General features: G+C 72.4%; 106 protein-coding genes (1 of these 106 only partly in view). 46 read left to right on the forward strand and 60 right to left on the reverse strand.

Going from position 1 to position 112,824, the window contains the following annotated elements:
• Positions 1-160: 160 nt before the first annotated feature.
• The 4 genes from PLJ28_RS00005 to PLJ28_RS00020 all read right to left on the reverse strand — a co-directional run bounded on the left by PLJ28_RS00005 (position 161) and on the right by PLJ28_RS00020 (position 4,533).
• Positions 161-1,672: a GAF domain-containing protein gene (locus PLJ28_RS00005; RefSeq protein ID WP_183529635.1), complete on the reverse strand. Its 1,512-nt coding sequence runs from the start codon at positions 1,670-1,672 to the stop codon at positions 161-163.
• The gene (locus PLJ28_RS00010; protein ID WP_183529637.1) at positions 1,669-2,100 is read right to left on the reverse strand and encodes a DUF779 domain-containing protein; all 432 of its coding nucleotides are present in this window, start codon (positions 2,098-2,100) and stop codon (positions 1,669-1,671) included. The genes PLJ28_RS00005 and PLJ28_RS00010 overlap by 4 nt, the downstream gene beginning before the upstream one ends.
• 179 nt (positions 2,101-2,279) lie before the next feature.
• A complete protein-coding gene (locus tag PLJ28_RS00015; RefSeq protein WP_298043564.1) occupies positions 2,280-2,774 on the reverse strand; it encodes an SRPBCC family protein in 495 nt (164 codons plus the stop codon).
• A 103-nt stretch (positions 2,775-2,877) separates the two neighbouring features.
• Positions 2,878-4,533 carry a thiamine pyrophosphate-dependent enzyme gene (locus PLJ28_RS00020; protein ID WP_183529641.1) on the reverse strand — a complete coding sequence of 552 codons (1,656 nt, stop codon included), beginning with the start codon at positions 4,531-4,533 and terminating at the stop codon, positions 2,878-2,880.
• Positions 4,534-4,817: 284 nt separating this feature from the next.
• Here PLJ28_RS00020 and PLJ28_RS00025 point away from each other — a divergent pair, with 284 nt between their 5' ends.
• Positions 4,818-5,630 carry a CGNR zinc finger domain-containing protein gene (locus PLJ28_RS00025; RefSeq protein WP_298043561.1) on the forward strand — a complete coding sequence of 271 codons (813 nt, stop codon included), beginning with the start codon at positions 4,818-4,820 and terminating at the stop codon, positions 5,628-5,630.
• Between the two features lie 87 nt (positions 5,631-5,717).
• Here the strand turns inward: PLJ28_RS00025 and PLJ28_RS00030 are convergent, their stop codons facing one another.
• From PLJ28_RS00030 to PLJ28_RS00070, 9 genes are all read right to left on the reverse strand, one after another.
• On the reverse strand, positions 5,718-6,140 hold the full coding sequence (locus tag PLJ28_RS00030; RefSeq protein WP_183529645.1) for a hypothetical protein: 423 nt from the start codon (positions 6,138-6,140) through the stop codon (positions 5,718-5,720).
• 115 nt (positions 6,141-6,255) lie between these two features.
• Complete coding sequence (locus PLJ28_RS00035) at positions 6,256-6,846, reverse strand: hypothetical protein (protein ID WP_298043557.1); 591 nt, start codon at positions 6,844-6,846, stop codon at positions 6,256-6,258.
• 52 nt (positions 6,847-6,898) lie between these two features.
• Positions 6,899-8,293, reverse strand: a complete 1,395-nt coding sequence (locus tag PLJ28_RS00040) for an MATE family efflux transporter (protein ID WP_298043555.1) — start codon at positions 8,291-8,293, stop codon at positions 6,899-6,901.
• Between the two features lie 26 nt (positions 8,294-8,319).
• Positions 8,320-9,321: a CPBP family intramembrane glutamic endopeptidase gene (locus PLJ28_RS00045; protein ID WP_298043553.1), complete on the reverse strand. Its 1,002-nt coding sequence runs from the start codon at positions 9,319-9,321 to the stop codon at positions 8,320-8,322.
• Between the two features lie 30 nt (positions 9,322-9,351).
• Positions 9,352-10,479 (reverse strand): hypothetical protein, encoded by a 1,128-nt coding sequence (locus PLJ28_RS00050; RefSeq protein WP_298043551.1) that lies wholly within the window; start codon positions 10,477-10,479, stop codon positions 9,352-9,354.
• Positions 10,476-12,752: an ABC transporter ATP-binding protein gene (locus PLJ28_RS00055; protein WP_298043549.1), complete on the reverse strand. Its 2,277-nt coding sequence runs from the start codon at positions 12,750-12,752 to the stop codon at positions 10,476-10,478. The genes PLJ28_RS00050 and PLJ28_RS00055 overlap by 4 nt, the downstream gene beginning before the upstream one ends.
• On the reverse strand, positions 12,749-14,506 hold the full coding sequence (locus tag PLJ28_RS00060; RefSeq protein ID WP_298043547.1) for an ABC transporter ATP-binding protein: 1,758 nt from the start codon (positions 14,504-14,506) through the stop codon (positions 12,749-12,751). The genes PLJ28_RS00055 and PLJ28_RS00060 overlap by 4 nt, the downstream gene beginning before the upstream one ends.
• 267 nt (positions 14,507-14,773) lie before the next feature.
• Positions 14,774-15,625 (reverse strand): MBL fold metallo-hydrolase, encoded by an 852-nt coding sequence (locus PLJ28_RS00065; protein WP_324589793.1) that lies wholly within the window; start codon positions 15,623-15,625, stop codon positions 14,774-14,776.
• Between the two features lie 51 nt (positions 15,626-15,676).
• Positions 15,677-16,624: an acyl-CoA thioesterase gene (locus tag PLJ28_RS00070; protein ID WP_183529659.1), complete on the reverse strand. Its 948-nt coding sequence runs from the start codon at positions 16,622-16,624 to the stop codon at positions 15,677-15,679.
• A 136-nt stretch (positions 16,625-16,760) separates the two neighbouring features.
• On the opposite strand from PLJ28_RS00070, the gene PLJ28_RS00075 reads away from it, so the two are divergent.
• The 9 genes from PLJ28_RS00075 to PLJ28_RS00115 all read left to right on the forward strand — a co-directional run bounded on the left by PLJ28_RS00075 (position 16,761) and on the right by PLJ28_RS00115 (position 28,230).
• A complete protein-coding gene (locus PLJ28_RS00075; RefSeq protein WP_183529660.1) occupies positions 16,761-17,756 on the forward strand; it encodes an acyl-CoA thioesterase in 996 nt (331 codons plus the stop codon).
• Positions 17,756-18,136 (forward strand): HEAT repeat domain-containing protein, encoded by a 381-nt coding sequence (locus PLJ28_RS00080; protein WP_183529661.1) that lies wholly within the window; start codon positions 17,756-17,758, stop codon positions 18,134-18,136. Before PLJ28_RS00075 ends, PLJ28_RS00080 begins: the two co-directional genes overlap by 1 nt.
• A 31-nt stretch (positions 18,137-18,167) precedes the next feature.
• Positions 18,168-19,373 (forward strand): methyltransferase domain-containing protein, encoded by a 1,206-nt coding sequence (locus tag PLJ28_RS00085; protein ID WP_298043541.1) that lies wholly within the window; start codon positions 18,168-18,170, stop codon positions 19,371-19,373.
• A gap of 195 nt (positions 19,374-19,568) precedes the next feature.
• Positions 19,569-22,991: an HAD-IA family hydrolase gene (locus tag PLJ28_RS00090; RefSeq protein ID WP_183529665.1), complete on the forward strand. Its 3,423-nt coding sequence runs from the start codon at positions 19,569-19,571 to the stop codon at positions 22,989-22,991.
• Positions 22,991-24,127 (forward strand): NAD(P)H-dependent flavin oxidoreductase, encoded by a 1,137-nt coding sequence (locus PLJ28_RS00095; protein WP_298043538.1) that lies wholly within the window; start codon positions 22,991-22,993, stop codon positions 24,125-24,127. The genes PLJ28_RS00090 and PLJ28_RS00095 overlap by 1 nt, the downstream gene beginning before the upstream one ends.
• A 110-nt stretch (positions 24,128-24,237) precedes the next feature.
• Positions 24,238-25,518, forward strand: a complete 1,281-nt coding sequence (locus tag PLJ28_RS00100) for a sensor histidine kinase (protein ID WP_298043536.1) — start codon at positions 24,238-24,240, stop codon at positions 25,516-25,518.
• 92 nt (positions 25,519-25,610) lie between these two features.
• The gene (locus tag PLJ28_RS00105; protein WP_183529669.1) at positions 25,611-26,357 is read left to right on the forward strand and encodes a LuxR C-terminal-related transcriptional regulator; all 747 of its coding nucleotides are present in this window, start codon (positions 25,611-25,613) and stop codon (positions 26,355-26,357) included.
• 120 nt (positions 26,358-26,477) lie between these two features.
• A complete protein-coding gene (locus tag PLJ28_RS00110) occupies positions 26,478-27,197 on the forward strand; it encodes a GAF and ANTAR domain-containing protein (RefSeq protein WP_183529672.1) in 720 nt (239 codons plus the stop codon).
• A 409-nt stretch (positions 27,198-27,606) separates the two neighbouring features.
• Positions 27,607-28,230 (forward strand): class II glutamine amidotransferase domain-containing protein, encoded by a 624-nt coding sequence (locus tag PLJ28_RS00115; protein ID WP_298043533.1) that lies wholly within the window; start codon positions 27,607-27,609, stop codon positions 28,228-28,230.
• Positions 28,231-28,257: 27 nt separating this feature from the next.
• On the opposite strand, the gene PLJ28_RS00120 is transcribed toward PLJ28_RS00115, so the two are convergent.
• Positions 28,258-29,763 carry an L-lactate permease gene (locus tag PLJ28_RS00120; RefSeq protein WP_298043531.1) on the reverse strand — a complete coding sequence of 502 codons (1,506 nt, stop codon included), beginning with the start codon at positions 29,761-29,763 and terminating at the stop codon, positions 28,258-28,260.
• A gap of 236 nt (positions 29,764-29,999) precedes the next feature.
• On the opposite strand from PLJ28_RS00120, the gene PLJ28_RS00125 reads away from it, so the two are divergent.
• From PLJ28_RS00125 to PLJ28_RS00140, 4 genes are all read left to right on the forward strand, one after another.
• Positions 30,000-30,848 (forward strand): ABC transporter ATP-binding protein, encoded by an 849-nt coding sequence (locus PLJ28_RS00125; protein ID WP_298043529.1) that lies wholly within the window; start codon positions 30,000-30,002, stop codon positions 30,846-30,848.
• Between the two features lie 3 nt (positions 30,849-30,851).
• Positions 30,852-33,554 carry an FtsX-like permease family protein gene (locus PLJ28_RS00130; protein ID WP_324589794.1) on the forward strand — a complete coding sequence of 901 codons (2,703 nt, stop codon included), beginning with the start codon at positions 30,852-30,854 and terminating at the stop codon, positions 33,552-33,554.
• Positions 33,555-33,715: 161 nt separating this feature from the next.
• On the forward strand, positions 33,716-34,543 hold the full coding sequence (locus PLJ28_RS00135; protein WP_298043525.1) for a helix-turn-helix transcriptional regulator: 828 nt from the start codon (positions 33,716-33,718) through the stop codon (positions 34,541-34,543).
• Complete coding sequence (locus tag PLJ28_RS00140; RefSeq protein ID WP_298043523.1) at positions 34,540-35,379, forward strand: VOC family protein; 840 nt, start codon at positions 34,540-34,542, stop codon at positions 35,377-35,379. Before PLJ28_RS00135 ends, PLJ28_RS00140 begins: the two co-directional genes overlap by 4 nt.
• Positions 35,380-35,419: 40 nt before the next feature.
• On the opposite strand, the gene PLJ28_RS00145 is transcribed toward PLJ28_RS00140, so the two are convergent.
• Entirely contained in the window at positions 35,420-35,872 is a 453-nt protein-coding gene (locus tag PLJ28_RS00145) for an NUDIX hydrolase (protein WP_183529686.1), read from the reverse strand.
• Between the two features lie 131 nt (positions 35,873-36,003).
• Here PLJ28_RS00145 and PLJ28_RS00150 point away from each other — a divergent pair, with 131 nt between their 5' ends.
• On the forward strand, positions 36,004-36,645 hold the full coding sequence (locus PLJ28_RS00150; RefSeq protein ID WP_298043520.1) for a maleylpyruvate isomerase family mycothiol-dependent enzyme: 642 nt from the start codon (positions 36,004-36,006) through the stop codon (positions 36,643-36,645).
• Positions 36,646-36,657: 12 nt separating this feature from the next.
• Here PLJ28_RS00150 and PLJ28_RS00155 read toward each other — a convergent pair whose 3' ends face one another.
• Positions 36,658-37,404 carry a LysE/ArgO family amino acid transporter gene (locus PLJ28_RS00155; protein WP_298043518.1) on the reverse strand — a complete coding sequence of 249 codons (747 nt, stop codon included), beginning with the start codon at positions 37,402-37,404 and terminating at the stop codon, positions 36,658-36,660.
• A gap of 70 nt (positions 37,405-37,474) precedes the next feature.
• Between PLJ28_RS00155 and PLJ28_RS00160 the strand changes: the two genes are divergently transcribed.
• Both PLJ28_RS00160 and PLJ28_RS00165 read left to right on the forward strand, forming a co-directional pair.
• Positions 37,475-38,368 carry an ArgP/LysG family DNA-binding transcriptional regulator gene (locus PLJ28_RS00160; RefSeq protein WP_183529692.1) on the forward strand — a complete coding sequence of 298 codons (894 nt, stop codon included), beginning with the start codon at positions 37,475-37,477 and terminating at the stop codon, positions 38,366-38,368.
• A gap of 60 nt (positions 38,369-38,428) precedes the next feature.
• The gene (locus PLJ28_RS00165) at positions 38,429-39,370 is read left to right on the forward strand and encodes an aspartate dehydrogenase domain-containing protein (RefSeq protein ID WP_298043515.1); all 942 of its coding nucleotides are present in this window, start codon (positions 38,429-38,431) and stop codon (positions 39,368-39,370) included.
• Between the two features lie 31 nt (positions 39,371-39,401).
• Here the strand turns inward: PLJ28_RS00165 and PLJ28_RS00170 are convergent, their stop codons facing one another.
• The 11 genes from PLJ28_RS00170 to PLJ28_RS00220 all read right to left on the reverse strand — a co-directional run bounded on the left by PLJ28_RS00170 (position 39,402) and on the right by PLJ28_RS00220 (position 49,649).
• The gene (locus PLJ28_RS00170; protein ID WP_183529793.1) at positions 39,402-40,430 is read right to left on the reverse strand and encodes an LLM class flavin-dependent oxidoreductase; all 1,029 of its coding nucleotides are present in this window, start codon (positions 40,428-40,430) and stop codon (positions 39,402-39,404) included.
• 268 nt (positions 40,431-40,698) lie between these two features.
• On the reverse strand, positions 40,699-40,956 hold the full coding sequence (locus PLJ28_RS00175) for a DUF6480 family protein (RefSeq protein ID WP_010144004.1): 258 nt from the start codon (positions 40,954-40,956) through the stop codon (positions 40,699-40,701).
• Positions 40,957-41,039: 83 nt separating this feature from the next.
• On the reverse strand, positions 41,040-41,696 hold the full coding sequence (locus PLJ28_RS00180; protein WP_324589795.1) for a hypothetical protein: 657 nt from the start codon (positions 41,694-41,696) through the stop codon (positions 41,040-41,042).
• Between the two features lie 449 nt (positions 41,697-42,145).
• The gene (locus PLJ28_RS00185) at positions 42,146-43,642 is read right to left on the reverse strand and encodes a sensor histidine kinase (protein ID WP_324589796.1); all 1,497 of its coding nucleotides are present in this window, start codon (positions 43,640-43,642) and stop codon (positions 42,146-42,148) included.
• A 184-nt stretch (positions 43,643-43,826) separates the two neighbouring features.
• Entirely contained in the window at positions 43,827-44,636 is an 810-nt protein-coding gene (locus PLJ28_RS00190; RefSeq protein WP_298043509.1) for a response regulator transcription factor, read from the reverse strand.
• Positions 44,637-44,771: 135 nt separating this feature from the next.
• Positions 44,772-46,040 carry an MFS transporter gene (locus PLJ28_RS00195; RefSeq protein WP_298043507.1) on the reverse strand — a complete coding sequence of 423 codons (1,269 nt, stop codon included), beginning with the start codon at positions 46,038-46,040 and terminating at the stop codon, positions 44,772-44,774.
• Positions 46,041-46,169: 129 nt separating this feature from the next.
• The gene (locus PLJ28_RS00200; protein ID WP_183529711.1) at positions 46,170-46,538 is read right to left on the reverse strand and encodes a hypothetical protein; all 369 of its coding nucleotides are present in this window, start codon (positions 46,536-46,538) and stop codon (positions 46,170-46,172) included.
• A 153-nt stretch (positions 46,539-46,691) separates the two neighbouring features.
• Positions 46,692-47,483 (reverse strand): ZIP family metal transporter, encoded by a 792-nt coding sequence (locus PLJ28_RS00205; protein ID WP_298043504.1) that lies wholly within the window; start codon positions 47,481-47,483, stop codon positions 46,692-46,694.
• A 13-nt stretch (positions 47,484-47,496) separates the two neighbouring features.
• Positions 47,497-48,120 carry a hypothetical protein gene (locus PLJ28_RS00210; protein WP_183529715.1) on the reverse strand — a complete coding sequence of 208 codons (624 nt, stop codon included), beginning with the start codon at positions 48,118-48,120 and terminating at the stop codon, positions 47,497-47,499.
• A complete protein-coding gene (locus PLJ28_RS00215; protein WP_298043502.1) occupies positions 48,117-48,785 on the reverse strand; it encodes a dienelactone hydrolase family protein in 669 nt (222 codons plus the stop codon). Before PLJ28_RS00215 ends, PLJ28_RS00210 begins: the two co-directional genes overlap by 4 nt.
• Before the next feature lie 150 nt (positions 48,786-48,935).
• A complete protein-coding gene (locus PLJ28_RS00220) occupies positions 48,936-49,649 on the reverse strand; it encodes a ubiquinone/menaquinone biosynthesis methyltransferase (protein ID WP_298043500.1) in 714 nt (237 codons plus the stop codon).
• 335 nt (positions 49,650-49,984) lie between these two features.
• On the opposite strand from PLJ28_RS00220, the gene PLJ28_RS00225 reads away from it, so the two are divergent.
• The 4 genes from PLJ28_RS00225 (at position 49,985) to PLJ28_RS00240 (ending at position 54,261) form a co-directional block, all read left to right on the forward strand.
• Entirely contained in the window at positions 49,985-51,097 is a 1,113-nt protein-coding gene (locus tag PLJ28_RS00225) for an iron-siderophore ABC transporter substrate-binding protein (protein WP_324589797.1), read from the forward strand.
• A 117-nt stretch (positions 51,098-51,214) separates the two neighbouring features.
• Positions 51,215-52,219, forward strand: a complete 1,005-nt coding sequence (locus tag PLJ28_RS00230; RefSeq protein ID WP_298043496.1) for a FecCD family ABC transporter permease — start codon at positions 51,215-51,217, stop codon at positions 52,217-52,219.
• Positions 52,216-53,361 (forward strand): FecCD family ABC transporter permease, encoded by a 1,146-nt coding sequence (locus tag PLJ28_RS00235; protein WP_298043494.1) that lies wholly within the window; start codon positions 52,216-52,218, stop codon positions 53,359-53,361. Before PLJ28_RS00230 ends, PLJ28_RS00235 begins: the two co-directional genes overlap by 4 nt.
• Positions 53,362-54,261 (forward strand): ABC transporter ATP-binding protein, encoded by a 900-nt coding sequence (locus PLJ28_RS00240; protein ID WP_324589798.1) that lies wholly within the window; start codon positions 53,362-53,364, stop codon positions 54,259-54,261.
• Here PLJ28_RS00240 and PLJ28_RS00245 read toward each other — a convergent pair.
• Positions 54,171-55,454, reverse strand: coding sequence for an MFS transporter (locus PLJ28_RS00245; protein WP_324589799.1), 1,284 nt, complete (start codon positions 55,452-55,454; stop codon positions 54,171-54,173). The genes PLJ28_RS00240 and PLJ28_RS00245 overlap by 91 nt on opposite strands.
• Positions 55,455-55,575: 121 nt before the next feature.
• On the opposite strand from PLJ28_RS00245, the gene PLJ28_RS00250 reads away from it, so the two are divergent.
• On the forward strand, positions 55,576-56,157 hold the full coding sequence (locus PLJ28_RS00250; RefSeq protein ID WP_298043486.1) for a TetR/AcrR family transcriptional regulator: 582 nt from the start codon (positions 55,576-55,578) through the stop codon (positions 56,155-56,157).
• A gap of 107 nt (positions 56,158-56,264) precedes the next feature.
• Here the strand turns inward: PLJ28_RS00250 and PLJ28_RS00255 are convergent, their stop codons facing one another.
• A complete protein-coding gene (locus tag PLJ28_RS00255) occupies positions 56,265-57,608 on the reverse strand; it encodes a GntP family permease (RefSeq protein ID WP_183529725.1) in 1,344 nt (447 codons plus the stop codon).
• A 248-nt stretch (positions 57,609-57,856) separates the two neighbouring features.
• Between PLJ28_RS00255 and PLJ28_RS00260 the strand changes: the two genes are divergently transcribed.
• Positions 57,857-59,302, forward strand: a complete 1,446-nt coding sequence (locus PLJ28_RS00260; protein WP_324589800.1) for a hypothetical protein — start codon at positions 57,857-57,859, stop codon at positions 59,300-59,302.
• A gap of 298 nt (positions 59,303-59,600) precedes the next feature.
• Positions 59,601-60,092 carry a hypothetical protein gene (locus PLJ28_RS00265; RefSeq protein WP_298043484.1) on the forward strand — a complete coding sequence of 164 codons (492 nt, stop codon included), beginning with the start codon at positions 59,601-59,603 and terminating at the stop codon, positions 60,090-60,092.
• A 27-nt stretch (positions 60,093-60,119) separates the two neighbouring features.
• Here PLJ28_RS00265 and PLJ28_RS00270 read toward each other — a convergent pair whose 3' ends face one another.
• Positions 60,120-60,419, reverse strand: coding sequence for a DUF4193 domain-containing protein (locus tag PLJ28_RS00270; protein ID WP_298043483.1), 300 nt, complete (start codon positions 60,417-60,419; stop codon positions 60,120-60,122).
• 231 nt (positions 60,420-60,650) lie between these two features.
• Entirely contained in the window at positions 60,651-62,033 is a 1,383-nt protein-coding gene (locus PLJ28_RS00275) for an NAD-dependent succinate-semialdehyde dehydrogenase (protein WP_298043482.1), read from the reverse strand.
• 423 nt (positions 62,034-62,456) lie between these two features.
• Here PLJ28_RS00275 and PLJ28_RS00280 point away from each other — a divergent pair, with 423 nt between their 5' ends.
• Both PLJ28_RS00280 and PLJ28_RS00285 read left to right on the forward strand, forming a co-directional pair.
• Positions 62,457-63,290, forward strand: a complete 834-nt coding sequence (locus tag PLJ28_RS00280) for a FadR/GntR family transcriptional regulator (RefSeq protein WP_298043481.1) — start codon at positions 62,457-62,459, stop codon at positions 63,288-63,290.
• Complete coding sequence (locus PLJ28_RS00285) at positions 63,277-64,011, forward strand: PDC sensor domain-containing protein (protein ID WP_298043480.1); 735 nt, start codon at positions 63,277-63,279, stop codon at positions 64,009-64,011. Before PLJ28_RS00280 ends, PLJ28_RS00285 begins: the two co-directional genes overlap by 14 nt.
• A 13-nt stretch (positions 64,012-64,024) precedes the next feature.
• On the opposite strand, the gene PLJ28_RS00290 is transcribed toward PLJ28_RS00285, so the two are convergent.
• The 10 genes from PLJ28_RS00290 to PLJ28_RS00335 all read right to left on the reverse strand — a co-directional run bounded on the left by PLJ28_RS00290 (position 64,025) and on the right by PLJ28_RS00335 (position 76,087).
• Positions 64,025-64,831, reverse strand: a complete 807-nt coding sequence (locus PLJ28_RS00290; RefSeq protein WP_298043479.1) for a gamma-glutamyl-gamma-aminobutyrate hydrolase family protein — start codon at positions 64,829-64,831, stop codon at positions 64,025-64,027.
• Positions 64,828-65,655, reverse strand: coding sequence for a gamma-glutamyl-gamma-aminobutyrate hydrolase family protein (locus PLJ28_RS00295; protein ID WP_298043478.1), 828 nt, complete (start codon positions 65,653-65,655; stop codon positions 64,828-64,830). Before PLJ28_RS00295 ends, PLJ28_RS00290 begins: the two co-directional genes overlap by 4 nt.
• The gene (locus PLJ28_RS00300) at positions 65,652-66,425 is read right to left on the reverse strand and encodes a substrate-binding periplasmic protein (protein WP_298043477.1); all 774 of its coding nucleotides are present in this window, start codon (positions 66,423-66,425) and stop codon (positions 65,652-65,654) included. Before PLJ28_RS00300 ends, PLJ28_RS00295 begins: the two co-directional genes overlap by 4 nt.
• Positions 66,422-67,903 carry a glutamine synthetase family protein gene (locus PLJ28_RS00305; protein ID WP_324589801.1) on the reverse strand — a complete coding sequence of 494 codons (1,482 nt, stop codon included), beginning with the start codon at positions 67,901-67,903 and terminating at the stop codon, positions 66,422-66,424. The genes PLJ28_RS00300 and PLJ28_RS00305 overlap by 4 nt, the downstream gene beginning before the upstream one ends.
• A gap of 46 nt (positions 67,904-67,949) precedes the next feature.
• Entirely contained in the window at positions 67,950-69,230 is a 1,281-nt protein-coding gene (locus PLJ28_RS00310) for an NAD(P)/FAD-dependent oxidoreductase (RefSeq protein WP_221243824.1), read from the reverse strand.
• A gap of 3 nt (positions 69,231-69,233) precedes the next feature.
• Positions 69,234-69,494, reverse strand: coding sequence for a ferredoxin (locus PLJ28_RS00315; protein ID WP_255459755.1), 261 nt, complete (start codon positions 69,492-69,494; stop codon positions 69,234-69,236).
• A 36-nt stretch (positions 69,495-69,530) separates the two neighbouring features.
• Positions 69,531-70,769, reverse strand: a complete 1,239-nt coding sequence (locus tag PLJ28_RS00320) for a cytochrome P450 (protein ID WP_183529742.1) — start codon at positions 70,767-70,769, stop codon at positions 69,531-69,533.
• 25 nt (positions 70,770-70,794) lie between these two features.
• On the reverse strand, positions 70,795-72,426 hold the full coding sequence (locus PLJ28_RS00325; protein ID WP_324589802.1) for an APC family permease: 1,632 nt from the start codon (positions 72,424-72,426) through the stop codon (positions 70,795-70,797).
• A 559-nt stretch (positions 72,427-72,985) separates the two neighbouring features.
• Entirely contained in the window at positions 72,986-74,368 is a 1,383-nt protein-coding gene (gene gabT / locus PLJ28_RS00330) for a 4-aminobutyrate--2-oxoglutarate transaminase (RefSeq protein ID WP_324589803.1), read from the reverse strand.
• 138 nt (positions 74,369-74,506) lie between these two features.
• Positions 74,507-76,087: a PucR family transcriptional regulator gene (locus PLJ28_RS00335; protein ID WP_324589804.1), complete on the reverse strand. Its 1,581-nt coding sequence runs from the start codon at positions 76,085-76,087 to the stop codon at positions 74,507-74,509.
• 239 nt (positions 76,088-76,326) lie between these two features.
• Here PLJ28_RS00335 and ygiD point away from each other — a divergent pair, with 239 nt between their 5' ends.
• Positions 76,327-77,244 (forward strand): 4,5-DOPA-extradiol-dioxygenase, encoded by a 918-nt coding sequence (ygiD, locus tag PLJ28_RS00340; RefSeq protein ID WP_221243825.1) that lies wholly within the window; start codon positions 76,327-76,329, stop codon positions 77,242-77,244.
• The gene (locus PLJ28_RS00345; RefSeq protein WP_183529749.1) at positions 77,244-77,882 is read left to right on the forward strand and encodes a GNAT family N-acetyltransferase; all 639 of its coding nucleotides are present in this window, start codon (positions 77,244-77,246) and stop codon (positions 77,880-77,882) included. The genes ygiD and PLJ28_RS00345 overlap by 1 nt, the downstream gene beginning before the upstream one ends.
• Here PLJ28_RS00345 and PLJ28_RS00350 read toward each other — a convergent pair.
• Positions 77,875-78,519, reverse strand: a complete 645-nt coding sequence (locus PLJ28_RS00350; RefSeq protein WP_183529751.1) for a CueP family metal-binding protein — start codon at positions 78,517-78,519, stop codon at positions 77,875-77,877. The genes PLJ28_RS00345 and PLJ28_RS00350 overlap by 8 nt on opposite strands.
• Before the next feature lie 99 nt (positions 78,520-78,618).
• Here PLJ28_RS00350 and PLJ28_RS00355 point away from each other — a divergent pair, with 99 nt between their 5' ends.
• Together PLJ28_RS00355 and PLJ28_RS00360 are read left to right on the forward strand one after the other, a co-directional pair.
• Positions 78,619-79,278, forward strand: coding sequence for an SDR family oxidoreductase (locus PLJ28_RS00355; RefSeq protein ID WP_183529753.1), 660 nt, complete (start codon positions 78,619-78,621; stop codon positions 79,276-79,278).
• 107 nt (positions 79,279-79,385) lie between these two features.
• On the forward strand, positions 79,386-79,751 hold the full coding sequence (locus PLJ28_RS00360; RefSeq protein ID WP_183529755.1) for a YciI family protein: 366 nt from the start codon (positions 79,386-79,388) through the stop codon (positions 79,749-79,751).
• A 67-nt stretch (positions 79,752-79,818) separates the two neighbouring features.
• On the opposite strand, the gene PLJ28_RS00365 is transcribed toward PLJ28_RS00360, so the two are convergent.
• From PLJ28_RS00365 to PLJ28_RS00375, 3 genes are read right to left on the reverse strand one after another with little or no spacing between them, the layout of a single operon-like run.
• Complete coding sequence (locus PLJ28_RS00365; RefSeq protein WP_324589805.1) at positions 79,819-81,276, reverse strand: glycosyltransferase; 1,458 nt, start codon at positions 81,274-81,276, stop codon at positions 79,819-79,821.
• Positions 81,273-82,418, reverse strand: coding sequence for a glycosyltransferase family protein (locus tag PLJ28_RS00370; RefSeq protein WP_255459756.1), 1,146 nt, complete (start codon positions 82,416-82,418; stop codon positions 81,273-81,275). Before PLJ28_RS00370 ends, PLJ28_RS00365 begins: the two co-directional genes overlap by 4 nt.
• Positions 82,415-83,386 carry a WcbI family polysaccharide biosynthesis putative acetyltransferase gene (locus tag PLJ28_RS00375; protein WP_183529757.1) on the reverse strand — a complete coding sequence of 324 codons (972 nt, stop codon included), beginning with the start codon at positions 83,384-83,386 and terminating at the stop codon, positions 82,415-82,417. The genes PLJ28_RS00370 and PLJ28_RS00375 overlap by 4 nt, the downstream gene beginning before the upstream one ends.
• A gap of 151 nt (positions 83,387-83,537) precedes the next feature.
• Between PLJ28_RS00375 and PLJ28_RS00380 the strand changes: the two genes are divergently transcribed.
• From PLJ28_RS00380 to PLJ28_RS00395, 4 genes are all read left to right on the forward strand, one after another.
• Positions 83,538-84,668: a glycosyltransferase family protein gene (locus PLJ28_RS00380; protein ID WP_324589806.1), complete on the forward strand. Its 1,131-nt coding sequence runs from the start codon at positions 83,538-83,540 to the stop codon at positions 84,666-84,668.
• On the forward strand, positions 84,668-85,549 hold the full coding sequence (locus PLJ28_RS00385) for a glycosyltransferase family 2 protein (protein ID WP_255459758.1): 882 nt from the start codon (positions 84,668-84,670) through the stop codon (positions 85,547-85,549). Before PLJ28_RS00380 ends, PLJ28_RS00385 begins: the two co-directional genes overlap by 1 nt.
• A gap of 47 nt (positions 85,550-85,596) precedes the next feature.
• Positions 85,597-86,058 carry a MerR family transcriptional regulator gene (locus PLJ28_RS00390; protein WP_183529759.1) on the forward strand — a complete coding sequence of 154 codons (462 nt, stop codon included), beginning with the start codon at positions 85,597-85,599 and terminating at the stop codon, positions 86,056-86,058.
• A gap of 123 nt (positions 86,059-86,181) precedes the next feature.
• On the forward strand, positions 86,182-87,228 hold the full coding sequence (locus tag PLJ28_RS00395) for an NAD(P)-dependent alcohol dehydrogenase (RefSeq protein ID WP_324589807.1): 1,047 nt from the start codon (positions 86,182-86,184) through the stop codon (positions 87,226-87,228).
• Between the two features lie 54 nt (positions 87,229-87,282).
• Here PLJ28_RS00395 and PLJ28_RS00400 read toward each other — a convergent pair whose 3' ends face one another.
• Genes PLJ28_RS00400 through PLJ28_RS00410 form a run of 3 tightly spaced genes read right to left on the reverse strand, consistent with a single transcriptional unit; the run spans position 87,283 to position 90,332 of the window.
• A complete protein-coding gene (locus PLJ28_RS00400) occupies positions 87,283-88,365 on the reverse strand; it encodes a glycosyl transferase (RefSeq protein WP_324589808.1) in 1,083 nt (360 codons plus the stop codon).
• A 47-nt stretch (positions 88,366-88,412) separates the two neighbouring features.
• Positions 88,413-89,609 (reverse strand): glycosyltransferase, encoded by a 1,197-nt coding sequence (locus tag PLJ28_RS00405; RefSeq protein ID WP_183529765.1) that lies wholly within the window; start codon positions 89,607-89,609, stop codon positions 88,413-88,415.
• Positions 89,610-89,615: 6 nt separating this feature from the next.
• Positions 89,616-90,332: a Pr6Pr family membrane protein gene (locus PLJ28_RS00410; RefSeq protein WP_324589809.1), complete on the reverse strand. Its 717-nt coding sequence runs from the start codon at positions 90,330-90,332 to the stop codon at positions 89,616-89,618.
• Between the two features lie 210 nt (positions 90,333-90,542).
• On the opposite strand from PLJ28_RS00410, the gene PLJ28_RS00415 reads away from it, so the two are divergent.
• The 3 genes from PLJ28_RS00415 (at position 90,543) to PLJ28_RS00425 (ending at position 93,116) form a co-directional block, all read left to right on the forward strand.
• Complete coding sequence (locus tag PLJ28_RS00415) at positions 90,543-91,121, forward strand: NADPH-dependent FMN reductase (RefSeq protein ID WP_183529769.1); 579 nt, start codon at positions 90,543-90,545, stop codon at positions 91,119-91,121.
• A 64-nt stretch (positions 91,122-91,185) separates the two neighbouring features.
• Positions 91,186-91,818: a GNAT family N-acetyltransferase gene (locus PLJ28_RS00420; protein ID WP_298043459.1), complete on the forward strand. Its 633-nt coding sequence runs from the start codon at positions 91,186-91,188 to the stop codon at positions 91,816-91,818.
• A 92-nt stretch (positions 91,819-91,910) separates the two neighbouring features.
• Positions 91,911-93,116 carry a cytochrome P450 gene (locus PLJ28_RS00425; protein WP_183529771.1) on the forward strand — a complete coding sequence of 402 codons (1,206 nt, stop codon included), beginning with the start codon at positions 91,911-91,913 and terminating at the stop codon, positions 93,114-93,116.
• Positions 93,117-93,263: 147 nt separating this feature from the next.
• Here PLJ28_RS00425 and PLJ28_RS00430 read toward each other — a convergent pair whose 3' ends face one another.
• Both PLJ28_RS00430 and PLJ28_RS00435 read right to left on the reverse strand, forming a co-directional pair.
• Positions 93,264-94,178: a hypothetical protein gene (locus PLJ28_RS00430; protein ID WP_298043456.1), complete on the reverse strand. Its 915-nt coding sequence runs from the start codon at positions 94,176-94,178 to the stop codon at positions 93,264-93,266.
• A 169-nt stretch (positions 94,179-94,347) separates the two neighbouring features.
• Positions 94,348-95,406, reverse strand: a complete 1,059-nt coding sequence (locus PLJ28_RS00435; RefSeq protein WP_324589810.1) for a M20/M25/M40 family metallo-hydrolase — start codon at positions 95,404-95,406, stop codon at positions 94,348-94,350.
• A gap of 476 nt (positions 95,407-95,882) precedes the next feature.
• Between PLJ28_RS00435 and PLJ28_RS00440 the strand changes: the two genes are divergently transcribed.
• Both PLJ28_RS00440 and PLJ28_RS00445 read left to right on the forward strand, forming a co-directional pair.
• Entirely contained in the window at positions 95,883-96,707 is an 825-nt protein-coding gene (locus PLJ28_RS00440; RefSeq protein WP_324589811.1) for a sugar phosphate isomerase/epimerase family protein, read from the forward strand.
• A gap of 77 nt (positions 96,708-96,784) precedes the next feature.
• Positions 96,785-97,558 (forward strand): SDR family NAD(P)-dependent oxidoreductase, encoded by a 774-nt coding sequence (locus tag PLJ28_RS00445; protein ID WP_298043451.1) that lies wholly within the window; start codon positions 96,785-96,787, stop codon positions 97,556-97,558.
• Positions 97,559-97,769: 211 nt separating this feature from the next.
• On the opposite strand, the gene PLJ28_RS00450 is transcribed toward PLJ28_RS00445, so the two are convergent.
• Both PLJ28_RS00450 and PLJ28_RS00455 read right to left on the reverse strand, forming a co-directional pair.
• Entirely contained in the window at positions 97,770-98,801 is a 1,032-nt protein-coding gene (locus PLJ28_RS00450; RefSeq protein ID WP_298043449.1) for a transketolase family protein, read from the reverse strand.
• Positions 98,798-99,661 (reverse strand): transketolase, encoded by an 864-nt coding sequence (locus PLJ28_RS00455; protein ID WP_298043447.1) that lies wholly within the window; start codon positions 99,659-99,661, stop codon positions 98,798-98,800. The genes PLJ28_RS00450 and PLJ28_RS00455 overlap by 4 nt, the downstream gene beginning before the upstream one ends.
• A gap of 189 nt (positions 99,662-99,850) precedes the next feature.
• Here PLJ28_RS00455 and PLJ28_RS00460 point away from each other — a divergent pair, with 189 nt between their 5' ends.
• Together PLJ28_RS00460 and PLJ28_RS00465 are read left to right on the forward strand one after the other, a co-directional pair.
• Complete coding sequence (locus PLJ28_RS00460) at positions 99,851-101,188, forward strand: MFS transporter (RefSeq protein ID WP_298043445.1); 1,338 nt, start codon at positions 99,851-99,853, stop codon at positions 101,186-101,188.
• A 246-nt stretch (positions 101,189-101,434) separates the two neighbouring features.
• Positions 101,435-102,094 carry a GntR family transcriptional regulator gene (locus PLJ28_RS00465; RefSeq protein ID WP_298043443.1) on the forward strand — a complete coding sequence of 220 codons (660 nt, stop codon included), beginning with the start codon at positions 101,435-101,437 and terminating at the stop codon, positions 102,092-102,094.
• Between the two features lie 102 nt (positions 102,095-102,196).
• On the opposite strand, the gene PLJ28_RS00470 is transcribed toward PLJ28_RS00465, so the two are convergent.
• Together PLJ28_RS00470 and PLJ28_RS00475 are read right to left on the reverse strand one after the other, a co-directional pair.
• Positions 102,197-103,081: a sugar nucleotide-binding protein gene (locus PLJ28_RS00470; RefSeq protein WP_324589812.1), complete on the reverse strand. Its 885-nt coding sequence runs from the start codon at positions 103,079-103,081 to the stop codon at positions 102,197-102,199.
• 125 nt (positions 103,082-103,206) lie between these two features.
• Complete coding sequence (locus PLJ28_RS00475) at positions 103,207-104,343, reverse strand: VIT1/CCC1 transporter family protein (protein WP_298043438.1); 1,137 nt, start codon at positions 104,341-104,343, stop codon at positions 103,207-103,209.
• Between the two features lie 458 nt (positions 104,344-104,801).
• Here PLJ28_RS00475 and PLJ28_RS00480 point away from each other — a divergent pair, with 458 nt between their 5' ends.
• Entirely contained in the window at positions 104,802-105,254 is a 453-nt protein-coding gene (locus PLJ28_RS00480; RefSeq protein ID WP_324589813.1) for a DoxX family protein, read from the forward strand.
• A 153-nt stretch (positions 105,255-105,407) separates the two neighbouring features.
• Here PLJ28_RS00480 and PLJ28_RS00485 read toward each other — a convergent pair whose 3' ends face one another.
• On the reverse strand, positions 105,408-105,917 hold the full coding sequence (locus PLJ28_RS00485; protein WP_298043434.1) for a MarR family winged helix-turn-helix transcriptional regulator: 510 nt from the start codon (positions 105,915-105,917) through the stop codon (positions 105,408-105,410).
• 96 nt (positions 105,918-106,013) lie between these two features.
• On the opposite strand from PLJ28_RS00485, the gene PLJ28_RS00490 reads away from it, so the two are divergent.
• The 3 genes from PLJ28_RS00490 (at position 106,014) to PLJ28_RS00500 (ending at position 107,416) form a co-directional block, all read left to right on the forward strand.
• Positions 106,014-106,166: a hypothetical protein gene (locus PLJ28_RS00490; RefSeq protein ID WP_324589814.1), complete on the forward strand. Its 153-nt coding sequence runs from the start codon at positions 106,014-106,016 to the stop codon at positions 106,164-106,166.
• 99 nt (positions 106,167-106,265) lie between these two features.
• Positions 106,266-106,787, forward strand: coding sequence for a VOC family protein (locus tag PLJ28_RS00495; RefSeq protein WP_324589815.1), 522 nt, complete (start codon positions 106,266-106,268; stop codon positions 106,785-106,787).
• Positions 106,784-107,416: an alpha/beta hydrolase gene (locus tag PLJ28_RS00500; protein WP_324589816.1), complete on the forward strand. Its 633-nt coding sequence runs from the start codon at positions 106,784-106,786 to the stop codon at positions 107,414-107,416. The genes PLJ28_RS00495 and PLJ28_RS00500 overlap by 4 nt, the downstream gene beginning before the upstream one ends.
• A gap of 184 nt (positions 107,417-107,600) precedes the next feature.
• Here the strand turns inward: PLJ28_RS00500 and PLJ28_RS00505 are convergent, their stop codons facing one another.
• Entirely contained in the window at positions 107,601-108,551 is a 951-nt protein-coding gene (locus PLJ28_RS00505) for a hypothetical protein (RefSeq protein WP_324589817.1), read from the reverse strand.
• 337 nt (positions 108,552-108,888) lie between these two features.
• Here PLJ28_RS00505 and PLJ28_RS00510 point away from each other — a divergent pair, with 337 nt between their 5' ends.
• Positions 108,889-109,311 (forward strand): DUF1269 domain-containing protein, encoded by a 423-nt coding sequence (locus tag PLJ28_RS00510; RefSeq protein ID WP_255459816.1) that lies wholly within the window; start codon positions 108,889-108,891, stop codon positions 109,309-109,311.
• Between the two features lie 32 nt (positions 109,312-109,343).
• Here the strand turns inward: PLJ28_RS00510 and PLJ28_RS00515 are convergent, their stop codons facing one another.
• The 4 genes from PLJ28_RS00515 to PLJ28_RS00530 form a co-directional block, all read right to left on the reverse strand.
• A complete protein-coding gene (locus PLJ28_RS00515) occupies positions 109,344-109,931 on the reverse strand; it encodes a potassium channel family protein (protein WP_221243899.1) in 588 nt (195 codons plus the stop codon).
• A 40-nt stretch (positions 109,932-109,971) separates the two neighbouring features.
• Positions 109,972-110,376, reverse strand: coding sequence for a phage holin family protein (locus PLJ28_RS00520; RefSeq protein WP_183530382.1), 405 nt, complete (start codon positions 110,374-110,376; stop codon positions 109,972-109,974).
• A 165-nt stretch (positions 110,377-110,541) separates the two neighbouring features.
• The gene (locus PLJ28_RS00525) at positions 110,542-111,090 is read right to left on the reverse strand and encodes a maleylpyruvate isomerase N-terminal domain-containing protein (RefSeq protein ID WP_183530384.1); all 549 of its coding nucleotides are present in this window, start codon (positions 111,088-111,090) and stop codon (positions 110,542-110,544) included.
• 13 nt (positions 111,091-111,103) lie between these two features.
• On the reverse strand, positions 111,104-112,824 hold the 3' portion of the coding sequence (locus PLJ28_RS00530; RefSeq protein ID WP_324589818.1) for an ABC-F family ATP-binding cassette domain-containing protein. 91 nt of this gene lie beyond the right edge of the window; the window shows 1,721 of its 1,812 coding nt (coding positions 92-1,812); its start codon lies off the right edge, out of view — the gene reads right to left on this strand; the stop codon is at positions 111,104-111,106.

Raw genomic sequence — 112,824 nt, forward strand, 5'->3', positions numbered from 1 at the left:
CTCGGTGCCGGGGTTCGCGTAGACGGTGGTCTCGGGATCTGCGTAGACGGTCATGTCGACTCCTCGGGGATGGAACGGGCGCTACCCTGCGCTGACTGTGACGGTACTCACAGTGAGGTTGCATCCACGTTGCATCCGCGGGGGCGCGCCCCCCGGCCGGTCAGCCGCCTGCGGTGATCCGCTCGATCGTGCTCACGGCGAGCGCACGGCGCGGTGAGTCGGCCGGCAGCATGCGCAACGCCGTCGACCACAGGTCCAGGTCCCCGGCGGCCTCCGGACGCCCCAGGTACGCCCACAACTGCTCGAGGCCGGCGTCCTGCAGCACGGCCTCGCGCAGGTCCGCGTGCAGTTCCCGCCGGATCTCCACGATGCCGGGGGCCTCGGAGCGCGGCAGCACCATCCCGACGGCGCAGCGCAGGGCCGCGTCCAGGTCGCCGCGGCGCAGCGCGTCCCGGGCCAGGCCGGCGTCCGTGCGCAACGGCCCGCTGATGCGGTACGGGCGCGAGTCGAGCCCGATGCGACCGGCGTCCGGTGCATCCCCGGCCGGACCGGTCCCGGGGGCCGGGCCCGGGGTGGACGGGCCCGTGCCGCCCTCCGCGCATCCGGCCAGCATCCGGCGCAACCGGTGCAGCTCGGCCCGCAGGGTCACGTCCTGGCCGCGCCGGCCGTAGAGCATGTCCTCGAGCGCGGCCCCGTCCAGCCCGGGGGCGTGCCAGTCCAGCAGGGTGAGGATCTCCGCGTGCCGGCCGGACACCTCACGCAGGGCGGCGCCGTCCCGCCCCAACCGGGCCGGCAGCACCCCGGTGACCCGCAGCAGCAGGTCCCGGCCCGCGTCCCCGTGCGCGGGAGCACCCGGACCGGGGTCCACGCCGCCGGTGGAGGCAGTCCCGCCGGACGCGGCGGTTCGCGCCGTCGGGCCCGCTTCGCGCGCCGCACGGCCGGGCACGACGACGGTGGATCCGGCCGCCCGGCCGGCTCCCGTCCGCTGCCACGTCAGTTCGACCGCTGAGGCCGCGGCGGCCAGCAGCGGCAGGGCCAGCGGGGAGACGGCCTCGTCCCCGCCGGTCAGGTCCAGCACGCCGAGGATCGACCCGTCCGAGGGGTCCCGCAACGGCACCGCCGAGCAGCTCCAGGGGTGGACCACCGGGTGGAAGTGCTCGGCGCGGCTGACCTGCATGGGACGCCCGGTGGCCAGGGCGGCCCCGGGGGCGGAGGTGCCCACGGACGTCTCGGACCAGTCCGCTCCCGGCACGAAGCCCATCACCTCGGCGCGCCGGGCCGCGGCCGGGTCACCCTCCACCCAGAGCAGCTGGCCCGCGGCGTTGCCCAGGGCCACGATCAGTCCGGCGTCCGTCGCCGGCTGCACCAGCAGGCGGCGCACGACGGCCAGGACCCCCGCCAGGGGGTGCTCGCTGCGGGCGTGGCGCAGGTCGTCGTCGGCGAGCACCGCGGGCGCCGCCGAGGCGTCGATCCGGGCCCGGACGGCCAGGGACCGCCTCCAGGACTGGACCACGTCCTCCCGCAGCGGTCCGCCGTCCGGCAGCGGCAGGGCGGGGAGCCCGGGCGCGGACCCGGCGCCCACCGCCGTGGCACCGGCGGCCAGGGCCGCGAGCTCGTGGTGCGCCCGCTCCACGTGCCGCTGGTAGGAGGGCGCCGCGAGCCTGGGGATCACCGAGGATCCATCAGTCGCGAGCGGATGAGGAAGCGCTTGCCCTCGGGGGCCTCCACCGAGAACCCGGACCCCCGGCCGTCGACCACGTCCAGGGTCAGGTGGGTGTGCTTCCAGTACTCGAACTGCTCGCGGCTCATCCAGAAGGGCAGTTCGGTGCCGTCGGGCAGGTCGAAGGTGCCCAGCAGGATGTCGGCGTCACCGGTGCGGAAGTCACCGTCCGGGAAGCACATCGGCGAGGAGCCGTCGCAACACCCGCCGGACTGGTGGAACATCAACGGCCCGTGGACCCGCTGGAGGGCCTGCACCAGCTCCAGCGCGGCCCGGGTCATCCCGACGCGCGAGACCTGCTCACCGGGCACCTGGGGGCGGGCGTCGAGCACGGAGGGATGGCCGGCTCCACTCGGAGCCTCCGGGGACGCGGACGTCATCGCGGTCTCCTGGGGGTAGGGGATCCCCTCACCGTATCCTTAAACGTGACCCGCGTCACGATCAGTAGCCCGCGGGTGCGCACGGGGCCACCACCGGAGGACCGGCGGGACGGCCGCGACCCACCGCGTCCCCGCACCGGTATCCCGGGCCTGACCCGGGACGACCGGGACGGGGCCGCTCAGGCGGTCCGGGCCCGGGCGCGGCGCTCGGCCGCGGCGGCGATGTCCGCCAGGTCCTGGCCCATCGCCGTCCGGGAGACGGCCACCCCCAGGGGCGCCGTGAGGGCGCCCAGCAGCTTCCGCGCACGGCCGCCGTGCGCGTGCTCGCCCTGGAAGCGCATCACGAGCTGGGTCCTCGGAGAGGCATCGGCGCCTCCGGTGACCGGCCGCAGTTCGAACTCGGTGCGGTAGCGCATGCCGTGGGACTCGGCCCGCAGCTCGGTCCGGCGTCCGGGCTCGACGGCCGTGACGGTCATGTCCTCGGTGGCCTCCTGACCGAACATCACCCGGGACTCCCGCCAGCGGGTGCCGACCTGGTAACCGGTGTCCCCGGAGAGCCGTTCCACCCCGCGTACCCCGCCGAGCACCTGCGCGGTGCCCTCGAGGTCGGTCAGCACCTCCCAGACGGCGGCGGCGGGGGCGTTGACGTGGACGACGACGGACAGTGGCTTCATGGGGACGGACCTCGGTGGACGACAGGCGGAGCGGATGGGATCACCGTACCGCTCCGCCTGCCGTGCGCTGAACCGTTCCGGCCCAGGACTGAACCGTTCGGGTTCAGTACGCCTTGACGCGCTGCTCGACGATCAGGTGGATGAGGGCGAACCGGCCCTCGTCGTCGATGGCCTTGAGAGCGGCCTCCAGGGCGCCGGGCACCTCGGAGTCCTGCTCCACCCGCACGCCGAAGCCGCCGAAGGCCTCCGCGGCCTTGGCGAAATCGGGGTTCTTCAGCTGGGTGCCGGAGACGCGGCCCGGGTAGTCCCGCTCCTGGTGGGTGCGGATCGTGCCGTACTCCTGGTTGTCCATGACGATGATCAGCGGGGTGGCACCGTACTGGGCTGCGGTGGCCATCTCCTGGCCGTTCATCAGGAACTCGCCGTCCCCGGCGATGGTGACCACTCGGCGGCCCGGGTAGTTCAGGGACGCCGCCACGGCGGACGGCACCGAGTAGCCCATCGAGCCGTTGCGGGCCGAGATCATGGCCGCGTAGGAGTTGGTCGGGAAGTAGCGGTGCGCCCAGTTGGTGTGCTCACCGGCGCCCAGGGTGATCATGGCGTCCTCGGGCAGGGACTGCACCAGGTTGGCCATGAGGGTGTCCATGCGGGCCTGGCCCTCGGAGGGCTCGGCCGGCGGCAGGGCGGCGAACGCCTCCTGCTCGCAGCGCATCCGGGCGGTCCACTCCTTCCAGGAGTCCTTCACCTTGAGGTCCATGCGGACCAGGTCGCGCACGAACACGTCCGGCTTGGCCACGATCTGGTGGGAGACGGGGCCTGAGCGGCCGCGCAGGGACGGGTCGATGGTGACCAGGAAGTTCTTCTTGTCCCAGTGCTGGCGGATGGTGAAGCCGTCGGTGACGACGTCGCCCGGGACGGTGCCGACGAAGACGATGAGGTCGGTCTCCTCGAGCAGGTCATAGGTGGGCTTCGGGCGGCCGTAGCCGATCGGGCCCACGTAGGACGGCGAGTTGAAGGGCACGGTGCCCTCGGTGCGCCACTCGGCGGCGGCCGGGATGTGGTGCTCCTCCAGCCACGTGGTGAGCATCTCCGCGCCCTCGGTGGTCCAGTCGTTGCCGCCGGTGATGAACAGCGGCTTGTCCGCCTCCTGCAGTGCGTCGTGGAGCGACTTCCAGTCCTCGACGGTCATGCCGCCGGGGGCCACCGGGATGCAGGGGTGCAGCGTGGCGTCGACCTGCTCCTTGATGACGTCCTCGTGCAGGCCGACGATGACCGGGCCGGGACGGCCGGAGCTGGCGGCGAACATGGCCTCGGCGACGATCTCGGAGGCGCGGCTGGCGTGGTCGAGGGTCATCACGCGCTTGGCGCCGGACTCGAACCACATCTGCGGGTCGAACTCCTGGAACGCCTCCTTGCCGCGGTGCTCGAAGGGGATCAGGCCCACGAACAGCACCATCGCGGTGGAGTCCTGCCAGGCGGTGTGCAGGCCCACGTGGGCGTTCGCGGCACCGGGGCCGCGGGTGACCATGGCGATGCCCGGGACCGGGTTCATCTTGCCGTCGGCCTCGGCCATGTAGGCGGCCCCGCCCTCGTGGCGGCAGATCACGTTCTCGATGGAGGAGTTGTGCAGGCCGTCCAGCACGTCCAGGTAACTCTCCCCGGGCACCGAATAGACGCGCTTCACGCCGTGGGCCTCCAGCGTGTCCACGATGACGTGGCCGGCGGACTTGGTCTCGGACGTGTTCTGCTCAGTGCTCATCAAGGCTCCTTGGACTGTGTGCGGCGGCGGCACTGCCGCACCGCGACCCGGGTGTTCCCACGGGCGGGCCGGGGTGGACTCCGAGCAAAGATACCCCAGCGCACCGTACCGCCCGTCACCTGTGGCGGGATATGTCGTCAGTGGGCTGATGATCTCCCGGACCCGGCCCCGACCCGCCCCAACAGCCCCTCCGGACGGCCCCGGGCGGGCACCCTCCGCACCCCGCCGGCCACCGGCGGGGACGAATTCTGTCCTACAGGATCAACCGAAAGTACAGTGCTGAAATGTTCTCCCCCAACACCACGCGCCGTCTCACTCAGGCCGCAGCCCTTGCCAATACCGCCGCCGGTGACCACGGCGGCCAGACCCTTCCCGAACGACTCGACGAACAGCACCTGGCCGACATCCTCGCCGACGTGTCCCCCCACGCCGGCGAGGCCCGCCCCGCCGGCGCCGAGCCCTCCTCCAGCGCCACCCTGCGCTCGGTGCGCAAATTGCGGGCCGCCATCGCCGGCATCTGGCACGATGCCGCCGCCGAGGACGCCGGGGCCGCCCTGGCGGGCATCAACCACCTGCTCTCCGCCGCCGGCCCCGTGCAGCTGATCCTGCCCGGGGGGCCCGACGGCGAGAGGCCGGGCACCGCGGCCACGGCGCCGCACGCGGCGGGCGGGCCGGCGGCGGGTTCCCCGGCCCGGACCCCGGCGGTCCTGGACGCCGGACGCGAGGGCGATCCCGCGGAGAAGGAGCTGTCCACCGCCTTCGCACTGGCACTGACCGACGTGGCGCTGGCCGGGGAGCTCACCCGGCTGCGGACCTGTTCCGGGGAGGCGTGCGACAACGCCTTCGTGGACCTGACCCGCAATCGCTCCAAGCAGTTCTGCGATGAGGCCAACTGCGCCAACCGGGCCCATGTCCGTGCCTACCGGGCGCGCCGGGCGGCCGAGACGGGGGGCGAGGAGACCGGTGCGGTGTCCTCGGACCGGGCCGTGCAGCAGGACGCGGTCCGCGACAGGGCCCCGGACGGGGAGGGGACGAAGCCCGGCAAGAAGGCGAAGAAGGACAAGGGCAAGAAGAAGTCCAAGAAGCACAAGAAGTAGTGCGGGGACGCCGCGGGCACACCGCCGGGTGATGTCCGCGGCGTCGACGCCGGCCGGCGTCGGCCGCGGCGCGCAGGCGCGGAGGGCCTAACCGGCCCCGGGGCCCTCGTCGGAGGCGGCGCGACCGGCCGCCTCCTCGCGCCTGCGGCGCGCCTCGGCCTTGCGCCGGGCCACGGCCTGCTGGTGCAGTTCCTCCGAGGATCGGTGCACCCCGGAACCCTGGGACAGGTGCTCCGGGTTGTCCTTGGCGGCCAGCTGCAGCATGGCCACCACCACGAGGGACACGATGAAGAAGACGCCGAAGGCGATCAACCCGATGTCCACGCGCACCGGGTTGTCCGAGCCCCCGGAGGCGGTGAACATGGCGACCGCGCCGCCGATGACGGCCAGGGCGAAGGAGAAGACGAGCGGTCCCTTGATCGAGGCCAGGAACCCGGGCTTGCCCTCGTCCTTCCGGGCCCCGGACTGACGGGGGTCCCGGGACTGCGGGCCGGTGCTGGGCGTGCTCACGAACTGTTCTCCTGGTCTACGGGTTCCGGTACGGCGGCCGTGCGGGGCCGCGGCGCACCCGTCCATTCTACGGGGTGTAGAGAAACCTCTCGACCCAGGACCGGGAAACCGGCCCCTACCTGCGCGGGGCCCGGGGCTCGGCGGCCTCGCGGGCGGCCGGGCCGGCGTCGTGCCGGAAGCCGAAGCCGGAGATGGCCAGGAGCACGGCGATGACGATGGCCCCGCCGCCGACGATGCCGAGCATCCCGTGCGGGTCCAGGTGCAGGAAGATCAGCAGGCCGATGCCGGACAGGATGCCGACGCCGCCCGTGTAGAGCTGGTCGCGCGCGGGCACGAACTCCCTGCGGTACCGCGCCCAGGCCACCACCTCGGCGAGGCCGGACCCGATGAGCGCGACCGCGGCGATCAGGCCGGCGACGAACGCCGTGCCGGCGAAGAGCAGGGCGATCGCGCCGACCATGAACACGGCCGCGGCGATGGACAGCGGACCGCGCATGCCCGCGGGCACGGGCTCGCGGCGCAGGTACTCCCACAGCCCCGAGCCGGAGAACACGAAGTACGCGGCCAGGCCATACTTCAGCACGCCCAGACCCGGCTCCTGCAGGAAGATGGTGGTCAGGCCGAAGATCGCGGCGATGAGGGCGCGCACGAGGATCGGCTTCCACATGATCGCGGCGGTCTCGACGGGGGCTTTTGCGGCAGGCACCCGTCCATTCTAGGCCGGGTGCCGGAACGGGCCGGCCGTGGCCGGTCCGCCCTCACTGCTCGCCGGTGCGCATCCACGCGTCGGAACGCGCCCGCAGCCCGAGCGTCACGGCGCGGGCTCCCATGAAGACCCCCGCGAAACCGGCCCACAGCAGCGCGAGCTGGACGCCGGCACCGGGGGCCTGGCCACCCTGCGCCGCACCCGAGGCGAGCCACGCCAGTCCGGCGAGCGCGGGCAGGTACACCACCAGGTTCACGACGCCGACCAGGGCCAGGTAGCGGGCGTCGCCGGCCCCGATGAGCACGCCGTCCAGGACGAACACGAACCCGCTGACCGGCTGCGACGCCGCGAGCACCAGCAGGCCCGCGGTGGCCGCGGCCCGCACCGCCGGATCCGGCGTGAACAACGGCGGCAGCACCCAGGCCAGCACCGCCAGCAGCAGGCCGGTGACCAGCCCGAACCACAGGCTCCACCGGACCATGGTGCCGGTCAGGGCGCGCGCCTCGTCCCTGCGGCCGGCGCCCAGCTCCCGTCCGATGAGCGCCTGGGCGGCGATCGCCAGGGCGTCGAGGGCGAAGGCCAGGGTGGAGTAGACGGTGAACACGAGCTGGTGCGCGGCCAGCGTGGCCACGCCCAGTCCCGTGGCGGCCATGACGGTGGCCAGGATGGCCACCCGCAGGCTCGCGGTGCGCAACAGCAGCCAGGAGCCCACCTGCGCGGTCGCCCGCATACCCGCCCACGACGGCGCCAGGCCGGTCCCGGCGGCACGGAACCTGGGCAGCAGCACGGCCAGGTAGACGGCGAACATCCCCCACTGCACGATCGAGGTGCCCGCCGCGGACCCCGCCACGCCCAGTCCGAGGCCGTAGACCATGAGGAAGTTCAGCCCGATGTTGAGGCCGAAGCCCACCCCGGCCACGATCAGGGGCGTCCGGGTGTCCAGCAGTCCGCGCAGGATGCCGGTGGCGGCGAGCACGCCGAGCATGGCCGGGATACCCGGCATGGACCACTGCAGGTAGGCCACCGCGTGCTCCTGGACCGCCCCGTCCGCGCCGACCAGCCCGGCCAGCGGCGCGGCGGTGACCCAGCCGGCCACCGCCAGGGCGAGGCCGAGCAGCAGGGCCAGCCAGACGCCGTCGCGCCCGCGGTCCATGGCCGCGCGCCGGTTGCCCGCGCCCATGAAGCGGGACACCGCCGGGGTGGTCGAGTAGGCCAGGAAGATCATCAGCCCGGTCACGGTGTGCAGGATGGTGGTCCCCACCCCCACGCCGGCCAGTTGCGCCACGCCGAGGTGGCCGATGATCGCGGTGTCGGCGAGCAGGAACAGCGGCTCGGCCAGCAGGGCCCCGAAGGCAGGGACGGCCAGGGCGAGGATCTGCCGCGAGACCGGACGGGGGTCGCGCGGGGCCGCCCGGAGTCCGGGGCGCTCGGTGTCCCGGGTGGTCATGGGCCCTCGGCGGTGGTCATGGTCGCTCAGCTGACGAGCGGCAGCAGCGTGTAGGCCACCACGATCGAGACGAGGTTGTTGAACACGTGCAGGATCACCACGAACGCCAGTGACCTGCCCGTGAGGACGTAGGTCACGCAGATGGCCGCCGCCAGGGTCAGGTAGGGGACGACCTCCACGGGGTTGAACTGGAAGCCCGTGCTGATGAAGTGGATCATCGCGAACAGCACCATGGAGATCGCCACGCAGACCCAGACGTTGATGTACCGGGAGAGCTTGCCGATCATCAGGTGCCGGAAGATGTACTCCTCCACGAGGGGTGCCATCAGCACGGTCACCAGGAGCATGGGCAGGAAGTCGACCTGGGTGGTCATCTCCTCGATGGCCAGCTGGTTGGCGCTCTTGATCGGCTCGCCGGCCGCGAACACCACGAGGGCGTTGACCATGATGCACGCGAGCCAGACGCCCGGGATGAGGCCCGCCTTCAGCCAGCCCCGGTCCCGGAAGGTCTGGAAGGACCGCACGAACGGCCGCCAGCAGGCGATGAGCACCAGCGCGGAGAGCACTGCGTAGGAGATGAGGTTCACGGCGAAGGTGAACGAGGCCGTGTTGACGGTGCCGTCCGCGTCCGTGAACCGGTCCATGAACCCCGGGACCAGGGCCACGACCGCCGCGCCGCCCAGGATGAAGATCAGCACGTACGCCAGGACCGTGGCCAGGTCCATCCACGTGAAGGGTCCCGGGTCCAGCACGATCCGCTCGCGCTGTGCCCGTCCCGGCCAGCCCGGGGGGATGCCGCCCGGTCCGCCGTGGGCCGGCTGGACACCGGACGGGGCACCCGGGACGGAGAGGGCACCGGGGGCGGACGGAGCACCCGGCATCCCGGCGGTGCGGGGGCCGGATCCGGGGTGACCGTACCGTTGTCCCCGCTTCGGCCACCCGGGCGGGATGTCCTGCGCGGCGGACTGCGGGCCCGGCGGCGGGGCGGAGTGCTGGTACTGCGGTGCCTGCCGCGGGTCCTGGGTCATGAGGCCATGCTATCGGCGGGCCCCGGGAGGTCAGGCGCTGCCGCGGGTGAAGATCGCGGCACGGACGTCGTCGTCCTCCTCGAGCCCGGCCCCGAGCGCCGAGCCGATCGTGGCCAGCCCGCCCACGAACCAGGCGAGCTTGAGGTACTGGGGGAAGTGCGCGGGGTCTCCCGTGACCTCCGCGAACACGTCGGGGTCCACCAGCAGCAAGGCGCCGGCCAGGGCCGCCGCGAACAGACCCACGTGCAGCACCACCACCCCGATCAGCACGGAGGAGACCGTGGCGATGTTGAACACGGCGACCTGCTCACGTTCGGCGCGGCGCCGCGGCCTCTCCCACAGGTTCGCGCCCACCACGAGGGACACCGTCACGGACAGGACGGCCACGGCGCCCACGAGCGCCATCTGCAGCCCGTCGTACTCCGCCGAGAGCAGCCACAGGTCGGTGGTGATGAGGGTCAGCGCGCCGGTCGCCAGGGCCGCGGACAGCGAGCGGGACAGGCTCGCGGCGAGCAGCCACGGCCGGTTGGCCCGGATGGTGCCGAGGAGCAGCCGGGCGTTCGAGGACCCCACCCGCCAGGCGAACAGTCCACCGTTCTCGGCGCCGCGGTCCTCGACGTCCGTGGCCAGCTGGCGCGCCGCGTCCACGGCGGACCGCAGCTGCTGCGGCGAGGGACCACCCTCGTCCGGGTCCAGGCCGAGGATCCGTGCGACGACGTCACGCACGGCGTCCGCGACACCCACCCCCGCCAGGTCCAGGGACACGACCCCGGCTGAGTGCGCGGGGGAGACCTGCGCGGTCAGCGAGTGCCGGCCCTGCCGCAACGGCTCCTGGCACACGCCGACCGCCAGGTCCCAGTCCCGGTCGAGCATGCGGTCCCGCGTGGACTCGAGAAGGTCCAGCGAGTCCTCGTCCTCGGAATCCCCGAGGTGTCCCCGCTCCACCTGGACCTGCCACGACAACCCCGGGTAGGCGGCTGCCAGCCCGTCCTCGAGTTCCGCGGCCAGGGTTCCCTCCTGCGCCGGAGCGGACACGTCCGCCCGGATCAGCACGCCCAACCGGACGGTGGTCCCGGGACGGGCCGAGTCCGCGCCCGGGGCGCCCGGGGCGTCCGGGGCCCGGTGCGCCGAGGCCGCTTCCCCGTCCGGTGCCCTCACCGGTCGCGGATCCCGGACTCGTCCGGCTCGGGGTCCGTCACCACGGGTACGGGACCGGTCACCACGGGAACCGGCCCGGTCACCACGGGAACCGGACCGGTCACCACGGGAACCGGCCCGGTGCCGGCCGGGACCGTCCCCTCGCCGCTGACCGGGAGGGCGCCGGTGCCCGGCGAGAGCGCCTCCGTCTCGGCATCGAGGTCCACGCCCGCGGTGAACTGGGACATGTACAGCCGGTGGTAGGCGCCCCCGGCGGCGAGCAGCTGATCGTGGGAGCCCTGCTCCACGATGTCCCCGTGCTCCATCACCAGGATCACGTCCGCGTCGCGGATGGTGGACAGCCGGTGGGCGATGACGAACGAGGTCCGGTCGGTCCGCAGCGCCGCCATGGCCTCCTGGACCAGCACCTCGGTCCGGGTGTCCACGGACGAGGTGGCCTCGTCCAGGATCAGCAGGGCGGGATCGGCCAGGAAGGCGCGGGCGATCGTGATGAGCTGGCGCTCCCCGGCGGAGACGTTGGCGCCCTCGTCCTCGATGACCGTGTCGTAGCCGTCCGGCAGGGTGTGCACGAAGCGGTCCACGAACGTGGCCCGCGCCGCGGCCACGACCTCCTCGTCCGTGGCGTCCAGCCGCCCGTACCGGATGTTCTCCCGGATGGTCCCGCCGAACAGGACGGCGTCCTGCAGCACCATGCCCACCTGGCCGCGCAGCACGCTCCGCTGCAGGGAGCGGATGTCCACGCCGTCGAGGCGGATCGCGCCGGCGTCGATCTCGTAGAACCGCATGATGAGGTTCACCAGCGTGGTCTTCCCGGCACCGGTGGGCCCGACGATGGCGATGGTGTGGCCGGGCTCGGCGGTCAGGGACAGGTCCGTGATGAGCGGCTTCTCCGGGGTGTAGGAGAAGGACACGTGGTCGAACTCGATCCGCCCGAGCACCGGCCGGGCCAGGTCCGCCGGCCGGCGCCCGGCCGGGTCCAGGGTGCCCGCGCGTTCCTGGTCGGCCAGGTCCGGGTCCTGTTCCTCGGCGTCGAGCAGCTCGAAGATCCGCTCGGCGGAGGCCACGCCGGAGATGAGCATGTTGGACATGCCCGCCACCTGGCCCAGCGGCTGGTTGAACTCCCGCGAGTACTGGATGAACGCCGTGACGGCGCCGAGGGTCATCTGGCCCGTGGCCACCCGCAGACCGCCCACCACGGCGATGCCCACGTAGCCGAGGTAGTTCACCCACTGCATGATCGGCATGATCATCCCGGAGTAGAACTGCGCCCGGAACGAGGCCTCGTAGAGCTCCTCGTTGCGCTCGTCGAAGCGGGCGCCCATGTCCTGCTGGCGGCCGAACGCCGTCACCAGCTCGTGCCCCGTGAAGGACTCCTCGATGTGGCCGTTGAGCCGGCCGGTGTTCTTCCACTGCGCGGTGAACAGCTTCTGCGACTTCGACCCGATGATTCCCACCACCACGCCGGACAACGGGAGCGCGACCAACGCGATGAGCGCCAGCTGCCAGGACAGCCAGAACATCATGATGACGATGCCGATGATCGTCAGCGCCGAGTAGACCAGGGTGGCGAACGCCTGCTGCATGGCCTGCTGGACATTGTCCACGTCATTGGTCGTCCGGGACAGCAGGTCACCGCGCTGCCGGGTGTCGAAGTAGCTCAGCGGCAGGCGGTTGACCTTGGCCTCGATGTCCTGGCGCAACCGGTAGACCACGCGCATGACGATGTCATTCAGGACCCGCCCCTGCAGCCACATGAACAGCTGGGCCACCACGTACATGCCGAGCACGATGAGGATGAGCCGGGCCAGTTCCGCGAAGTCGATGCCCTGGCCGGGCACGAAGTCCATCCCGGACAGCATGTCCGCCGCCTGGGCCTGGCCAGTGGCGCGCAGCCCGTCGATGACCTGTTCGGCGGTCATGCCGGCCGGCATCTGGGCTGAGACCAGGCCACCGAAGATCACGTTCATCGCGTCGCCGAGGATGGCGGGGGCCCAGACGTTGAAGACCACGGCCACGACGACCAGCACCACGACCAGCGTCATGCCGGTCCGCTCGGGCCCGAAGGTGGCGAACAGGCGCTTGGCCGAGGGCCAGAACGCCTTGGCCCTGCGGGGAGCCGAGGTGCCGCCCCACTCGTCGGGTCCCACGCTGTCCTGCAGCTCGGCGATCTCCTCGTCCGTGATCGCGCCGGCGTCGTCGGCACCCTGCCCCCGGCGGTCCGTCGCGCGCAGGGCCCTCCGGCCCCTCTTCCGGTTCGCTCGGTCCGCGCTCATGCCACTTCCTCCGCACTGATCTGGGAGTCCACGATCTCCCGGTAGGTCTCCGACGTCGCGAGCAGTTCCTCATGGGTGCCGCGGCCGACGATCCGGCCCTCGTCCAGGACCAGGATCTGGTCGGCGTCGGTGATGGTGGAGACGCGCTGGGCCACGATGATCGTGGTGGCCCCCCGGGTGTACCCGGTCAGGGCCTGGCGCAGCCGGGCGTCGGTCGTGACGTCGAGCGCCGAGAACGAGTCGTCGAACACGTAGACCCGGGGCCGGGCCACGAGCGCCCGGGCGATGCACAGGCGCTGGCGCTGGCCCCCGGAGACGTTGGTGCCGCCCTGGGAGATGGCGGAGTCCAGTCCGGTGCGGGCCGCCTCCCCCTCCCCCGTCGTGCGGTCCCGGACGAATTCCGTGGCCTGGGCCGTGTCCAGGGCCGCCCACAGCTCGGCGTCCGTGGCGTCTGGGTTGCCGAACCGGAGGTTGTCCGCCACGGACCCGGAGAACAGGAACGGCTTCTGGGGGACCAGCCCCACGGCCGCTGTGAGCGAGGCCCTGGCCTGCTCGGTCACCGGCACCCCGTCGATGAGGACCTCTCCGCCGGTGGCGTCGTAGAGCCGGGGGATGAGGTTCACCAGCGTCGACTTGCCCGAGCCGGTGGAGCCGATGATCGCGGTCGTGCGGCCCGGCTCTGCGATGAAGGAGATGCCGTCCAGCACGGGCGACTCCGCACCCGGGTAGGCGAAGCGGACATCGCGCAGTTCCACCCGGCCCTCCTGGCGCTCGGGCACCCTGGGGGCGACCGGTTCCCGGAGCGAGCCGGAGGTGGACAGCACCTCACCGATCCGCCGGGCACAGACGACGGCCCGCGGGAGCATCATGAACATGAAGGTGCCCATCATGACGGCCATGAGGATCTGCAGGAGGTACTGCATGAACGCGGTCAGGGCGCCGACCTCCACGAGTCCCTGGTCCACGCGCAGGCCGCCGAACCAGAGCACGGCGGCGGTGGCCAGGTGCAGGACCATGGTGATGACCGGGCCCATCAGGACGAACAGCCGGCCGATCCGGACCGAGGTGTCCGTCAGCGCGGCGTTGGCGTCCGTGAACCGCTGGGCCTCGTGGCGTTCCCGGACGAAGGCGCGGACCACGCGGATGCCCATGATCTGTTCGCGCATCACGCCGTTCACGCCGTCGATGTTGTCCTGCATCCGCTCGAACAACGGCATGAGGGTGCGCACGAGCAGGCCGACGATGACCAGCAGGAGGGGAACCGAGACCCACACGAGCCAGGACAGGCCGGGATCCTCCTGGATCGCCATGATGATGCCGCCGATGGACATGATCGGGACCATGACCATGAAGTTCAGCGCCATGAGCACGACCATCTGCACCTGCTGGACGTCGTTCGTGCCGCGGGTGATGAGGGTGGGCGCACCGAAGCGTCCGACCTCCTCGGCGGAGAACCCGTCCACCTGGGAGTACACGGCCTTGCGGACGTCCCGGCCGAGGGCCATCGCCACGCGGGCGCCGAACCAGACGGCGGCGATCGCCGTGGCCACCTGGACGATGGCGACGCCGAGCATCACCGCCCCGGTCCGCCAGATGTAGCCGGTATCGCCCCGGGCGATGCCGTCGTCGATGATGTCGGCGTTCAGGCTCGGCAGGTACAGCGTGGCCAGGGTGGCGGCCAGTTGCAGCACCAGGACCGCTACGACGGAGCGCCAGTAGGGCCTGCCGTAGTGCCGGACGAGTTTCCAGAGCACGGTTCACTCCCGGGTCATAGAGGGGTCCGCGAAGGATCCGCTTCGACGGACGAGGGTGGCGGGGACCGTGACGGGACCCCGTGACCGCGCGCCAGGGCCGTGCCGGGGTGGCGGGAGGTCGGGGACCGGAATGGTCCGTGGTCCATCATGCCCTACCCGGTTCGCCACCGGGGCCGGCGCGGGCCCGCCGGGAGGGATCCCGCAGGATCGGAATCACCCGGCCGCAGGGGCGCGGGGTGCGCGCCGCGGCCCCGGGCGGGGAGGGGATCAGGTCAGGTGGTCGCAGCGTCCCTCTGCCCAGTCCGCGTGGCGCCGCGCGGAGCGGTGCACCACGGCGCGGGCCTCCGCGGTGATGCAGCCGGTGAAGTTGTCGTAGAGCCGGTCGTAGTCGTACCGGTCCAGGTGGTCGGCGATCCGCAGCGCCACCCGCCCGGACAGGGGCAGGTAGTTCGGGAAGGACCGCATGAACGTGGTCCAGGCCCGGTCCCGCGCCACGCCCACGGTGTCCCCGGCCAGCAGCACCCCCCGCCCGTCCTCAGCGGTGTAGTGCACCACCACGCTGCCCGGGAAGTGGCCACCGGGCTGGGAGGCCGTGACCCCGGGCAGGGGCTCGATCGTCCCGGACCACAGCTCGAGGTTCCCCGGCCGCCGGGCCAGCCACGCGGCGTCGGGCGCGGAGACGTAGACCGGCACGCCGTCGAACGCCTCGGACCAGTCCGACTGGACCCCGTACATGTGCGGGTGGGAGGCGATGATCCCGGCCAGCCCGCCGAGGCCGGCCACCGCGTCCACGGCCGCCCGGTCGATGTGGGCGGGGACGTCCACCAGGAGGTTCCCGGCCGGCGTCGTCAGCAGCTTGGCATGCTGACCGATCCCGGCCCCGCCGCGCACCGGCAGCGCCCAGAGTCCCGGCTCCAGCGGGGCCGGCTGCACGCGGGCACCGCCGGCGCGCAGGGCGCCCACGGTCGTCCAGCGCTGGCCGTCGGCCGGGACCCACTGGCGGTCGTCGGCGCAGATCGCGCACGTCCCGGGCAGGGCGTCCGGGTCGTGTTCCACCCCGCAGGTGGTGCACAGGACGGTCCGGTCCCACGGCTGGTCAGGTGTCGGCTGGGTGTCCATGGTCAGTGCAGTGTAGGCAACGCGCCGCGGGACGGGACAGGCCCCGGGGCGTCAGCCCCCGGCCCACTCGTGGGAGGCCTTGTTGCGCAGGCCGACCAGTTCCAGCGCCCTGCGCTCCAGGGACTGGTCCTGTTCGGTCACCGCGCGCCACTGCTTGACCGGCACGGCCTTGCCGTTGGTCCCGGTCGAGACCATCACGGTGAGCCCGTGGGCGATCAGCTTGGGCTCGCGCTCGCGGCGGTCCCCGGCCCGGGCGCGGATGGAGACGTGCATGGAGCGTGCCGAGGTGTGGACCAGGCGGGCCTCGATCTCCACCAGGTCCCCCACCCGCACCGGCTGGTAGAAGCGGACGCCGCCGGCGAAGACCGCCACGACCGGCAGTCCGGACCAGCGGGAGGCGCAGACGTTGGCGGCCTCGTCGATCCAGCGCATCACGGCACCGGCCTGGACCTTCTCCCCGGGGTAGACCTCCCGGGTGTTGGCCACGAAGCGCAACACCACGGTCTCGGCGGTCAGCTCCCCCTCCGGGGGCGGGGCGGAGACCATGGCCTCCTCCACCTCACGGCGGATGGTGCCGCGGACCCTGGCCAGCCGCGCGCGCTCCAGCTCCTCCGGGGTGCTCGGTTCCCACGGACGGACGGGCACCGGCCCACCGGCGTCGTCCACGGCCACGTAGACCATGACGCACTCGGTGCACACCACGGCCTTGCCGTGCTGGTCCCGGGTGTCCGGCAGGACCACACGGGTCTGCACGTGCACCGAGGTCCGGCCCGTGTACACCACGCGGGCCTCGACGATCACGCGGGTCTCCACGGGCACCGGGTTGGCGAAGTGCATGTTCCCCACGTAGGAGCCCACCACGTCACCACCGGACCAGCTGGCGGCCGCGGCGTAGGCCGTCTTGTCGATCCAGGTCATCACGGTTCCGGCGTCGACCGAGCCGTCCGGGTGGTCATAGGCCTCGGCACGGAACTGGAGGGCGACGGAACTTCGGGGCATGACACGAAACTAGCACCCGTGACATACGCCACGTTGCCGCCATTCTCACCCAGCGGAACCGGAGGCAGGTGTGCGGGGCGGGCCGGCGGGCATTCACGTTCGGCCGGACACGGCGCTCCACGGCAGAATGGAGGTCATGGAGACCGCCCCGCATCCGGCCGCACCCGTCGGCGAGCGCCGGCACGAGATGACCCTGCGCTTCCTGGCCGCCCCCACGGACCGGGGCCACGCCGGGACGGTGGACGCCGGACGGGTCCTGGAGTGGATCGACAAGGCCGCGTTCGCCGCGGCCACCGCGTGGTCCGGTTCCTACTGCGTGACGGCCTACGTGGGGAACATCCATTTCCACGATCCGGTGCAGGTCGGCGAGATGGTCGAGATCACCGCCACCGTGCTCTACACCGGCCGCAGCTCGATGCACATCAACACCATGGTCCGCTCCGGGGACCCGAAGACCGGGCACCTCGAGGAACGCGCCCGCTGCCTCGTGATCTTCGTGGCGGTGGACGGTGCCGGACACTCCACCCCGGTCCCGGAGTTCGTGCCCCGCACGCTGGAACAGCAGCTCGCCCGGGACTACGCCGTCTCCCGCATCCCGGTCCGGGACGAGATCGGCGCCGAGCTGAAGAAGCAGACGTACACGGACGCCGGGACGGCCGAGAAGGTGGTCCTGCGCTTCCTGGCCGTGCCCACGGACGTCAACTGGGGTGGCAAGGTCCACGGCGGGATCGTCATGGAGTGGATCGACCAGGCCGCCTACCTATGTTCCTCCCGGTACTGCGGGCGGGACACCGTGGCGGTGTTCTCCGGGGGCATCCGCTTCCTGCAGCCCCTGCACATCGGGGACCTCGTGGAGGTGGAGGCACGCCTGATCTACACGGGCAACAAGGGCATGCACATCGCCGTGGAGGTCCGCTCCGGGGATCCCAAGGGCACCGAACTGCACCTGACCACCAATTGCATCACCGTGATGGTGGCCCGTGACGACGAGGGCACCTCCGTGCCCGTGACCCCCTGGGTGCCCGTCACCGAGGAGGACCGTCGCCTGTGGCAGCACGCCCGTGACCTGCTGGCCATCCGCGGCCGGGCCCCGGGCAACCGGCTGCCCAACCATCTCCTGGAGGAGGACTGATGGACACCCGAGACTGGGACGTGAACCTGCCGGGTGCACGGGACCTGCCCGCGCGCGCCCCGGCCCGGCCCGCCGCCGTGCTGGCGGGACTGGACAGCGACGACCGGCAGGTCCGTGAGGCGAGCTGCCGGGTGGCCGCCGCGCAGGGCATCACCGAGGCCGCCGGCCCGCTCGAGCGGCTGCTCGCCGACCCGGACCCGCGCGTGCGCAGCGCCGCCGCCCAGGCCCTCGGGGCGGTGGGCCGGGAGAGTGCCGCCCGGGCCCTGAACGGACTGCTCATGGACCCGGACTCCGTGCTGGCCTCCGCCGCGGAGGACGCCCTGGTGCAGATCGCGGACCGCCTGGACCGTCCCGACCTGCGCCCGCGCACCGAGTACTGAGGCCTCCCACCCCGGTACCCTTGGGGGCACCATGCAATGCCCCCACTTCGACGCCGGCGAGTGCCGGTCCTGCCCGCTGATGGGCGTTCCCTACCCCCGGCAACTGGCGGACAAGCAGGCCGGGGTGCGGGCCCTGCTGGACCCGGTGGCCGGGACCGAGGCCCCGGACGGCACGGACCTCTGGCTGGACCCGGTCGCCTCGGCCGAGTCGGGTTTCCGCAACAAGGCCAAGATGGTCGTCACGGGCACCGCCGCCCGCCCACGGCTGGGCATCCTGGACCCCCGCCAGCACCCGAGGCACCACGACGGCCGGGGGGTGGACCTGCGCGACTGCGGACTCTACGAACCCGCCCTCGGCGCCACCTTCCCGCACCTGGCCGCCGTCATCACCGCCGCCGGGCTCACCCCCTACGACGTGGGGTCCCGCAGCGGCGAGCTCAAGCACGTCATCACCACCCTCTCCCCGGACGGCGGGCTGATGATCCGCTTCGTGCTGCGCTCCACGGACCAGCTCCCGGCCCTGCGCCGCGCCATCCCCGCACTGCTCAGGGCCCTGCCGCACGCCGAGGTGGTCACCGCCAACATCCTCCCGCAGCACCAGGCGCTGCTCGAGGGCGAGGAGGAGATCCACCTGGCCGGGGACCAGACCCTGACCATGCGCCTGAACGGCGTCCCGCTGCACCTGCGCCCACAGGGCTTCTTCCAGACCAACACGGCCGTGGCCGCCCGCCTCTACGCCGAGGCCTCCGCCTGGCTGGACACCACGGACGCCGCCAGCGTGTGGGACCTGTACTGCGGCGTGGGCGGTTTCGGCTTCCAGCTCGCCGAGGTCCGGCACGGCGACGGCCCGCTGCCCGCAGGCGCCCCGCGGCAGGTGTGGGGCCTGGAGACCAGCGCGGACGCCGTCGCCGCCGCCCGGATGACCGCCGGGGAACTGGGGGTCCAGGACCGGGTGCGCTTCGCCGTCGGGGACGCCACGGACCCGGCACACCGGCCGGACGGGCTGCCGGACGCCGTGGTGGTCAATCCGCCCCGGCGCGGCATCGGCGAGGACCTGGCCGGCTGGCTGGAGACCTCGGGCGTCCCCCACGTGCTGTACTCCAGCTGCAACGCGACCACGCTCGCGAGGGACCTGGCGCGGATGCCCGGACACGTCCCGGTCCGGGCCCGGTTGCTGGACATGTTCCCGCAGACCGGACACTACGAGGTGCTCGTGCAGTTGCGGCGGCGGGACTGACCCGCCGCGCCGCCCGCCCGGCCGCGCCCCCCGGATCCGGTGATCGCACCCACCGGCCCCGGTGATTCCGGCCACCCTTTCACCGGCAGCCCACCGCGCCGCAAGGTCCCGTCGCTAGCATGACCCGCAAGGCTCCCCCGCGGGCCATCCGTCCACACGACCGTCCGAGGACCATCCGAGGAACAGGAAGACCGCATGCACCCCCTGACCAAGCCCGTCACCCTGACCGGGCCGGCCCGACGTCACACGCTCCGCCACTTCCGGGCCGTGATCTTCGACATGGACGGCGTGGTCACGGACACCGCCGGGGTGCATGCCCAGGCGTGGAAGGACCTGTTCGACTCCTCCATCAGTGCGGTGGGGGCGCTGCCGCAGAACATCGCCGCGGTGCAGGCCGACCCGGCCTGCCTGCGTCCCTTCGACGCCGCGAGCGACTACCTCGCCCACGTGGACGGCAGGCCCCGCGAGGACGGGGTCCGCTCGTTCTTCGCCTCGCGCGGCCTGGTCGTCCCGGAGGCCGCCGGGCTCCTCGGCCCGGACGGTGAGCCGGTCCCCGTGGCACCGGCGGCGGGCCCGACGGCGGCGCCCGGCCGGGACGGGCACCTCACCGTCCAGGCCCTCGCGGCGAAGAAGCAGGGCTTCTTCGAGGCCGTGCTGGCCCGGGACGGTGTCCGGGTCTTCCCCGAGGCCCTCGAGCTGCTCACGCGACTGCGCTACGAGGCGGTGCCCACCGCGCTGGTGACCTCCTCCCGGAACTCGACGCCGGTGCTCAGCGCCGGACACGTCCAGCGGCTGTTCGACGTGGTGGTGGACGGCAACACGGCGCTCGAGCTGGGACTGCCCGGCAAGCCGGACCCGGCCATGTTCCACCTCGCGGCCCAGGAGCTCGGGGTCGAGCCCGCTGACGCGATCGTGCTCGAGGACGCCGCCTCCGGGGTCCAGGCGGCACGTGACGGTGGCTTCGGGCTGGTGGTCGGCGTGGACCGGGCGCAGGATCCCGGGCGCCTCAAGCAGGCCGGGGCCGACGTCGTGGTGGAGGACTTCACCGAGCTGCAGCTGGACCAGCGCACCACCCGCCCGTTCGACCCGGCCTGGGTGCTCGCCTACGACGACTACGACCCGGCCGAGGAGGGCACCCGGGAGGCGCTGTGCACCCTGGCCAACGGCTACTGGGGCACCCGCGGGTCCGTCCCCGGCACCACCGCCGACGCCCTCCACTACCCGGGCACCTACCTGGCCGGGATCTTCAACCGGCTGGAGTCCACGGTCCAGGGCCGCACGGTGGAGACCGAGCACATGGTCAACAGCCCGGACTGGACCTACATGCGGGTGACCCTGCCCGGCGGGGACGAGCTGCTGCCGGGCAACCCGGACATGATCTCGTACCGCCAGGAGCTGGACCTGCGCCGGGGCCTGCTGTCCCGCACCTCCCGGTTCCGGGACCGGCACGGACGCACCACGCGCGTGACCACCCGGCAGTTCCAGTCCTTCGCCGGTCACCACCTGGCGGCCCTGGAACTGACGGTGGAGGCGGAGGACTGGTCCGGCCACGCCACGGTCCGGTCGATGGTCGACGGCCGGGTGGCCAACCAGAACGTGCCCGATGACCGCGGGCTGTCCGCCCACCACTGGGAGCCGGTGCAGTCCCGCGAACTGGACGGCGAGACCGTGCTGCTCGAGACCGTGACCACCCAGTCCCGCGTGCACGTGGCCATGGCCGCCCGCACCCGCTTCCAGTCCCCCGCGGACGCCGCGGAGCCCCTCCGGACCCCTGTCGAGCTCGGCCCGATGGTGGCCGGCCACGACATCGAGATCGAACTGGCCGAGGGCGTGCCGGTGATGTTCGACAAGATCGTGGCCGCGTCCAACACGCATGACCACGCCGTCTCCACCGTGTGGCACAACGCGGCCAAGCGGATCGAGCGGACCGGCTCCTTCCGCCAGCTGCTGACCTACCACGAGGAGATGTGGGGCATCAACTGGAACCGCTTCGCCGTGAAGCTGGAACCGATCCAGGAGCAGCCCGAGATCATGCCCGAGGCCTTCAGCGGCCTGTACGGGTTCCTGGGCGCCAACCAGCGCCACCAGCTGGCCCTGAACCTGCACACCTTCCACGTGCTGCAGACCTCCTTCGGCTCCCGCCGGGACCTGGACGCCGGGCTCGGCGCCCGGGGCCTGCACGGCGAGGGCTACCGGGGCCACGTCTTCTGGGACGAGATCTTCGTCTACCCGATGCTCACCCTGCGCCGTCCCGAGCTGACGCGCGGACTGCTGATGTACCGCTACCGGCGCCTGGGCGAGGCCCGGGCCAACGCCCGCGCGGAGGGTTTCCAGGGCGCCATGTTCCCCTGGCAGTCCGGCTCGGACGGGCGGGAGGAGACGCCCACCGAGCTGTGGAACCCGCGGTCCAGGATGTGGATGCCGGACAATTCGCACAACCAGCGCCACGTCTCCCTCGCGGTGGCGTACTCGGTCCTGCGCTACATCGAGGCCACGCGGGACCACACCTTCATCTCCGACTACGGGGCGGAGATGCTGGTGGAGATCAGCCGCTTCTTCGTCTCCATGACCCACTACAACGAGGAACGGGGGCAGTACGAGCTCCACGGGGTGATGGGCCCGGACGAGTACCACGACGGCTACCCGGGCACCCCCGGTTCGGGACTGCGGAACAACGCCTACACGAACGTGCTGCTGTCCTGGGTGCTCTCCGAGACGGTGCGCCTGGTGCGGTGGCTGGACGGTCTGGACGACCCGCTGACCGAGTGGCTGGACGTGTTCCAGGACGAGCTGGACCTGTGGGAGCAGATCAGCCTGAGACTGCGGGTGCCCTTCCAGGAGGGCGGGGTGATGAGCCAGTTCGACGGCTACGAGGACCTCGAGGAGTTCGACTGGGACCACTACCGGGACACGTACGGCAACATCGGCCGGCTGGACCTGATCCTGCAGGCCGAGGGCGACTCGACCAACCGGTACAAGCTCTCCAAGCAGGCGGACGTGCTCATGCTCGCCTACCTGTTCTCCTCCGAGGAGCTCCAGGACATCCTGCACCGGATGGGCTACCACTTCACCTCGGAGGAGTTCTCCGCCACGGTCGAGTACTACCTGGCCCGCACCTCGCACGGTTCCACGCTCTCCCGCCTGGTGCACGGCTGGGTGGCCGCCCGCACCGACCGCTCCAGTTCCTGGCGGTTGTTCGCGGAGGCCCTCGAGGCGGACCTGTCCGACACGCAGGGCGGCACCACCCGGGAGGGCATCCACCTGGGCGCGATGGCCGGCACCGTGGACATGGTGATCCGGTGCTACGCCGGGGTGGAGACCCGTTCGGACACCCTCTGGCTGCACCCCCTGTTGCCGCTGGAGGCCTCGGGCGTGCAGTTCACCATCCGCTACCGCAAGCAGCCGTTGAGCGTGCGCATCACGCAGTACTGCATCACGCTGGAGCTGCTGGAGGGGTCGGCGCGGCCGATCAACCTCAACGTGGAGGGCCGGGAGAAGACCATGCACCCGGGCGAGAAGTGGACTGTGCCGCTGCTGAACCGGCACCCGTCCCTGACCGCCTCGGTGGACCCGATGGCCTGCGTCTCCCCGGACGCCAACCGGCTCGGGATCCTCTGATGAGCGGTGTCGGCTCCCTGGTGGGCGACCGGGCCGTCGTCGCCGCGCCCATGGCCGGCGGCCCGTCCACGTGGCAGCTCGCCGCCGCCGTGACCCGCGCGGGCGGGATCGGCTTCCTCGCGGCGGGGATGCGTCCGGTCGATCGGCTCGTGCAGGACGTGGCCAGCACCCGTGGCGCCCTGGAGGGCACGGAGCACGCGGTCTTCGGGGTCAACCTCTTCGTCCCCGAACCGGCGAACACGGCGGTCCCCGGGGACCGGAGGGCACCCGGTTCTCCGGCCCGGCGCCGGCGCGCGGAGTCGGTGCGCCGATACCGGTCCGGCCTGCTCGCCGAGGCCCGGCGCCTGGGCGTGGAGCTGCCGGGCCCGGAGGTCCTCGACCCGGACGCGATGGACGGCTGGGAGGCCAAGCTCGAGGCGGCCGAGGCCGGTGCCTGGCCGCTGGTGACCTTCACCTTCGGCCTGCCCGCGGCGTCCGTGTTCGACCGCCTGCACGCCGCCGGATCGGTGCTGGGGGTGACCGTGACCAGTGCCGCCGAGGCGGTCCGCGCCCTCGACCACGGGGCGGACGTGCTCTGCGTCCAGGGCCCGGAGGCCGGTGGCCACCGTTCGGTGCACGACCCCGCCGCCACCCCCGGCACCACGCCCCTGATGACCCTGCTCGCCGAGGTGCGGGCCGCCGTCGGGACCGGGACCGCACGGGACGTCCCGCTGTGGGCGGCCGGCGGGATCATGGATGCCGCCGGCGTGGGCGGGGTCCTGGACGCGGGCGCGACGGCGGCGCAGTGCGGCACCGCGTTCCTGCTCGCCCAGGAGGCGGGGACCTCCCCGCTGCAGCGCACCGCCCTGGAGCGGACGGCGTCCGGAACGGGCTTCGCGCACCCGGACGGCTCGGCGCGGACCGCGCTGACCCGCGCCTATTCCGGGCGCTGGGCCCGGGGACTGGACAACCGGTTCATGCGCGAGCACGCGGACGCCCCGGCCGCCTACCCGGAGGTCAACGTCCTCACCGGGCCGCTGCGCCAGGCGGCCACCGCGGCCGGGGACGCGGAGTCGGTGAGCCTGTGGGCCGGCGTCGGGGCCGCGGCCGTGCGTGCCGCCCCGGCCGCGGAGATCGTCCGGCACCTGACGCCCTGACCCGGGGTTCACGCCCCCAGGACGCACGGGCACCGGACCCGGGTCCCGGCCTGAGGACCAGACCCGGGGATGACGCGGCGGCCGCCCGGACCGGCCTAGGGTGGGACACCGTGAATCCCCTGCGCCGCCTCGACACCTGGTTCCGCAGCCACCCGATCCTCATGGACGTGCTGGTGGCGTGCCTGCTGGTGCTGTTCATCCCCCCACTGGCCGTCGGGGCGGTGGCCCCGGTCTCGGGGGGCATGGACCGCTTCTGGCCGTGGCAGCTCTTCGCCTTCCTCTGTGCCGTGGGCCAGTTGGCCCCGTGGGCGATCCGGCGGTGGAGGCCGGTGCTGTCCGCCGGGATCGTGGTGTTCTTCTGCGTGCTGCAGCTGGTGCTCGGGGCGGACCTGCTGCCCTCGCTCATCGCCGTCCCGATGACCGTGCACAACCTCGCCGCCCACGGGCCGCGCTGGGCCTCCTTCGCCGGTCTCGGCACGGCCCTGACCGGGGCGGTCCTCAACGGCATCAAGGTCGCCTACGCGCCGGCTCCCCCCTACAGCCCCGATGCGGCGGCCGTCATGGACAACGGTTCCGGTTTCGAGGGACAGCCCGCCGGTGAACTGGCCGTCATCGCCGCGGCCATCGCGATCGCCTGCGCGGCGATCGTGCTGGCGGCCTGGGCGTTCGGGGACCTGGCCCGGACCCGGCGACTGGCCATGGAGCAGTTGCGGGACCGGGCCCGTCAGCTCGAGGTCGAGGCCGCCCAGGAGCGGGCCCTGGCCGCCGCCGACGAACGCAACCACATCGCCCGCGAGATGCATGACATCGTCGCCCACTCGCTCCAGGTGATCATCACCCAGGCCGACGGCGGCCGGTACGCGGGGGCGCAGGACCCGGCGGTCGCCGTCGGGACCCTGCAGACCATCTCGGACACCGGACGCCGCGCACTGGGCGAGATGCGCCGGTTGCTGGGGGTGCTCCGGGGGCCGGAGGCGGTGGAGCTCCACCCGCAACCGGGACTGGCGGACGTGGACGACCTGGTCGACACGATCCGCCTGACCGGGCTGGAGGTGGACTTCGCGGTCGAGGGGACCCCGCGCCGCGAGCTGCCGGCCGGCGGGGAGCTCGCGGCGTACCGCGCGCTCCAGGAGGCGCTGACCAACACGGTCCGCCACGGGGGTCCGAGCGCCCGGGTGATGGCCCGGCTGGGCTGGACGGCCCGGGGACTGGAGATCAGCGTGGACGACGACGGCCGGGGCGCCGCCGCGTCCGTGCAGACCCGCGGCTCGGGCCAGGGGCTGACCGGACTGCGCGAGCGGATCGGCCTGTTCGGCGGTTCCGTGACGGCGGCACCGCGCCAGGGCGGTGGCTTCAGCGTGCAGGCCACGGTGCCGTACCAGGAGATCTGAGCCCGTCAGGCACGGCGGTCGACCGACCGTCATCACCGGGAGGACATGTCCGTGCGGGCTCCCGGGGGGACTCGTCCTCCCGGGCATGACGGATGCCCGATGATGGAGGGGTGATCCCAGACCCCGCCCCGATCCGCGTCGCCCTCGTGGACGACCAGCAGCTGGTCCGCTCCGGACTGGGCATGCTCGTCAACTCCCAGCCGGACCTGGAGGTCGTCGGCGAGGCCTCGACGGGCCGGGAGGCCGTGGCCTCGCCCTCCGTCCGCGGTGCGGACGTCATCCTGATGGACGTCCGCATGCCCCAGCTGGACGGCATCGCCGCCACCCGCGCCCTGCTCGGTGAGGGGGACGACGGCGGCCGCGCACCCGGCGGGGTGGGTGCGGTGGACGGCCCGCGCGTGGTGGTGCTGACGACCTTCGACCTGGACGAGTACGCCCTGGAGGCGATCGAGGCCGGCGCCTCGGGGTTCCTGCTCAAGGACGCCCCGCCCGAGGAGCTGCTGGCGGCCATCCGCACCGTGCACCGCGGGGATGCGGTCATCGCCCCCTCGACGACCCGCCGGCTGCTCGACCACATGGCCCCCACGCTGCGGCGGGACCACGCGGCCGACCGGCAACGGCAGCGGGAGTCCGCCGCGGTGGACTCCCTGACCCCGCGCGAGCGCGAGGTGCTGGAGCTCATGTCCCGCGGGGACTCGAACCAGGAGATCGCCACCGGGCTGTTCCTGTCCGAGGCCACGGTGAAGACCCACGTGGGGCGGGTCCTGGCCAAGCTCGGGGCCCGGGACCGGGTGCAGGCCGTGGTCACCGCCTACCGCACCGGCGTGGCGCATCCCTGACTGGCGTGGCGCATCCCTGACCGGCGTGCCGGGTCTCGGCCCCCGGGCCCACGACCTGTCATGGTGTGCAGATCAGCATCATTGGGGAAGAGAGAAGAGAAGAGGAGAGGAGACCAGGCCATGACCGACCAGGCGACGAGGCTGCACGAGTTGCTCCTGGGTGCGGAGGACATCAGCGGCTTCCTGGACGAGCTCGTCGCGGCCACCGCGCGGTCCCTGACCGGGCTGGCCGGCGAGGTGTGGTGCGCGATCCTGCTGGTCCGCCCGAAGCGGCCCGCCACCGTGGCCTCCTCCGACCCGCGCGCCCGGGCCCTGGACGAGGTGCAGTACGACTTCGGCGAGGGCCCCTGCCTCACCGCCGCCCGCGAGGACCGGCTGGTGTACCTGACGGACACCCTCGAGGAGTCGCGCTGGCCCAGGTACCGCGCGGCGGCCGCCGAGGCCGGCGTGCGGTCCGCCCTGGGTGTTCCCCTGGACCTGGGCGGTGAGGCCGTGGCCGCCCTGGACGTCTACTCGGACCGTCCCCGCGCCTTCGACGCGGACAGCATGGAGATCGTGCAGAGGCAGGCGGTGGCCCTGTCCACCACGATGCGCCTGGCGGTCCGCATGGCCCGGCACCGGGACGTCGAGACCGACCTGCGGGCGGCGCTGACGTCGCGGACCTCGATCGACCTGGCCGTGGGGATCCTGATGGGCCGGAACCACTGCTCCCAGCAGGAGGCGGTGGAGATGCTCCGGCACGCCTCGAACCGGCGGAACACCAAGCTGCGGGACCTGGCGGACGAGCTCGTCCGCTCCGTGGGCAACGGCCGGGCGGCGGCCACGCACTTCGTGGACTGACCTCCCCGGGGCCCCCTCCCCCGCAGCCGGGGTCGTCCGGTCCCACGTCACGGGGGACTTCACTGTGACCCGCCCCACGGGGATGCCTATAATGGCCCGAGGTCGAGCCATGGCCGTGAAGATCTTTGACGACCCTCGAGGACGACGCCATGGCCCCTTTCATTGCCCCCTGGGCTGCCCCGCAACCACCGGCTGACGGGACCCCCCACTCCTCCCGTACCCCGGTGACCGATAGCGCCGCCGTGCCCGACGGCGCCGCGACCGGCAGTGCCGCTGCGCCCGAGGGTGCCGCTGGGGCTGCCGGGGCCGCGTCCGCCGGCGCCCCCGCGGACGGTGCACCCGGCAGTGCGCCGTCCACGACGGAACCATCCTCCGGGCCGCAGGCGCCGAGCCGGCAGGGGGCCTGACCGTGGCGGGAATCGTCGGGGAGATCGCCTTCCACGGGGACCAGGCCGACCTGGCCACGGTGTGCAGCATGGCCGAGGCCCAGACCCATGCCCCGTACGGATTCGGGACGAGCAGCTGGGGGTGGGTCGCCCTGGGACATCAGCGCCACGGGGCCTCGCCCGCACCCCACGGCGCGGCCCAGCCCCTCGCGGATGACCGCCTCGGCCTCGGACTCGTGCTCGCCGGGGAGGTCGCCAATCGCGAGTCGCTGCGGGAGGAACTGGACGGGGACTTCCCCTTCCGCGGAACAGGGGGCCCCGAGGTCGCCCTGGCCGCCTATCACCGGTGGGGGGAACGCTTCGCGACGCGGCTCGAGGGGTCGTTCGCCCTGGCGGTCGTGGACGCGTTCAGGGAGAAGGTCCTGCTGACCCGGGACGCGGACGGGACCATGCCCCTCTACCTCGCGCGGGGCCCGGGCCTCGTGCGCTTCGCCTCCGCCACCGAGTCCCTGCACGCCGTCAGCGGGCCGTACCCCTCGAACGGGGTCCACCCGGTCCCGCCGGCCACCGTCCTCCTGTTCGAGCCCTCGGGGCGTTCCGTCACGAGGGTGCTCGGGGATCAGGACGCGCAGGGAGTGGATGCCTGACGGCCGGCCCGCCCGTGCTGGCGGCGGTCAGCCGGCGGCCGGCACCCAGAGCATGGTGGCGACGGCCCAGAGCAGGATGCACGCCAGCACGTAGGGCATGGTGACGCGCAGCATGTTGCCCCGCGTCACGGTCGGCCCCGGCGTGTCCGCGCGCTGGTGCGAGAGGGCCAGCAGGTACGCCAGCTCGATGCGCGCCGGGCTCGTCAGCGTCCCGAGTCCGGCCGCCGCGTTCTGAGAGGCCATCACCCACAGCGGGTCCACGCCGAGCGCGTGCGCGGAGGCCGTCTGGGTACCGCCGAACATCGAGTTGGCGCCCGTGTTGGAGGCGGTGATGTACCCGCCCAGCCCGCCGATCCAGGGCACCAGGAACAGGTAGCCCGCGCCCAGGACGGTCAGCGCCCCGGCCAGGGACTGTGCCAGCCCGCCGCCGGAGACCGCATAGCCCAGCAGCAGGTACAGCCCGGTGGGCACGGCGGTGCCCCGCCACATCCGCCAGGTCTCCCGGGGAAGCCCCGCACGGTGGTCGCGGTCGAGGGACAGCACCACGATGCCGCTGAGGGCCCCGACCGTGGACCACAGGGCCGGTGAGCCGATGACGGCGCCCAGGGCGCCCGGCAGGAGGAACCGCTCCACCATCTGGCCGGCGATGGTTCCGACCAGCAGCACCAGGTAGGGCGTCAGGGCGCGCCACGGCGTGGGTCCCAGTCGTCCCCGGTTGATCACCAGGGCCCAGAGGGCGGACATCAGCAGGGACCCGACGGCACCGGCCACGGCGGTGCCCAGCAGCAGGTTCGCGCCGAGCACGAGGCCGGCCAGGGCCAGTCCGGAGACCAGGCCGGTGGCGATCCACACGGCATAGGCGGCGCGGGGCGGGCCGGCCCTGCCGCTCCGGGCCGGCCCGCTCTCTCCTGCCCCGCTCGCGGACTCCCTGCGGGCCAGCTCGACAGCACCACGACCGGCCACCACGGCGGCCACCGCCCCGGATCCGGCGAAGGCCAGGACGTTGAACGCCCCGGAGGCCAGGCCGAGGTCCAGCAACGACACCCCGGCGATCCCCGACCCGAGCAGGGTGCCCGGCGCCATGGAGCCCCAGGGGGCCACGGCCAGTCCGAGCAGGGCCAGCGTCGCGGCGCGCACGGGAGTGAAGCCGAGGGAGAGCAACAGGGGCAGGCCGATCATGACGGACACCCCGAAACCGGTCACCGACTCCAGGAACGGCACCACCCCGGACACCATCAGCAGGGCCGAGGCCACCGTGGGACCGCCGCCGGCCGAGAGCCAGCCGGCGATGCGCTGCTGCGCGCCGCCGCGGTCCATGACCCGGGAGAGCAGGATGCCACCCGCGATGATGCCCAGCACCTCCACCAGCGTGCCCATCCCCGCGGCGAACGCTCCGGCCAGCTCGGCCGGGGCCGTGTGGAACCACAACAGCCCGGCCAGCAGGGCGGTCACCAGGCCGGTCCCCGGGGCCACCCAGGCCGGGGCCGGCACCACGAGCAGGGCCAGGGTCAGCACGATGGGCAGCGCGGCCATGAACACGTCCACCGCAGCCTCCGTCCCCTCCTGCCGTCCCTGCAGGTCAGTCCATGTCGCGGGCGGGCCGAGCGCCGCCCCCGCGAATGCTACCGGTCCACCCGGGCTCCGGGTGCCCCGTAGTCCTCCCGGAGCCCGGGACACCCCCGAGTCATCCCGGAGGATGACCCGGATCCACCCCGGAACGGCACCCCAGAACGATCCGCGTACCCCGTCCAGCGGCCAGAGTGGATGGCATGAACCCCACGACTGACCTCACCGCGAGCGTGCCCGCCCCCTCCGGACCCCCCACCACCGCCTCCTCCGCCACCGCCCCCGGCCGGTCCGCCGGTGCCACCGCACCGTCGGAGGGGGCCGCCGCCCCGGCGGTGTCCGCCCGGGGGCTGGTGAAGACCTATGGCCGGGGCGAGGCCGCCGTGCGCGCGCTGGCCGGTGTGGACGTCGACTTCGCCGCCGGGGCCTTCACCGCGATCATGGGCCCGTCCGGCTCGGGCAAGTCGACCCTGATGCACTGCCTGGCCGGACTGGACACCGCCGACGCCGGCCGGATCGAACTGGGCGGCCAGCAGATCACCGGACTGAACGACACCGCCCTGACCCGGTTGCGCCGGGACCGGATCGGGTTCGTCTTCCAGGCCTTCAACCTCGTCCCCACCCTGACCGCCGAGCAGAACATCGTGCTGCCCCTGGATTTGGCCGGCACGCCGGTGGACCGGGCCTGGCTCGCCGAGGTCGTGGGGATCCTGGGCCTGGGCGACCGGCTCGGGCACAAGCCGCACGAGCTCTCCGGCGGCCAGCAGCAGCGCGTGGCCGTGGCCCGGGCCCTGCTCACCCGCCCGGACGTGGTGTTCGGTGACGAACCCACCGGCAACCTGGACTCCACCACCGGGGCCGAGGTGCTCTCCCTGCTGCGCCGCTCGGCCCGGGAGATGGGCCAGACCGTCATCATGGTCACCCACGACCCGGTCGCCGCCTCCTACGCCGACCGCGTGGTGCTGCTGGAGGACGGGCGGCTGGCCGGGCAGATCAGCGATCCGACCCCCGAGAACGTGCTGGCCGCCCTGGCGAAGCTGGGGGTGGCCTGAGCCATGCTCACCCTCGCCCTGTCCCAACTCCGGCACCAGCCCCGCCGGTACGTCTCGGTACTGCTGGCCATCATCATCGGCGTCACCTTCCTGGCCTCCGCCCTGCTGGTCGGCTCCTCCTCCACCGCCAGCCTGCGCAACTCCCTGGGCGCCACCTACTCCCGCGCCGACCTCGTCATCGCCCCCACCCCCGACGCCGGTTTCGAGACCCGGGAGGAGCTGGCCGGCGCGGCCGGCACGTCCGCGGAGCCGGGCCCGCTGCAGGACGTGGAGGGCGTCCAGGAGGCCTACGCGCACGTCGTCACGCCCGTGGGCGTCAAGCGCCCGGCGGATCGGCAGGGCGCGGGCACGTGGGGTCCGACCACGGACTACGCACAGGTGGCCAGCGTCCCGCAGGACCCGTCCCTGATCCCCGAGGACCTCGTGGTGGGCCGCTACCCGGCCGCCGGGTCGGCCTCCGAGGTCGTCCTGGACGAGCGCACCGCCCGGGACTTCGGGCTCGACGTCGGCTCCGGCACCTTCCTGATGTCCGGGACGGCGGCCGACGCCGCCGGTCGCAAGGTCACCGTGGTCGGGCTCTCCGAGGTCTCCCAGGACCCGAACGCCATCGGCGCCATCCAGGTCCGCGGCGACGAGGCCCTCACCGTTCAGCTCACGGCCGACTCCCTGGCCGCAGCCCTGCCCGATGACGCTGCCGGCGGGCTCAGCGCCGAGGAGCAGGCCGCTCAGGCGGAGATCGCCGAGGCCATGACCGCGCGGTACGCCGAGCACGTGCTGGTCCGCCTCGAGCCCGGGGCCGACCGCGACGCGGTCGCGGCCGCCCTGCAGGACACCGCCGACGCCGAGGGGCTGGCCGTCACCGTGGCCACCCCGGACGTGCAGGCGCAGCGGCAGATGGCGCAGATGACGGGCTCCGACGTCTTCGTCTGGGTACTGGGGGCATTCGCCGCCATCGCCCTGCTGGTCACCGCGCTGGTCATCGCCAACACCTTCTCGGTGCTCGTGGCCCAGCGGTCCCGGGACCTGGCCCTGCAACGCGCCCTCGGTGCCTCCCGGCGCCAGATCCGCGGCTCCGTGCTGGCCGAGGCCGGGATCGTGGGCCTGGCCGGGGGCGTGCTCGGCGTCGCCGTGGCCTGCGGCCTGGTCGCCGTGCTCGTCGCCTGGGGCGCCACCAACGAGGGCTTCGGCTTCCTGACCTTCGAGGCCACCTCCCGGGACCTCATCGTCTCGATCGCCGTGGGCGTGCTGCTGACCGTGATCGCCTCCTCCTCCGCCGCCGTCGCCGCCACCCGGGTCTCCCCGCTCGAGGCGATGCGCCCGAGGGAGGACGCCGCCCTGGGCAACCGGGCCGGCGTCGTCCGCCTGGTGGCCGGTGCCCTGCTGCTCGTGGCCGGCGCCGCGGGGCTGGTCTGGGGTGCCGCGAACGTCAACCTGGGGGTCGCCGTCGCCGGTGGGGCCGTGTCCGTCGTGGGCGTGCTGATGCTGGCGGTGCTGTTCGTCCCCGCCGTCGTGTCCGTGATGGGCCGGGCGGCCCGCCCGGCCGGGGTGCCCGGACGGATGGCCCGGCTCAACGCGGTGCGCAATCCCGGGCGGACCGCGGCCACCGCCTCCGCGCTGCTGATCGGCACCACCCTGGTCGCGATGATGCTGACCGGCGGCCGTACCGCGCAGGTGCAGATGGACACCATCTTCCGGGCCGAGTTCCCGGTCGACATGCAGGTCGGGCTGGCCGCCGACGGCGGTGCCGCCGAACGCGATCGGGTCGCCGCCCTGGACGGCGTGGACGCCGCGGCGCTGCTCGTGCCGACCGGCACCGCAGAGGTCGAGGGCGGCTCCACCGCCGTGTACGCCGCCGACTCCGCGCAGCTGCGCGAGGTCGTGGCCGGGCTGCCGGTCGGCGAGGCCGAGCGCCTGGGCGAGCCCGGCACCGTCCTGGTGCCGAACACCGTGGAGTCCGAGACCCTGACGGTCACCGGGCCGGAGGGCTCCCGGCAGTTCGACACCGTCCTGAGCGCCTCCTCCGCCCTGGTGCCGGTGATCTCCCTCGAGGACGCCCGGGCCCTGGGCCTGGACCCGGGGGCCGGTGCGGGGGCCGGTGCGGGGACGACCGCCACGGGCTCCGGGGAGGCGGAGACCGCCCCGCAGCTGTGGCTCCAGGCCGGGGACGGCATCGCCCTCGACGGGCTGCAGGAGCTGAACACGGCGGTGGCCCAGGCCGCCGGGGTATCCCAGGAACAGGTCAGCGGCGAACTGGCCATGCGGCTGCTGTTCACCGTGATCATCGACGGCATGCTCATGGTCGTCACCGCCCTGCTGGCCGTCTCGGTGCTCATCGCCCTGATCGGCGTGGCGAACACGCTGTCCCTGTCCGCCATCGAGCGCACCCGGGAGAACTCCCTGATGCGGGCCCTCGGCCTGACCCGCGGCGGGTTGCGCGGCATGCTCGCCCTGGAGGCGGTGCTGATCTCCGGGGTCGCGGCCCTCATCGGCAGCGCACTGGGCACCGTCTACGGCGGCTTCGGCGCCCACACGGTGTTCGGGGAGATGGCCGCCGGCATCGGCCAGTCGGTCGTCTGGCCGGCCGTGCCGTGGCCCGAACTCGGACTGATCGTGCTGGTCTCGGTGGCCGCCGGGCTGCTGGCCTCCGTGGCACCCTCGCGGCGGGCCACCCGGCTCTCCCCGGTGCAGGGGCTGGCCACGGCCTGATCCCGGCCACTGCGCACGATCGGAGTCGGCCCTGGGACCCGCGCGGTCCTAGGGTCGGCTCCATGAGCACCGGACCCGCAGGCCGACGCGATGTCCTCCGGGCTGGGCGGCCGGGCCCGCCGCGGGGTGACAGGAGATACGGCGCGGCCCACACTGGAGCGGTGAGGGACCAACGCCTCGAGCACGATGCCGCCGCCCGGCGTGCCATCAGCTTCATCACGGCACGGGCCGCGGAGCCGATCACGGTGGCGGACATGGCCGACGCCGCCGGTTACAGCCCGTTCCACTTCACCCGCCTGTTCGCGGACCGCGTCCGCGTCACCCCGAACCGGTTCCTGGCCGGGGTCCGGTTCCACCGCGCCAAGCAGCTGCTGCTGGCCGGGGACGACCCGGTCATCGACATCTGCCACGAGGTCGGCTTCTCCTCCCCCGGCACGTTCACCCGCCGGTTCCGCGAGGAGGTGGGCGTGGCACCGTCCGCCCTGCGCCAGCTGGCCGAGGACCTGTCCGTCTCGACACCGGCCCCGTTCACCCTCTACCCGGACGGCGTCACCGAGGCGGACCTCGCCGGGGGCCTGCCGGACCCGGCCACCGGCCTGCTCGGCACGGTGGACGGCACCGTCCACCTCCCGGCCGGGCTGCGCGGCGGCCCCGGACTGGCCGCCCTGGTCTGGATCGGCTTCTATCCCGCGCCCTCGCCCACCGGACTGCCCGTGACCGGCGTCCTGCGCCTCGGCGAGGGCTCGTTCCGGCTGCCCCTGCTGGCCTCGGCTCCCTGGCTGCTGGCCACGGCCGTGCCGGCCACTGCGGAGCCCCGGGACCACCTGGCCAGCCCTCGTCCCGCCGTGGGGATCCATCCCCGCCCGCTCGGCCGCACCGCCACCGTCCGGATCACCCTGGCCCCCGCCGCCCCGTGGCAGTTCCCCGTGCTCTCCGCCCTGCCGGCGCTCGTGCCCGCGCACCACCACTTCCTCAGGAGGACGTCATGACCGACCACGTGCCCACCGCCAACACCGACTCGATCGGCATCAGCCACGGTTCACCCGTCTGGGTGGACCTCACCGTCCCCGACCTCGCCGAGGTCAAGCCCTTCTACGAGATCATCTTCGGGTGGCGCTTCGATGACTACGGTGAGGAGTTCGGCCACTATCACATGATCACCAACGGTGGCGCCCACGTGGGCGGGGCGATGTCCCAGTCCGGGGACGGCTCGGGGCAGCCGGCCGCCTGGTCCGTCTACCTCAAGAGCGACGACATCACCCGGTCCCTGGCAGACACCGCGGCGGCCGGCGGGAACGTGCTGGTGCCGGCCATGCCGGTGGGTGACCTCGGCCAGATGGGCGTGGTCACCACGCCTGGGGGCGAGGTCCTGGGCATCTGGCAGAACGGGACGTTCGGGGGCTTCACGATGACCCGGACCGTGGGCTCGCCCGTGTGGTTCGAGGTGATGAGCCTCGACTTCGACGCGGACGCCGAGTACTACCGCTCCGTCTGGGGCTGGGAGCCGACGCTGCTGGCCATGGACGGGGCGGAGTCCGGGGCCCAGCGCGCCCGCTACGCGAACAACCGTCCCGGGGAGGCGGCCACGGCCGGGTTGTGCGAGGCCGATCCGTCCTGGTTCCCCGAGGGGACGCCGTCCTACTGGCGGGCGTACTTCATCGTGGAGAACGCGGACGAGGCCGCCCGGACGATCACCAGCCTCGGCGGCTCGGTCCTCGATGGTCCCATGGACACCCCGTTCGGCCGTCTCGCCACGGTGGCCGACCCCGCCGGGGCGACCTTCCAGATCGCCCAGATGACCGAGGAGGACCAGGCCCGCCGGTAGGGCCTCAACCGGCCTGGACGGTGGCGTCGTCCGCCACGGCTCAGAACGGCCGGCGGCGCAGGATCTCGGGGAACACGGCGGACAACAGGGGCGCCACCCCGCAGCCGTCGGGGGCGGCGGGTGCCTTCGGGTCCATCCAGGCCAGTTGCTCGATCTCCGCGTTGGGCTCGGGCACCTCGTTGCGGGCCAGCGGCCGCAGCAGCGCGAAGACCTCGGAGTGCAGGAGGCGCCCGTTCTCGTTGGCCGCGGGGGTGTCGAACCCGCCGAGGTACTCGAGGTCCTCGGCCGGCACGGTCAGGCCGGTCTCCTCGGCGAGTTCCCGGACGGCGGTCTGGAGCGGGGACTCCTCGTCGCGGTGCTTCCCGCCGGGGAACATGAACATCGTGGTGCCGGTCTTGCGGACGGTCAGGACCTGCCCGTCCGGCCGGTACAGGACCACGGCGGACACCAGGATCCGGTTCTCGGCCTCGACACCGCCCAGGGGATTGCTCACGGGACCATCTTCTCCCGTTCGCGGGGGAAACGGCGCAGATGACGGACCCTGGCGTGTTGGCGGTCCGGGCCGCTGCGGACCACGCGTCCGGGCATGGCGGCCGGGCGCGGGCCGGTCCTAGGGTGGGGACCGTGACCGACATCTGGCCCCTGATCCACGCCGAGCGCGCCGCCCTGGCCGATGACCTCGCCACCCTGACCGACGAGCAGTGGAAGCGGACCACGCTGGCCACGGAGTGGACGGTGGAGGAGGTCGTCGCGCACCTGTCCGCCGCGGCCACCACCGGCCGGTGGGCGTGGCTGAAGAGCATCATCGGGGCCGGCCTGAACCCTGCGGTGCACAACAACCGCAGCCTGGCCGAGCATCTGGGCGCCACCCCGGCCGGGACGCTGGAGAACTTCCGCCAGGTCATCGGTTCCACCACGGTCCCGACGAACAACCTGGCCGCCTGGCTGGGAGAGGTGGTCGTCCACGGCGAGGACATCCGGGAGCCGCTGGGCCTGCAGCGGGCCTATCCGCGGGAGGTGCTCGTGGTGCTGCTCGAGTTCTTCGAGTCCTCGAACTTCACGGTGCCCTCCAAGGCGCGCGCCCGGGGCCTGACCCTGGTCGCCACGGACCTGGGACGCTGGGTCGGGGCCGGCCCCGAGGTCCAGGGCACCGCCAGGGACCTGATCATGGCCATGGCCGGACGAGCGGTGCCGCTCGAGCGGTTCTCCGGGCCGGGCGCCCTCGACTTCGACGCCCGGGGCCAGCGCCCGTCCCAGAAACGCTGAACGTCCCCTCCCTCAGCCCAGGGCCAGCTTCGCGGCGATGGCCACCATCACCACGCCGACCACGAGGTCCACGCTCCGCCAGGTGCGGGGGGTGTCCAGCACGGGGGCCAGGGCCCGCACGCCCAGTCCCAGGGTGAGGAACCAGAGGGCGGAACCGGTCACGGCGCCGGCGGCGAAGACCCACTTGTCCGCCCCGTAGGAGTTGGCCAGTGTGCCGAGCATGACCACCGTGTCCAGGATGGCGTGCGGGTTGAGCATCGAGACGGACAGTGCCGTGAGGACCACGACGTGCACGGGGGTCGAGGCCCGCTCCCGAGCGCGGAGCCGAACCGCGAGCGCGGGCCTCGTGGCCACCGCGACGCCGGACGCGCCGCCCGCGCCGTCCTCGTCCCGGGGCCGGACCGCCGTGGCCTCCTTGTCCTCCGGTTCCCCGTCGACCCCCGCCGGGCCGGCGCCGGGCAGGGGCGGTTCCGTCCGGCGGGAGGCGAACGCCGAGCGGAACGAGCCGAAGGCGAACCAGAGCAGGTACGCCACCCCGGCCCAGGTCAGCACCTGCAGCACCCAGGGGGCGCGCTCGGCGACCACGCCGACCCCGGCGGTGCCGGCGAAGACCAGCACCAGGTCCCCGGCCAGGCAGACGGCCAGGGTGAGCATCAGCCGGTCCCGGCGGATCGCCTGGCGCATGATGAACAGGCTCTGGGCACCGATGGCCACGATGAGGGCGAGGCAGGTCAGCAGACCGGTCAGGAAGATCGTCACCCGGCCACGCTAGGGCGGCCGGCATCTTCCGTTCCACCTGCATATCCTTCAGGGTATTAAGCTTTCCTTCATGAACACCGAGCACCTGCGGGCCCTGGCCGCCGCCGTGGACGAGGGCACCTTCGACGCGGCCGCGGCGTCCCTGCGGATCTCCGGCTCGGCCTTCTCCCAGCGGATCCGCTCCCTGGAGAAGGACGTCGGACAGGTGCTGCTGACGCGCACCGTCCCGGTCGGCACGACGGCGGCCGGTGACCGGATGCTGCGCCTGGCCCGCCAGGTCGCGGTCCTGGAGGAGGAGGCCCGGCGCTCGCTCGGGCAGGGCACCGGAGGCCGGGCCGTGCTGTCCGTGGCGGTCAACGCGGATTCACTGGCCACGTGGTTCGTGGAGGTGCTGCAGCAGGCGGCGACCTGGGACGACGCCGTGCTGCAGCTGCACCTGGAGGACCAGGAGCACACGCACGAACTGCTGCGCCAGGGCACCGTGATCGCCGCGGTCACCGAGAGCCCGGCGCCGGTCTCCGGGTGCGTGACCATGGAACTGGGCACGATGGTCTACCACCCGGTGGCGGCGTCGTCCCTGCTGGACCGGTACCGCCGCCCGGACGGCTCGGTGGACTTCACGGCCGTGCCGGTGCAGGACTTCGGCAGCCGGGACAACCTGCAGCGATCCCGGCTGGCGGCCTGGCGCGAGGACCGCCCCGGGACCGGCGCCCTGCCGCCCCGTCACCAGGTCCCCACGGTCCACGGGTTCAACGCGGCGGTGGCGGCCGGCCTGGGCTGGGGCATGATCCCGGCCGGCCAGTTGCCCGAGGGCGTGCTGGAGGGCAGCCACCCGGACCTGGTGGTGATCCCCGAGCTCGAACAGGCCCGGGTGCCGTTGCACTGGCAGCGATGGTCCGCCGGGACCCCGGCGCTGGACCGGCTCACGGCCGCCGTCCAGCTGGCCGCGCGCAACATGACCTGATTCCCGCGGCCGGTGGTGTGGACTGGTGGTCCCGGCGACCGCCCCACCCAAAGGACCCGCATGACCTCGACAGCCCGCCCCGCCCCCGCCCACGTGCTCCTGCTGGGCTTCGGCGCCATCGGCCGGCAGGTGGCCCTGCAGCTGGCCCCGGAACGCGAGGCCGGCACCGTCCGGATGTGGGCGGCCGAGCGGGACGTGGCCGCCAGCCGGCACCGCGCCCTGCCCGGGGTCGAGCTCGTCACCACCGGAGCGGACCTGGACTGCCTGAACTGGTCCGACGTCCTCACCGGGGCGGACCTGGTGGTGGAGTGCGCCGGGGTCGCACCGGCCGGTGAGTACGGGCCGGACGTCATCGCCGCGGGGACCGACCTGGTCCTGACCAGCGTGGGCGCCCTCGCCGATCCGGACATCGCGCGGCGGTTGCTGGCCGGCCCCGGCCGGCTCTGGGTGACGTCCGGGGCGATCGGTGGTTTCGACGTCCTGGGGGCCGCCGCGGACGCCGGCGGGCTCGACCGGGTGCGCATCCGCACCACCAAGCTCCCCACCTCCCTGCTGCGCCCCTGGATGTCCCCGGCCGCCCGGGACGCGTTGGCCGCCCTGCGCCCCGGCGACGAACCGGTGACCGTGTTCTCCGGCGGCCCGGCGCAGGCCATCGAGCAGTTCCCGGCCAACGTCAACGTCGCGGTCGGCCTGGCCTGGGCCACGCGGGGCCGGCCGGCCGCCGGCGGGACCGAGACGGGCGGCACCGAGACGGGTGGGACGGTGCGGGGCGCGGACGAGGTGGCACTGCTGCGGCGCTCCCTGGACCGGGTCCGGGTGGAGCTGGTCGCCGATCCCGCCGTCGAGCGCAGCCGGCACGAGATCCTGGCCGAGGGACCGGCCGGCCGCTTCGAGCTCTCCTTCGAGTCCGCACCCAGTCCGGAGAACCCGAAGACCTCCGGCCTGACCGCGCTCTCCGTCGCCCGGACGATCCGCGAGGCCCTCGAGCGCCGCCTCCGGTGACCGGAAAGGGCAGGCAGGCCGGAGAGAGCGGTCAGGAGCCGGCGAGCATGTCCAGCACGAGGGGCTTGACCCTCGAGCCGTAGAGCTCGATCGAGCCCATCATGTACTCGTGCGGCAGCGAACCGTTGCCGTACTTCATGCCGAAGCGGCTCGCTCCGAGCGCCGTCACGCTGCGCGCGATCTTCCGCGCCACGGTCTCCGGGGAGCCCAGGTGCAGGGCCCCGTGCTCGATCTCCTGGCGGAACTGGATGGGGCTGGGGGCCGGCCAGCCCCGTTCGGCGCCGAGCTTGCGGATGGCCGCCTCCCAGTGGGGGTAGTACATCTCGGCGGCCCGTTCGTCCGTCTCGGCCACGAAACCGTGGGAGTGGACGGCCACGCGGCGGGCCTCGTGGCCGAACTCGTCGATCGAGCGGCGGTAGAGCTGGGCGAACGGGGCGAAGCGCTCGGGTGCACCGCCGATGATCGCCAGTTCCAGGCCCATCCCGTGCTTCGCCGCGCGCACCACCGAGGCCGGGGTGCCGCCCACCGCCACCCAGGTCGGCAGCCCGTGCTCGTGCGCCGTCGTCGGGAACACGGACTGGCGCTGCAGCGCGGCCCGGGTGGTGCCCTGCCACGTGACCGGACCCTCCGTGCGCAACTGCGCGAACAGGTCCAGCTTCTCCTCGAAGAGCCGCTCGTAGTCCTGCAGGTCGTAGCCGAACAGCGGGAAGGACTCGATGAAGGAGCCCCGGCCCAGGGAGACCTCGGCGCGACCGTCCGAGACGGCGTCGAGGGTGGCGAAGCGCTGGTAGACGCGCACCGGGTCGTCCGAGGAGAGCACGGTCACGGCGGAGATCAGCTTGAGGTGCCCGGTCTTCGAGGCGATCGCGGACAGCACCGTCTCGGGCGAGGAGACGGAGTAGTCCGGACGATGGTGCTCGCCGATGCCCAGCACGTCCACGCCGGACTGGTCCGCCAGGACGCCCTCGGCCACGAGGTTGCGCAACACCTCGGGGTGGTCCAGCGGCCGGCCGTCCAGGGAGTGTGTCACGTCCCCGAAGGTGTGCAGGCCGAACTCCAGCGTGCCCTCCGGCAGGGACCCGGCCCGTTCGGTGCCCGGGTTGGGGTGCGGGGCCGCGTGGGCGGCGGAACCCGCGGCGGGTGCGGGGCCGTCGTCGGGCCGGGCGGCGCGCGCCTGGGCGGGGTGGTTCGGCTCGGTCTCAGGGTGGGGATTCTCGGTCACGTCAGGCACAACGTGCGCGGCGACCGGATCATTCCTTCAGTTTTGAATCACTCGGTCCGGGTGTGGCCGGGAACCCACGGCCGCGGCGCCAGCGTGCGCCAGCGGATCAGAAGAACCCGGCGAAGCGTCCGACGATCGCCAGGATCACGAAGACCGCCACCAGGACGAGGACCAGGACGAGCCAGGCCTTGCCCTTGGCGCCCTCGCCCGGCTTCTCGACGTCCATGTCCGGGTTCGTGGGGCCCACCCCGGTGCCCTCGGCCGGCGGGGTGTCCCCCTCGATGCTGTGCCCCGTGCTCTCCCGCGTGGCCTTGGCGGCCTCGTCGCGGTCGTGCCGGGCGTCCTCGGAGCTGAGGTCTGCCATGCTGGCCTGCCTTCCACGGTGGGGTGTACGCATCCCGCGCACGCCCTCAGGCTAACAAGCCCTCGGCCCGCCGCGGACCGGGATCAGGCCGGACCGGCGGTGATCCCGTTGCTCAACCGGCGGTCGGCCGACTGGAGCAGTTCGAAGGCCAGCCGGGCCGCCTCCCGCGCCGGCTCCTGGGCCCACTGCGGGACCCGGGTCGCCGGGTCCAGACGGTCGAACGCCACGGTGCCGCCGACGCCCACGACGAATCCGAACCGGGCCGAGTGGGTCTCCACCGGCCCGTCGCCGAACAGGCAGACCAGCCCGGCGCCGCCCGTCGACGCGTCCACGAACACCTGGGTCGGGGTGAACCTCAACTGCGGGGTCAGCCCGGACTGCACCGCCCCGGCACCGCCGCTGCTCCAGCGCTGCCGGACCGTGACGTCCCAGCGTCCGCCGGGATCCGGGATGGTGTGGGGCTCACCGGCCGCGCGCAGCCGCAACTGGGCCAGGGCGAACCGTGCCCGATCGGTCCAGGCCTCGGGAAGCTCCGGCGGACCGGTCAGCTCCCAGTCCCGGATCAGCAGCCGGTGATGGAACACCGTGGGCCGGTACACCGTGCCGCGGACCGTGCTGCCGAGCCTGCTGCCGAGACTGGCGCTGAGGGACAACCGGGTCCCGAAACCGTCCGGGCTGTCATCCACCTCTTCCCAGTCGTGGCGGGTCACCGTCTCGGTGAGTTCGAGAATCGTGTCCATCTCCGTGCCCTGTCTCATGTCCGTACCCCGCTCCATCTCCATGCCCCGTTCCATCTCCGCGCCCGGTCGTCTCGTCTCGCCCGCGCACCACCGGTCCGCACCGGCCCCGAACCGCGGGGCGTCAGACGGGGCGGGGAGGTCCCGCCCGGGAAGCTGATACGCGTGATCGGAGCCTGGATTCGTCATCGGGTCTCCCTCTCTCCTGATCGGTCACCTGAGGTCCTGTGAACAGGACACCACCCCACCCTCGGTGCGCCCTATGCCGGTCCTGTGCCGAACCTGTGTCTGCGGAGCCGGCGTCCGGGGCCCCCGTTTCCGGATCTCCGCGCCCCGTGAGCGCGGACCATCGGTCTTCACAGGGGGAGTGCCGTGGACGCCATCCCTGCGTCACGCCCAGACTATGCCGCCACCCCGGCAGGGCACCACCCTGATTTCCGAAAACGGCGAGGTCAGGCGGCCTCCGGGCCCTCCGGCGACCCCGAGGCGGGCAGCGCCACGGTGAACACGGTCCGGCCGGGCGCGGAGTCCACGGTGGCCTCCCCGCCGTGCGCGTGGGCCACCGAGCGCACGATCGACAGTCCCAGGCCCGTGGAACCCTCCCGCGCGGCGCGGGCGGTATCCCCCCGCACGAAGCGGTCGAACAGCCCGGGCATCAGGTGCGGATCGATCCCGGGCCCGTCGTCCTGCACGGTCAGGCGCACGGTCCCGACGCCGTCCGCGGCCTCCTGCTGGAGACGCACCAGCACGGTGGTCCCCTCCGGCGTGTGCTTCCGGGCGTTGCCCAGCAGGTTGGCCACCAGCTGGGCGAGCTGCTGCCGGTCGCCCAGCACCGTCACGGGGTCCTCGGGGACGTCCACGGTCCAGTGGTGGTCCCGGCCGGCGGCCGTGGCGTCCATGACGGCGTCCATCACCAGTTCGCCCAGGTCGACCTCGCCGCGCCGGACCTCGCGCCCGGCGTCGAGCCGGGCCAGCAGCAGCAGGTCCTCGACGAGGGACCCCATCCGGTCCGACTGCTGCAGCACCCGTCCCAGCGCGTCCTGGCCCCGCTCGGTCAGGGGCTCGGTCAGCCGGATCATCTCGGCGTATCCGCGCACGGCGGCCAGCGGTGTGCGCAGCTCGTGCGAGGCGTCGGCCACGAAGGTGCGCAGACGCTGCTCGGAGCGGTTGCGCTGCTCGATGGCCACGTCCACGGAGCCGATCAACTGGTTCAGGGCGAACCCCACGTCCCCCACCTCGTTCCCGGGTTCGGCCAGCTCCCGGCGCACGCGGTAGGGCGCCAGCGAGACCTCCCCGGACCCCATCGGCACGTGGGCCACCTCCGCCGCGGCCTGGGACACCTCGCCGAGCGGGCGCAGCGATCGGCGGATCCACCACCAGCACAGCAGCCCGGCCAGCAGCAGGGCGGCCAGGGACCCGAGCACCTGCACCCGCGCCAGGTTCGCCTTCGTCTTGTCGATCGCCGCCGTGGGCACTCCGAGGACCGCGAAACCGTCGTCCCCGACGCTCTCCGCGTGCAGCAGGAACCGGCCGCGGTCCAGGTCCAGGATGCGGTTCACGCGGGGGTCCGGCACCCCGTCGGTCTGGCCGCCCAGTCTGGCCTCGTGCCTCTCCTGCTCCACCCTGGCCTCCTCGGTCAGCGCGGCCAGGGCCTCCACGTCACCCGCGGAGAGTTCCACCTCGTCCCAGTTGTCGTTCTCTGCCGAGGCCTGGACCACCCTGCCGTGGACGGTGACCACTGCGACCATCCCCGCCGCCGTGCCCGAGGCATCCAGCGGGTCGCGGCGGAAGTCCGGGGTCTCGTCGCTCGATCCGCGCGTGATGTAGGTGTAGGAGCGGTACCAGATCTGCGCCAGGTTCTGTTCCAGCTGGTTGTCCACGGCCTTGCCCGTCAGCGCCAGGGAGGCCACGGTGAAGGCGCTGAGGACCACGGCCAGCAGGGCCACCACGCCGGCCGCGGTCCGGACGGCCAGACTCGTCCGCCGCCGGGGCCGGGCACCCGCACGGTTCCGGACGCGATCGCCGGCCGAGGGGGGTGAGCCGCCCGGAACCGGGGACGCCGGCGGCGCCGCCGGGTCCGGGTCGGGGGACGGGCCGGGGGGCCCGCCGGACGACGAGGTCACCGCGGCGGCCTCAGACGGCCGGGCGAATGACATACCCGGCGCCCCGGACGGTGTGGATCATCGGTTCGCGGCCGGCGTCGATCTTCTTGCGCAGGTACGAGATGTAGAGCTCGACGATGTTGGCCTGCCCGCCGAAGTCGTACTGCCAGACCCGGTCCAGGATCTGCGCCTTGGACAGCACGGCCCGGGGATTCTCCATGAGGTACCGCAGCAGGTTGAACTGGGTGGCGGTCAGGTCCACCGGATCCCCGCCGCGCGTGACCTCATGGGTGCGGACGTTGAGCACCAGGTCCCCCACCACCAGCTCGTCCGAGTCCTGGGCGGCCACCCCGGAGCGCTGGACCAGCCGGTGCAGGCGGATCAACACCTCCTCCAGCGAGAACGGCTTGGTGACGTAGTCGTCCCCACCGGCGGCCAGGCCGCGGATGCGGTCGTCCACCGAGTCCCGGGCGGTGAGGAACAGCGCCGGCACGTCGGGACGGAAGGAGCGGATCCGGTCCAGCACCTGCAGACCGTCCAGCTCGGGCAGCATCCAGTCCAGGACCAGCACGTCCGGCTGGGCGTTGCGGGCGGTCTCGACGGCGGCGTGTCCGGCATGCGCGACGTGCACCTCCCAGCCACACAGGGTCAGGCCCATGGACACCAGGTCCGCCAGCATCGGCTCGTCGTCCACGACGAGGGCGCGCAGGGCGCTGCCGTCCGGATGGGAGAGCTTCGGCAGGATCTCGTGCAGGGCCGCGAGGGAGGTCGGCGAACCGGTGGCGGCTGACGGGCCTGAGGCCGGGGAACCGGAGGACAGGCCAGGAAGTGACGAGTTCATGGTGCGCTCCTAGAGGCGGACGGGTGGAAGGACGGGGGTGCCCACGTCCTAGTCCAAACCCCTATCCTGTCAGGGGATTCTGTCCTACCTGTGCCCAGACTGTGAAGGGGTCGCGTCAACGCCGTCGCCGGCTGATCAGCGGTTGCGGGAGAACAGCATCACCGCACAGCCGGAGGCCAGGGCGGTGAGCAGGATCAGGGCGGCCGGCACGAGCGCCCAGAGGTCGCCCACGATGCCCAGGCCCACGGAGAACCCACCCATGCACAGGTAGGCGATCGCGAAGTACCGGCTCATCAGGGAACCGGCCCGTGCGGGGTGGTGGCGCACCAGTTCGCCCATCTCCTGCGTGGCGCTCAGGTAGGTGAACCCGTGCCCGACGCCGGCCCCCACCGAGGCGACCAGCGCCAGCCACACCTGCCCGGTCACCAGCATCGCGGCGAAGCCGGCGATCCCCAGGATCACGAAGACGTGACCGAGACGCCGGGCCGCGGGGTAGGCGATGTCCCTGGACAGGACCTGCACGAGGCCGGCCACCCCGAGGACGATGGCCACGATCCCGCCCAGGGCGGTCAGGCTGTCCACCTGAAGCGCCGCTCCGATCAGTCCCGGTCCGACGGACTGGTACAGCCCGATCATTGACCAGCTGGTCGCCGCCGTCAGGCTGATCATCAGGTGGCTGCGCGGCTGCGGGTCGGCGTTCCCCGGTTCGGCAGGCACCCTCCCGGCCGCCACCCCACCGGCCGTCGGCGTCCCCGTCCGGGCGGACGGATCGATGGCCGACTCGGCCACGCCGTCGGTCACCGGGGCCCGGTCGGCGGCCGTCGCGCTCCGGCCGGGGTCCTCGGCACCGGGACCCGGCGACGCCACTGGCGTGGCCCCGTGCACCCTCAGCAGCACCAGCACGGCCGCCATGGGGGCGGCCGTCCCACCGGTGGCGTCTGCCAGCAGACCTGCGGCCAGGGGACCCAGGCAGGCGCCGAGGATCGCGCTCAGGGTGACGAGCAGGGCGGTGAAGGGGCGGGGCCGGGGCGGAGCGGCCTGGTACAGGGCGGCGCTGCTGGCGGTCATGATCACGCCGAGGGCGAGTCCCTGGACGGCACGCCCCGCGATCAGCGCCCCCGGTCCCGCGGCCAGCGCGAGCGCCAGGGAGGCCGGCACGGAGACGGCCACGGCCCAGGTCATGAGCGTCCGCGGGGGCCATCGTCGCAACCCTCGCCCCGCCAGGATCAGTCCCGGGATGAGCCCGGCGACGTAGACGGCGTAGACGAGGGTCTGGACCGTGGCGGGGAACCCCATCTGCTCACGCCAGGCGGCGTACAGCACGGTGGGGGCGTTGACGGCGGAGAAGGCGAGGAGTGCGGTGAGGAAACCGGTGACCCGGGGCACGGGGCGCGTCTCGGTCACCCCCGCCCCTCTCTCCCGGCCGGCGGCCGGTCAGTCCCCGTTCAGTCGATCAGCCCGCCATGGTGATGTCATGGCGATCCACGCCGGCGCGAAGCGCGGCCGGCGCTCTCCTGATCGTACTGCGGCCGCTCAGGTGCCCTTGGCCGGATTGTCCGGATCGGCCGTCTGGTCCTCGTCGACCATGACGTACCGGTACCCCTCCTGGAAGGGCTTGGGCGGTGTCGTATGGCGCTGGATGGCGTCCGGGTCGCCGTCCACGTCCTCGCCGGCCGCCCGGCGGACGTTGGGCGGGGGTTCCTTGCCCTGCATCCGGTACGCCGTGGCGACACGCTGGGCCCGTTCCACCCGGAGCTGCTCGCGGGGGTTCAGTCCTGGCTGGCGGCTGGCCGGACCGTAGACGTCGTTCGCCGCGTGCCGGATCCGCCACAGGATCCGGTACCCCAAGGACAGGCCGGTGTTGTCCTTGACCAGGGGATGGATCTTCTCGTACTCATGCATGGCATGCCTCCCAGAGGTCAGCCGTTACGACGCAACGGCCGCGCCTCCAGTCTAGGTTGGGCCTACGGGAAGGAAAACGGCTGGCGACCCTGTGCCCGGCGAGGCCGCATCCACGGACGGTGGCGCTCCGGGGGAGGGATGGCGCCCCCGTCCTCACGCCAGCGACAGCGCGAAGGACAGGGCGAAGCCGGCCGTGGTGCTCACCGCCACCGCCGGGCCGCCGTGCTCGTAGGCCTCCGGCATCAGGGTGTCCGCGAGCGAGGCGATGACGGCCCCGGCGGCGAAGGCCAGGGGCAGGGAGATCGTCTCCGGGTCAGTGTTGGCCAGCGGTCCCGCACCGATCACGACGGCCACGACCAGCAGTGCGGCGCAGACCGTCCAGAGCAGGACGGCCCTGCCCCGGGGCATGCCCCGCTCCCGCATCGAGGCCGCCCCCACCAGGGACTCCGGGAGGTTGGAGACGAAGATGGCCGCGAGCAGGGCCATGCCGCCCGTGCCCTCCGAGAGCGAGACGCCCAGCGCCACGTTCTCCGGGACACCGTCGAGGGTCACGGCCGCCAGGAGGGCGAGCCCCGCCGCTCCGCTGGCGGAGGCCGCCGTGGGCGGCCTGTCCTGCGCCGCGGCATCCGTGTCCAGCTTGGCGCTGCCCTGCCGCAGCTCGGCGTCCTCGGACGAGGGACCGGGTTGCGCCCAGCGGTCGAGCAGCGCGCTCAGGACCGTGAACACCACCGCACCGACGAACAGGCCGATGACCGCTCGCCAGATGCCCCCGCGCTCGTAGGCATCCTCGAACAGCTCAAAGGTCAGTGCGGTGATCAGGGCGCCGGCGGCGAAGGAGAGCAGGATGGCCAGGACGCGCTTGGGCAGGTCGAAGCGCACGCCGATCAGCGCGCCGATGATGAGCGCGCTGGAGGCGATGACGCCGAAGACCAGGGACTCGGCCACGGCTCGACCGGACTCAGGTGCCCTGGACGGGAGGGGTGCCGAGGGCGTACCGGTCCACCCTGCGGTGGTAGCGCATCCCGACGAGTCCGCCCAGGACCGCTCCGACCAGGGCGAGCACGGCGGCGACGACCACGGCGATGATGCCGCCGGCAGTCAGGCTTGCCGGGTCGACGGGCACACCCGCCAGGCCGCTGAACTGGCCGAACATGTCGAACTGGCTGCCGGCCACCAGGCCCACGAGCGCCAGGATGACGGCGATGACGATCGCCCACAGCCACACGGCCAGGCCCTGTTTGGCCCCGTCGAAACGGGCCATCCTCCCGGCCACGTAGCCGCCGCAGAAGTACGAGATGAACACGATCAGCGCCAGCACGATCGCACTCACGAGACCCACCGTCGTCGCGGTCTCCGTGGCCTGCTCTGCAACCTGGTTGGGATCGGTCTCGGCGGTCAGCCCGACCCCGATCCCGAGGGCCGACAACAGCGCGGTGAGCAACACCGCCATACCGGTGGCCGCCAGCCATCCGAAGAAGGCCACGCCGAACTTGATCCCCCCGAACTTCTGCTTCTCCGTGGGGACGGCCTCATCGTGGCGGTCAGGGGGCGTGGTGGATCCGGACGGTGTCTGCTCGCTCATGACGGTCTGCTCCTCAGGTGTCGTACGAACCAGTCTCGGGCCAGCCGGGCGGCCTGCTCGAGCGTGCCGCGCTCCGGGAACAGGTGGGTGGCGCCCTCCACCACCTCCAGCCGGTTCTCACAGTGCAGTTGCGTCTGGGCACGGGCATTGAGCTCCAGCACCTGGTGGTCCAGGCTGCCCACGATCAGCAGCGTGGGCGCCGTGACCTGCTCGAGCCGCGGCGCCGCCAGGTCCGGCCGCCCGCCCCGCGAGACGACGGCGCCCACCCGCGTCCCGGGTTCGGCCGCCGCCCACAGCGCGGCACCGGCACCGGTGCTGGCCCCGAAGAACCCGACCGGGGAGGATCTGGCCTCCGGGTGCTGGTGCACCCAGGCCTCGGCCAGGGTCAGGCGCTGGGCGAGCAGGGGGATGTCGAAGACGTTCTGGCGGTCCCCTGCCTCCTCCTCCGTGAGCAGGTCCAGCAGCAGGGTTCCCAGGCCGGCCTCCTGCAGCACGGAGGCGACGTACCGGTTGCGCGTGCTGTGCCGGCTGCTGCCGCTGCCGTGGGCGAAGATGACCACGGGGGCGTTCGGGGCCGTCAGGTGCAGGCGACCTGCGAGCCCGGCGTGCGCGGCCGGGATCAGCACGTCCCGGCCCGCGTCCATCCTGTCCGGGGTTTCCGTCATCGCTGCCGACCCTTCCCGTGGGGGCGCCGGGCGGCCGGGTCCCCGAGGGACCGGCGGCTCTCCGCCCGGTGACTGTCCACGGTCAGCGTAGGACTCCCGGCCCGGCGCCGGGTAGGGGCGGGCAGCGGCCCGTCAGGCCGGTGGTGCGGTTCAGGCCGGCTTGGTCGCCCAGTGGATCGCGATCGTTCCGAACAGGTGGGTCTCGTGGCCCACGTCCACGAAGCCGGCGTCCTCGAGCAGGTCCTGGATCTGGGCCGGGGTCTTGAAGCCGCGGGTGGTGGCGGAGAGGTACTCGTAGGCGGATGAGTCGCCGGTGATCAGCCGGGACAACCGGGGCACCACGTGCTTGATGTACGCGGTGGAGAAGGGCCTGATGATGTTCTCCGGTGCCGGGGAGGTCTCCAGGGCCACCATCCTCCCGCCGGGCCGCAGCACCCGGAACTGCTCCGCCAGCGTGGTGGGGATGTCGGCCACGTTGCGCAGCAGGTACCCGTGGGTGACGGCGTCGAAGGACGCATCCTCGAACGGCAGGTCCATGGCGTCCGCCTCGACCCAGGTGATCTGGTCACCACCGGGCCGGGCCTTGCCGACCTCCATCATCTCGGGGGCGAAGTCCGCCCCGGTGATCCGGGCCCCGTAGTGGGAGCGCAGCACCTCCAGGGCGATGTCCCCGGTGCCGGTGGCCAGGTCCAGCACGACGGGCGCCTCCGGCAGCTCGGCCCGTTCCACGGTGCGGCGCACGAACCGCGGCTCCTGACCCCAGGTCATGACGAGGTTCATCAGGTCGTAGCGGCCGGCGATGCCGTCGAACATGGAGGAGACCTGGGCGCCGTGGTCATCGCGGGCGGGATGCTGGGTGTTCACCCGCTCCACGCTAGTCGCTCCGGCCCGCGCGCACCGCACGCACGCCGGCCCCGGTCCCTCGCGGCGCGGGTGTGGCCAGTGACCACGCCGGCCCCGGAAGAGGAATGCGACCGGCGCGGTCACTGGGCACGTCCACCATGGACCCGACCACGTGGGCGAAGCCCCGCACGGCTTCTTGCACCACGTGGTTAGGCTAGGCTAACCTCCGGGAAATAGGCAATAGCGATGTTGGCAAATGACCTGACCTGGTCTCCGGCACCGTCCTCGCCCGCCGGTTCCACACCGTTGCCGGTCCGTCCGCAGGCCCTCCTGTGACTCTCGAAAGGCCACCCGACGTGTCCTCTTCCCCCACCTCGCCCGTCTCCCCGCGCGCCGGAACCACCCGGCGCCGCGCCCTGGTCCTCGGTTCCCTCGCCCTCGGCGCCACCCTGCTCGCCGGCTGCTCCACCGGCCCGGCGGGGGGTTCGTCCGAGCCGACCTCGCCCGCCGCCACGGCCGCCGATGCCGGCAGCGCCGACGCGGCCTTCCCCCGCACCATCGAGCACGCCTTCGGTGAGACCGAGATCCCGGCCCAGCCCGAGCGCGTGGCCACCGTCTCCTGGGTGAACCAGGACATCTCGCTGGCCCTGGGTGTGGTGCCGGTGGGCGTGGCCGCGACGGAGTACGGCGGCAACGAGAACAAGTCCACGGACTGGTTCGACGCCAAGCTGGAGGAGCTCGGCGCCGAGGCTCCCGAGCAGTACTCGGAGTCGGACGGGATCGACTACGAGGCGATCGCGGCCACCGAACCGGACGTGATCCTGGCGACCTACTCCGGCATCGACCAGGAGCAGTACGACAAGCTCTCCGAGATCGCCCCGGTCGTGGCCTATCCCAAGGGCACCGCGGCCTTCGGCACCCCCTGGCAGGACTCCACCCGGATCATCGGCGAGGCCCTGGGCAAGAACGCCGAGGCCGAGCAGGTCGTGGCCGACGTGGAGGGACAGCTGGCTGCCGCCGCCGAGGACCACCCGGAACTGGCCGGCACCACCTTCCTCTACGGCACCGTGGACCCGGCCGCCGCGGACCAGGTCTACCTGTTCACCGCCACGGACAACCGCCCGAAGTTCCTCTCCGCGCTCGGCATGGACCTGGCACCGGTGGTCGCCGAGGACGAGGCCGCCCAGGAGGCGTTCTACATCACCTGGTCCCCGGAGCGGGCGGACGAACTCGACTCGGACATCTTCGTCTCCTCCGCCGCGGACGAGTCCGTGGGCCAGGCCATCGCCGACGACCCGCTGCTGGGTTCGATCCCGGCGGTCCAGGACGGGACCCTGGTCCTGCAGACCGACGAGCAGGAGGTCCTGTCCATCTCGGCGTCCTCCCCGCTGTCCATCCCGTGGGCGCTGGAGAACGCCCTGCCGAAGATCACCGAGGCCGCGCAGAAGGCGGGCGGCTCCCCTGAGTAGCCACCCCCCGTCCCGTCGGGGCGCGGCATGAGCGCCGGCCGGCCCTCCCCCGCCCCGGCCGGGGTGTCGCGACCCCCTGCACCCCGCCCGGCACGACGGCGGCCGGTCACCTTCCTGGTGGCCCCCGCCGTCGTGCTGGTGCTGGCGTGCCTGGCCGCCCTGGCCCTCGGGGCCCGCTCCGTGGACCCCTCCACCACGGTGGACACCCTGGCCGGCCTCCTCACGGGGGCCGGCACCGCCCCCGGGGACATCGACGCGGCCGCCGTGCTCTCCCGCATCCCGCGCACCGTGACCGCGATCCTGGTCGGCGCCGCCCTGGCCGTCTCCGGGGTGGCCCTGCAGGGAGCCACCCGCAACCCGCTGGGCGACCCGGGCCTGCTGGGCCTGACGGCCGGCGCCTCGCTGGCCGTGGCCCTCGGGCTCGGGGCGGGGTTGCCGTCCGGGCTGGGGACCGCCGTGGTCCTGGCGATCCTCGGGACGGTGCTGGCCGCCGTCGTGGTCTACGCCGTGGCCTCCGCGGCCTCCCGGCTGGGCGCCGGCACCGGTGCCGCCCCCGGCCCGCTGTCCCTGGTGCTGGCCGGGGCGGCCGTCACGGCCGGTTGCACCGCGGCCACGAGCGCCCTGCTGATCCTCTCCCCCGCCGTCCTGGAGCGCTTCCGGTTCTGGACGGTCGGCTCGGTGGCGCGGACCTCCCTGGAGGACGCGGCGTGGCTGGCCCCGGTCGTCGTGGTCGGCATCCTCATGGTCCTCGTGGCCGCTCCCGGTCTCGACGCCCTGGCCCTCGGCGACGAGCTCGCCCACGGGCTGGGCTCCCGTCCCGAGCGGCTGCGGATGACGCTGCTGGGCGCGACCGTCCTGCTGACCGCCGCGGCCACCGCCCTGGCCGGGCCCGTGGTGTTCGTGGGCCTGCTCGTCCCGCACGCCCTGCGCCGGTTCCGCCCGGCCTCCACCCGCGTGCTCGTGGTCGGCTGTGCCCTGTGGGGCGCCGTCCTGCTCGTGACGGCCGACCTGGCCGGCCGGGTGGTCATCGCCCCGCAGGAGATCCACGTGGGCGTGACCACCGTGCTGATCGGGGTGCCCGTGCTCCTGGTGCTGCTGCGCCGCAGGGCGGTGTCCCTGTGAGCGCCCCGACGGGTGAGGCCACCCGGGCCGCGGCCGGGCGGCCGGGCTCCTCCGCGGCCCCGGACGCGCTGGCCGCCGTGCGCGCCCTGCAGTCCGGGTCCCGGCGCCGGCTCGTGACCGTCACGCTGGCCCTGGCCGTCGCGCTGGTGCTGGGGATGGGCGTGCGCGTGCTGCTCGGCGGGTACACCGTCACCATCCCCGACTTCCTCGCGATCCTGGGCGGTGAGACCATTCCCGGGGCCTCGTTCATCGTGCTGCAGGAGAAGCTGCCGCGGGCCGTGGCCGGCGCCCTGGCCGGGGCCGGGTTCGGCGCCGCCGGCGCCCTGTTCCGCCGGACCCTGCGCAACCCGCTGGCGAGCCCGGACATCCTGGGGGTGACCCAGGGGGCCGCCGTGGCCGCCGTCGGGATGCTGGCGTTCGGCCCGGGGTCCGGCAGCGGGGCCGGCATGGCGGTGGCAGCCCTGGTCGGCGGGCTGGCCGCGACCGCGGTGGTGCTGGGCTTCTCGACCGCCGGGCGCTCCGGCGGGCGCCTGGGCGGGGGCACCTCCGCCGGGTCCGGTGGACTCGCCGGCGCGCTGGGCGGGACGACGTTCATCGTGGCCGGCATCGCCGTGGCCACGCTGTGCCAGGCCGTGCTGTCCGGGGTGATGCTGTCCCTGAACCAGCACGACCTGCAGTCCGCGGCCATCTGGACGGCGGGCTCGCTGAACGCCGTGACGTGGGAGCGGATCGTGGTGCTGGCCGTGCTGCTGGTCGTCCTGCTGCCGGCCGGGGGGATGCTGCACGCCCGGCTGGCCCCGGCGGACCTGGGCGGGGAACTGGCCCACGGGCTCGGGTCCCGGCCCGGGCGGACCGGACTGGGGGCGCTGACGGTGGGCGCGCTGCTGGCCGCGGCGGCCACCGCCGCCACGGGCCCGCTGGCCTTCGTGGCCCTGCTGTCCACCCCCGTGGCCCGCGGGCTGACCGGCGGGCGCCCGTCCCTGCCGGCCGCCGCCCTGTGCGGCGCGGTGATCGTGGTGGCCGCGGACTTCCTGGCCGCCGAGGCCTTCGGCGGGGCCCGGCTGCCGACGGGTGTGCTGACCGGAGCGGCCGGTGCGCCGCTGATGCTGTGGCTGCTGGTGCGGTCCGGACGGAGGAGCTGAATGGACACGGAGTCAGGAGCGCGTGCGGTGCCGGAGGCCACGGACGGGACCACGGCGGGCCCGCCCTCACCGGGAGGTCCCCCACCCGCGATCCGCCTGCGCGGGGTGACCCTGGGCTACGGCGACCGCGTGGTGGTCGGCCCCGGGCAGGCCCTGGACCTGGACCTGCCGACCGGGCAGACCACGGCCATCATCGGCGCCAACGGTTGCGGCAAGTCGACCCTGCTGCGCGGACTGACCCGCCAGCTGCCGCTGCTGACCGGCACCCTCGAGGTGCTCGGCCGGTCCGCGGAGCACTGGCCCGCGCGCAGCTACGCGCGCACCGTGGCCCTGCTGCCCCAGTCCCCGGTGGCCCCGGACGGGATGACCGTCGAACAGCTGGTGGACCGCGGGCGGCACCCGCACCGCGGCTGGTTCGGCGCCCGGACGTCCACCGACACCGAGGCGATCGCCCGGGCCCTGGAGCTGGCCGACCTCGTGGAGCTGGCCGGGACGGACGTCTCGGAGCTCTCCGGCGGGCAGCGGCAGCGCGCCTGGCTGGCCCTGGTCCTGGCCCAGCAGACCCCCGTGGTGCTGCTGGATGAGCCGACGAGCTACCTGGACCTGTCCCACCAGGTCGAGCTGATGGACCTCGTCCGCTCCCTGCCGGACCCCACGGTGGCCGGGCAGCGGGCCACCGTGGTCGCGGTGCTGCACGAACTGAACCTGGCCTCCCGCAGCGCCGACCACGTCGTGGCGATGGCCCACGGCCAGGTCGTGGCGGCGGGCCCACCGGGGCAGGTCCTGACCCCCGCCCTGCTGGAGGAGGTCTACGGACTGGACGCCGACGTCGTGCCCGATCCGCTGCTGGGCCACCCCGTGGTGCTGCCGCGCACCCCGGCCGACCGGTTGGGGGCCTGACCCCCGGCCGGGACCAGGAGGCCGAGGAGGGCGATTCCCGACGCCGCCCAGAAGGCCGCCGGCAGACCGGCCTGGTCGGCCAGGACCCCGAGCAGCGGGGCGGCACCGCCCTGCCCGAGGGCGAGGAACAGGAACGCCAGCCCGACGCCCCGCGCCGGTTCGCGCCCGAAGACCTGGGCGCCCCACAGGAGCAGGACACCCGTCAGGACGATGTAGACGCCGCCGAAGGCCTCGTGGGCGAGGAGGGCGACGACCGGGTCCTGCGGGGCGGCGGCGAGGACGGCCGTGGCGGCGCCCAGGGCCACCAGGGAGCACGCCCAGACGGTGCGCAGTCCGAAGCGCTGCGTGGCATCACCCGTGACCGCCCCCAGCAGCCCGCAGGCCCCGAGGACGATCCACGCGAGCGTGGCGAACGCCTGGCCGTGGCCGCCGTCGCTCGTCAACAGGTCCGGCCCGAAGGTCCAGGTGGCGGCACTCGAGCCCCCCACCACCGCAGCCGCCAGGAGAAGGTGTGCGGCGCCCGCGGGTGGTCGCCCGCCTCCCGGCGGCGCCCGCCGCGGCACCGGGACCCCCGCGGCGGCCCGCCGGGGGCCGGACGGGACCGCCACGGCGGCCCATGCGGTGACCAGGGCCGCCGCCCCCGCGAAGACCCACCAGGCGACCCGCCAGTGCTCGCCCGCCAGCAGGGCGACCGGGCCGGAGACGAGCACGCCCAGTCCCGTGCCGGCGTTCACGACCGTCTGCAGGCGGTTGCGCGCCCCGGGGTGGACCCGCCGGGCGATGGCGTGGGCCAGCGGAGGCGAGGCGAGACCGGTACTGGCTCCGGCGAGCAGCACGCCCGCGACGAGGAGCACGACCCCCGGCGTCAGGGCGATCAGGGCGGTGCCGAGCGTGGCCAGCACGCCGGCGAGGACGGCCGTTCGCCGGGCACCCCACCACGGCGTGGCCAGTGTGGCGGTGAGGATGCCCGCGCAGTAGGCGACGTAACTGCCCGAGGCGATCACCCCCGTTGCGGAGGCGTCCAGGGCGAAGCTCTCCCGGAAGGCCGGCACGAACAGGCCGTAGGCGAACCGGGCCAGACCGTAACAGACGGCGATGAGGCTCATCCCGGCCGCGGCCAGTGCCAGGGCACGGGTGGGCGAGAGCAGGGAGGGGCCGACGCCGGACCGGGGCTTCAGGGTGTGGGAGCTCATGTGGAGTCCTCGCCTGGTCGGAGGGGTGAGGGACCGTGGTGGCGAGCCCCCGTGTTGTTCACAGATCGGTGAAGGTGTCACGACACTAGGTATACTGATCGGTGAAGTCAAGGGAGGGACCGTGGGCACAGCCGAACATCCGCAGGTGCGGCTCACGCCGGGCGCCCTCCGCATCCTCGACACCGCGTCCGAGCTCTTCTACCGGCACGGGATCCACGCGGTGGGCGTGGACACGATCGCCGCCGCATCAGGCGTGACCAAGCGCACCCTCTATGACCGCTTCGGTTCCAAGGACACGCTCGTGGCCGCCTACCTGGAGCGCAGGCACGACCAGTGGTGGTCGTTGTGGGCGCAGCGCATCGAGGCGGCTCCCCGGCCGAGGGCCCTCACGGTGTTCGACTCCTATCTCGACGACGCCCCGACGTCCGACCGGGGCTGCGCGTTCCTGAACGCGGCCGCCGAGCTGCCGGGATCCCACCCGGCCTACGAGGTCGTGCGCCGCCACAAGTGGCTGGTCCGAGAGCGGCTCGAGGAGCTCGTCGCCGAGGACCCGGGCGTCTCCCAGCCGGGCCAGCTGGCCGAGCACCTGTTCCTGCTGCTGGAGGGGGCGGTGGCGCATCGCGGGCTCGACGGTTCACAGGCCCGGCTCGCCCGCGCCCGCAGCCTGGCCGCGCAGCTCCTCGGTGGCCCCGGGCCGGAGTGAACGGGTCCCGGGAACGGCGGCGGCAGCCTTCCGGCGCGGCACCTGGGCGGTGGCCTGCTCCCGGTCGTCACGCGCTGCCACGGCCTGAGTCGCGGACCGGCCGGTGCTCAGGCGAACAGCGCCACCGCCATGACCAGGGGCAGGGAGACGACCGAGGCGATCGAGGTGACCATCGTCAGCGTCTTGAAGGTGCCCTGCGTGGACAGCCCGAGCAGCGCCTTGAACATCCAGAAGAAGTTGCTGTTGACCTGGAGGGCGAACATGGAACCCGAGGCGATGGCGAGGCCGATGACGATCGGTGAGACGTCGATCGAGCCGAGGACCGGGCCGATGATCCCGGCGGCGGTGATCGCGGCGACCGAGACGGAACCGATCGCCAGGTGAAGCGCCGCGGCGATGCACCAGGCCAGCAGGATGCTGAGGATGGCCGGCGCCCCGGCCTCGGCGGTGAAGAGCCCCGCCATGATCGTGTCCAGTCCGGTCTCCCCGATGACCGCACCCAGGGACCCACCGATGCCGGTGATGAGCAGGATCTCACCGGTGGTGTGGAATCCCTCGCTCATCGCCGCCCCCGTCCCGTCCGCCCCGAGGACGCGGCGGCAGAGCAGGTAGGCACCGAGCAGGCCGATGAAGAGCGCCAGGTTGGCGTTGCCGAGGAAGGCGATGACGTCGTTCGAGAACCCGAACAGCTCGGCGAAGGCGCCGAAGGCGATCAGCAGCAGCGGCACGAGGATGGGCAGCAGGCTGACGAACAGCGGGGGCGTCCGGCTGTCCTCCGTGACGAGTTCGGTGGTCTCCAGCTCGACCATGGCCGCGTCGACCCTCTCGTCCCTGGGCTGCTTCCAGTACCCTCCGCGCAGCAGCTGCCGGAAGACCAGGGTCGTCGCGATCGCGGTCAGCGGGCCGAGCACGAAGCCGTAGAGGAGCCAGGTGCCGAGCGGGATACCCATCAGTCCGGCGATGGAGACGGCCGCCAGGCCGGGGACCACGAAGACGTACCCGGCGAAGATCCCGGTTCCCAGCGCACCGGCCATGAGCGGCAGTCCGATCGGGCCGATGTAGGGGCCGGTCGACCGCGCCACCGGCGCGGCCAGGACCACCTGCACGTCCACGTAGATGGACGGGAAGATCGTCGACATCGCCGCGGTCAACGCGTACGGGAGCCGCCGCGCCCCGACGCCGTTGACCAGCAGGGTCACCATCTTCTGGAAGGCACCCATCGCATGGAGCAGCGCGCCGATGAGCACGCCGAAGCCGATCAGCAGCCCGACCTCCGCCATGATCTCGCCGAAACCGCTGGCGATCGCCTCGATCGTGGCGGTGAAACCCACGCCGGTCGCCAGGCCGAGGTACAGCGAGCCGATGACCAGGGAGATCACCGGGTCGACCTTCAGCCAGATGATCAGCACGACGATCACGACGATCGCGATCACGGTATGCAGGATGACCATGACGTGCTCCTATCGAAAGGCCGAGCGACGGAGTCCTGCGTCGTCACCCGCACGAGGAGCACACCTTCTGTCTGCGGCGGTGTCAGTGTCAAGGCGTGGACCACGGCGTCGTTGGACGGCCTCCCCCGGAGAGGGTGACAGGACCGTGGCCGTTCCGCCGCGGAGCGCACACTGTCCTCCAGGAACCGAGCGGCACAGGGAATGCGTGACGGGCCGGCGTGCCGCCCATGACGATCCGGGGAGGGGCGATGAGCACCGAGCAGTCGGCGTCCGACCGTGAGGAGTTGATCCGGCTCCGCGCCGAGGTCGCGGCGCTGCGGGCCGCCCAGGAGTCCAGCACCGGGACGGCCACCCGGCCGGGCGCCGGCTGGACGTCCCGGCTCCGCACGATCGGCGCCACGATCCTCATCATCCTGGGCTCCATCCTCGCGCCGCTGTCGGTCGTGGCGACCTGGCTCGACACCCAGGTCACCGACACGGACGCCTACGTCGAGACCGTCGGACCCCTCATCGAGGACCCGGCCCTGCAACAGGCACTGTCCCGGACGATCACCGCGCGGGTCTTCGAGGAACTCGATGTCCCAGGAGTGACCCAGACCGCGCTGGAGTCCCTGACCGCTCGCACCGACCTGCCGCCCCGGGTTGAAGACCGCATCACCGGACTGGCCGTGCCGATGACCGAGGGCGTCCAGACCTTCCTGCAGGACCAGGTCCTGCGGGTCGTCTCCTCTGACCGGTTCGCCACCGTGTGGGCGGAAGCGAACCGGGCCGTGCACGCCCAGCTCGTCGCCACCCTCACCGGCCAGACCCGTGAGGGTGTGGAGATCACCGACGGCCAGGTGGCGCTCGACATCGCACCGTTCGTCGAGGTCGTCAAAGAGCGCCTGGTCGACCGCGGCATCGGGGTGGCCGCACGGATCCCGGAGGTCCACACGTCCTTCGTCCTCTTCGAGCTGCCCAACCTCCCCGCCGCCCAGCGCGCCTTCGCGGTGCTGAACGCGCTGGGCGCGGCCCTGCCCTTCGTCGCCCTCGCCGTGCTCGCGAGCGGCATCCTGCTCGCCCGCGGCCGCCGCCGCGCGGCGATCGGCGCGGGACTGGGGGTCGCGGCGGGGATGCTCCTGCTGGGGACGGCGGTGCTGATCGCCCGGGAGGTGTACCTGGGATCCATCCCCCCGGACCTGCTGCCCCGGGAGACTGCGGCGGCGGCGTTCGACACCGTCGTCCGGTTCCTGCGGACGAGCATGCGCGCCGTGTTCGTGCTGGCGCTCGTCCTCGCTACGGCGGCCTACCTGACCGGCCCGTCCGTCGCCGCCACCACCCTGCGCAGGGGCATCGCCTCCGGGTTCGACGGCCTGCGCGCCGCGACCGGTCGCCCGGGAGGCCTGGCCGGGGAGCGCGTGGGCCACGCGCTGGCCTCCTACCGTCGCCCGTTGCGGATCGGTGTCATCGCCCTGGGCGCGTTCATCGTCATCGTCATGGACCGGCCGAGCCCCGCCGTCATCGTGACCGTCCTGCTCCTCGTGCTGCTCGCGCTCGTGGTCATCGAGGTGCTTGCCGCACCGGCGCCCGCCACGGCCGATCAAGATGAGGCTCCGGCCACCGCCACCCGGTCCGGGGGTGGACGGGACCCCGACGCAGTGCCGGCGCCGAGCACGCCCACCCGGGACTCCGGCGCGGCAGGCCCTCCGACGTGACCCACCGGCAGGACAACCCCGGTGATGACAGGTGATGACATGGGCACCTTCGGCCCCTGGAGCATACCCACGTGCCAGTCGGGTACCCCGCACGCGTGTGACCGTGCGGGCACCTCCATACCGTGGTGATCGGCGCGCCATGGTGGCGCGACGGGCCGTCCTTGCCCAGGTCAGGACGGCGTCTGCGCATGTCTTCAGTCGTGCCCCGCTGCCCATTCGCCCATCGGCGCCGCGATGGACGGAACCATTATGCGACCGGAGCGCCAGGCACCCATCTGTCCGAGAGGAAACCGCGTTCGTGAAGTCCAGCAACCGCACCGTCATGGTCCTCGTCCTGGCATCCGCCGTGCTGGCCGCTTCCGGGTGCGCCACGGGCAGCGCGACGGCCCAGCCGCAGCCCACGGTCACCGTGACCGCCGCCGCCCCCGCCCCGGAATGGACCCGGACCGTGAATCCCGACTGGGAGTTCCTGACCGTGGTCCGGGACAGCGGCATGGTGTTCACCCAGGACTGGGAGGCAGACCTGGAGGCCGCGGGCCTGGACCTGACGCAGACCGATACCTTCCAGCTGCGCAGCCAGGTGTGCGGGAGCGCGATGAACGACGGCACGGGGGACTACAACCCGGCGAGCCAGACCCACAGGTTCTGGCTGTCCTCGTTCTATGACGAGGTACGCCGGGCCGGCCGGGGCGATGCCTGGGACGTCCCCCGCACGGTCGCCTACCACCACTGTCCGTCGCGGTTCGCCGCCGTCAACGCCGTGGAGGAACTGGAGTCCCGGTCGCGCTGAGTGCCGCGGCGGGGTGAGCGGGGCCGCTCAGCCCTCGCAGTCGGTGCAGTAGAGCATGCCGTTCTTCTCCTTGGCGACCTGGGACCGGTGGCGGACCAGGAAGCAGGAGGCACAGGTGAACTCATCGGCCTGGGCGGGCAGCACCCGGACCATCAGTTCCTCGCCGGACAGGTCGGCGCCGGGCAGCTCGAAGCCCTCGGCGGCCTCCGTCTCGTCGACGTCGACGGCCGCGGACTGGGTGTCCGTGCGGGTGCTCTTCAGTTCCTCGATCGAGCTCTCGGACAGCTCGTCCTCGTTCTTGCGTGGCGCGTCGTAATCGGTGGCCATCGGGGTCTCCTCACATGCGGCAGGGGGTGGCCAGGAGAGCTGGCTCTAACACCGCCCGCCTGAAACACCCGGAGGGGCTCACATATTCCGCGAGCGGACCGGCGGCTTCACCCAGGCGTCCACCATCGCCCGTCCCCGGACGCACGGAGATCGACGGACCGGACCCGGACGTCGGGTCCGGCCTGTCGTCCAGGCCCGGGGAACAGGTGTCCGACCCCGCCCGCGGCAGGCTCAGCCGGCCAGGGGATCGGACACCCGGATGAGCTTCCTGTTGGCGAATTCCTCGATGCCCAGGGGGCCGAGCTCACGACCGTAGCCCGAGCGCTTGACTCCCCCGAAGGGCAGGTGCGGTTCTGACTCGGTGTTGCTGTTGATGAAGACCATGCCGACGTCGAGGCGCCGGGCGACGTCCTGGGCCTGCACCGGATCGGCACCGAAGACCGCCGCGCCCAGCCCATAGGGGGAGTCATTGGCCAATTCGACCGCAGCGTCGGCGTCGGCGACCTTGTACACGGACGCCACCGGCCCGAAGGCCTCCTCGTGCCACAACCGGCTCTGCCGCGGGATGTCGGTGAGCAGGGCCGGTGTCAGGAAGAACCCCTCCCCGCGTGCCTCGCCGCCCACGTGGAGTGTGGCCCCCTGGGCGACCGCGTCCTCGATCTGTTCCACGAGTTCATCCCGGGCCGCCGAGGATGACACCGGGCCGAGGCCCGTGTCACGCTGCGCCGGGTGCCCCACGCGGACATCGGTGAAGCGCTCCTTGAGCCCGGTGACGAACCGGTCGTAGACCTCCTCGACGACGATGAACCGCTTGGGCGAGGTGCAGGCCTGACCCGCGTTCGCCAACCGCCGGCTCGCCGCCGCCTCGATCGTGTCCTCCAGGCGGACGTCGTCGAGGACGATGAAGGGGTCGGACCCGCCGAGCTCCAGGACGACCTTCTTCAGGTGGCGGCCCGCCTGCTCCGCCACGATGGCTCCCGCCCTCTCGCTGCCCGTCAGTGAGATCCCCTGGACCCGGGGGTCCGCGATCACGGTGGAGAGCTGGTCATGCGTGGCGAAGAGGTTGATGTAGCACTCGCGGGGCAGCCCCGCATCGCGGAGGATGTCCTGGATGATGAGCGCGGACTGCGGACAGTTGGCGGCGTGCTTGAGCAGCACGGTGTTGCCCAGCGCCAGGTTGGGAGCGGCGAAGCGGGCGACCTGGTAGTGCGGGTAGTTCCAGGGCATGATCCCCAGCAGCACGCCCGTCGGCTGCAGGTGGACCTCAGCCGTGCCCGTGCCCACCGGAAGGCGGCGTGGTGCGAGGAACTGTTCGGCGTTGGCGGCGTAGTAGTCGAAGATGTCCGCGGACACCGCGATCTCTCCCAGCGCCTGGTCGATCTGCTTCCCCATCTCCAGGGTGATCAGCTCGGCCAGCTCCTGGGCGCGCTCGCGATAGATCCCGGCCACGCGATGCAGGATGGCCACACGCTCGCCCAACGGGGTCTCGCGCCACCGCGGGTAACCCCCGTGGGCTGCCTCGAGCGCCGCCTGCACCTCGTCATCGGCCGCGGCGTCGAAGCGCGCGACGACCGTGTTGGATGACGGGTCGAGGGTTTCATAGGTGGTCGGCATGGAGGGGCTCCGTTTCATCGAAGGCTGGGGCGCTGCACACGGGAATGCCGCGCGTGACCGGCATCACAGGCGGCGTGCGCCCAACATAACATCTGTTCATGGTGTTTAGATAGGGCCCGGATCAACGGCCTCCGGGGAGCCCGACCGCCGTGCCCGTCGACCCATGATGCGCCAGCTGCGCGGGCTGTGACCCCGGGGGTCGCTCCGGCCGTTCGCTCGCCCCTCGACGAAACTTATCCTCTACGAGTATTCTTTTACTCGGATCTTCTGCCACGTTCAGAGGCGTCCCGCCCACCGCGCGCGCACGGCCGGTCACGGCAGGCGGGCTCCGCCCATGACCTATCCTCGGTGGTACCCACCCGTCGCCCTCGGACTCCCGCGGCGGACCGCACCCCCGTCGACATGTCTACCGAGAGGAACAGGTTGGCTTCCGAGTCGAGTGGCCTGGACCCGGCCCACGCGCCGACCGCTCCGGTGCGCGTGATCGCCGACCGCACTGCCTTGAGAGACCACATCTACCGCGCCCTGCCTGAGGTCGACCGTGCCGAGGCGATCGCCAACCGGCTCCGGGACTCCATGTCCGTGGGACTGCTGACGGAGGGTGATCGCCTCCCCAGCGAGCTCGAGATGGCCGAGTCCTTCGGCGTCTCACCCACCACGGTGCGCGACGCGCTGGCCACCCTGCGCGCCGAGGGCCTGGTGGACACCCGCCGGGGCAGGCATGGGGGCACGTTCGTGGTGTCGCTGCCCGAGGTCTCCACCGGCGCGATGAGGGAGCGGCTCTCCGCCCTGTCCGTCGTGGAGCTCCGTGACATCGGCGATCATCGGGCGGCCGTCTCGACCGCGAGCGCCCGGCTGGCGGCGTCGCGGGCCGTGGAGAGCGACCTGGAGCGGTTTCGCAGGCTGGTCAGCGCGCTGGCCGCAGCACAGGACCCTGCGGCCAGGGCTCGCGCGGACAGCCGCATCTGGCTGGAGCTGGCCGTGATGGCGCAGTCCCGGCGCCTGCTCGGACTGGAGCTGCAACTGCAGCTGGAGATCGGTGAGCTGCTGTGGGCGCCCGTCGGTTCCCCGGGCGACCACCGCACGGCCCTGGAACCCCTGCAACAGCTCGCGGACGCCCTCGAACGCAGGGACGCGGAGGCGGCGGCGCTGGTGACCGGCCGGCGGATCGCGGCGGACACCTTCCACATGATCGACCAGAAGCTGACGCTTGCCCTGCGCGGAGCCCAGGAGGACGGATCCCATGACCGAGCTTGACGATGTCAGGTCCCTGCGTGAATCCCTGGCCACCGAGTTCGACGACCTGTACGCCGACCTGGAGCACATGGCGGAGGCCGTACGGGCCGCGGTGGCCTCCCCCGGCCCCGTCGGGGGCACGGACCGGGTGGGCCCGTTCGACGACGATCAGCTGCGGGCCATGCGGGACCAGGCCATCGGCCTGCTGTCGCGGCGGAGGATGGCCGATGGCGCGGGCTTCATCTTCGACCCGGACCGGATCGCCATCGCCGAGCAGCTCATCCAGTGGCAGGTGCGCAGCCAGGCGGGCGGGTTCGAGCCGTACGGATTCGTCTACGACACCGACTCGACCGAGTACTACGACTTCATGCGACTGCCCTGGTTCGAGACCCCGCGCAGAACGGGTGGCCCCACGCTGGCAGGGCCCTACCTGGACTACCTGGGCGTGGACGACTACGTGCTCACCGCCACGGTGCCCATCACCGGCGGCGGGGTGTTCGTGGGGGTCGCCGGCGCGGACATCCCGGTCAGCACCCTCGAGCGCATCGTGCTGTCCCGCTGCCGGGGACTGGACGTCGCGGTGGCCCTGGTGACCGCCGAGGACAGGATCGTCTGCTCGAACTCCGCGCACTACCTGCCCGGCGACCGGCTCCCGCAGGGCCCGGAGACCGGCACCCGGATGAGCCTGCCCACCCGGGTGCCGACGCTGGCCGTGCAGTGGGGCGCGGAGCGGTCCGCCTGAGGGCGCGGCGGGATCAGACCCGGGAACGGGACCGGGCCCGCGCCTGATCCAGGAAGGCGTTGAAGAGCAGCAACCGGTCGTCTCCGGCGCCATCGCTGTCCTCGGGGTGCCACTGCACGCCGACGATCCACGTGTTGTCCACGCGCTCCGTCGCCTCTACGACACCGTCCAGGGCCCGGGCCGCGACCCGCAGTCCGTCCCCGACGCGGTCGACGGCCTGGTGGTGGCCACTGCGTACCGTGAGCCGCTCACGCCCGTAGGCCTGATGCAGTCGGGTGTCCCGCGCCAGCTCGACCTGCTCGTCGAGGAACATGGGCGCGCCCTCGGTACCGTGGTGGAGCGTCCCCGGCTGCAGGTCCCGGACCAGCGTCCCCCCGCACGCCACGTTCAGCAGCTGGGAGCCGCGGCAGACCGCCAGCAGGGCCGCGTCGTCCTCGATGGCGCCCTGGATCATCCTCAGCTGCCGCTCGTCCGAGCGGGGATCACGGCCGAACTCGTTCGGGATCGGTTCGTGGACGCCGTAGAACGCGGGATCCACATCGCCACCGCCCAGGACGATGACCCCGTGCGCGCGGCGGATGAGCTCGTAGTCCGGCTCCTCCTCGGCGCTGACGTCGACCAGCGCGGGCCGGGCCCCCGCGTCGCGCAGTTCCTCGAGCGTGAGCCGGGTGAACCGCTGGAGCAGCCCGTACGTCTCCTCCGTCTGGCCCGGGAGGTTCAGCTGGGCCACCACGGCGATGTCCACGTCCGCGTGCGGCAGTTCCAGGGGCGAGGGCAGGACGTCCTGCGGCCTCAGTACCAGGTCGTCGGTGGCGGTCATGCGACCGGGTCCTCCTGTCGTCGGGGCCGGAGCGGCCGGGTCGATTGATGCTGACGATACGGCGTCGGCGCGGCCCCCCGGGCGTGGCCGGGAATTGCCCTGGCATCGCGGCGGTTGCGGGCGGCCTCCACCACCCAGTCGAACAGCGCCTGGTCGGTGTGCACCGTCCGCGCGCGGTCCTCGGGATGCCACTGGACCGCGACGATCTCGAGGCTGCGGTCCTCGAGCGCCTCCACGCATCCGTCGGGGGCACGCGCGACGACCTCCAGCCCGTCCCCGATGCGGTCCACCGCCTGGTGGTGGTAGCTCGACACGTCCACCCCGGAGGCTCCGCCCAGGGCCGTTCCCAGGCGGCTGGCCGGGTCGACCACGATGTCGTGGACGGTGCCGGTGTGCTGCAGCGCCTCGGTGGGCCAGTGCTGCACCAGGGTGCCTCCGCGCTCCACGTTCCACAGCTGCATGCCCCGGCAGATGAGCAGGCTGGGCACCCCGGACTGCTCGGCCCAGGCGATCGCCCGGGCGTCGGCGTCGTCCTGTCCGCGGAAGTCGGTCAGGGTCAGCCCCTCGGCGGCCGGCTGACCGTAGCGCCCCGGCTGGATGTCCGAACCGCCCGGCAGCACCAGGCCGTCGATGAGGTCCCACCGGCTGAAGGCACGGCCGGGGAAGACCAGCACGGGCTCGCCACCGGCCCGGACAATGGCCTCCAGCACGGCGTTGGCCACCACGGAACCGGAGAAGCGCAGGCCCCGGATCTGGTCGGACCACATGGCCGGCACCGCAATGAGCGGAGGCCGCGCCTCGTCGGGGTGGACCTGCCCGCTCATGACGGCCTGCCCTCGTGCAGCGGCTGGGGGAAGGGCAGGTGCGGCATCCACCGGTCCCAGGCCGCCTCGAGGCGGCCCGAGGCGATGACCCGCGCGAGCGCCTCGTCCAGCAACCGCAGCAGGTCCGGCCGGTCCTTGGCCACGCCCACCCCCCAGGGGTTGCGGGTGGGTGCGGTGAAGGCGATCCGGAAGTCCGGGTCCTCACCCAGGGGCACGGTCACGACGTCGTCGTCCACCATCGCGTCCACGCTCCCGTCCCGGACGGCACGGATCATGTCACCGAACACGTCGTCCGTGGAGGCGAACGGCACCAGGACCGCTCCGGGGAAGGTCTCCGCGAGCCGCATGTTGGCGCTGCCCTCGATCGCCGCGACCCGGCGCCCGGAGAAGTCCTCCGGGCCCTGCGCCGGGTCGTCTGCACGCACCAGCACCGACTCGTTGAAGATGGCGTACGGTCGCGTGAAGTCCACCTGCTCCTGGCGGGAGGGGATGATCCCCTGGCCGCACCAGACGGCGTCGGCACGCCCGTCCCGTACGGCCGTGAGCATCTGGTCCCACGGCAGCACCGTCCACTCGATCGACACCCCGGCCTCCTGGGCGACCAGGGCCGCCGCGTCCGGTTCGTAACCGGTCCTCGTCCGTCCTCCGTCCGGTGAGAGGTCGAACAACGGGTGCGCCTCCGAGTCGATACAGGCCAGGCGGAGCACTCCCCGCTCCAGGGCGCCCGCCGACGCTACCGCCACGGCGTCCTGGTGAGTCGTCCGGCTCACGGGATCGCCTGCCAGTACTGCTGGTACTCCCACTCGGTGACCGCGCCGCAATAGCGGGCCCACTCGTCGGACTTGGTGTCCAGGAGCAACTGGACCAGGTCCTGCGGCAGGCTGCGCTGGATGTACTCATCGGTGCGGAACGCCTCGATGGCCTCACCGAGGGACAACGGCAGGGCCTCGCCCCGCACGCCCGGCGCCGGCGGCTCGATCCGGTTGCCGATGCCGTCCGCGATCGAGGCGACCAGCAGGGCATGGGACAGGTAGGGGTTGACGGCCGCGTCCGGCACGCGGACCTCGGCGCGGCCGTTGGCCGAGATGCGCACGAGGCTGGCGCGGTCGTCCAGGCCCCAGTCGGCCCGCGCCGGGGCGAACTGGCCCGGGTCCCAGAAGCGCTTGTAGGAGTTGACCGTGCTGGCCATCACGAGCATCATGCCCGGGGCGTGCTTCAGGATGCCCCCGATGGCCCACCGCCCCAACTGGGACATGTGCAGTTCCTGGACGCCGTCGATGATGAAGGTGTTCTCACCCTCCTGGTCCCACAGGCTGATGTTGTGGTGGCAGCCGTTGCCCATGGAGCCCAGGTACGGCTTGGGCATGAAGCTGGCCTCGACGTCGAATTCGCGCGCCACCTGGGAGCAGATCTGCCGGTAGGTCACCAGCCGGTCGGCGGTCAGCTCGATGTCGTCGAAGTTCCAGTTGAGCTCGATCTGTCCCTGGTCCTCGTAGTCGCCCTCGATCATGTCGAAGCCGAGCGCATCGGCGTACTCCTCGATCCGCTTGTAGATCGGACGCATGGTCTCCAGGTTCTCGACCTGGTAGGCGGGGCTGTGGCCGGGGACCAGCACGGGCTTGATGGTGTCCCCGCGCCAGGTCATCTCCGGTTCGGTGCCGGACTTCATGGTCAGCCCGAAGGTGTCCTTCAGCAGCTGGTGGGTGCGGTGCATGTTCGCCCGCGCGTCCACGGCGAGCGGGCGCCCCCCCACGACCGGCAGGTGCGGCGGCTCGTAGGCCGCGCAGAAGATCCGGCCGATCTCGGGGTCCCAGGGCAGTTGCTGGAAGGTCTCGGCCTGGGGCAGGGCGACGAACTCCTTGGCCTCGACCCCACCGCCGATCAGGTTGCCGAAGATGTCGGTCTGCAGGTCGGACAACGCCGTGCGATGGAAGCTGATGCCCTTCTCCAGGTTGCGCACGATGTGCTTGGCCGGGACCATCTTGGCCACCGTCCGGGAGTGCAGGGTGGGGAGCATGTAGTAGAGGTACTTCACCCCGGACCGTTCGATCTGCTCGGTGATCCGGGCCACCGTCTCCTCGGCCAGGTTCGCCTGCTGGTGCCGGGCGAAGGCGTCGTTGTCCTGGAGCAGGGTGCCCACGCGCTCCTGGTAGAGCTCGGTGAGGTTGCAGCCGTTGGTCCTGGCGGTGTGGTCCAGCAGGTCCAGGTGGGGCTCGACGCCCACGGTGCGGTCGATGGTGTCAGTCATGGTCTTTCCGATCTGTTCAGCGGAGCCCGGACGGGCACCGCAGGGGTCAGGAGGCGACGCCGACGGTCTCGGCCGTCCGGTCGGATATCGGGGTGGGCTGCCCGAGCAGCTTGCGGAAGTGCACGAGACGCCCGGCCGGCAGGCCGATCGTCACGACACCCACCGCGAGGCCGTCACGGTCGTAGCGGATGACCACGCCGTCCTCGACGGCGTCGAGTGATCCCTCGAGCACCGCCAGGCCCGTGGCCCGGTGGGGTGCGCCGATGCCCTGGATGCGGATGCCGAACTGGTCGCTCCAGAAGCTGGGGACGGCCGCGTAGGCTGCCGGCGGTTCGGAACCGGTGAGGTCCGCGACGAGCGTCCTGGCCGCCGTCTTGGCCATGTCGATGGCACCCTGCCAGTGCTCGACCCGGCGCATCTCGCCCTCGGCCCACGGGTCCTGGTACCGGGCGATGTCCCCGAGTGCGACGGTGTGCCCCGCCCCGGCCACGCGCAGGCGATCGTCCACGACGACGCCGTCGGTCAGGTCCAGTCCGTTGCCCTCCAGCCACTCGGTGTTCGGCACCGAGCCCACGGCCTCGACCACGACGTCCCCCTGGATCTCGGTCCCGTCCGCCAGGCGCACCCCGGCCGCGAGGGCCGGGCCACCGTCGTCCTGGATGCCCTCGGCGGTGAGGTATTCCTCCACCGAGTGCCCGGTGACGATCTGGATCCCCCGGCCGACCAGCCAGTCGCGCATGATGACGGAGACCTCTTCGCCGAGGACCCGGTGCATCGGGCCACGGGATCCCTCCACGAGGTGGACCTCGCATCCCAGCTCGCGGGCCGTGGCCGCGACCTCGCAGCCGATGAACCCGCAGCCGACGACCACGACGCGGGCTCCGGGGCGCATCTGCCGGTGGAGGCCGAGGGCGTCCTCGAGGGTCCGCACCACGTGGCGACCGACCGTGGGTCCGGGGACGTGCAGCCGGCGGGGCCGGATGCCGCTGGCGATCACGAGGCCGTCATAGGCCAGCTGCTCCCCCGAGGCCAGGGTCACCGTCTGGCCCTGGAGGTCACTGGCCACCACCCGGACGCCCAGCCGCCAGTCCACCGTCTCCATGGTCGGACGCTGGCGCAGTGCCACCGTCGCCAGTGCGTCCTCGGGCGAGCCGGGATGCGCCAGCAGCTCCTTGGAGAGGGGTGGCCGGTTGTAGGGAGGGTGGACCTCCTCGCCGACCACGGTGATGGCCCCGTCCCAACCGGCGGCGCGGAGCTGCTCGGCGGCCCGGAGCCCTCCCATGGAGGCCCCGACGACGACGATGCGCGGTTCCTGGTGCTCACTCACGGCTCACTGGTCCCCTTTGAGGAAGATCGCCTGGACCGGGCAGACGTCCATGGCGTCCTCGATGTACTCCAGTTCGCCCGCGGGAAAGCCCTCGGTGTACTGGAGGATGCCCTCCTCGTCCATCTCGAACGTGTTCGGTGCGGCGATGGCGCACTGCCCGTGGTTCTCGCACAGGGTGCGGTCGACCCAGACCTTCATGCTCTGCTCCTCGTCTCGGGGGGCGCGTGCCGCCTCGCGGCTGCTGTCAACGTGTGTCGTGCTCATGGATCTGTTCCTCTGGGGGTGTCCGGTGCGTCGGGCTCAGGCCGTCTGCTGCCCGTCGGCCGTGGTGGCACGGCGGTCGAAGGCGATGGTCAGGCGGACGGGACCGGTGTTGCCGGAGTCCGGCATCCACTCGTCCCCGCCCGGCACCACGCTCAGGTTGGTCAGCCGGGTGGCCAGTGCCGGCAGGGCGGCCTGCATGTCGGAGCGGGCGACGAAGTGGCCCAGGCAGTGGTGCACGCCCCCACCGAACGCGTAGTGGGGCGCGTGTTCGGCCTCCAGGTCGATGCGCTCGGGGTTGGCGAACTTCTCCGGGTCGGTGCCCGAGGCGTAGGTGAACATGTGCACCGTGGTGCCCTGTTCGAAGACCAGCCCCTTGTGCTCGAAGGCCTCGGCCACCTCACGGGTCACCCAGCGGGTGGTGGGGTTGACGCGCAGGGACTCCTCGACGGCGGCCTTGGCCAGTTCCCGGGGCCGCTCGGCGAGCAGTTCCCACTGGTGCGGTTGACGGATGAAGGACTGCATCGCCAGCCCGAGCTGGTTCCGGGTCGTGTCCATGCCGCCGAAGATCAGCAGCACCAGCAGGTTGCGCAGTTCCGGGTCGGTCAGCCGGTCGCCCTCGCGGTTGGCCTCCACGAGCCGGGTGACGAAGTCGTCCTTCGGGTTCTGCTGGCGGTCCGAGATCAGGCGTTCCGCGTACTCCTGCAGCTCGACCAGGGCGGCATCGACCTCGTCGATCTCCTCCTTGATCGTCACGCCGAGGGCGGCCCCCACGGTGGAGGCCAGGCGGTTGATGGTCCCCCACTCGGATTCGTCGATCCCGAGCATGATGCACAGCACCCGCGTGGCGAAGGGGGCGGCGAAGCCCTCCACGAACTCGACCTGGCCGTCCTCGATCCAGCCGTCGATCAGCTCGTTGGCCAGCGACTCGAAGCGATCCCCGAGAGCGGCGATCTTGCGCGGGGAGAAGGCCGGGTTGGCCAGCCGGCGGATGCGGTGGTGGTCCTCCCCCTCCAGGACCAGCAGGTTGCGCTTCCACCAGTCGTGGAAGACGCCGCTGTGCACGCCGTTGTGCTCCGGCCAGGCCGCCGAGCCCTGGATCAGCTTCGGGCTCTTCATCAGCGACGAGACGTCCTCGTAGGACAGGACGGCCAGGCCGTAGTTGGTCCGGGCGTACCAGTTCGCGTCCCGGGCGTCGCGGACGGCCTCCGAGGCCATGGCGAAGTGCGGGTCCGACATGTCCAGGTACGGGACGTCGTGGGCGGTGGTGAGGGTCATGGGGTGGTCCTTTCGGGTGCCGGTCTCAGGACGGGTCGGGGGTCAGCGAATCGGGTGCCGACGCCTGCGCGCCGGCGTGGAGTCCGTCCCGGGGAGAATCGCGGTGCGGATAGGGATGGGGCGTGCCGCCGTCGATGCGGACCGCCATGTCGACGATCTCCTCCGTCGGCGAGATCGGTTCGGCGTAGTCCCGGCCGTCCGCCAGGCTGGCGGGCTCGTTGAGGTAGGGCCGGGCCGAGGTCATGTAGACCAGGCCCACGACCAGGACGACGATGGCGACCAGGGCCACCAGCCAGGCCTCGTACCAGACGGCACCGGGGATCGGCTGGACGAGGGTGAACATCGCGAACAGCTGATAGGCCAGGGCGACGCAGCCGACCACGATGCCCCAGAGGCCCATCCGGAAGTGACCGCTGGGCTGCCAGCCCTTGAACCGGGCACGGAGGTAGGCGGCGACCACGGAGGCGAAGGCCAGGTAGATGCCGAGGGCGGCGAAGGACACGATGGCGAGGAGGGCATCCGCACTCAGCAGTGAGATCACCACGAACGCGGCCGGAAGGAGTCCGGCGGCCGCCAGCGAGTACGGCGGGACGGCGCGGCGCTCGCTGAACCGGCGCAGCAGCGCGGAACCCGGCAGCTGCCGGTCCCGGCCCATCGAGAACAGCAGTCTCGAGGCCGCTGCCTGCAGGGAGATGGTGCAGGAGAGGTAGGAGACCAGGACGACCACGAGCACGATCTTGAATCCCTGCGCGCCGAAGACACTGAGGAACAGCTCGCCGATGGGATCCGTGGCGGTGCCGTCCATCACGGCGCGGAAGTCCGGGATGGCGAGGATGAGGCCCAGCGCGATGAACATCGAGGCGATGCCGCCGATGTAGACGGTCATGCGCATGGCCTTGGGGATGACCCGGCCCGGGTCCACGACCTCCTCGGCGACGTCCCCGTTGGCCTCGAAGCCGTAGTACAGGTAGATGCCCATGATGGCCGCGCCGATGAAGGCCATCGCGAAGGGCGCGTCCCCCTGCAGGTCGGCCGGCCGGAAGTCGGTGAACAGCACGGACAGGTCGTGCTTGCGGGCGCCGATGAGCAGCCAGGCCCCGATCACGACGGTCGCGACGATCTCGGCGACGAAACCGAAGAAGGCCACCTTGGACAGCAGCTTCGTGCCGCCGTAGTTGATGAGCGTGGCGATCACCAGGATGCCCAGGGCGAGCATGACGTTGGCCAGCGGGGACATCTCCACCTCGAGCAGGCTGCCGAGGAAGGGGCCCGCGCCGTAGGCGACCGAGGCGATGGTGGCACAGATGGCGACGGCGTAGACCCAGCCGCTCATCCATCCCCACTTGCGGCCCCAGAGCTTGCGGTTCCAGGGGTAGATTCCACCGGCGATCGGGTACTGGGAGACCACCTCCCCGAAGACCATGGCGACCAGGAGCTGGCCGAAGCCGGCGATGACGAGCCACCAGAAGGCCGGTGCACCGGAGATCGCGATGGCCGCACCGATCGTGGTGTAGACACCCACGACGGGAGAGAGGTAGGTGAACCCGAGGGCCAGGTTGCCCCAGAAGCCCATTTCGCGCTTGAACTCGCTGCGGTACTCCTGGGGTTCGTCGGCGACCGGCAGTGTCGGTGCGGATCCTGCGGGAGAATGATCCATGTTCAGTCCTTTGCCTGGAGCCGTTGGACGGCTGAGACGGTGAAAAGCTGCAGGGCGCGGGGATTCGCGCTTCCCCGGATGACCTCGTCGACGGCGTGCCCGCCGGTGGAGGTGCGTGGATTCAATAAACCAAAGGTGTGTTTCTACTAGAGGTCTGCGTGTTTCCTCCCGGTTAAGAGGTCACCGCCCACGTGTGGCGGGCAGTGTCCAAGAGGCCGGGAATCCCAGCAACGAGGCGGGTCTGAAGGGGTGTTTCCTCACAGCCTGTCCGGTTGCCGGGCGAAATGTGATGCGAGCCACATTCCGAACCATGGGGAAATACTAACAGTCTTAGATGTTTACGCAAGGGGTGATTTTTCTCCTCGACGGGACACCCTGAGTGCTACTGCGTATCCAACCGGGGCCACCGCCCCGGGAACGCCGAGGGGGTTGTGCCCGGCGCATGATGCGCCCGGCACAACCCCCTCGGTGGAGCCCGCAGGATGCGGGTCAGTCTGCCCTCGCCCCCGTCACCCGCCGCGGTCCTCTCGGAGGCGGCGGGTGACGGGGCGACGGGAACTCAGCGGCTGGCGCCGCGGAGCGCGGCCTCCAGGACCTCGAGGCCGTCCTGCAACAGCTGCTCGTCGATGACCAGGGGCGGCAGGAGGCGGATGACGTTGCCATAGGTGCCACAGGTCAGGATCAGCACGCCCTCGGCCAGGCAGGCGGCGGCCACGGCCTTCGTGGACTCGGGATCGGGGTCGGTGGTGCCGGGCTTCACCAGTTCGATCGCGAGCATCGCCCCGCGGCCCCGGACGTCACCGATCGGGCCCTGCGCACCGCCCAGTTCCTCCGCCAGTGCACTCAGCCGGCCGACGACGATCGCCTCGATGGCCCGCGCCCGGGCGGAGAGGTCCAGTTCTCGCATGGTCTCGAGGGTCGCCAGCGCGGCGGCGCAGGCCACCGGGTTGCCGCCGTAGGTGCCGCCGAGCCCGCCGGGGTGGACGGCGTCAAACAGCTCGGCCCGGCCGGTGACCGCGGAGAGCGGCATGCCGCCGGCGATGCCCTTGGCCATGGTGATCAGGTCGGGCACCACGCCCTCGTGCTCAGAGGCGAACCAGGCCCCGGTGCGGCAGAAGCCGGCCTGGACCTCGTCGGCGATGAAGACCACGCCGTTCTCCCGGGCCCAGGCCGCCAGCGTGGGCAGGAACCCCTCGGCGGGAACGATGAAACCGCCCTCGCCCTGGATCGGTTCGATGATGATCGCCGCGGTGGACTCCGCCCCGATCTGCTTCTCGATCTGAGTGATGGCCCGACGCGCCGCCTCCGGGCCGGTCAGTCCGGGGTTCTCCTCGCGGTACGGGTAGCTCATGGGCATCCGGTAGATCTCCGGGGCGAAGGGGCCGAAGTGCGTCTTGTAGGGCATGGTCTTGGCGGTCAGGCCCATGGTGAGGTTGGTGCGCCCGTGGTAGGCGTGGTCGAAGGCGACCACGGCCTGGCGACCGGTGGCCAGGCGGGCGATCTTCACGGCGTTCTCCACGGCCTCGGCCCCGGAGTTGAACAGGGCCGTCCGCTTGGCATGGTCCCCGGGGGTCAACCGCGCCAGTTCCTCGGCCACCCTGATGTAACCCTCGTACGGGGTCACCATGAAGCAGGTGTGGGTGAAGCGGCCGGCCTGTGCCCCCACGGCCGCCGCCACCGCCGGTGAGGACGCGCCGACGCTGGTCACCGCGATGCCCGAGCCGAGGTCGATGAAGGAATTGCCGTCCACGTCCCGGATCACGCCGCCGTCCACGTCCTCGGCGAAGACCGGCAGGCTCGAGACCAGGCCACGCGGCACCACGGCATCGCGCCGCTCCTGCAGCTCGCGCGAGCGGGGGCCGGGGACCTCGGTGAGCAGTTCGCGGCGCTGGGGCAGCCGCGCGTCGAGGGTCGGGAGGGAGGGGGAAACGGTCAGGGACATGACAACCGGCCTTTCATGATGTGACGGCGCCCCGCGGTGGGCAGGGCGGACTCCTGGGGCGAGCCTAGACAGTGATCACGTGACGTAGTGCACAATCTCTCGGGCGGTGGTGTGCACGTGGCATAGTCCCACCGCCCGTCAGGCTGGACGACCCGGGCCCGGCCGGGACCGAAGGCCCGGTCCCTCGGTCACGTGCAGCGCGATCCAGAGGTCGGCACGCAACTGGGGGTCCTCCAGGGACCGCTGGAGCGCGCGCTCGGCGGACTGCAGCTGGTGCAGGAGGGTGTTCCGATGGACACCGAGCTCCTCGGCCGCCTGGCGCCGGTTGCCGTTGTGGGCCAGGAAGACGCGCAGGGTCTCCAGCAGTCGCTGCCCGGTGGGACCCTGCGCGGTGAGCGGGTCCAGGAGCTCGCGGGCCCAGGCCCGGGCGGCCTCCGCCGGCAGCAGTCCGGCGATCCCTCCCGCGGCCAGGTCGTCCCAGGAACCGACGCGGTGCTGCGCGGCGGTGCGCTCCAGCACGTGGAGCGCCTGGGTGTGACTGGTGGCGGCGGCGTCGACGGTCACGCTGCCCCCGATCCCCGCCCGCAGGCCCGCGGTGGCCACCACCTGGTGCAGCACCGACAGGTCCTCGGGGGTGTCCTCCACCAGCACGGGGGCCTCCTCCTCCGAGTCGTCGCGCGGCACCGGGGTCCCCATGAGCATCCGGTGACCGGTCCGGTCGGTATGGCCCTCGATCCGGCGGCCTGCCTCCCGGATGAGCTCGGGAGCCCCGCGCAGGACGCAGACGCGGATCCCGCGCGCCCCTCGGCCCCAGCCCTCGTCACCGGCCACCGAGAGCAGGGCGTCGCCGGCGCGGAGGTCACCGCCAAGCAGCAGTGCGACCGCACCGGCGCGGATCCGTCGGCGGGAGAGCTGCCGTTCCGCGGTCCGCTCGGCGTGCAGGGAGAGCAGGGCCACCGTGGTCGAGATGGTGCCCGACTGCGCCTGGTCGAGGGGGTGGGGCAGGACGACGACGAGGTATCCCTGGGGATCGCCGTGGACGCCCAGCGGGTGGATGACCACGGTGCCGTCCGGACCCGTCTCCCGGAGGGCTCCCCGCAGCCCGCCGTCGCGCAGGCGACCGATGAGCTGCGCGAGGGGGCGGTCGGTCGGCAGGGGCGGGATGGCGGGTGCGGAGCGCTCCTGGACGTCCCCGTCCGCGGTGCAGACGGCCGCCCACGCCCCGGGCAGCAGCGTGGCGAGGGTCCTGAGGACCTGGGTGGAGCCGTCGACGGCCGTGGCCGCCCGGGTCAGGGCGCGCTGATGGGCCAGGCTGGTCTCCAGTGCGGCGCGCTCCTCGGCCGCGCGCAGTTCCGCCACCGCCCGGATGACCTGCAGGAAGGTCGTCTTCTCCGGCACCGCGAAGAGCGTCAGTCCCGTGCCCCGGGCCGCCTCGATGAGGTCCTCGGGCACCTCCGGCCACGTCAGCCGCTGTCCCACCCCCATCCCGAGGGCGACGACGCCCCGGTCGTCGAGCCGCCGGACGTAACTGCTCCAGGACGGGCCGTCGGTGGGACTGGTGATCCCGGTGAACAGGACGATCTCCCCGCCGCTGAGGTACGGGGTGGGGTCCGTCAGCTCGGTCGTGGCGACCCAGGCCACCGCGCGGTTCATGACCCCCTCGACCAGGGTCTCCAGGCCCAGCTCCCCGAGGCGCAGCACCTTCTCGACGGTTATCAATGCCGCTTCCTCCCTGCTCGTCCTCGATCGTCCGGGCCCCCGGAGCCACGGGGGCGGTCACCGGTCGTCACGGTGACGACGGACCGTCCTGGCCCGATGCTAGTGCCCCCTCCAGTGGTCCTCCCCGCAGGTCCGCCGGTGCGTGTCCACCGGCCTTGCCCCGGCCCGGTGGCACGGGGGACGATGACCGCAGCAGGCCGCGACCACCCGCAGGTCATCCCCCGAACCCCGGAGGCCCCATGAGCCAGACGACCACCGACCCGGCGACGCCCACGGTCATGCCCGCCGCCTTCTTCGGCCACGGCAATCCCATGAACGCCCTGGAGACCAACCGCTACACCTCCGCGTGGAAGGCCTTCGGTGAGGCCGTGCCCACCCCGCGGGCCATCCTGGTGGTCAGCGCGCACTGGTACATCAACGCCACCGCGGTCACCGCCATGCCGGACCCGCGCACCATCCACGACTTCTACGGCTTCCCGCAGGAGCTCTTCGACGTCCAGTACCCCGCCCCCGGCCTGCCGGGGCTCGTCGAGGAGATCAGTGACACCGTCCACCCCACGTGGGTCGGCGCGGACGTGGACAGCTGGGGCATCGACCACGGCACCTGGTCCGTGCTCACCCACGCCTTCCCGGACGCCTCCATCCCCGTGGTCCAGATGAGCATCAACGCGGACAAGCCCCTGGACTACCACCTGCGGCTCGGGGCCGACCTGGCCCCGCTGCGCGAACAGGGCATCCTGATCATCACCAGCGGGAACATCGTGCACAACCTGCGCAGCATGGACTGGAGGCGCACCGACGACGGCTTCGACTGGGCGCACCGGTTCAACGAGGACGCCAAGGAACGCCTGCTGACCGATCCCACCGAGATGCCCACCCTGGACGCCCACGCGGACTGGAACCACGCGGTGCCCACCCCGGACCACTTCATCCCGTCCCTGTACCTGGCCGGGCTCGCGGGCGCCGCGGGCACAGGTGGCACCAGCGGCACCGGTGACACCGCGCAACCGGGCCTGGACGTGCTGGTGGACGGCTACTCCTACGGCTCGCTGTCCATGACGGCCTACACGCTGGGGCTGAACTGCCCGCCGTCGCCGGACGGCGGCGGCTCCTCCCAGCCGCCGGCCGACCTGCCACCGGACGGCTCGAACATCTGATGGACCCCGTCCCCGACGACGGCGCAGCCCCTGCCGCGGTCACCGCGCCGCCCAGCGGTACCCGCGCTCCGGACTTCTCCGTCAAGACCGCCCTCGAGGGTGAGCTCGTGCGCCTGGTGCCGGCCGTCCGCGAGCACGCCGCCACCCTGCACGGGCTGTTGTCCGATCCCGAGGTCGGGCGGCTCACCGGTTCGGTGCATTCCTCCGCCACCGGACCCGCGGCCGCCTCGCCGTGGAGCGTGGCACAGCTCGAGGAGGTTTACGATCGCTGGTCGCACGCGCGGGACCGCATCGTCTGGGCCATCCGGGAGCGGTCCTCCGGACGGATCGTCGGGGAGTCGGTGCTCAACGAGCTCGACGAGGACAACCTCTCCTGCGGTTTCCGGATCTGGATCTCCGGGGCCCGGGACCGCGGACTCGGCACCGAGGCGGTCCGGCTGACCCTCCGGCACGCCTTCGAGGCCCAGCACCTGCACCGGGTGGGCCTGGAGGTCTACGACTTCAACCCGCGGGCCCGGCACGTCTACGAGAAGGCCGGTTTCACCCACGAGGGCACGCTGCGCGAGGCCCTGCGGTTCGACGGGCAGTGGGTCGACTGCCACGTCATGGGGATGCTGTCCAGGGAGTGGTTCAGGTGAGCCGGAGGGTGGTCAGGCAGGTCGGGTCGTCGGCGCCGGTGGCGATGTCCGCCGTCGCGGTCCCGCCCTGCGCGCGGACCTCGATGGTCCCCTCGATGTTCGCCGGCAGCCAGAGGCCGACGAAGCCGTTGGCGTAGGTGGTGCGCTCCTCGTCCACCAGGACGGTGCCGTCCGCGCCGGTGACGGTCACGTGCACGGGGGTGTCCACGAGCTCGCCCTGGCAACCGGACAGGCTGTGGTGGAAGCAGTCGTGGGTGGTGGTCTCGTACGGCGCGACCGCCAGGTAGAACCGGTCCTGCGGCACGTCCAGGGCCGCCTGGCGGTCCTCGTCGGCCAGCACCACCTGGCCGGCGGTCACCGAGGCCGCGAGGCCCTTGTCCCGGTCCGCGTGCGTGGCGTCCAGCGCCTCCACGACCTCCTCCACGCTCCCGCCGTCGATGCCGTACTCGTCCAGCAGGGCCTCGGCCCCCGCGGGGTCCGTCGCCACACCGGGCGCGGCCGGCGCGGCCGCCGGGGAGGTGGCGGACGTGGTCCCGGGGCCGGCGTCGGGAGCCGAGCAGCCCGCCAGGAGCAGCAGTGCCGCGGCGGCCGCCAGGACCCGGGAGGTGGTACGCAACGAGGGAAGGGCAGCAGGCATACCCCTATTCTGCCCCCGGCCGAATCCTTTGGAGGCCTCCGGCGGGTGATGGAACAGTGGGCACCACGGCACGCACACCCCTGAGCGAAGGAGAACACCATGGCGAAGTACCTGATCATCGGCGGACACGGCAAGGTGGCCCTGCGCACCGCTCCCCTGCTGGCCCGGGAGGGCCACGAGGTCACCTCGGTCATCCGCAACCCCGACCACGCCGCGGACATCGAGGCGGCCGGCGCCACGCCGCTGGTGCTCGACGTCGAGACCGCCTCCCAGGACGAGCTCGCCCGGGCCTTCGCCGGGCACGATGGAATCGTCTGGGCCGCCGGGGCCGGCGGTGGCGATCCGGAGCGCACCTACGCGGTGGACCGGGACGCGGCCATCCGCTCGATGGATGCCGCCCAGCAGGCCGGCGTGACGCGGTACGTCATGGTGTCCTACCTCGGCGCCCGCCCGGACCACGGCATCCCGGAGGACGACTCCTTCTACCCGTACGCCACGGCCAAGGCGGCCGCCGACGAGCACCTGCGGAACTCGGCGCTGGACTGGACCATCCTCGGCCCCGGTGCCCTCACCACGGACGAGCCGACCGGGCGCATCCGACGGGCCACCGCCTCCACCGTCGGCGAGCTGCGGGACACCTCCCGTGGAAACGTCGCGGAGACCATCCGCGTGGCCCTGTCCACCGGGAACTCGATCGGCAAGCAGCTCGAGTACGTGGACGGCGAGGAGCCCGTCACCGCGGTCTTCGCCCAGGCGTGAGGCCCGCAGGCCCTCCACCGGAGACAACGGCCGCGCGCCGGTGACATCCTGAGGGACAACTCCCGTCCACCCGCCACAGTGGACCTCCCCGATCCAGGAGCACCCCCATGCCCCAGTTCATGATCTCCGTCTGGCATGCCCCCGGCACCCAGCTGCGGCCCCTCGGCCCCTATGACTCCGAGGAGGCCATGCACGCGGCGTTCCAGGCGGTCAGCGAGTTCAACGAGTTCCTCCAGGCCGAGGGGGCGTGGGTCTTCGCCTGCGGCCTGACGGCCCCCGAGGAGTCCTTCGTGGTGGCCGGGACCGAGGGCGCCGAGCCCACCGTGACGCCGGGTCCCCTTGCCGAGGCCTCGGAGCACCTGGGCGGACTGTGGGTCGTGGAGGTCGCGGTGGCGGAACAGGTCCACGACCTCGCGGCCCGGGCCTCCGCAGCCTGCGGCCAGCGGGTCGAGGTACGCCAGCTCCAGGGCTGAGCGCGCCCCCGCGCCTTCCGGTCCCGCTACCCGCCCGGTCGGAGCCCGGCCCTCGTGCTGCCGGTGCTCAGCCCCAGCCGCCCCACCAGGCCTCCAGGTCCGGGGACTCGCCCGTCGGCTCCCAGCCCAGTCCGGCCAGGTCCACCACGGTGGTCGGGGTCGGGTCCTCGGCCCCCCATCGCCGGCGGCGCCAGCGCGCCCGCGAACTGACCAGGGTGGCCACGACGCCGGCCGGCCCGGTGACCTCGATCCGGTCCCGGCCGGCCCGCTCGGCCGCCAGCAGCCGCTCCTGCACGGCGGCGGGATCCGGGCGCCCGGTTCCCCGCGCGGGACGGACCGGGCAGGTCACGGTGAGCAGCCAGTCCGGTTCCTCCCCCGCTCCCGGCTCCATCACCTCGCGCGCCACGGACACCCGGGGGTCCTGCACCAGGACCCCCGCCCCGTCCGGCACGCCCCCGACCAGCGTCAGCGAGGCGCCCGGGAAGGCCTGCAACAGCGCATCGGCACACAGCACGACGGCGGCCGCGCCCCCGTCGCCGCCCGCCTCATCGGACCCGTCCGCCCCCACGGTGCCGCGGGCGTCCGCACCGGCCCCGACGCGGCCGCCGGGCATCACCAGCACCAGGGCGAGGCGCGTCCGGCCCCGCAGGCCGAGCGACCAGCCGCGCGCGGTCGGCGCGGAGATCCGGCCGGCCAGCACGAGCGCCTCGCGGTTCTTTACCCGGCGGGCCGCGATCGGGTCCTCGCGGCCGGCGAAGTCCGGACCGGCGTGCCAGGCCACCGCGGCGGGTTCGTGGGCCAGCAGTGCCCCGGTGCGCCACAACCGGTGGGCGAACTCCCAGTCCTCCCCGCCGTAGCCGACGAAGGACGGATCGAAGCCACCGGCCTCGTCGTGGATCCGGCGGGAGACGGTGAGCACCGCGGAGATGACGAACCGGTAGGCGGTGGAGTCGGCGTCCAGCAGGTCGCGGGAGCCCGCGTAGGCCCGCTCGAGCCACTGCGGGTCCTCCAGCACGCGGTCCTGCGGCACGGGATCCCCCGGCTGCCAGCCGGTCTGGAGCGGTGCCGGGTCCAGGTGCGGGCGGCGTCCGACGACGACGGCCTCCGGCGAGCGCGACGGCAACCGGAGCGCCCGGCGCAGGTAGTCCCGGTCCGGGATCATGTCCCCGTCCAGGAAGGCCAGCACCTCCCCCTCGGCGACCGAGGCGCCCAGCGCGCGGGCCGCGGAGGCGCGGAAGCCGGCGTCGGGCTGGCGGACCACTTGCACGTCGAGCGGGAACCGGTCCGGCAGGCGCGGGGGCTCCGGCGAACCGTCGTCGGCGATCACCACCTGCACCCGGGAGGCGGGCAGGTCCTGCCGGGCCAGGGCGGCCAGCAGCAGGTCCAGTCCGGCCTGGTCCCGGTAGTACGGCACCACGACGGACACCTCCGGGATCCCCTCGTCCCCTTGCGCCGGGTCCCCGCCGGCGTCCGGCAGCAGGTCCCAGCGGTTGCCCGGGACCGGCGTCCGCGCGGGACGGTTCACGAGTGCACCCGCTGCCAGAAGGCGGCCAGGGCCCGGGCGCAGTCCTCGGGCCCGGGGGCCAGGGTGGTCCCGGGGTCCACCCAGGTCTGCTGCGGCCGTGCCGCGGCGTCCGCGATGCCCTCCGCGAGCGCCTCCACCAGGGACGAATCCGCGGTTCCGGGGTCCACGAGGTGCAGCGTGCCCGGACGGAGCCGTTCCATCTCCCGCGTGTACCGGGAGGCCGGCACCACGGGGCGCCGCCCCACGGACATCCAGGCCGCCAGGGATCCCGAGGCGGAGACGTTGTGGTGCGCGGCCACCGGGATGCCGGCCGATCTCAGGGCGGCGTCCAGGTCCTCCTCGGGAACGAAGCCCGTGACCCGGAACCCCACGCCGGCCGCCCGCGCGCGGTCCTGCAGCTCGTCCACGAGGCCCTCGTGGCCGCTCGAGACCGCACCGAGCGCGGTGACCCGGTGCGGGGCCGGCACGCCCCGGCGGTGCAGCAGCGCCAGGGCGTCCACGGCCTCGAGGTGTCCCTTGCCCGGATAGAGGAAGCCGAGCAGGACGACGTCCTCGCCCAGGCCCTCGAGGGGCCCGTTCACCGGTTCCCGGGGGCTGCTCGCCGTCGCCGTCCCGCGGCGGTCCTCCACCGGCAGCGGGATCACCGCCGTGACACCGGGCCAGTCCTGTCCGTCACCGGCCTCCAGCGCGGCCAGCAGGGCGAGCTCGTGCCGGCTGGAGACGACGGTGCCGGACGAGAACCGCGCCAGGGCCGCGTAGGCGACCGCCCGCCGGGCGAACCTGCCGGCACCCTCGGCCGGTTGTGGCACGTCGTGGAGGGTGAACGTGGTCCGGGCCGGCAGGCTGCCGGTCAGCGCGTCCGCGGCCTCGCTCGCGGTGGCCCCGAAGAGGGCATCGGTGACGTCGAGGTGGACGGGCCCGCCGTGGTCACCCCCGTGCGCGAACCAGTCCTTCAGCGCGGCGGCATCGGGCAGGCGGACCACCGGCACGTCCACGCCGATCCCGTGCAGGGCCTCCGCCATCGACAGGGCGTGCTGCACGACCCCGTGCCGTTCCGGCCCGACCACCACGTACGTCGGGGGTCGATGCGGCCGCCCGCCGTCCCGGCCCCCGGTCCGGTCCGGTGCCTCCGGCCCGCTCATGCTCCCAGCCCCAGGTCCGCCAGCAGCCGCCGGTGGCGTTCGACGCCGGCCCGCACCGCCTCGGGATTCTCCCGGTACCAGTCCAGGTGGGCCGAGCGCACGAGCGCGTCGCTCACCTCGTCCCCGTGGATCGTCCAGCCGGACCGCGACGGTCCCGTCACCTCCAGGGCCGCCAGGACCTGTGGTTCCAGCGGAGCCAGGACGTCGCCCAGCAGGGTCCTGGCGGGCACGGTGACGGCGGGGTCGGCGCCCAGGTCCGCCCGCACCGCGGAGGCCAGCAGGGCGAGCACCTCGTTGGCGGGATGGTTGATGGTGTGGAAGGCCGGCACCGCCAGTCCCGCGATCCGGTCGGCCACCGACAGGGTCGCGTGGGCCCGTTCGCGCTCGCGCAACCGGTCGAGGGACGCCTGCGCCAGTCCTCGGATCCGTTCCGGGGCCAGGGGCAGGCGGACCGGCGCCGGCTCCTCGGGGGCACGCGAGCCGCCGTCGAGCTCGGCGGCCGCCTCGGCAAGGGTCCGCAGGTCGTGGTACGGCACCACGGGCGGGTCCTCGTCCGGCCGGTCGGGGTGCCGGATGGTGACCATCCAGGGGAAGAGGGAGCTGTCATAGAGGGCCGGGATCCGCACCGTCGTGGCCGCGTCCGGCAGGTGCTCCGCGAGCTGGCCGGTGCCCAGGGGCAGACCCCGGTAGTCCTCCCGCACGGGCTGGGCCACCAGCACGGAGGTCCTGGACAGCACGCGGTGCAGGCGCGGCAGGTCCTGTGCGGTGAGCTCGAACACCGGCGGGATCCGCACGCTCGGTGGCACCGCCGAGGACGTGGGGCCGGAGGAGATGAGCTGCCGCAGCGCCTCGGACTGGCAGTTGCCCAGGACCACGAGGACCTCCGGCCCGGGCAGTTCCCGCACGCCGTAGAACTCGGCGTAGTGTTCCGCCCGCCCGGCGTCCGCCGGGACCTGGTCTTCCCCCATGGCTTCCCCTCACCGGCCGTCCCGGCCCTCCCCGGTGCGGCACGCGGGTGCCGTCCGGTCGGCCGGCCCGTGCCGCCGTCGTCGTGATCCTCCAACAGTATGCTGGTGATCCGTGCCCTGTCGGCCCGGGCAGGACCGCGAGAGGAGACGGGTGGCACCCAGCGATCACTACACGGTGCAGATGGTGCCGTCCGACCACCCCTACTGCCGTCACGTGCTGCCGCCCGACCGCCCGCCCGTCTACGCCCTCCGTCCCGACCCGCCCGTCCCCGGAGCCCCGGCCGGCCAGTGGTGGCCGCCCCGCGCGCTGGACGCCGACTGGCTCCGCGAGAACGTGCCGGACGTCCTGCACGTGCACTTCGGCTTCGACTCCTACACCCCGGAGCAGTTGCAGCAGGTGGTCTACGTGCTGCGCGCGGCCGGCTCCGCCCTGGTGGTCACGGTGCACGACCTGCACAACCCCCACTTCACCGACCGCTCCCGGCACCTGGCCCAGCTGGACGTCCTCATCCCGGCGGCCGACGAGGTCCTCACGCTGACCCGTCCGGCGGCCGCGGAGATCCTGGCGCGCTGGGACCGGGCGGCCACCGTGGTGCCCCATCCGCACATCGTGCCCCTGGACCGGATTCCCGCCCGGGCCGCCGACCGCCCCGGACGCCGACGCGCCCGGTGGGCCGGCCCCGGGTCCGCGGCCGCGGACCGGGAGATCGTGATCGGGGTGCACGCCAAGGACCTGCGGGCCAACGTCGATCCCTTCTCGGCCCTGCCCGGTGTGGCCGGGGCCGTGCGCCGGCTGCGGGGGCGCGGGGTGGCGGCCCGCGTGCGCGTGGACGTCCGCGAGGACCCCCAGGACGCCGAGGCTCTGGGGCGGTTGCGGGCCGAGTGCGCCGCGTACGGCTTCGACCTCTGGGAGCACGGCCGGCTCGGGGACGACGCACTGCACGCCGACCTGCGCTCCCTGGACGTGACCGTGCTGCCCTACGCCTTCGGCACCCACTCGGGCTGGCTGGAGATGTGCCGGGACCTCGGCGTGCCGGTGGCCGTACCGGACCTCGGGTGCTTCGCCGGCCAGGCCACCTCCCCCGCGATCGAGACCTTCGCCCCCGGCGATGCCGCCGCCCTGGCCGATGCCGTGCTGGCCCTGCTCGACCGCCGCGACGCGATCCGGCCGGCCGACCGATCGGCGCGGCGGGCCCAGCGCGAGGCGGTGGCCGCCGAGCACGAACGCCTCTATGCCCGCGCCCTGGCCGCGGCCAGGTCACGGCAGACCGTGGGCGCCTGATGGCGGGCCCGACGACGACCACCTCCGTCCTGGTGATCACCGGCGGCCGGGACGAGCACCTGGCCCGCGTGATCGCCGGGCTGGAACGCGCCACCCCGCGCCCGGACGAGGTCGTGGTCGTGTTCATGAACCAGCCCGACGGCGTGGTGCCGGCCACGGACCTGCCGGTGGTGACCTCGCACGTGGACGCCCCCGGCACGCTCCCGCTGGCCGCGGCCCGCAACCGGGCGGCCCGGTTGGCCGGTGGTGAGGTCCTGGTGTTCCTGGACGTGGACTGCATCCCGTCCGCCGCCGCCGTCGGAACCCTGACAGAGACGGTCCGGGCCCATCCGGGAACGCTCGTCATGGGCACCCCGCGCTACCTGGTCCCCGAGTGGGTGCAGGAGTCTGGCGCCGCCACCGGGCTTCCCGACGACGACCGGTTGCGCGAGCTCTCCGTGTCCCACCCGGCACGGGCGCACCTGGGCGAGGGACCGACGGACGACTGGCACCTGGTGTGGACACTCGTCCTGGCGGTGCGCTCGGCGGACCTCGACCGGCTCGGCGGCTTCGACGAGGCCTTCAGCGGTTACGGCGCCGAGGACACCGACATCGCGTTCCGCGCCCGCGACGCCGGCCTGGCCCTGCGGTCCTCCCGGGCCACCGTGTTCCACCAGCACCACGGCGTCCACCGGCCCCCGCTGCACCACTTCGCCGACATCCTCGTCAATGCCCGCCGGTTCCTTCAGGTCCACGGCAGCTGGCCGATGGAGGGCTGGCTCGGACAGTTCCGCGACCTCGGGCTGGTCGACTGGGACCCCGAGGGCGACCGACTGGCCGTGCTGCGGACGCCCACGGACGCGGAGGTCGAGGCAACGCGGCAACCGGCCGCGGCCTTCTGACTCGGGCTCCTTGTCTTCAAGCACTTGAAGTTCCTATCGTTGACGGGGTGAGCGCACCCGGCATCAGGCACACGTACTCGATCAGGGAAGCGGCGGCGCTGACGGGACTGCCGGCCAGCACGTTGCGCTACTACGAGTCCATCGGAGTGATCTCCCCGATCGGCCGGGGTGCCAGCAGCAAGCACCGCGTCTACACCGAGGAGGACCTGGACCTGCTCACCTGGGTGTCATGCCTGAGTGCGACGGGCATGTCGGTGGCGGACATGCGCCGCTACCTGGCCAACGGCCGGCTCGGGCCGGCTGCGGCACCCGAGCAGATCGCCTTGCTGCAGGCGCAGCGGGAGCGGTTGGAGGCCGAGGCACGAGCCGTCGCCCTCCGGAGCCGGTACGTCGGAGTGAAGATCGAGTACTGGCAGGCCATCCAGGCCGGTGACCGGTCCAGGGCCGAGCGGCTCCTGGACGAGGCGCGCGCGTTGGCCGACGACCTCAAGAAGCCCGGGAGGGGCTAGACACCACGACCCTCAGTCCGCGGATCCCGGGGTCCGCTGATTCCACCTGCCCACCCGGCCGACCCGCCGAGACCATCGCCTGGCCACCCCCGGGCACCACACGAACCCCACAAGGAGAAACCCATGACCACCACCGCCCTTGCGTACGCCGCCCCCGCCGCGGCCGCGGACCTCGTCCCCACCACCATCGAACGCCGCGCCGTCGGTGCCCATGACGTGCTGATCGAGATCAAGTACGCCGGGATCTGCCATTCCGACATCCACACGGTGCGCGGCGAATGGGGACCGCAGTCCTACCCCCTGGTCCCGGGCCACGAGATCGCCGGCATCGTCACGGAGGTCGGACCCGAGGTGACCAGGCACGCCGTCGGCGACCGGGTCGGGGTGGGCTGCATGGTCAATTCCTGCGGACGGTGCACGAACTGCACGGCCGGTGATGAGCAGTACTGCCTCGACGGCATGGTGGGCACCTATGGTGTCACCGACCGCGACGGGACCATCACCCAGGGTGGATACTCCTCCCACATCGTCGTCACCGAGGACTTCGTGCTGGGGATCCCGGAGGGCATCGATCTCGATGTCGCGGCCCCACTGCTCTGTGCCGGGATCACCACGTTCTCGCCCCTGCACCGCTGGGGCGCTGGTCCCGGCAAGAAGGTCGCCGTCGTCGGGCTCGGCGGCCTCGGGCACATGGCCGTCAAGATCGCGCACGCGATGGGCGCCGAGGTCACCGTCCTGTCCCAGTCGCTCAGGAAGCAGGAGGACGGGCTGCGCCTGGGTGCGGACCACTACCACGCGACCAGCGACGAGGAGACGTTCACGGATCTGGCCGGTTCGTTCGACCTGATCATCAACACCGTCAGCGCCCCGATCGACGTCAGTGCCCACCTGGGCCTGCTGACCGTGGGCGGGACCATGGTCAACGTCGGGGCCCCGGCCGAGCCGCTGCCGGTGAACGCGGGGGCGCTCATCGGCGGCCGGCGTTCCTTCGCCGGATCGATGATCGGGGGCATCGCCGAGACCCAGCAGATGCTCGACTTCTGCGCCGAGCACGGCATCGGCGCCGAGATCGAGGTCATCTCCGCCGACCAGGTCAACGAGGCCTACGACCGTGTCCTCGCCTCGGACGTGCGGTACCGCTTCGTCATCGACACGGCCACCCTCAGCTAGCCGCCGGTGGGGTGTGGCGGGCTCCCGACCGCCGCACCCCCGTGGCCGCGCGCGTCAGCCGAGGACCTGCCCCACCGCGGCCTCCCAGCGGTGCCGGTACTCCCCCGGTTCCGTGAGGACCTCCGCCGCCAGCCGGTCCGCCGAGGCCGGGTCCTGCAGGGCCGTCTCCACGGCGCCGGCCCAGTCCGCGGACTCGTCCCCCCACCGGCACCAGGGCACCCCGGCCGCGGACTGGGCGGCGGCGGCGAAGTGGTCCTGCTCGTCGAAGGGGCGCTCCTCCGGGGCCAGCACCAGGGGCCGGGCCGATCCCGTCGCGTCGGCCACGGCGCTGTACCCGGCTGAGACCACCGCCAGGTCCGCCGCGCGCATCCGGCCGGCGACGTCGTCGGTCCAGCCGTGCAGCACCATGTTCGGCGGCACGGCGCCGTCCGCGCCGCGCACCGGCCCGTAGACGTGCCAACGGGCGCCGGGCACCTGGCCCGCGGCACGCGCGAGGTCGGCCAGCCGGACCCCACCGCCTCCGGTGCCGGTCACCACGGCGATCTCCGGCCTCGTGGTCCGGGCGGCCGAGGGGGCACCGGCGCGCGGGCCGGCCCGCCGGCCGAGCCGGCCGGAGGTGTCCGGGGCACCGAGGAACGTGGTCTTCGCCCCGAACCGCCGGCGCCAGCCCGGCTCCTCCAGTCCGGCGCCGTAGTGCGCGATCAGGTGGTCTGACTCGGCGTAGACGAGCTCGTGGCCCGGGTCCGTCCGGTCTCCGTGCATGCGCCGGTGGATCACCGGGTAGCCGGCCAGGCGCAGGAACAGGGCGGTCTCCACGGACACGTCCACCACCGCGACGTCCGGCCGCACCGTGCGGGCCGCCTCGAGCAGGGCGGCGAACCGGTCCCGGATGACCGGACCGGTGGGGGTGTAGTGCAGCCGGGATCCGGACGGCTGGCGATGCCCGGGCACGACGTCGGAGGGCAGCATCCGCAGCCCGGTGGCGGCCGGCAGCACCTCGGCGGCGCGGGCCGCGGAGGTGGCCACGGTCAGGTCGAAGGCCCCGGTCCCGGCGGCGCGGGCGGCGTGGTGGAGGTGGCCGAGGCCGTGGTCGTGGGCGTAGTAGAGGACCCGGGGGCGGGACGGGGAGGTGCTCACGAGCAGACCGGTTTCATGCGGGGACAGGGCTCATGCGGGGACCGGGCTCACTGCACCGTCTGGACGGACTGCAGGGCCGGCGAGCCGTCGTCGTCGGGGCCGGTCGGCGGGGCATCGATCGAGTCCCGCACCTGCGCGGTCAGCTGGTCCCCGTAGGGGGTCCAGCCGGGACTGAGGGCCGGCAGGGTGCCGGCACGCTCGGCGGCCTCGTGCAGGAAGCCGAGGTAGGACGCCACCATCCGGTCGGCGCTGAACCGGCGGGACCAGCGGTGCACGAGCCCCCGGTCCCTGGTACGCGCCACCCGGGCCGCGTCCGCGAGCGCCTCCGCCGAGTGGTGCATGGCCAGGTCCCCGGCCCGGGGACCCACGATCTCCCCGAGGGCACCCGTCAGGAAGGCGGCCACCGGCGTGCCCATCGCCATGGCCTCGACCGTGGCCAGGCCGAACGGCTCGGCCCACAGGGGGCTGGCGAGGTAGACCTCCCCGGAGGCCAGCAGGTCCGGCAGCTGACCGTGGCCCAGGTGCCCGCGGTAGACGGTGTCCTCGCCCAGCAACGGCTCCACGGCGTCGCGGTAGTAGTCCCGGTCGGAGATCGGGCCGGCGAAGTGCAGCTCGAGCCCGGCGATCCGGGCCGCCTCGATGGCCAGGTGCAGGCCCTTCTCCCCCGTGATCCGCCCGGACCAGACGGCCCGTCCCGGCACGGGCCGGACGGTGCTGTGCCACCGGGAGTGCTCGATGCCGTTGGCGACCACCGCGATCCGCGGCAGCCGGTGGTTCCAGGCCAGCGCGTTGGCCGCCGAGACGGACAGCCAGCGATGGTTCGGCGGGGGTGTCCAGGCGGGGTCGTCGAGGACGGCGAGGACCTCGGTGAGCGTGGCGGGGGTGTGCAGCACGGTGACCATCGGGGCCTCGCGCAACTCGAGCAGGGGCACCGGGGACAGCGAGTTGTTCAGCACCACGTGGAAGTCTCCGTCGCGGACCTGCCGGCAGGCCTCGGACATGGCGGCGACCAGGACCGCGCGGCGGCGCACCACGTCCTGTTCCGTGCGTACCGTGGGATCGAAGTCCTCCGCGACCAGCGGCACCACGGTGCCGGCCGTGCGGGTGCCCTCCTTGGCGAAGACCGTCACCTCGTGGCCGAGCCGGACGAGGTGGTCCACGGTCAGGTCCGTGTGCATCTCCAGGCCGCCGGCGTACGGCGGCCGGATCGCGTAGTGCATGTGCGCCAGGACGGCGATCCTCACAGGGCCCTACCTCCGTTTCCCGGTGATCAGCAGCCGGTCCAGTACCCACATCAGCGCCGCCACCGCGAAGAAGAACGCCAGGATGGCCGCCAGGTAGACAGACACACCAGAATATCCCATCCGGGGCACGTCCATGATGCTGTAGGGGTACCAGTCCAGCCACGGCCCACGCAGCAGCGTGAACGCCAGCCAGGCCAGCGGGATCAGCGACGCCAGGCCGATCCGCCGCCACGTCACCTGCCCCCTCCGGTCCAGCAGCAGCCAGACCAGCGGCGTGAGCAGGGGGGTGATGACGTGCTGGATGGTGTCATTGACCTGCTCCACCCGGGTCATCGGGTCGGCATCCCGCAGCAGCACGTTGAACACCACCCCGGTGATGACGATGCACACCACCCCGGCGATCCGCGCAGCGTGGAAGAGGTCCGACGTCCGGTGCGGCCGGATGGCCAGCAACAGCGAGGTGAGGCCGACCAGGAAGTTGGACAGGAAGGTGAAGTAGGTCGGCTGGTTCACCACGTGCTCCCAGCCGCCGGCGAAGCCACCCGCGAAGCCGGCATGCACCGGCAGGGCGGAGTCCTTCCAGGACCCGATGTAGAAGCTCAGCCCGTTGCCGGTGAAGGACAGCAGCGCGGCCAGCAGGAACACCACCCGCCCCGCGTCGGCCCACCACCCCGGTGCCCGTCGCGAGCTCCGCGCGGATCCGGTGCCGGAGACCACGGTCACCGCGATCAGTCCCGGTGCGGGCGGATGATGGTGCCGACCGGGTCGTCGATCAGCGCACCGGTGCCGCCCCACTGCTGCCGGATGGGTTCCATGATGTGCCTTTCGACGTCGGACGGGCCGGACCGCTCACCGGACCCACACCCCCTAGTCTGGATACTGGAACCCCCCCACCGCCAGCACATCCGCCCCAGTCACGCAGGAGGACCCGGCATGAGGATCGGCATCGTCATCGGATCGGTACGCCCAGGACGTCTCGGCGCGTCCGTGGGGGCCTGGGTGGCCGACCGCGCCCGCGCCCTGGACACCTCCTCCGTCCCGGGAGGCGTCGAGTGGACGGTCCTGGACCTGCGGGACTTCGACCTGCCGGTGATGACCGACGAGAACTGGGCGCAGGCCGAGGACGGTCCGGCCGAGGTGCACCGCTGGCGCGACGCCGTGGCCGAGTGCGACGGGTTCGTCTTCATCAGCCCCGAGTACAACCGGAACATCCCGGGTGCGTTCAAGAACGCCTACGACCTGCTCTCGAGGCAGTGGATGGACAAGACCCTGGCGATCGTGGCCTACGGCGGCCTGGGCGGCGTGCGGGCCAACGAGGCCTGGCGGATCACCACCGCTGCCTACAACATGCACGTGGTGGGCGACTCCGTGAACCTGGTCCGCCGCATGGACTTCCCCGGTGGCGAGCTGGCCCTCACCGACCACCACGACCGCTCCCTCGAGAAGGTCCTGCGCCGCCTCGTGGACCTCACCCGCGCCCTCGCCGGTGACCGGGCCGCCACCGGCCCGTGAGCACCCTCGCCCCGTGCCGCCCGGGACCGGGCACCCGGTCGCGGCCCCGCGTGAGCAGCCGGCCGTGACACCCGCGCGCCCGACGCCGGCCCCGCCGCCCCCCGTGCCGCTGCGCACCGAGCGCCTCGAGCTGCGGTACCTCCGCGACGCCGACGCCGGCGGGCTGCTGCGCTATTACGGACGGGAGGACACCACCCGCTACCTGCTGGACGGCCCGTGGGACGCGGCGAGGGCCCGCGACGAGGTCGGCCGGCGCCGGGGGCGGTTACACATCACCGCGGCCGGGTTCGCGGTCTGCCTGGTGGCCGTGGAGCGGGACACGGAAGGCGGTGACGCCGTCGTGGGGGACATCACGCTGTGGGCCGTGGACGACTCGCTGTCCCTGGGAGAGGCCAGCTGGGTGTTCGACCCGGACGCCGGTGGACGCGGGCTGGCCACCGAGGCCGCCCGCGCGGTGCTGGACCTGGCCTTCGGCCACTACGGCATGCACCGGGTGCGCGTGCGGATGGACGCCCGCAACGCCGCCTCGGCCAGGCTCTGCGAGCGCCTGGGCTTCCGCCGCGAGGGGCTGCTGCGGCAGGACTGGCTGATCAAGGACGAGTGGACGGACACCCTCGTCTACGGGATGCTCGCCCCGGAATGGCCGGGGCCCGTGACGGCCGGGGGCCCGCCCCGGTCCCAGTCCGGTCCCCGCTGACGGACGGGGTCGATCTGCCGGTCACCGCACCCTGTTCGGCCGCCGCAGGGGTGGGTAGCGTATGCGCCAGGCAGAGCAGAAGGTGGCGCGGGATGGCTGAGTCCCCGGCAGTGACGCCGCTGCACATGCGGCGAGAACAATTCGATCCGGTCGAGGACCTCGGCAGGCTCCGGGACGACGGTGCCGTGCGCAAGGTCGACACGGGGCTGGGGATCTCCGGATACCTGGTCACGCGGTACGAGGACGTCCGCGCCGTGCTGTCCGATCCCGTCCAATTCAGCAACGCCGACCAGCGTTCGTTCGAGCTGCCGGGGGGCCGCCCCCTGAGCCCCGAGGAGCAGGCCCAGATGCAGGCCGGTCAGCTGCTGGCCCACGACCCGCCGGAACACACCCGGTTGCGGCACATGCTCACTCCCGAGTTCACCGCACGCCGCATGCGCCGGCTCGAGCCACGGATCATCGAGATCGTGGGACAGCACCTCGACGCGCTGGAGGAGGCCGGAGCGCCGGCGGACCTCGTCGCCGGTTTCGCCCTGCCCATTCCGTCGCTGGTGATCTGCGAGCTCCTCGGCGTGCCCTTCGAGGACCGCGCGGAGTTCCAGCACCGCACCGAACGGGAGCTGGACATCTCCACCCCGCCCGAGGAACTCCTTGCGCTCTCCCGGGAGGGTCGCGAGTACATGGCGCAGCTGGTCGCCCGCGCCCAGGCCGCACCGGGCGAGGACCTGCTCGGCATGCTCGTGCGTGAGCACGCTGACGAGTTGAGCACGGACGAGCTGGTCGGCCTCGCCAGCCTGCTGCTGATCGCCGGCCACGAGACCACCTCCAACATGCTGGGGCTGGGGTCCCTGGCTCTGCTGCGCCACCCCGAGCAGTTGGCGCTGGTGCGCGAGGACCCCGCGATGGTCGGCCCGGCGGTGGAGGAGCTCTTGCGGTGGCTGAGCATCGTGCATGCCGGCATCCCCCGGACCACGACCACCGAGGTCGAGATCGCCGGCCACACCATCCCCGAGGGCGAACTGGTGGTGTGCGCACTGCCCGCCGCCAACCGCGATCCGGCCCTGGTCGATGACCCGGACCGGCTGGACATCACCCGGGGCGCCCCGGGGCACCTGGCCTTCGGACACGGCGTGCACCACTGCATCGGGGCACCGCTGGCCCGGATGGAGATGCGGATCGCGTTCCCGGCCCTGCTGCGTCGGTTCCCGCGGCTGGCCCTGGCCGTCCCGTTCGAGGAGGTCGAGTTCCGCTCGTCCCACGTGGTCTTCGGACTGCGCGCACTGCCGGTGACCTGGTGATCGCCGGCCGACGCGGTTCGCGGCGCTCCTCCGACGCACCGGGGGACACGCTGGAACCCGGACCGGACACCTGACCGGACACCGTGCGGGAGGGCACGCGGCCGGGAGCACACGCGACCAGGAGGACGGACGCCGCCGGGTGCGCGGTCAGAACGTCCAGAGGGCGGGCTGCAGGTCCGCGGGGGTCTGCTCCGGCGCGTCCGGCCAGTCGACCGTCCGTCCGTGCGCCTCGGCCCAGCGTTCCACCGCGGCACGGTCCCAGCCCTGCTGGGAGACCCGCGGCCCGGCCAGGGTGACGGCGGGGTCCGGGAACCCCGACAGGTACCGCACGCCGGCCCGGGAGACGTTGAGCGCGGCGGCGATCATGGCGGCGTTGACGTACTGGAGGGGTTCGCCCGCGCTGCCCACCGGGCCACGCGGCACCTCGGCCTCCGGCACCGCCACCGCTTCCACCGGTTCGCGCGGCTGGGTGGCGAGGAGCTGTTCCTCCTCCCACATCTGGCGCAGCACCGCGGCCAGGTCCGCAGTCACCTCATTGGCGACGTGGACCGGGGAGGCCCAGGCGTCGGCGTCGCCCGGGACCCGGCAGTGGCAGCACCGGGCGGTCTCGGTGTCGAGGAAGGGCGCCAGCCTGGTGTCATCGACGCTGCGCCAGGCGGCGATTCCGAGGAAGTGACTCCATCCGGTGCCGTCGTTGACGTCCTCTCCCTCCGGGCTGATGACGTGCATCCCGGTGCCGCTCAGCACCGGCGCCAGTTCGTGCATCAACCGGCTGGTGAACCTTCCGTAGTCCTCGGCGACGTCCTGGTCGAGGGACCCGACGACCTTCCCGTCGATGAGGATCAGGGAGGACTCGGCCCGCTCCAGCTCGGCGTTGACCGTGCGCACGCGCCGGGTCGACGGTCCGTGCTCGCGCATCTGGGTCCGCACCACCTCACCGACGATCCGGATCAGGGCGCGGACGTCGGAGGGGTCCATCGCTCCGAGGCGGTCCCGGGGGACGGCCTGGACGTGGTCCTGGAAGTAGGCCTGGTGGACCGTCTTGAACAAGTGCGTGTACATGACGCCCCTTCAGCTGGTCGGAACACGGTGGACGGCGGTTGCGCCCTCGAGACTTTACTCCGTACAGCCTGTCGACCCTGTTCTTCCCCAGGGTCTCGCCCGTCGGGCATCGGCCGGCGGCACCGGCCGGGATCCGGTCCGGCGCCGGCGGGGACGCCTCGGGTCCGGCTCAGTCCTGGGCGCCGGAGTCCAGGGCGCTGGAGCCCTGGGTGCCGCCGTCCTGGGCGAGGCGGGTGGCGGCGTGGGTGATCGCGTCGGTCATGAGGTCCAGCGTGTCCGGATCGACGTTGTCGAGGTCGTCACCGGGCTGGTGGTAATTCGGATCGCGGGGAGCACCGCCCTCCCCGCCGAAGAGCCGGGCCTCCCGGGACGACTTCCTCTCGTTGCTGCCGGAGAACAGGCCCGCCACGGGGATGTCCGTCTCGGCGAAGGCGACCTGGTCGGACTCGTAGTTCCAGCTCGTGGTGATCCACGGTTGGTCGCGGGAGTCGAAGTAGTCGGTGAAGACCTCCATGAGGTCCATCGAACCCTCGGGGACGTTGAGCCGGGAATCGTCGTCGCGTGCGTCGTAGAGGGCGACCACGGCGTTGGGTGAGGCGACCATGTCGAAGTTCAGGTATGCGGCGATGGTCTCGAGTTCATCGTCCTCGTCCAACTGCTCCACGTAGTGGCTGGATCCGGGGAACCCCCGGTATTCCTCGGCCCCCCACCACGCGAAGCGCACCGTGTTCTCTACGGATCCCTGCTGGGCCAGCCTGCGCGCGACCTCCAGCAGTGCCGCCGCACCCGAGGCGTTGTCGTTGATCGCCGGGCTGCCGGGGACTCCGTCCAGGTGGGCTCCGAGCATGATCACGTTGTCGTCGTTCCCGCCCTTCGTCTCGGCGAGGATGGTGAACGTCTCGATCTCCTCCTCGTCCCAGGTCTCGACGGTGAAGTACTGACGGGTGGTCTCATACCCCGCACGGGCCAGCTGCCCTTCGACGTACTCGGCCGCCGCCTCGTGACCCGAGGTGCCGGCGGCGCGGTCGCCGTGCTCGTCCGCCAGGGCCTGGAACTCCTCCAGATGCCCGTAGGCCGAGGTCACCTGCGCCTGGGGTGCGACCTCTTCGGTCCGCATGCCGGAACCGCCCGGCCGATCGCCGGCCAGCAGGATCAGCGCCGTCAGGAGCGCGACGATCCCCAGCGCCCCGATCGCGAGCAGTGTTCTCGGGATTCGTCTGCGTCTCATCTATCCTCAATCGGCATCGTGACAAATTCGGCCCGGGAGCGCACTGCCCCCTCGGAGTCCGCCGCGGGGGGCGCTGCTCCGGGGAACGCGTCGCGTGTCCCGTCCGCAGGCCAGGGGGCTCCGCGCCAGGGCCCGGACACCCTTGGTCCGGACCGGCCCCGGCTGCCTGGAGGGTGACGCTGGCGGGCGACTCGATCGCGGCTCCCCGAGTGCCGTCGACGGCCCGACCCACGGCCACCTCCAGGGGACCCTGCCGGCCCTGCGGTGCCAGGACCAGGTGAAATCGACTGCGGTGGTCAGATGAAGCGTAAACCACGGGACGGGATCCTCGCAGTGCGCTTCCGGCGCCCGGGCCTTCTTCGCGGACAGGGCGCGAGGTCCTGAACCACGGAACGCCGATGCAGTCGTTGACTGTCAACAGTCAGCATTGTTATGGTGATCTGGCACACACCGCCGACCATTGAGGATCACCGTCGATGTTCTCGCCCCGCCTGGGTTGTTCCTCCATCAGTTTCCGACATCAAGCACTGCCAGATGCCCTGGCCACCATCCGCGCAGCCGGTTTCGAGGAGATCGACCTGGGCGCCCTGCCCGGCGTGTGTGACCACGTCCCCTTCGTCCTGGACGAGGCAACCGTCAACCAGATCAGCGGTACGATCCGGGACGCGGGCCTGCGGGTCCGTTCGGTGAACGGCGACATCGGTGACCTCAACGCCGTCCTGGATGACGACCAGCGGGGAGCCCGCATGGCGCATCTCCAGCGGCTCCTCCAGCTCACCGCCGCGGTCGGGGCCCGCGCCCTGGTCCTGCCCTGCGGGGCCCTGAGCCATGAGCCGTTCCGCAGCCTCGAGGAGGATCTCGACCTGGTCGCCGGGGAGTTGATCCGCGCCGGCGACGAGGCCGCCCGCCACGGTGTCGAGCTCTGGACCGAGTCGTTGCACTTCTTCCGCCTGTGCTGCAACCTGGACCGCGCCCGCGCACTGACCGCGCGCCTGGCCGATTCCCCCGTGGGCGTGGTGATGGACTTCAGTCACATCGTGGCCTCCGGCGCTGATCCGGTCGAGTTCGTCGAGACCTTCCACGACCGGATCGCCCACGTGCACCTCCGGGATGCGGACACCGGCGACATCCACCTGAGCATCGGCCGAGGTGAGGTGGACTTCGCCGGCGGCCTGGACGCCCTGACCGCTGCCGGGTACCGCGGCCACTTCGCCCTGGAACTCGAGACCCGTGACGTGACGCACGACCAGCGCCCCAAGGCCGCTGCCGACGCCGCGCGCTTCATCTCCTCCCTGCTATGACCCCTTCCCGGGTGCTATCGCCCGGCAGCACCGACCCTTTCCTATCCAGATTCGTTCAGATCCATCCAAGGAGCATCATGTCCACCATCCAGCGCACAGCCGTCATCACCGGGGCCACCTCGGACAAGGGCATCGGACTCACCACGGCCTGCCGCTTCGCCCGGGAGGGCTGGGCGGTGGTGATCCTCGACCTGGACGGGCCGAAGGCCGACCAGGTGGCCCGGGACATCGCGAAGGACTGTGGCGTGCCGGCCTTCGGTCACGCCGTCGACGTGGCCGACGAGGCCTCGGTGACCGCGGCCCGCGAGGCTGTCGCGGCCCAGGCGGCGGCGGGAGTCCTGCCGCCGGTCGGAGCGGTGGTCAACATCGCGGGCATCACCTCCCCGGTGCCGTTCCTGGAGACCACCGTCGAGCTGTGGCACAAGGTCATGGACGTCAACGCGACCGGCACCTACCTGGTCACCAAGGCCTTCCTGCCGGAGATGATCGAGAACGGGTGGGGCCGGGTGGTGAACATGTCCTCGGTGTCGGCCCAGCGCGGCGGTGGGGTCTTCGGCAAGGTTCCCTACTCCGCCGCCAAGGCCGCGATCCTGGGCTTCACCAAGGCCCTGGCCAGGGAACTGGGCCCGTCCGGGGTGACCGTCAACGCCGTCACCCCCGGCGCGGTGGACACCAACATCCGGGTGGGCAGCACCCCTGAACAGGAGGCGGCCATCGCCGCCGACGTGCCCGTGGGACGCACCGCGACCACGGAGGAGGTGGCGGCGGCCATCACCTTCCTGGCCTCCGAGGACTCCGGGTACCTCACCGGCGTGACCCTGGACGTCAACGGGGGCAGCCACATGCACTGACGCCCCGCCAGGTATCACCCATGCGCGCCACGGCGCCCGGTTCCCCGACCGCTCGGGGGCCGGGCGCCGTCGTCGTGCCTCCGGATGTGACTGAACGGCCGGGCGGGGCGGTGCGGCCCCGCCGAGATTGGGCCAGCCTCCGCACAGGGCACACCAGAGGGGGGGCAGGTCCGGGATCTCCCGGCCTGCCCCCCTGAGCGTGCCGTGGGGATCAGTCCACGCGGTCCGTGTGGCCGGGGCTGAGTAGGGACTTGACCTTCTCGACGATCTTGGTGGTGGAGACCCCGTAGCGGTCGTTCAGGGTGGGCAGCGCGCCGGCGTCGAGGAACTCGTCGGGCAGACCGATCGGGGTGATGCGCCGGAAGACGCCGTCGCGGATCGCCGCGTGGGCGACGGCGTCGAACAGCCCGCCGATGATGGTGTGGTTCTCGCAGGTGAGCACGAGGCGGTCCTGGGCGATTTCGCGCAGGATGGTGGACTCGTCGAGGGGCTTGAGGGTGGGCACGTGCAGCACGGCCACGTCCACCTTGTCCGCGGCCAGTGCCTTGGCGGCCTCGAGGGCGCGTTCGGTCATCAGGCCGGTGGAGATCAGCAACACCTCGGCGCCGTCGCGGATCATCTTGGCCTTGCCGAGTTCGAAGGTGTAGTCGTACTCGTCCAGGACCCGGGGCACCTTGCCGCGCAGGATGCGCGTGTAGGTGGGCCCGTCGTGGGCCGCCAGTTGCGGGACGGCCTGCTCGATGTCCACCGCGTCGCAGGGGTCCACGATGGTCAGGTTCGGCATCCCGCGCAGGATGGCCACGTCCTCGGTGGCCTGATGGGAGGGCCCGTAGCCGGTGGTCAACCCGGGCAGGGCACAGACCATGTTGACGTTGAGGTTGGCCTCGGCGATGTCCAGGCACAGGAAGTCATAGGCCCGGCGGGTGGCGAAGACCGAATAGGTGGAGGCGAAGGGGACGAACCCCTCCATGGCCAGCCCGGCCGCCATGCCCAGCAGGGCCTGCTCGGCCATGCCGACCTGGTAGAACCGGTCCGGCATCGCATCGCGCAGGATGTGCAGGTCCGTGTACTTGGCCAGGTCGGCCGAGAGTCCGACGACGCGGTCATCGCGCTGGGCCAGCTCGACCAGGGCATGACCCAAGGGGGCGGCCGTGACCCGCTGGCCCTCCCTGGCCAAGGAGGCGCTCATCGCATCCGAGGTGAGTCGCTTCTTCACGGGGGTGGTGTGGGTGGTGGTGTTCATGACTGGGACGACTCCTTCAGTCGATCGTGGGCCATCGTCCATTCCTCGGGGGCGACGGTCATGAAGTGCAGCTTTTCGCGGTTCTCCAGGAAGTCCACGCCCTTACCGAGTTTGGTGTCGGCGATCAGCACCCGCGGCTGGGCCGCGTCCACGGTGCGCAGGTCCTCCAGAGTGGTGAGGACGGTGGCGATGTCGTTGCCGTCCACGCGGCGGGCGATCCAGCCGAACGATGCGAACTTGGCCTCGACCGGATCCATGCCCAGCATCTGGGACGACTTGCCGTCGGCCTGCTGGTCGTTGAAGTCCACGATGGCGATCAGGTTGTCGAGACGGTGGTGCGCCGCGACCGCGGCCGCCTCCCAGGTGGAGCCCTCGTTGAGTTCCCCGTCGGAGAGGATGTTGTAGACGAATGCCGGATTGGCCTTGCGCTTCAGGCCCAGTGCGACGCCGTTGGCGATGGTCAGTCCATGACCCAGGGACCCACCGGAGATCTCCACCCCGGGGGTGTAGGAGGCCATGGCCGACATGGGCAGTCGCGAATCGTCGGTGGCGTAGGTCTCGAGCTCCTCCAGGGGGAAGAACTTCGCCTCGGCCAGGGCCGCGTACAGGGCGATCGCGTAGTGACCGATGGACAGCAGGCAGCGGTCCCGGTCCTCCCACTCGGGGTCCTCCGGCCGCAGCCTCAACTGGTCGGTGTAGAGCACCGCGAGCACGTCGGCGATGTCGAGGGCCTGGCCGATGTAGCCCTGCCCCTGGACCTCGCCCTGGACCAGCGCGTTGGTGCGGATGCGATAGGCCGCTTCCTTCAGCCTTTGCAGGCGTTCGGCGTCGACTACTACGCCTTCGGTTGTCGATGGCATCAGACTCACCTCATGTGGTTTCGGGAACAGGTTCGCCACGGTCCGGTCGTCACGATCCCCCGTTCTCCGGGAAGGAGTGTCGCCCCGCCAGAAGAACGGATCCACCCATTGCTGACTGTTGACAGTGACTGTGGTGTCCCTCACACTAGTCGTATTCGTTGTTAACAGTCAACAGACTAAGGATCAGAGATGAGCACTGAGACGCTCCAGATGCGCGGGCCGGTCCACGGCACCCAGGACGCCAAGCGCGTTGCCGTGGGTTCCGGCGTGGGCGCGGTCATCGAGACCTACGACTTCATCGGTTTCGGCACCGCCGCCGCCCTGTACTTCGGCCCCGCCTTCTTCCCCGGCGCTGACCCGGTCACCGCCACCCTGGCGTCCTTCGCCACCCTGGGCGTCGGGTTCGCGGCCCGCCCGCTGGGCGGCATCATCGGCGGCTACCTCGGCGACAAGGTCGGCCGCAAGCCGGTGCTGGTCACCTCGCTCATCGTCATGGGCCTGGCCACCTTCCTCATCGGCCTGCTGCCCACCTACGCCCAGATCGGCATCCTGGCCCCCATCCTGCTGGTGGTGGTTCGCGTCATCCAGGGCCTGGCCTTCGGTGCCGAATGGGGCGGGGCCATCCTGATGAGCTATGAACACGCCCCCTGGAAGGCCAAGGGCAAGTTCACCGGCATCGTCCAGGCCGGTTTCCCGGTCGGACTGCTGCTGGCCAACCTGGTCTTCCTGGCCAGCGCCAACCTCGAGGGCAGCCTGGCCTGGCGCATCCCCTTCCTGGCCTCCATCGTGCTCGTGGCGGTCGGGTTGATCATCCGTGCCAAGGTCCCGGAGTCCCCGGTGTTCGACGACGTCAAGGAGCACGGGGCGATCGTCAAGAATCCGATCCTCCAGGTCATCAAGGACGACTGGCGCAATATCGTGCGCGGCATCGCCCTGCGTGTGGCCGAGACGGCCGGTTACGCGGTGTCGGTGACCTACATGATCTCCTACCTGCACACCAACGAACTGGCCACCAACGTCGAGACCCTCACGGCCCTCTGCGTGGCCGCCGGCATCGGCATCTTCGCCACCATGGGATGGGCCCGGCTCACCGACCGGGTCGGCCGGCGCCCGGTCTACATTGCCGCCTGCGCCTTCGCCGCCGCCTTCGGCATTCCCATGTTCCTGATGGCCAACACCGGGATGTTCATCCTCATCCTCGTGACCATCGTCATCGCCTACGCGGTCTGCCAGAACTCCCTGGCCGGGGTCCAGGGACCGTGGTTCCCCGAGCTCTTCCAGGCACAGACCCGCTCCTCCGGGGCGTCCCTGGCCTACCAGATCTCGGCCATGGTCTCCGGCTTCACCCCCTTCATCACCACCCTGCTGTACATCTGGCTGGGATGGATGGGCCCGGCCCTGCTGTTCTCCACCTACGCCGTCATCGGTCTCATCGCCGCCCTGGTCACCCGGGAGACCTGGGGACCGACGGAGCGCCGCCTGGCCGAGGAAGCCGCCGCCACCCAACCGGCCCCGGCGCACGCCTGACCTTTTCCCCGGGTCCGGCGGAGCGCCGTCACGGCCCGGATCCGAGGAGGCCTGGAGGAGGCCAGCCCACTGCACGGGGTTGGCCTCCTCCCGTTCCTCCGCCGACGACCCCGGGAACATCCCAGAGACCGCCCCCGCGGGGGCGTCTTTCGGCCCCCGCCATCCGCCATCCCTCGGTCAACAGTCGACGGGCTCGTATGATCGGAACAATACGTCCCCTCCCGCGCCCCCAGCCAAGGACCACACATGAGCATCCAGACAGCAGGCCTTGCAGGACTGGCGAAGACGAACCTGCGTCAACAGGCCCTGACCGCCCTGCGCCGTGCCATCACCTCCGGAGAGCTTCCTCCCGACACGCACCTTGTCGAGACCGAGCTGTCGGAGCAGCTGCAGATCAGCCGCGGCACCCTCCGTGAGGCGATGCGCCAACTCCAGCAGGAAGGACTCGTCGAGGCCGGACCGCGCGGAAGGCTGTCCGTTCGGACCCTCGACACCAAGGAGATCCAGGACATCTTCTCGGTGCGCGCCGCCCTGGAAGCCCTGGCAGTCCGCACCCTGGCCGAGAGCGACGACCGCGACGAGGCTGTCGCGGTCCTCCGCAAGGCGGTCCAGCACATGGAGGACACCGCCGACGACTCGCTGGAGGAACGCATCGAGGCGGACCTCGACTTCCACCGCACCCTGTGCCAGCTCAGCAGGAACAGCACCCTCCTGCACACCTGGAAGTCGCTGGAAGGCTCCATCCGCATGTCGTTCATGTGGGCGGGCATGGACAAGGCGGTGGGGAACATGAAGGTAGACCGCCACGCCGCCCTCGTCGATGCCATCACCACCGGCAATCCCGCCGAGGCGTCGGAGGTCGTCTTCGCGCACATGGCCGAAGCGGCCACCAACCTCGTCTCCTGACACCCAGCCCGGGAGAGAGGGACATCCCCCTCCGGGGGCTGCTCTCCCCCTGCGTCAGCCGTGGTCGCTCAGGTCGCGGAGGCGACCACGGCCACAGGCCGTTCAGCGATCGAAGCCGTCCTGGGGCCGGGAAACCGCCCCGTCGGGGCGGGTGGCTATGAGGTGGGCGTATCCGGTCTCGAAGGTCGGGTACGACAAGGCGCCCAGCAGACCGAGGAGGCGGGCGCCGCTGAGGATGGTGCCGCTGGCGACCTCCGGTCGGGCCCTCGGGGGCGCCGGGAGTCCCAGCTGGCGGGCGATATAGGTGACGACCTCGCCCAGCGGGACCGGGCCCTGGTCGACGGCGTGCAGGAGGCGCGGCGGATCCGCCGCGACGAGCAGCGCCTCCAGGGTGCGGACCAGGTCGGTCTCGTGGATGCGGTTGGTACGCCTGGCGTACTGGACCGGCGCGCCCTCGATGACGTTCCGCACGAGCATCGTCCGGCCGGGCCCGTAGATACCAGCCGGTCGGACGATATGCGCGCCGAACAGGTCGGAGGCCAGGAGCTCTCCGTCGAGAAGCGCGCGGCCGCGTGCGGTGACCGGGGCGGGCGCTTCCGCCTCGGTGAGCACCCGGCCGTCCGTATACCCCTCGAACACCCGGGTGGAGGACACGAACACGACCCGCCGTGGCACGCTGGGCAGCGCCGCGGCGAGGTGGTGGAGCGAGGCGCGGTAACCGTCCGGCTGGCCTCCGGGGTCCTGCGTCCCGGGGGGCAGGGTGATCACCAGGGCATCCACGTCCGGCAGGGCATCTCGGATCGGCTCGCGCAGGTCGACGGCGAGAGCGGAGAACCCGGCAGGCAGGGAGGCCGTGTCCCGGCGGAGCGCGAACACGTCCCAGCCGACTGCCGTCAGGTCCTGCCCCAGGCGGGTGCCCAGCTTCCCGCAACCGACCAGGAGGATCCGACCGGGTGGGCCATGCGGGGCTGTCAGTGCGTCAGGCATGTTCCCAGTCTGCCTCGGCAACGGCCCGCCTGGGTGCGCTCGGCGGTGGCGATGACGAGCCCGCGGCCCAGTCGCCGCACCGGATCTCCATTCCTGAGGTCAGGCTCAGGCCGCGACTGTCGTTGTCAGGCCACGGTGGTGCCGAAGGCCAGGCCCAGCACGTAGGTGACGGCGGCCGCACCGTAGCCGATGGCCAGCTGGCGCAGTCCCCGCTTCAGGGGCGAGGCCCCGGAGAGCAGTCCGACCACCCCGCCGGTGAACAGCAGTGCGATCCCGACCAACACCGCCGCCACCACGATGGCGCCCATCCCGGACATGCCGAACAGGTAGGGGATGACCGGGATGATGGCCCCGGAGGCGAAGAACAGGAAGCTGGACCCGGCGGCGTGCCACGGGCTGCCGATCTCCTCATAGTCCCCGGACCGGTCGACCGGGCCCTGGGAGCCGTCCGGGCGTGCCGAGAACGAGGGATTGCAGTCGCAGTCGAAGTAGCCCAGGCGTTCCTGGGCGCGGTGCACGGCATCCTCCTCGGCCATGCCCCGGGCCCGGTAGACCAGCACCAGTTCGTTCTGGCCCAGATCCAGGTGCTCGGCGGCCTCGAGGGTGACCTGGGTGGGCGAGGACGCCTCGAGCAGTTCGCGCTGGGAGCGCACGGAGACGAATTCCCCGGCCGCCATGGACAGGGCCCCGGCCAGCAGTCCGGCGATCCCGGTGAACAGCACCACCTCATGGGCGACCCCGGTGGCACCGATGCCCAGCACCAGGGCCAGGTTGGACACCAGGCCGTCGTTGGCCCCGAACACCGCGGCCCGGAAGCCCCCGGCCAGCTTCTCCCGGCCCCGGGAGGCCAGGCCCCGGACGACCTCCTCGTGGATCGCCTCGTCCGCGACCATGGCGGCGGTGGCGTGCTGGTCCTTGGCGTAGGGGGAGTCGGACTCGGCCCGCTGGGCCAGGGCCAGTACGAACACCGAGCCGAAGACCTTGGCCAGCCAGCGCAACAGCACCCGGTGCGGGGAGGGCGGTGGCAGGTGGTGGGCGTGCTCGCCCAGCAGGGCCCGCCAGTGCTCCTCGTGACGGCGCTCGGCCTGGGCCAGCCCGAGCAGGATGTCCCGCTCGGGGCCGTGCTTGCGGTGGGCGATCTGCCGGTAGATCTGCCCCTCGGCGATCTCATCGGCCAAGTACCGCCGCCAGCGCCGGACCTGATCCCGCGTCGGCTCGTCTACGGAGGAGGCGGATGTGGTGGAGTCGTCCGGAGTATGCATCGAGTTCCTCAAGGCAGGGCCCCGACCGATGCCCGTACCCATTCGGGTAGACCTCGGCCAGAGCAGTGTCTGGCCGAAGGTCTCGCTCGCCCGGACGCACGGTCCGGGTGGGGCGCCGGGACTCCCATACAAGGAGGCCAGCATGTCGACGCACCGCTTCAACCACCCCTGGCGGGGCGGGCGGGAACTACTCCCCTTCGGCCCGACCAGTCTACCGACAGATCACCCGGGTGAGGGGGGGCAGGTAACGAGAGATGCACCACCCGCCGAAACACCCGGACGAGGAAGGCGGTCAAACCCTCTGGGGCCCCCACGGCGGGCCCCGTCGCTGCCAGGATGACGGTAGTTGACGCTACAACCAGTCTGCGGGTATCGTATTGGTTGAAGCTATAAGCAATTGGGCGGCGGGGCTTCCTCGCCGCTGCCCCGACAGTGCACAGATCAACAGAAACGACTCCATGACTTCTCAGGCCTCCTCCCCCGTCACCCGGTCCACCCTGGCCCGCACCATCCTGCGCCTCGCCCTCGGCGTGGTCTTCTTCGCCCACGGCTGGCAGAAGATCTTCGAGTACACCATCCCCGGCACCCAGGCGGCCTTCTCCGAGATGGGGGTGCCGGCGGCGCAGCTGGTCGCACCCGCCGTCGGTTTCCTCGAGCTGCTGGGCGGTGCCGCCCTGATCCTCGGCATCCTGGTCCGTCCGGTCGCGGCACTGCTGACCCTGAACATGCTCGGGGCCCTGTTCCTGGTCCACGCCCCCGCCGGCCTCTTCGCGGAGCAGGGCGGATACGAGTTCGTCCTGGTGCTCGCAGCCGGGGCAGCCGCCCTGGCCGTGGCCGGAGCCGGCCGCCTCTCCCTTGACGCCCGGATCTTCGGACGCAGCCAGAACCCCGCGCTGGCGGCCCTCGCCTGAGCGACGACCGCTGACACGCCACAGTGACGGCGCCCGGTACCCGCCCCCGCGGATACCGGGCGCCGTTGCCGTCGGAGGGAACGGCCGAAGAGCCGACCAGGGGCCGAACCGGGCCGGCGCCGACAGACCTCACACGCCTCCAGGTGACGACATTCAGGGCCGGGAGGGTCCGTGATCGTAGCGGGTGTACGCGACGGCCAAGCGCTCGTCCGGGTCCAGCCGGGACAGGATTGCCGTGGTGATGTCCTTGAGCTGACCCACCTGCTCGAGACTCAGCACGTCGAAGACGTGCTCGCGCACGGTGGCCGCATGCCCGGTGGCGGCAGCCCTCACCGCGGCCCACCCCGCCTGGGTGAGGGACGCGTTGATCGCCCGGCCGTCCCCCGGGCAGGGAGCGCGCGCCACCAGCCCGCGCTCCTCGAGCCGACGCACCACATGGGACAACCGCGGCAAGGTGGCATAGGTCCGCGCCGCGAGGTCCCGCATCTGCAGGGTGTGCTCGGGCGCCTCGGAGAGCATGGCCAGCACGAAGTACTCGAAGTGCATGAGGTGCTCGTCCCGGCGCAACTGGCCGTCCAGCACCCCCGGAAGCAGTTCCACCACCGCCACCAGGCGTACCCAGGCGGCCAGCTCGTCCCCAGTCAGCCAGGGCTCCTCTGCCATCACGACCCTCCTTCACCATGCATGAATAGTTGTCTCTACAAGTGTATCGTGCTACGGTCTTACTTGTAGAAACAACCAACGACCTCCAAAGCTCCCGTGGCAACCCCCAGGATCATCCGCACCGGGCTGCCCTCGATCGACGCGGGGGCAGCCCGGACCCGGGAACTGGAGGTCATGGACATCCTGCAGATCACCCCGGCCGCCGCCGGGAAGGTCTCCTGGACCGCCGGCTTCGCCGTCACCGCCTGACCCTGAATCCAGCGGGACCCCCGCTGGTCCGCAGGCTCACCCCTGAGGCGGACAACGACTGGCCCCTCGCATCCCCCACCTCAGAAAGAGTCTGATCCCATGTCCCTCTCACCCGTCCGGTTGAACCATGCCGTCCTGTTCGTCACCGACCTGGAGCGGGCCGAGCGGTTCTACACCGAGGTCTTCGGAATGGAGGTCGCCGCCCGCGAGCCCCACGCCAACGCCGCGTTCCTGCGGCTGCCCCGATCGGGCAATCACCATGATCTGGGGTTGTTCGGCCTCGGCTCCGGCGCGGCGCCCACGGCGCGTGGCGGGGTCGGGCTCTACCACCTGGCCTGGCAACTGGACACCATCGAGGAACTCGCCCAGGCGCGCCAGGCACTGATCGAGGCCGACGCCTATACCGGCCAGTCCAGCCACGGTGCCACCAAGAGCATCTACGGGGCGGACCCGGACGGCAACGAGTTCGAACTGATGTGGATGTTGCCCCGGCAGTACTGGGGTGCCTACGAGCACGCCGCCCCGGTCGAGCCCCTCGAGCTCGACGCCGAACTCGAGCGCTGGGCCGGGGTGGGCACCGCCGGCCGCATCACCATCGACGCCGCGGAGGACCGCACGTGAGCGGGGCCTTCGACGCTCCCACCGTCACCTGGCACGGACCCGACGCGGCCGACCGTCCGCTCGTCATGCTGCTGCACGGCCGCGGTGCCGACGAGACCGGCATCATCGACCTGGCCCGGCACCTTCCCGCCGGCGCGGTGTACGCCGCCGTCCGTGCCCCGATCCGCTCCGGGAACGGCTACGCCTGGTTAGCCAACCGCGGCATCGGCCGCCCGCTCGCCGAGTCCCTCGACGAGGTCATGGCCTGGTTCCGGCTCTGGCTCGATGACGTGGCCCCGGCCGGGCGTCCGGTGATCCTGGTCGGCTTCAGCGGCGGCGCCGCCTTCGCCGGGGGGCTCCTGCTGGCCGATCCCCAGCGGTTCGCCGGCGCAGCGATCCTGTACGGGACACTGCCGTTCGACGCCGGCGTCCCGACCTCCCCGTCCCGGTTGGCCGGGGTGCCGGTCTACGTCGCCCAGGGCGAGACGGACACGGTGATCCCCCGGGAGCTCCTGGACCGCACCTGGCACTACCTGCTGACCGAGTCCGGGGCCTCCGCCACCGCCCGCCGCGACCCGGGTGGCCACGCCATCACCACCGACACGATCACCGGGCTCGGCGACTGGATCTCCGACCTGCTGCGGGACTGACGCGACCAGGGCCCCTCGCTGTCGACCGGGCCACCCCTGCGGGACGGCGACGTCCTGATCCACAGGCTTCTCACCGCATCAGACCCGCGGCGGTGGCCCGTCATCGAAACGCCAGAGGGTCCTGCCAGAATCGGCAGGACCCTCTGGCACCGGTACGCGAGACCAGGCTCGCGCACCGTTCACATCACTTCAGCAGCTCGCGGGCGGCCCTGGCCCACGCGTTGGTGACATCCTCGGCGAACTGGATCTGGGTGGCTGCCGCGTCGCGGACCCATGCGACCCGAGCGGCGCCAACCATCTGGCGCTGCAGGTCGAAGACGTTCTTGGCTGCGGCCTGGTAGGTGTCCACACCGACGCGGCTGACGGTCTTCGACGAATCGACCACGGCGGAGTTGATCTCCTGGAGGCGCTCGGCGTTGTCCCCGGCGCGCTGGGCGGCTTCCTGGGCCAGCTCGGCCACACGCTCAGAGTTCTCCTCGAACCGCTGCGTGGCCTGCTCCACGAGCTCGGCGGCCTTCTGCTGGGCCGGCTCGGCAGTCTTCACGACCGGGGCGGCGGCCGGGACCGGAGCAACGGTCCGCACCGGAGCGACCGTCTGGACCGGGGCAGGAGCCTGGACCGGGGCAGCCGTCTTCGTGGGAGCGGCCTCGGCCGGGGCGGCAGCCTTGGCAGGAGCGGCAGCCTTGACCGGGGCGGCCTTGGCAGGAGCCGCAGCCTTGGCGGGAGCGGCAGCCTTGGCCGGGGCGGCCTTGGCTGGAGCGGCGGCCTTGGCCGAAGCGGTCTTGGCGGGGGCGGCGGCCTTGGCGGGGGCGGCGGCCTTGGCGGGGGCGGCGGCCTTGGCGGGGGCAGCGGCCTTGGCGGGGGCGGCGGCCTTGGCGGGGGCAGCAGTCTTGGTCGACTCGGTGGCAGTCTTCGCCTGCTCTGCGGCAGCCTTGGCCTTGGCCTGGGCGACGTTGGCCTTGTTGGCGGCCTCGTTGGCCTTGGCCTGCTCGGCGTTGGCCTTGGCGTCGTCGGCGGTCTTGGCCTGCTCGGCGGCGGCCTTGGCCTTGGCCTGCTCGACGTTCGCCTTGTTGGCGGCCTCGTTGGCCTTGGCCTGGGCGGCGGTGGGGGTGGCGTTGTTGGTGTCAGCAGCCATGATGTCTCCTTATGTTGATGCATATGGCAGCAATTTCCCTGCCTGCGTTAACAAAGTTAGCAACCAGCTGCTAACACTAGCAACCCGGACAGGGTCCGCCACCGCGCACCGGCCCCTCACGCCCCGGGAGCCCCACAGGCCTCACCACCCCTGGCCCGGACGCCCCCGGGGAGAGAAGCAGGCCTCCGGACCGTAGACGTGCCCCCACGCACCGGCGCAGGATGGGGGCGGGTCTCGACCTCCGGGACCTCCCGTGGCGAAAGGTCCTGCTGTGGCAACGCTTACCGTATGGAAGTTCGACAGTGAAACCGGGGCGGAGGAGGCGGAGAGCACTCTGTTGAACCTGCAGTCCCAGGAGCTCATCAAGGTACATGACGCGGCGGTCGTCTCCTGGGCAACCGACGCCAAGAAGCCCAAGACGCGTCAACTGCACAACATGGCCGGCGTGGGCGCCCTGGGCGGATCATTCTGGGGATTCCTCTTCGGCCTCATCTTCTTCGTGCCCCTGCTGGGCGCGGCAGTGGGTGCCGCGGTAGGCGGGCTCAGCGGCTCCCTGGCCGATGTGGGCATCGACGACTCCTTCATCAAGCGCATCCGTGAGACGGTGACCCCGGGCACGTCGGCGCTGTTCCTGCTGACGAGTGGCGCGGTCATGGACCGGGTGACGGAGCACTTCGCCGGCACCAGGTTCGAGCTGGTGGAGACGAACCTCAGCCGTGAGGACGAGGACGCGCTTCGGCAGGCCTTCGCCCCGGAGTGACCACCGCACCGTCCCTGTCCCTCCTCCCTCCCTCACGCCCGGGGAGGGGCCCCGTCATCGGGATCGGCGGCGGGGTTCGAGGGACCGTCGTCCCGTGCAGCGGGTGCGCCCTGGGCACGGCGCAGGCCGATCTGCACCGCTCCGAGGAAGACCTTGATGACCACCCCGAGGAGCACCACCCCGGTCACCATCTGCACGATGACGGCGGCCCGTGCGGGTTCCGAGACCGCGGCGATGTCCCCGAACCCGACCGTGGCCAACGTGGCGATGGTGAAGTACAGGGCGTCGGTGCGGTCCAGCGGCTCGGTGAAGGCGTCGGCGTCCCGTCCGGACATCGTGTAGTAGGAGCCGGCGAACAGCACGATGTACAGCGGGATCGAGGTGGCCAACGACTCCACCGCGCGCAACCGCGGCGACGGTGCGTTCATCACGGCCCGAACCTGCCAGATGACCAGCACGGTCAGGGCGGTGAGGCCCACCACGAACCAGGTGAGGCTGCCGCCGCGGTCCAGGGGCAGCAGGTAGTAGACAGTCAGCAGGGCCGCCCCGGTCAGGATCGGCCGCAGCAGCGTCCACGGTCGTAACCGCGGCCAGTCGGCGGGCGCCCCGAGCACGCTCATGGACGGTCCGTGTCCTGTGGCCCGCGCCAGGTGGTGGCGTTCAGGCCACGGCCCGGCGGATGTTCTTCTTCTCGACCCTCTTGTCCCACCAGCGGGTGAGCACGAGGTAGCCCAGGATCCACGTACCGAGAGCCGTGACGATCCAGACCAGCAGGGTGGCCAGGACCCAGGCCGTGACGCCGGAGATGACCAGTCCCTCCGGGAAGAGGGTCGCGATCCAGAGGGCCAGCAGGGTGGACACCAGGCCCACGCCGCCGAGGATGGCCGACGCATACTGCCGGGCCATGTTGAACACGAACGGGCCCAGGACGGCCTGCCCGATCACGAAGACGAGCACGGCCACGACGAACCCGGAGGGCTGCAGCGTGACGCCGTCGATCAGCGATCCGGCCAGCAGCAGCCCGATGGCGGCCATCACCACGTTGATGACGGCCTGAAGCAGCATGCGAATCATGGTGATCCCCTGTTCCTGGGTCCCGGCCCCCTGGGCTTGCGCCGGTCGCGGCCCGCTGTTCAGACGTGTGGCGCAAGCCCCTCTGATGACTCCATGAGAGACCCGGTGGCGACCGTGGTCAAGGGCCAGCCGCTCGGTCCCCCGGCCCGGCACCGTTCAGCGGTGGTCCGCCCGGACCGTCCTGCCCGTCCGGGCGAGAACCTGTTCCTGGCGGGAGGCATCTGCGGGCACCTCGACCCCCTTCTTGAAGATGCCCGGGGCATAGGCCGCCTCACCGTAACCGTCCACGGCGGCGTCCACCTCGGCCAGTTCCTCCTCGGTGAGCCGGTGGTCCTGTCCCTGGGAGGTGGCCAGGTCCCACCGGTGCACGATCAGGTCCATCCCGTAGAAGTCCATGAGCACCTGGCCGACCGTCGAGTCACCGAAGGGGGTCTCCAGGGGCCGTGACACCAGGTCCTCGTCGCCGACCAGGGCCGACATGGCGGCGACGTGGTGGTTCCACTGCTCGGCCGGGGTGCCGGGCACCAGCGGGATCTCGCGTCCCTGCCGGCCCATGAACTCCCGGTGGCTCTGCATCAGGTGGTCCACGATGTCCGCGGCGGTCCAGCCCTCGCACGGGCTCTGCGCCTGCCAGTCGGTGACGGAGTTGATGACGTCGGTCAGTGGTTCGGAATGACGGCCCCAGGTCTCGGCGAGTGTGCTCATGAGGATATTGTGCTCAGTTCCCCGGCCCACTGGGAAGGCTGAGCTCCAGCCGCTCCCCCCGCCACCCCGAGCGCAGCCAACGGTCATGGCTGGCGATCACCACGGCGCCCGGGTAGTCCGGGACCGAGGCCTCCAGCCGGGTGGCCAGCAGCAGCGAGAAGTGGTTGGTCGGCTCGTCCAGCAGCAGCACCTCCGGCGGATCGGCGAGCAGCATGGCCAGGTCCAGGCGCCGGCGCTGCCCCACGGACAGCACGCCCACCGGCTGGCCCTCGTCTCGTGCGGTCAGCAGTCCGAACGTGCCGAGGGGCACCCGCTCGGCCGTCTCGATGCCGACGGCGGCCCGGTACGCCTCCGCCACGGTCTCGTCCGGGTCCATGGTCCTGGGTTCCTGGCCGAGCATCCCGACCGACCGCCCCCCGGCCCCGTCGGACCGGGCCGAGACCGAGCCGGCGTCGGGTTCCAGGTCACCGGCCAGGATCCGCAGCAGGGTGGTCTTGCCCGCCCCGTTCGGGCCGGTGACCAGCAACCGGGACCGCGCGCCCAGCGCCACGGACACCGGGGCGAGCCGCCCGGCGAGTCCCACCCCGGTGGCCGCCAGCACCGGTGCGGACGACGCCGACCGGTCACCGCGGCCGTCCGGCCCGCCTCCCGCCGTGGCCGCGGCGAGGCCGGTGAAGCGCAGCACGGGCGGGGGCCTGCGGACCTGGGCCCGCTCGAGGCGGGCCAGCGCGGTGGCGGCGTCGTTGACCCGGCGCCGCACGACCGTGGCGTTGCGGTCGGAGTAGAACTTCTGGGCCATCTTCCCCTCGGTGCGCGGCGGGCGGTCCGCGTGGCCGACCGTGTGGTTCTGTGCCATCTGGCGCCGCAGCCGCCGCAATTCCTCCTGTTCCTCCCGGTAGCGCCGTTCCCAGCGGGCACGCTCATCGATCCGGTGCAGCAGGTACTGGGTGTAGGTGCCGCCGAACCGGGTGACGCCCACGCCGGCACCCCTGCCGTTCCCGTCCGCACCGTCCCCGTCCCCGCCGGCCGCACCGGCGTCCCTGTGGGGCCCCGGGGCGGGATCCAGGTCGAGCAGGCTGGTGGCCGCCTCGTCGAGGAAGGCGCGGTCATGACTGGCGATGAGCACCGGTCCGGACCAACCGGCGAGCAGGTCCACGAGCAGGGCGGTGCCGCGGTCGTCGAGGTGATTGGTCGGCTCGTCCAGCAACAGGGTGTCCGGGCGCCGAAGCAGCAGCCAGGCCAGCGACAACCGGGACACTTGGCCACCGGACAGCTCACCGGCCCGCCGGTCCCGGGGGACCCCGGCCAGGCCCAGGCCCTCGACGACCCGGTCGACGACGTGCCCCACGTCCCAGGCCCGGGTGCGGGCGGCCTCGGCCAGGGCGCGGTCATAGGCCGTCACGAGCCGGTCACCGGGCGGCCGTTGCCCCACGGCGAGCGCCTCCGCGAGCCGGGCGACCTCCTCCACGAGGTGCCGTTGCGGCGCGGTGGCCTGGGCCAGCACCTGCTCCACGGACAGGGTCAGCTCGAAGGCCGGCTGCTGGTGATAGAGCCCGGTGCTGCCGGGCGCGCTGATCCGGCCGGCGTGGTCGTCGTCGAGGCCGGCGATGATGCGCAGCAGGGTGGTCTTGCCGGTGCCGTTCTCACCGATGAGACAGGCGCGCTCACCCGAGGAGACGGTGAAGCTGATGTCGGTCAGGACGCGGTGGTCCGCGAAGGACCGGGAGACGCCGT

It is taken from the genome of Citricoccus sp. (assembly GCF_035445025.1).
Taxonomy (GTDB): domain Bacteria; phylum Actinomycetota; class Actinomycetes; order Actinomycetales; family Micrococcaceae; genus Citricoccus.

What these genes read in the sequence shown, in the direction of transcription:
- PLJ28_RS00010 (WP_183529637.1), bottom strand. Translation starts at nt 2,100, where the DNA reads ATGACGTCCGCGTCCCCGGAGGCTCCGAGTGGAGCCGGCCATCCCTCC.
- PLJ28_RS00015 (WP_298043564.1), bottom strand. Translation starts at nt 2,774, where the DNA reads ATGAAGCCACTGTCCGTCGTCGTCCACGTCAACGCCCCCGCCGCCGCC.
- PLJ28_RS00020 (WP_183529641.1), bottom strand. Translation starts at nt 4,533, where the DNA reads ATGAGCACTGAGCAGAACACGTCCGAGACCAAGTCCGCCGGCCACGTC.
- PLJ28_RS00025 (WP_298043561.1), top strand. Translation starts at nt 4,818, where the DNA reads ATGTTCTCCCCCAACACCACGCGCCGTCTCACTCAGGCCGCAGCCCTT.
- PLJ28_RS00040 (WP_298043555.1), bottom strand. Translation starts at nt 8,293, where the DNA reads ATGACCACCCGGGACACCGAGCGCCCCGGACTCCGGGCGGCCCCGCGC.
- PLJ28_RS00045 (WP_298043553.1), bottom strand. Translation starts at nt 9,321, where the DNA reads ATGACCCAGGACCCGCGGCAGGCACCGCAGTACCAGCACTCCGCCCCG.
- PLJ28_RS00055 (WP_298043549.1), bottom strand. Translation starts at nt 12,752, where the DNA reads ATGAGCGCGGACCGAGCGAACCGGAAGAGGGGCCGGAGGGCCCTGCGC.
- PLJ28_RS00065 (WP_324589793.1), bottom strand. Translation starts at nt 15,625, where the DNA reads ATGGACACCCAGCCGACACCTGACCAGCCGTGGGACCGGACCGTCCTG.
- PLJ28_RS00070 (WP_183529659.1), bottom strand. Translation starts at nt 16,624, where the DNA reads ATGCCCCGAAGTTCCGTCGCCCTCCAGTTCCGTGCCGAGGCCTATGAC.
- PLJ28_RS00075 (WP_183529660.1), top strand. Translation starts at nt 16,761, where the DNA reads ATGGAGACCGCCCCGCATCCGGCCGCACCCGTCGGCGAGCGCCGGCAC.
- PLJ28_RS00080 (WP_183529661.1), top strand. Translation starts at nt 17,756, where the DNA reads ATGGACACCCGAGACTGGGACGTGAACCTGCCGGGTGCACGGGACCTG.
- PLJ28_RS00085 (WP_298043541.1), top strand. Translation starts at nt 18,168, where the DNA reads ATGCAATGCCCCCACTTCGACGCCGGCGAGTGCCGGTCCTGCCCGCTG.
- PLJ28_RS00090 (WP_183529665.1), top strand. Translation starts at nt 19,569, where the DNA reads ATGCACCCCCTGACCAAGCCCGTCACCCTGACCGGGCCGGCCCGACGT.
- PLJ28_RS00095 (WP_298043538.1), top strand. Translation starts at nt 22,991, where the DNA reads ATGAGCGGTGTCGGCTCCCTGGTGGGCGACCGGGCCGTCGTCGCCGCG.
- PLJ28_RS00105 (WP_183529669.1), top strand. Translation starts at nt 25,611, where the DNA reads ATGCCCGATGATGGAGGGGTGATCCCAGACCCCGCCCCGATCCGCGTC.
- PLJ28_RS00110 (WP_183529672.1), top strand. Translation starts at nt 26,478, where the DNA reads ATGACCGACCAGGCGACGAGGCTGCACGAGTTGCTCCTGGGTGCGGAG.
- PLJ28_RS00120 (WP_298043531.1), bottom strand. Translation starts at nt 29,763, where the DNA reads ATGGCCGCGCTGCCCATCGTGCTGACCCTGGCCCTGCTCGTGGTGCCG.
- PLJ28_RS00125 (WP_298043529.1), top strand. Translation starts at nt 30,000, where the DNA reads ATGAACCCCACGACTGACCTCACCGCGAGCGTGCCCGCCCCCTCCGGA.
- PLJ28_RS00130 (WP_324589794.1), top strand. Translation starts at nt 30,852, where the DNA reads ATGCTCACCCTCGCCCTGTCCCAACTCCGGCACCAGCCCCGCCGGTAC.
- PLJ28_RS00140 (WP_298043523.1), top strand. Translation starts at nt 34,540, where the DNA reads ATGACCGACCACGTGCCCACCGCCAACACCGACTCGATCGGCATCAGC.
- PLJ28_RS00160 (WP_183529692.1), top strand. Translation starts at nt 37,475, where the DNA reads ATGAACACCGAGCACCTGCGGGCCCTGGCCGCCGCCGTGGACGAGGGC.
- PLJ28_RS00165 (WP_298043515.1), top strand. Translation starts at nt 38,429, where the DNA reads ATGACCTCGACAGCCCGCCCCGCCCCCGCCCACGTGCTCCTGCTGGGC.
- PLJ28_RS00175 (WP_010144004.1), bottom strand. Translation starts at nt 40,956, where the DNA reads ATGGCAGACCTCAGCTCCGAGGACGCCCGGCACGACCGCGACGAGGCC.
- PLJ28_RS00180 (WP_324589795.1), bottom strand. Translation starts at nt 41,696, where the DNA reads ATGGACACGATTCTCGAACTCACCGAGACGGTGACCCGCCACGACTGG.
- PLJ28_RS00190 (WP_298043509.1), bottom strand. Translation starts at nt 44,636, where the DNA reads ATGAACTCGTCACTTCCTGGCCTGTCCTCCGGTTCCCCGGCCTCAGGC.
- PLJ28_RS00200 (WP_183529711.1), bottom strand. Translation starts at nt 46,538, where the DNA reads ATGCATGAGTACGAGAAGATCCATCCCCTGGTCAAGGACAACACCGGC.
- PLJ28_RS00210 (WP_183529715.1), bottom strand. Translation starts at nt 48,120, where the DNA reads ATGAGCGAGCAGACACCGTCCGGATCCACCACGCCCCCTGACCGCCAC.
- PLJ28_RS00215 (WP_298043502.1), bottom strand. Translation starts at nt 48,785, where the DNA reads ATGACGGAAACCCCGGACAGGATGGACGCGGGCCGGGACGTGCTGATC.
- PLJ28_RS00240 (WP_324589798.1), top strand. Translation starts at nt 53,362, where the DNA reads ATGGACACGGAGTCAGGAGCGCGTGCGGTGCCGGAGGCCACGGACGGG.
- PLJ28_RS00245 (WP_324589799.1), bottom strand. Translation starts at nt 55,454, where the DNA reads ATGAGCTCCCACACCCTGAAGCCCCGGTCCGGCGTCGGCCCCTCCCTG.
- PLJ28_RS00255 (WP_183529725.1), bottom strand. Translation starts at nt 57,608, where the DNA reads ATGGTCATCCTGCATACCGTGATCGCGATCGTCGTGATCGTCGTGCTG.
- PLJ28_RS00260 (WP_324589800.1), top strand. Translation starts at nt 57,857, where the DNA reads ATGAGCACCGAGCAGTCGGCGTCCGACCGTGAGGAGTTGATCCGGCTC.
- PLJ28_RS00270 (WP_298043483.1), bottom strand. Translation starts at nt 60,419, where the DNA reads ATGGCCACCGATTACGACGCGCCACGCAAGAACGAGGACGAGCTGTCC.
- PLJ28_RS00275 (WP_298043482.1), bottom strand. Translation starts at nt 62,033, where the DNA reads ATGCCGACCACCTATGAAACCCTCGACCCGTCATCCAACACGGTCGTC.
- PLJ28_RS00285 (WP_298043480.1), top strand. Translation starts at nt 63,277, where the DNA reads ATGACCGAGCTTGACGATGTCAGGTCCCTGCGTGAATCCCTGGCCACC.
- PLJ28_RS00290 (WP_298043479.1), bottom strand. Translation starts at nt 64,831, where the DNA reads ATGACCGCCACCGACGACCTGGTACTGAGGCCGCAGGACGTCCTGCCC.
- PLJ28_RS00295 (WP_298043478.1), bottom strand. Translation starts at nt 65,655, where the DNA reads ATGAGCGGGCAGGTCCACCCCGACGAGGCGCGGCCTCCGCTCATTGCG.
- PLJ28_RS00305 (WP_324589801.1), bottom strand. Translation starts at nt 67,903, where the DNA reads ATGACTGACACCATCGACCGCACCGTGGGCGTCGAGCCCCACCTGGAC.
- PLJ28_RS00315 (WP_255459755.1), bottom strand. Translation starts at nt 69,494, where the DNA reads ATGAGCACGACACACGTTGACAGCAGCCGCGAGGCGGCACGCGCCCCC.
- PLJ28_RS00320 (WP_183529742.1), bottom strand. Translation starts at nt 70,769, where the DNA reads ATGACCCTCACCACCGCCCACGACGTCCCGTACCTGGACATGTCGGAC.
- PLJ28_RS00325 (WP_324589802.1), bottom strand. Translation starts at nt 72,426, where the DNA reads ATGGATCATTCTCCCGCAGGATCCGCACCGACACTGCCGGTCGCCGAC.
- gabT (WP_324589803.1), bottom strand. Translation starts at nt 74,368, where the DNA reads ATGTCCCTGACCGTTTCCCCCTCCCTCCCGACCCTCGACGCGCGGCTG.
- ygiD (WP_221243825.1), top strand. Translation starts at nt 76,327, where the DNA reads ATGAGCCAGACGACCACCGACCCGGCGACGCCCACGGTCATGCCCGCC.
- PLJ28_RS00345 (WP_183529749.1), top strand. Translation starts at nt 77,244, where the DNA reads ATGGACCCCGTCCCCGACGACGGCGCAGCCCCTGCCGCGGTCACCGCG.
- PLJ28_RS00350 (WP_183529751.1), bottom strand. Translation starts at nt 78,519, where the DNA reads ATGCCTGCTGCCCTTCCCTCGTTGCGTACCACCTCCCGGGTCCTGGCG.
- PLJ28_RS00355 (WP_183529753.1), top strand. Translation starts at nt 78,619, where the DNA reads ATGGCGAAGTACCTGATCATCGGCGGACACGGCAAGGTGGCCCTGCGC.
- PLJ28_RS00360 (WP_183529755.1), top strand. Translation starts at nt 79,386, where the DNA reads ATGCCCCAGTTCATGATCTCCGTCTGGCATGCCCCCGGCACCCAGCTG.
- PLJ28_RS00370 (WP_255459756.1), bottom strand. Translation starts at nt 82,418, where the DNA reads ATGAGCGGGCCGGAGGCACCGGACCGGACCGGGGGCCGGGACGGCGGG.
- PLJ28_RS00375 (WP_183529757.1), bottom strand. Translation starts at nt 83,386, where the DNA reads ATGGGGGAAGACCAGGTCCCGGCGGACGCCGGGCGGGCGGAACACTAC.
- PLJ28_RS00385 (WP_255459758.1), top strand. Translation starts at nt 84,668, where the DNA reads ATGGCGGGCCCGACGACGACCACCTCCGTCCTGGTGATCACCGGCGGC.
- PLJ28_RS00395 (WP_324589807.1), top strand. Translation starts at nt 86,182, where the DNA reads ATGACCACCACCGCCCTTGCGTACGCCGCCCCCGCCGCGGCCGCGGAC.
- PLJ28_RS00415 (WP_183529769.1), top strand. Translation starts at nt 90,543, where the DNA reads ATGAGGATCGGCATCGTCATCGGATCGGTACGCCCAGGACGTCTCGGC.
- PLJ28_RS00425 (WP_183529771.1), top strand. Translation starts at nt 91,911, where the DNA reads ATGGCTGAGTCCCCGGCAGTGACGCCGCTGCACATGCGGCGAGAACAA.
- PLJ28_RS00430 (WP_298043456.1), bottom strand. Translation starts at nt 94,178, where the DNA reads ATGTACACGCACTTGTTCAAGACGGTCCACCAGGCCTACTTCCAGGAC.
- PLJ28_RS00435 (WP_324589810.1), bottom strand. Translation starts at nt 95,406, where the DNA reads ATGAGACGCAGACGAATCCCGAGAACACTGCTCGCGATCGGGGCGCTG.
- PLJ28_RS00440 (WP_324589811.1), top strand. Translation starts at nt 95,883, where the DNA reads ATGTTCTCGCCCCGCCTGGGTTGTTCCTCCATCAGTTTCCGACATCAA.
- PLJ28_RS00445 (WP_298043451.1), top strand. Translation starts at nt 96,785, where the DNA reads ATGTCCACCATCCAGCGCACAGCCGTCATCACCGGGGCCACCTCGGAC.
- PLJ28_RS00450 (WP_298043449.1), bottom strand. Translation starts at nt 98,801, where the DNA reads ATGAACACCACCACCCACACCACCCCCGTGAAGAAGCGACTCACCTCG.
- PLJ28_RS00455 (WP_298043447.1), bottom strand. Translation starts at nt 99,661, where the DNA reads ATGCCATCGACAACCGAAGGCGTAGTAGTCGACGCCGAACGCCTGCAA.
- PLJ28_RS00460 (WP_298043445.1), top strand. Translation starts at nt 99,851, where the DNA reads ATGAGCACTGAGACGCTCCAGATGCGCGGGCCGGTCCACGGCACCCAG.
- PLJ28_RS00465 (WP_298043443.1), top strand. Translation starts at nt 101,435, where the DNA reads ATGAGCATCCAGACAGCAGGCCTTGCAGGACTGGCGAAGACGAACCTG.
- PLJ28_RS00470 (WP_324589812.1), bottom strand. Translation starts at nt 103,081, where the DNA reads ATGCCTGACGCACTGACAGCCCCGCATGGCCCACCCGGTCGGATCCTC.
- PLJ28_RS00475 (WP_298043438.1), bottom strand. Translation starts at nt 104,343, where the DNA reads ATGCATACTCCGGACGACTCCACCACATCCGCCTCCTCCGTAGACGAG.
- PLJ28_RS00480 (WP_324589813.1), top strand. Translation starts at nt 104,802, where the DNA reads ATGACTTCTCAGGCCTCCTCCCCCGTCACCCGGTCCACCCTGGCCCGC.
- PLJ28_RS00485 (WP_298043434.1), bottom strand. Translation starts at nt 105,917, where the DNA reads ATGGCAGAGGAGCCCTGGCTGACTGGGGACGAGCTGGCCGCCTGGGTA.
- PLJ28_RS00495 (WP_324589815.1), top strand. Translation starts at nt 106,266, where the DNA reads ATGTCCCTCTCACCCGTCCGGTTGAACCATGCCGTCCTGTTCGTCACC.
- PLJ28_RS00505 (WP_324589817.1), bottom strand. Translation starts at nt 108,551, where the DNA reads ATGGCTGCTGACACCAACAACGCCACCCCCACCGCCGCCCAGGCCAAG.
- PLJ28_RS00515 (WP_221243899.1), bottom strand. Translation starts at nt 109,931, where the DNA reads ATGAGCGTGCTCGGGGCGCCCGCCGACTGGCCGCGGTTACGACCGTGG.
- PLJ28_RS00520 (WP_183530382.1), bottom strand. Translation starts at nt 110,376, where the DNA reads ATGCTGCTTCAGGCCGTCATCAACGTGGTGATGGCCGCCATCGGGCTG.
- PLJ28_RS00525 (WP_183530384.1), bottom strand. Translation starts at nt 111,090, where the DNA reads ATGAGCACACTCGCCGAGACCTGGGGCCGTCATTCCGAACCACTGACC.